Source organism: Rathayibacter sp. VKM Ac-2879, assembly GCF_015351245.1.
Lineage (GTDB): Bacteria > Actinomycetota > Actinomycetes > Actinomycetales > Microbacteriaceae > Rathayibacter.
Window position 1 is genome coordinate 114,263 of record NZ_JADKSO010000003.1, and the last position, 113,750, is coordinate 228,012.

Sequence of the window (113,750 nt, forward strand, 5' to 3'; positions counted from 1 at the left end):
GGTCGTCGCGGAGGGCGCGACCCGCGAGCACCGAGCGGGTGGGGACCTCCGACACGGCGAGCGCCTTCACGAGGGGCTGCACCGCGGCTCCCGAGCGCACCACGACGGCCATGCGCCGCCACGGCACGCCGTCGCGCAGCCGTCGCTCGCGCAGGAGTCGGGCGATGGTCGCGGCCTCGCGGGCCGCGGTCGGGGCGTGCAGGACGAGCACGGGGACGGGCGCCTCCGCGGGGTCGGAGGCGGCCTCCGCCAGGCGTTGCCGGCCGGCTGCCGCCGCGCCGATGCGTTCGGTCGCGCGTGACACGAGCGACCGCAGGGCCTGCCCGTGCCGGTGGACCCGCGCGAGCACGAAGGTCTCGACGTCTCGCAGGCCGATGCTCGCCGCGAAGCGCCCGAGCGTGTCGGGGGCGGCGCCGCGGTACGCGCTCGTCGCGACGTCCGGGTCGCCGAACGCGACGACGGCGACGCCGCGTTCGGCGAGAGCCCGAAGCAGCACGAGGGTGGACTCGCTCGCTTCTTGCAGATCGTCGACGACCACCAGACGCAGGGCGTTGATCCCCTCGCCTCCCTGACCCGAGCGGATCGCCTCGGCCGCGAAGGCCGCGAACTCGGCCGCGTCGAGCCGAGTGCCCGAGTCGGGCTCCGTCCACTCGACGACTTCACGCAGCTCGTCGAGAAGCTCGGCCGCCGCGCACCACTCCCCCCGCCCGGCATCGACGCCGAGGGCACGGAGGGCCGCGCCGTCGAGGCCGTGCTCGGTAGCGCGCATCCCCAGCTCTCGCAGCTCGGTGCGGAAGGTGCGCAGACGCAGCACCTCGGGCGTGAACGCCTCGGGCCAGCGGGGCCCGGTGCCGTCCTCGAGGTGACCCTCGATGAGCTCGGAGAGGATCGCGTCCTGCTCACCTCCCGTGAGCAGCGTCGGCCTCGCGAGCCCCGAGAGCGCGGCCGAGGAGGCGACCGCCTCGAACGCGAGCGACGTCGCCGTGCGGGCGAGCGGCCCCCTCGTCGGGACGTCGATCCGCAGTGCGAGCGTGTCGCGCAGCGAGGTCGCCGCCGTGCGGCTCGCCGCGAGCACGACCACGGCCTCGGGCGACCAGCCGCGCTCGAGCACCCTCTCGGCGACGAGCTCGAGGAGCGTCGTCGTCTTGCCGCTGCCGGGCGCTCCGAGCACGACGGCACTGCGCCCGTCGTCCAGCTCGAGCACGGCCCGCTGCGAGTCGTCGAGCGCCGCCCCCGCGGGGTCGCCCGCGCCCGCCGCCAGCGGGGCGGAGGAGGCGAGATCGAGCTGGGGAGTGGTCACGCGACCACGCTAACGAACACCACCGACATCGCTCCGAGAGCCGCCGACGCCCCGCCAGGCGCACGCTCCGCTCACCGCGAAACCGGCGTCGGCGGCGCCAGCGCGTCCCGTATCCTACGAGTCACGTCCCCTCCCGAAAGGCACTACTGGTGGAAATCCGTATTGGAATGGTCAACACCCCGCGCGAACTCAATTTCGAGTCGTCGATGTCCGTGACCGAGGTCGAGAAGACGGTCACCACCGCCCTCGAGGCCGGCACCAAGGTCCTCCGCCTCCGCGACGAGAAGGGCAAGATCTACATCATCCCGACCGACACCATCGCGTTCGTCGAGGTCGGCTCCGAGGAGTCGCGCCGCGTCGGGTTCGTCGCCTAGCCTCGCGGATCGCGCCGTGGAACTCCTCTTCATCACCCTCTTCGGAGTGCTGATCGGCCTGGCCGCCCGCTACACGCTCCCGCACCGCGCCCTCCACGGCTCCGCGCTCGTCCCCGCCCTGGGGGGCTTGGTCGCGGCGGTCGTGTGGGTTGCGCTGACCTGGGCCGGACTGCGCTGGGACGACGGTCTGATCTGGGCGACCACCCTCATCGTGGTCGCCGTCGCCGTCGTCATCGCCGACGTCGGGCTCGGCCGGGCGCGCGCGCGCCGCGACGACGCCTCCCTCCAGGCGATGCTCTCGGGCCGCGTCGCGCCGTAGGCCCCGGGCCGTCGCTCCTCTGATGCCCGCCCCCGTTCCGCGCGGGGTCGGGCATCGTCGTCTGTAGGCTGCCGTTCGCGCCACGAGCGCCAGTGCTACGCGCCACCTGGCCGTCGCGCACCACCTCCGGTCCCCCTTTGTCGGCAGTCCGCGGCATGCTCCCAGGAGAAGGGAGCGAACATGCTCGTCTCGCTGGGCCGCTGGATCACCGCGTCACGCCGAGCGGTGCTGCTCGCCACGACCGCGGGGCTTGCCACAAGCGTCGCGGGCCGGCTCCTCCGTGCGGGCGCCTTGCGCGAGACCGGCGCGCAACCGCACTCGTCCCCCGACGCACCGATCACCCGGATCGTCCCGGTCCGCACCGGCACCCGCTCCCTCACGGGAGCGCGGCTCCCACAGTCCGTCGCTCTCTACACGCCGCTCTGGTCCGACGCCGATGCCGTCTACATCGCCGATTCGATCCCCGAACAACAGTGGTGGACCGTGGCCGGCCGACACCCCCGTGCGCGCTTCGGGGTGTGGCGCCTCCCGAAGAACGGAGCGACCCCGAGCTTCACCGAGGTCGACTCGGGCGCCGGGGGGTGGGAGTTCGACGAGAGCAACGCCGGGCATCGCGGAGCAGGCGTGACCGTCACCGACTCCGGCCGTGTGCTCGTCCAGCCCCCGCTGCACAAGCTCCAGTCCCCGGGCACGGCGGGGTGGAGCAATGCCCCTCTGGCCGTCTCGGTCTCCCGCGATCCCCACGACATCTCGGCGTTCTCGCCCCTCCCCGCACCGGCTGGCGCGCGCATGGGCGTCTCGTACTCGCGTTTCTTCCGCGACCCCTACGGGAAGACGAGCTATCTCCTCCTCCGAGGCTCCGACTACCAGGCCCTTCTCTTCACCTGGGACGACGAGCGCCAGCTGTTCCGCCCCCTCCACCGCGAGGACACCCGGTACGACCCGTCCCAGCCCGACGGGTACGGCGTCAGGGACGGACTCAACGTCCACCCGCCGACCGGTCTACGGACGGGCGCCTACGGACATGAGCTCGCCTTCTCGCGAGCGGCGGGCGCGTCGACGACGACGCTGTGGTGCGCGGCGGAGTTCCGCGTCAATTCCGGGAGCGAGCAGTCCGGCTTTCCGCGCCGCGACATCGGGCTCGCCCGTAGCGACGACGGAGGCCGCACCTGGCGGCACCCTCGCTCAGGCGTGGCCGCCGCCCAGCTGTTCACGCCCGGCCTCGTGGGCCCCGCAGAGTCGAACATCCTGATCGTCTTCGAGGGACCCGTGGTCACCGCAGGCATGACCGATGACGCCCGGCACGACAGCGTGGGCGCGCGGGTCGCCGTCACCGCAGGCGGTCGGGTCGTGGTCGTCGCCGCCTGGGCTCGCCGCCCCGCCGGAGAGCAGGACGCGGGACTCGCCGCAGGAACACCGATCGCGGCCGACTACCGCTCGCTCTGGGCCGCTGTCTGGGACCCGGCCACGTCGACGCTCGAGCGCACCTGCCTGTACCACCCGGGCTCGCGCCGCGCCGACGGGAGCTGGGGGTCCACGCACCACACCGGCCTCCCCACGCTGGCGTCCTCGCTGAGCGGGACCGTCGTCGTGGTCGCCTCCACCCACGACGACCACGATCACGCGGCCGGGCGTGAGAACTGGGACCTGATCTCGGAGGACGGCAAGCCCACCTCCTTCGAGACGGAGGCACGCCTGCACGTCTATTCGACCACCGACGGCAGCTCGTGGACGGACTCGCCCGTCTCGAGCCCTCTCGGATCGAGCGCCGTCAGCACGGGCGTGAGCGGCGCCTACGTCGACCCGCAGTGCCTCGACCTGGACGGCCTGCTCCGCGTGTACCCGGTGTTCCCCCGCGAGCCGACACGAGCCGAGCTCTGGGAGCTACCCGTCCCCGGTCGCAGCCTCACCCCCCTCTCCCGGCGCCTGGACCGACCGACCCTCGTCGCTCGCCCCTTGGCGGACGGCATCGCCGTCACATGGGCTCCGCCACCCTCGGACGCGGGCTCCGCGATCACGCAGTACGTCGTCCACTCCGCCGACGGAACCCGGGCGAACAGCGCCTCCCCCGCCCTCACCGCAACCGGAGCGGCCGGACGCGGCATCGCCGATCGGACCGCAGCTCCGGGAGTGCAGCGCTCCTATGTCGTGTTCGCCCGCACCTCGGCGGGAGCCTCGCTCGCCTCCGCGACGGCGACGGCGACGAGCGGCGCCGTCCGCGAGGTCGCGCCCCCGAGCGGACCGCCCACGTTCTGGTACCGCGCAAGCGACCTCCCGCTCGTGGAGGGCGCGCGCATCGCGTCGGCACCGCCCGCAACCGGGGCGGTCTCTCCCGTGCCCGCCGTACAACCAGACAGTGCCCGACAGCCCCGATTCCTCTCCGACGGACCGGGCGGCCTGCCCGCGATCCGCTTCGACCGCGGGGAGCAGAGCCGCCTGTTGCTGCCGAGCCCTCCACGTTTCAGCGGAGTCTCGACCGTGCTGCTCGTGGCCCGCGTGCGCGACCACGACTGGTCGCACCTCCTCGCGGCTGCCGACGCCGACGGGGTTCTCGTGCCCCGGGCGCCCTTCTCGCGGACGTGCCACAGCGCGCACGAGACACGCTCGGCAGGGGCGGACACAGACGGCACACAGGGCCTCGCCGTCGCCGACGCAAGTCGCGAGATCGTGCACCGGGTCGAGAGCGCGGCCGGGGTGGGCGCCTGGAAGGTGTACGTGTCGCAGTGGCGGGTCGATCCGTGGTCGAAGCTGCGGGTCAGCGGGCAGATCAATCGCTGCGGGAGCTCCCAGATCGAGCTGCCGGCGACCGATGCCGCCGTGCTGACCGCGGCCGACGAGCCCGCCTCCGCACAGACGTGCATAGGGAGCGTGACGGCGCGCTCGGGAGACGTCTTGACGAGCTCGGCCGACATCGCCGAGATCCTGCGCTTCGACGGCCCGATGACGCGGGCGCGCCTGCAGGACTGGGTGCTCTACCTCCTCGCCCGGCACCGGCTGCCCTCGAGCAACGTCGTCGAGTCGGAGTTGCGGCGACGCTGGGACCGCGGCACGCCTCCGGACTGCATCGACGTCGTCCGCACGGAGGCCGCGATGGTCGCCGGCTCGACCGCGGGGGCGCTCCCCCACGACTCCTGCTCACGGCTGCTGCCGACGGGCACGTACCAGCCCTCGGAGGGAACGACCCGCGCCTAGGCCGTCAGGCCGAGGGCGTCCATCCGGCGCGTGTGCGAGGCGATCAGCTCGGTGAAGACGGGCTCTATCCGCGATTCGTCCGAGTCGTGGTTGCCCGAGCCCAGGAGCGCCGAACGTGCGACGAGGAGCGTGTCGCCGACGAGCCGCCTCCCCCATACTGCGAGCCGAGAGCCGAGGCGCTCGTCGGCGGCGATCTCGCGGCGGAGGATCGCGATGACGCCGTCCACCCCGGTGTCGGCTCCGAGGGTCGATGCGATCCGAGGTCCCACGTCGCTCGGGAGTCCGCCGGTGAGACGGATGAAGAAGTCGTCGAGCAGCCCGGCGGTGATGTGGGCGGAGAGGAGCGTCTCCTGGAGGTCGGCGCCGCGGGTGAGGCGCTTGAAGGTGTCGATCGCGGGACGGAACGGCGTCATCGCCTCCCCCGGATCGACCTCGCGACGACGGAGCTCTGCGACCACCGCGTGATGCTTCGCGAGGGCCGTGCCCGCGGCGGTCGAGATCGCCTCCTTATCGGCCAGGTCGTCGGTCTCGGCCACAGCCCGCGCCAGGACTTCGAAGACGGCGAGCTGGAGATAGGCGACCTGTCCGAGGTAGGGCAGCACCTCGGGGGTGAGATCGGCGAGGTCGACGCGATCGCGCTTGGCGGAGGATTCGCCCCGCGGAGTCAGGCGGGGAACGTCGAGGAGGGGGCGTCGACGTCGGAACCAGGCTGGCATTTCTTCAGCATAGGGCGCTGGCTCGCACCGGTTCCGGGGCCGGGGAGGCGGAGGACGGTAGACTCGCCGGGATGTCACCGGCGCTGGATCGGTGACGCTGCGCCCGGAGCCGTACAGGGGCGTAGACCGCACACCACGACAGGCGCACCACTCCCGTGACTTTCTCCGATCTGAACATCGACGACGACATCGTCGCCGCACTCGCCGCCAAGGGCATCCTCGAGCCGTTCCCCATCCAGGAGCAGACCATCCCCCTGGCCCTGCAGAAGCAGGACATCATCGGTCAGGCCAAGACCGGCACCGGCAAGACCTTCGGCTTCGGTCTCCCGCTCATCCAGGCTCTCGGCTCCGATCCGGCGCCCGGCGTCAAGGCGCTCATCGTCGTGCCGACCCGCGAGCTCGCGGTGCAGGTCACCGAGGACATCGAGCTCGCCGCGTCCAACCGGCCGACGAAGATCGTGTCGATCTACGGCGGCAAGGCGTACGAGGGCCAGATCGAGCAGCTCAAGGCCGGCGCGCAGATCGTCGTCGGCACTCCCGGGCGCCTGCTCGACCTCGCCGGGCAGCGCCTCCTCTCGCTCGCCGACGTGCAGGTGATGGTGCTCGACGAGGCCGACAAGATGCTCGACCTCGGCTTCCTCTCGGACATCGAGAAGCTGTTCGCGCAGACCCCTGCGACTCGCCACACCATGCTGTTCTCGGCCACGATGCCGGGCGCGATCGTCGCCCTGGCGCGCCGCTTCATGAACAAGCCCATCCACATCCGCGCGACCGACCCCGACGAGGGCATCACGCAGGCCAACATCAAACACATCGTCTACCGGGCGCACTCGCTCGACAAGGACGAGGTCATCGCGCGCATCCTCCAGGCCGAGGGCCGCGGCAAGACCGTCATCTTCACGCGCACCAAGCGCGCCGCCGCCCGCATCGTCGAGGAGCTGAACGACCGTGGCTTCAACGCGGCGGCCGTGCACGGCGATCTCAATCAGGAGCAGCGCGAGCGCGCGATGGCCGCTTTCAAGGCGGGGAAGAAGGACATCCTGATCGCGACCGACGTCGCGGCCCGCGGCATCGACGTCAACGACGTCACCCACGTCATCAACCACACCATCCCGGACGACGACCAGACCTACCTGCACCGCGTGGGCCGCACCGGCCGCGCCGGCAAGACCGGCATCGCGGTGACCTTCGTCGACTGGGAGGACCTGCACAAGTGGGCCCTCATCAACCGCGCCCTCGAGTTCGGCCAGCCGGAGCCGGTCGAGACGTACTCCTCGTCGCCGCACCTCTACGCCGACCTCGACATCCCCGCGGGCACGAAGGGCCGGCTCAAGCCGACCCCCATCCCGGCAGAGGCGAAGGCCGACGCGCGCCCCGAGCGCAGCACCCGCCAGCGTGAGCCGCGCCGCAGGACGCGCAGCGACTCCGACCTGGAGCAGACCGGCCCCGCTCCTTCGAGCGAGAGCAAGGAACACCACGACGGCAACAGCGAGCCGCGCCGCCGCACCCGCTCGCGGCGCCGCGCCCCCCGCCCCGACACGCAGGTCTGAGCCGGATCAGCGGGCGGAGGCGCGGATGGCGTCGACGGTCGCGCGGGATGTCGTGTTCTCACCGAGGCGGTTCGGCTTGCCCGTGCCGTGGTAGTCGCTCGAGCCCGTGGTGACGAGCGAGTGACGGGCGGCCAGCTCGCGCAGCCGGCGCTTGCCGTCGGCGGTGTTCTCGCGATGCTCCACCTCGAGGCCGAAGAGGCCCGCGTCCACGAGGTCGGGGAGGATCGACTCCACGGCGATGCCGCGCGAACTCGCCGCGGGGTGCGCGATCACCGGCACGCCTCCCGCGGCCCGCACGAGGCGGACGGCCTCGACAGGGTGCGGCGCGTAGTGCGGGCGGTAGTAGCCCCCGCGCCAGTGGAGAATCCCCGCGAAGGCCGCCGAGCGATCGCTCGCCAGGCCCCGCGCCACGAGGGCATCCGCGATGTGCGGCCGGCCGATGGTCGTCCCTGACGTCGTCTGCGCGAGCACGTCGTCCCAGCTCAGCTCGTAGTCGACGGCGATGGCCGAGACGATGGCCTCCGCCCTCCGGGCACGTTCCGAGCGGATCCGCGCGGTCTCTGCGACGAGTCCGGGATCGTCCGGGTCGACCAGGTAGGCGAGCACGTGCACGCTCGCCCAGCCCATCCGCGACGAAAGCTCCATGCCGGGGAGCAGCTCGATCCCCGCCTCCTCCGCGGCGGCGAGGGCGGTGCTCCAGCCTCCGGTCGAGTCGTGGTCGGTGAGGGCTACCCCCGCGAGCCCCGCTGCCGCCGCGGCGTGCACCAGGACCTCGGGGGCTTCGGTGCCGTCGGAGACGACGGAGTGGGTGTGGAGGTCGTACCGGCCTCCCGCGACATGCATGCACTCGATAGTAGCGGCGTGTTCCCGGCAGGCGCGGAGACGCCTCCCATGCCCTAACCTGGGCCGAGATGGCGACGAGACTGGTGAGGTTCGCGGTGGCGGTGGCCGTCGCGCTCGTGCTCCTCGTGCTCGTGGCCCCGGGCTTCTTCGGCGTCGTGCGAGACGCGCCGATCGCGCAGCTGGTCGCGTTCCGTCTCGCGTCCGGACTCGCCGCCGTCGGCGTCGCGATCGCGCTCACGGTGCTGGCGGTGCTCGTCGCCCCGGTGCGGAGGCTGGCGCTCGCGCTCGCGGCGATGGTGGTCGCCTTCGCGCTCGTGGTCACGGGGATTCAGGCGTTCCGCGGCCTCGACTCCGCTCCCCTGCGTCCACACCGGCTCGGCGACGTGCGCCTCGCGAGCTGGAACATCCTGCACGATGCGGTCCCGGCAGGAACGATCGTCGACCTCGCCGTCGGCGAGGAGGTCGATGCGCTCGCGCTCCTCGAGGTCTCGCCCGGCCGCGCTCAGGAGGTGGCGGACGGCCTGGCCGCCGCAGGACGCCCGATGACCGTGCACCTCACCTCCGGCACCGGTCAGGACGACGCCACGGCGCTGCTGCTGAGCGCGTCGTTGGGTGGCTATTCGGTCGATGCCGAGACCGCTCCGACCTCCGTGCTGCCCTCGCTCGTCGCTCGGCCCGACACCTCCGAGCGCCCTGTTCTCGCCGCCGTCCATGCGATGGCGCCGATCCCGGAGGCGATGCCCGAGTGGCGCAACGACTTGGGTCGGATCGCCGCGCTCTGCACCGCGGAGGACGACGTCGTGGTGCTCGGCGACCTCAACTCGACGCTCGACCATTGGTCGGCGCTTCCGGGTGCCGGCGATCTCGGCGGCTGCATCGATTCGGGCGCCTCGGCGCGTGGAGCGGGACTGGGGAGCTGGCCGACCTCGCTGCCGCCGTTGCTCGGTGCGCCCATCGATCACGTGCTCTTCTCAGGCCCCTGGGAGGTCTCGGGGTACCGCGTGCTCGACGAATATGACGGCGCAGGCAGCGACCATCGGCCGCTCCTCGTCCAGCTGTCGGTGCGCGGGATGGCCAAGGAGGCGTCGTGAGGAGGCCAGCGTGACACTCCGTCGCCCCCGGCTCCTCCACAGGCTCTTCAAAGTCCCCGGTCGTCGGTCTCTGAGGCCGCGCGGGGCAGGGGGCCGACACCGAGGAGGACAATGGACGTCATGACGAACACGGAGGAGCGCGCTGGCGCTCAGACGCCCGATCCCGCTGCCGCCCCGACGCCGCGGGCCACCGCGAACCGCTCGACGACTCCCGCGTCCGATCGCTTCCGCGACTTCATCGCCTCCGGCTGGGCCGAGCGGACGGAGGCGCTACCGGCGCCGCGCGAGCAAGCCGCCTTCGCCGCCGCCCGTCGAGAGCGTCTCTCGGCGCTGCACCTGGGCGAGCGTCTGATCGTCCCGGCCGGTCGGCTCAAGCAACGGTCCAACGACACCGACTATCCGTTCCGCGCACACTCGGCCTTCACGTGGCTGACGGGCTGGGGGGCCGACTCCGAGCCGGGCGCCGTGCTGGTACTCGAGCCCGAGCAGGCGGGACACCGAGCGACCCTCTACTTCCGTGAGCGCGCGGGCCGCGACTCCGACGAGTTTTACGCCAATCCCGAGATCGGCGAGTTCTGGATCGGCCCGCGCCCCTCCCTCGCACAGGTCGCGAGCGACCTCGCGCTCGAGGTCCGCGGCATCGACGAGCTCGATGCCGTCCTCGATGCGCGCGACCAGGTCCCCGTCTCGGCCGTCCGCGAGGCCGACCCTCTCGTGTCCGCTCGCCTTCCCGGGGCCTCCGAGCTCGACGCCACGTTCGAGCGCGACCTCTCCGAGCTGCGGCTGGTGAAGGACGCGTTCGAGATCGCCGAGATGCGTGCCGCCGTCGCGGCGACGCAGCGCGCCTTCGAAGATGTCCTGTCGGACCTGCCGCGCATCGTCGCCCACGAACGCGGCGAACGCCTCATCGAGGGCGTGTTCAACGGGCGCGCCCGTGCCGACGGCAACGCGGTCGGCTACGACACGATCGCGGCGGCCGGAGACCACGCGTGCATCCTGCACTGGACCCGCAACGACGGCCCCGTCCGTCCCGGTCAGCTGGTACTGCTCGACGCGGGAGTCGAACGGGAGAGCTACTACACCGCCGACATCACCCGCACCTTCCCCGTCAACGGCCGGTACACCTCGGCGCAGCGCCGTGTGCATGAGGCGGTCCGGGAGGCGGCGGACGCGGCCTTCGCGATCGTCCGTCCCGGCATCCGGTTCCGGGAGGTGCACGCGGCGGCCATGGCCGTGATCGCACGTCGCACGGCCGAGTGGGGCCTGCTCCCCGTCAGTGCCGACGAGGCACTCGAGGCCGACAACCAGCAGCACCGCCGCTATATGGTGCACGGCACGAGCCACCACCTCGGGCTCGACGTGCACGACTGTGCGAAGGCGCGGCGCGAGATGTACCTCGACGGCATCGTAGAGGCCGGCATGGTCTTCACGATCGAGCCCGGCCTCTACTTCCAGCCCGACGATCTGACGGTCCCCGAGGAGCTGCGCGGCATCGGGGTGCGCATCGAGGACGACGTGCTCGTCACGACCGACGGTGCCGAGAACCTCTCGGCGGGTATCCCCCGCGCGGTCGACGACATCGAGGACTGGATGGCGCGTCTGGCGGGCTGAGCGGCTCGGCGGGGGCAGAAGACCCGTCGTGCGCGAGACCACCCGTGCTGTCCGTGAGTCGAGCACGACTCACTGCAACCGCATCGGCTCGGGCAACCGTGCGACTGCACTCGCTCGCCCAGCGATGAACCGCGAGGGGGTGCTCCTCGACCCAGGAGAAGCGACCCCGCACGTCACCGGGTCAGGCGCAGGACAGAGTCGGACGGCACACAACCATGTCGTGGTTCGAGGGAGCCTGATCGCTCCGACCCGGAGCGCGGGTCACGGGACCCGAACTCCGCCGGGCAGCCCACGGGCGACGTCAGGCCGCGACCGCACCCTGCACGACGGCCTCACCCAGGAATCCCTCGAACAGCGTCTCGAGCTGACCGCGCGGCGCGCCCCGATCCTCCGGGTGCCACTGGACGCCCACGATCGGCGCTCGGGTGTGCTCGACGGCCTCGATGACGCCGTCCTTCGCGCGCGCCACGACGCGCAGTCCCGGCGCGAGCCGGTCGACTGCCTGGTGGTGTGCGCTCTGCACCGCGAGCGGACCTGCACCGAACAGGCCGGAGAGGGTGGAGCCGTGCACGAGATCGACGTCGTGGGGGTGCATCCGCTCCGACGCGGGTCCGGAGACAGTGACGTGCTCGCTCGAGGGCCCGAGGTCTTGCACGAGCGTGCCGCCGAGGGCGACGTTGACGATCTGCAACCCCCGGCAGATGCCGAGAAGCGGCGTGCCTTCGGCGAGCGCACGGTGCACCAGGGCGATCTGGGCCGCGTCGGCGCGCTCGGCGTGCGGGCCCTCGGCCCGGTAGCCCCGCTGGGCCCCGTAGGCCTCGGGCGCGATGTCCTCGCCGCCGGCCAGCACGAGGGCGTCGACGCCCGCGGTGCGCTCGAGGAGGCGGGCGGCGCCGAGATCCTCGGCGGCGAAGCGCTGCGCCTCCCAGCCAGACTCGCGGGCGAGGGTGAGCAGGCGTCCGTTGAGGATCTGCACGTAGGCGTGGTAGTCCTCGCGACCAGGCCGGGTGCGCGAGACCTCGACGATGGCGAGCGATCGGGACATGACTTCATCCTGCTCACCGCGCCGGGACAGGTCGAGCCGCGCCGTCATCCGGTGTCACACTACGATCGCGGCATGACCTCCCCGCAGCCCTCTCTCGTCGAGCGGGTGCGGCGAACGCGCGCCGCCCTCTCCGCCCTCGCCGGGACCACCTCCGAGAGAGAGGTGCGTCCGCTGAGAGAGGCGGTCGAGCTCGCCGCCGAGGGACGCTCCGATTGCGCGGCGCTCCTCGACGAGGTGGACGAGCAGTCGGCCCTGCTCACGCTGGCGGAGACTCAGCTCAGCGGCCTCGAGCGCAGTGTCCGCGAGGATCTCGATCGCGCGATCAGCCTCTCCGAGCTGCGGACCGCCGCGCAGCTCGCCTCGGCGGCCGAGGTGGCGACGGCGTGCGCGGTGGCTCGCTCCTTGCTCCTCGACGCCGACGAGGCGCGGGCGGCGGGTGCGCGGCACGACCCCGCCACCGTCCTCCTCCTGCTCCTCGATGCCGATGCCGCGCTCGACGACGTCGTCTCGACGTATCGCGAGCCGGCGGTGCAGGCCGAGCGTCGCCTCCTCCTGCTCGAGGCCGCGCGTACCGCGACGCGGCTCGCCGTCGGTGCCGTGACGGTGCTGGCGGCCGTGCACGGCGACGGGGTGACAGAGGCTCCCCTGATCCTCGCCCGGGAGGCGCGCGAACAGCTCGACGCGGCGTTCCGTCGGGCCGCCTCCGATCCCGCAGCGGCCGTCTCCGCGACCCGTGCTGCCGCCGACCGCGCCCGCTCGGCACTCGACGAGGCGCTCGTCGACCTCGACGGGAGGGTCACGCCGGCACGCTCCGAGCTGCCAGGGAGCCTCCCCGCCGCGTGACCGGGACGGCCTGCGGCCCCACCCCTCCTGCGTGCCATAGTGAGGTGCATGGCCTCCTTCCTCGTCGTCCCCCAGTGGCAGGGCTCGGCGTCGTCCCGGGCGATGCGTCTCGTTGACGGCGCAGACGCGATCCGCGGCGACCTCCCCCTGGCCGCGACCATCGTGGTCGAGGTGCCCGTCGAGGCGGGCGACGCGCAAGACACCGGAGTCCGCCGCTACGCCTCCGTCGCCATGACGGCCGAGCGCATGCGAGACGCGCTCGCCAGGCTCGCCGGGCCGGTCATCACGGTGGGAGGAGACTGCGGCGTCGAGTTCGCGGCCGTCACCCACGCGGTGCGCTCGGCGTCCGGCCCGGTCGCCGTGCTCTGGTTCGACGCGCACCCCGACGGGAACACTCCGCAGACGTCGCCGAGCGGCGCGTTCTCCGGGATGGTCCTCGCAGCTCTCGCCGGTCGCGGAGTCGGGCTTCTGAGCGCACCGGAGGGCGAGCGAGTCGCCGAGGAGCGCCTCGTGCTCGCGGGCGTTCGCGCCACCGACCCCGACGAGCTCGAGGGTCTGGTGTCTCGCGGCGCGCGCGAGCTGGGCGTCGACGCCCTCGACCCGGAGGTGCTCGTCGCAGCGGTCGAGGCGACCGGCGCGCAGTCGGTCTACGTGCACATCGATCTCGATGTCCTCGATCCCGTCGAGCTCGCCGGGCTCTTCGACCCTGTGCCGTTCGGCGTCCGGGCCGCGCAGCTCGTCTCGTGCCTGGAGGCTGTGCGCGCGCGCTTCCCGCTCGCCGGCGCCGGTGTCACCTCCTTCGCGCCCGCCTCCCCCGCCGCGGCGGTGGACGACCTGCCGACGATCCTCCGCCTGCTCGGCGCACTCTCGCGCGGGGCCTGAGCGACGACCGCCAATCCCGCACCGCGGACGCCCCCGTGTCGGTGGCGGCGGGCAAGATGGTCGAGGGCGACCCGAGCGGAGGAACAGATGAGCGACGAGCGAGCACGGGTACGCATCGAGCGCCGCGGGCATGTGCTCGCGATCACGCTCGATCGCCCTGAGAAGCGCAATGCGGCCGACTTCCGCCTCCTCCGCGAGCTCGCCGCCGCGTACGGCGTCCTCGACGCCGACCCCGAGCTGCGCGCCGGAGTGGTCCTCGCCGCGGGCGAGCACTTCACGGCGGGGCTCGACCTCGCCGACATCGGCCCCCGGCTGGGCTCGGGCGAGCTCGACTTCGTGCCAGAAGGGGGGCTCGACCCCTGGGCCCTGCGGACGCGAGCGGTCTCGAAGCCTGTCGTCGTCGGGGTGCAGGGCACGTGCCTCACCCTCGGGATCGAGCTCGCGCTCGCGAGCGACATCGTGCTCGCCGAAGAGTCGACACGGTTCGGTCAGATCGAGGTGGCGCGCGGCATCGTGCCGTTCGGAGGCGCCACGGTGCGCTTCCCGCGAGCGGCGGGCTGGGGTGACGCGATGCGGTGGATCCTCACGGGCGAGCTCTTCGACGCGGCGGAGGCTCACCGCATCGGCCTCGTGCAGGAGGTGGTCCCCGACGGCTCCGTCGCCGAGGCGGCGTACGCCCTCGCCGCTCGGGTCGCCGCGCAGGCACCCCTTGCCGTGCAGGCGGCGCTCGCGAACGCACGGCTCGCGGTGTCTGCGTCCGACGCCGAGGCCGCGGCTGCGCTGCCCGCGCAGCTCGCACGCTTGGCCGCCTCGGACGATGCGCGGATCGGGCTCGAAGCCTTCATCTCGCGCACGACCGCGGAGTTCACGGGCCGATGAAAGACACGACCATCGTCGCCCCGCCCCTCTCCACTTTCGACGCGCAGCGGGCGCGCGCCGCGCACCAGCTCGAGATCCGCCTCCGCTACGGCGATCAGGTCTGGGAGCTGCGCGAGGTCGACCACTTCGCGGTCTTCACCCGCCGCAGTCGCGCCCGTCGCGCCGGACGCACCCTTGTCGCCCTGGGCTTCGAGATCGCCCTCTCGCGCCTGCGTGTGCGCCACGTCCTCGTGGCGAGCCACTTCGCCGCCGTCGACGAGGAGGCCACGGAGGTCTTCCTCCGGCAGGTGATCGAGGCCGTCGAGGACGCGGGCGGCCGCTATGACGGCTGGCGTGCCGAGATCGTGCCCGCCCATTGATTCCTGCAACGACTCCCCCGACGAGCGGGGCGGCGACGCGGCCCCCCGAGACGCCGGCACGAACCCTCCCGAAAGGACACCGATCATGAGCACCGCCGAGACCGCGCCCACAGACGAGTTCGACCTGATTGTCATCGGCGCCGGACCCGTCGGCGAGAACGTCGCAGACCGAGCCGTGCAGGGCGGCCTCACCGCCGCGATCGTCGAGAGCGAGCTCGTCGGCGGCGAATGCTCCTACTGGGCGTGCATGCCCTCGAAGGCGCTGCTCCGTGCCCCGATGGCGGTCCGCGCGGCCCGCGATCTCCCCGGAGCGGCGCAAGCCGTGAGCGGAGGCGTCGACATACCCGCCCTCCTCGAGCACCGTGACTCGGTGACGAGCCACTTCGACGACCGCGGGCAGGTGCAGTGGCTCGAGGGAGCGGGCATCGAGCTCGTCCGCGGCCACGGTCGCCTGAGCGGCGAGCGCGAGGTGACGGTGACCGACCCCGACGGAGGCGTTCGCGTCCTCCGCGCGCGCTCCGCCGTCGCCATCGCCACCGGCACCACGGCCGTCGTGCCCGACCTCCCGGGGCTGCAGGCGGCGCGGCCGTGGACGAGCCGCGAGGCGACGTCGGCCGAGCAGGTGCCGCCGCGACTCGTCGTCATCGGAGGCGGGGTGGTCGCGTGCGAGATGGCCACCGCGTACGCCGGGCTGGGCTCCTCCGTCACCCTCCTCGCACGGAGCGGGCTGCTCGCGCCCTTCGAGCCCTTCGCCGGAGAGCTCGTCGGCGATGCGCTGCGCGGGCTCGGCGTCGACGTCCGCGTCGGAGGCTCGCCCGCGTCGGTCGAGCGCCACGCCGACGGCACGGTCGCCGTCACCCTCGGGGATGGCGAGGTCGTCGAGGCCGACGAGATCCTCGCGGCGACCGGGCGCGCACCGCACACCCGCGACATCGGTCTCGAGACAGTCGGGCTCAAGCCCGGCTCCTCGCTCGCCGTCGATGACACGATGCTCGTCCTCGACGCCGACGGCGCACCGATCGGCGGAGCGACCCCCTGGCTCTACGGAGTCGGCGACGTGAACCACCGTGCGCTCCTCACCCACCAGGGCAAGTACCAGGCGCGCGCGGCCGGCGACGTGATCGTCGCGCGCAGCAGGGGCGCCGAGGTCGACGACGCCCCCTGGGGAGCCCACGTCGCGACCGCCGATCACGAAGCGGTACCGCAGGTCGTCTTCACCGACCCCGAGGTCGCCTCCGTGGGCCTCACCGCCGCCGCCGCCGAGAAGGCCGGCTACCGCACTCGGGTCGTCGACTACGAGATCGGCTCGGTCGCCGGCGCATCGCTCGCCGCCGTGGGCTACACGGGCACGGCCCGCATGGTCGTCGACGAAGAACGTTCGGTCGTGCTCGGAGTCACCTTCGTGGGCAAGGAGGTCGGCGAACTGCTCCACTCGGCGACGATCGCCGTCGTCGGGCAAGTGCCGCTGACACGCCTCTGGCACGCCGTGCCGTCGTATCCGACGATCAGCGAGGTGTGGCTGCGCTTGCTCGAGACGTACGGGCGCGCGAGCGCGTGAGCGCCCTGCGCCGGGCGGTTGCCACCGTCGCCCTCGACCCGGCGATCACTCGCCCCGGGTACCTCTTCGCGTGTGCGGTCGGGCTCGCGTGGGGCGCGCTGTGGAGCACGGGACGGATCGAGCGGAGGGGCGGTCTGGTGGTCTTCACCGGTCTTCCGGCCTGGGCGTTCGGGCGCGGAGGCTCGTGCGTCGGCACCAGCTACCTCACCGACTCCAACGCCTCCGACACGGTGCTCGAGCACGAGGCCGTCCACAAGCAGCAGTGGCAGCGATACGGGATGTGGTTCCCGCTCGCGTACGCCGTGGCGGGTCGCGATCCGCTGCGCAATCGATTCGAGATCGAGGCAGGCCTCGAGAAGGGCGGGTATCTCCGTGGTCGCTGATATGACGGGGCGCGTCGTCGTCCTCACCGGTGCGAGTTCCGGGATCGGCCGGGTCGCGGCAGGCGCACTGGCGGAGGCGGGTGCGACCGTCGCGGTCGTCGGCCGCCACCCCGATCGCACGCGCTCGGTGGCCAGAGGGGTCGGCGGGGAGGCGTTCGTCGCCGACTTCGACCGGCTCGACGACGTCCGCGCGCTCGCCGCCTCCCTCCTCGCACGCTTCGACCGGATCGACGTGCTCGCCAACAACGCCGGTGGTCTGGTGTCACACCGCGCCGAGACCGTCGATGGGCACGAACGCACCATCCAGAGCAACCACCTGGCCCCGTTCTTGCTGACACGCCTTCTGCTCCCTCGCCTCATCGAGACCGGTCGCGAGCGAGCAGGCGCGCGGGTCGTGGCGACCGCCAGCGTCGCCCATCGATTCGGCCGCCTCCGCCTCGACGACCTCGATCGACGACGGGGACCCTGGCTGGGTGGCTGGCGCGCCTACGGCACGTCCAAGCTCGCGACGATCCTGTTCGTCCGCGAGCTCGCCGAGCGTCTCCTGCCCACCGCGGTCGATGCCTACGCATTCCATCCCGGCGTCGTCGCCACCGGCTTCGGCGCCGACTCTGCCCTGATGAACGCCGCGACGAGGCTTGCGCCGGGCTCCTTCGGCATCTCGCCCGAGGGAGGTGCCGTCCCCCTCATCACGCTGGTCTCCGAGCCCGATGTCGGCGCCGCGAGCGGCAGCTACTTCGACGGCCTGAACCCGCACGGAGCCCTCGCCCGCCAGGCGCGCGACCGCGTGCTCGCCCAGGAGCTGTGGGAGCTCTCGAGCCGACTCGTCGGCGTTCCCGCCGCGCTCTGATCTGCGGTCAGTTCGCCTCGGAGCGTCCCGACCGCCAGTAGCCCATGAACGCCACGCGGCGCCTGTCGAGGCCGAGCTCGGTGACGAGGCAGCGGCGGAGCAGCTTGATCGCGCCCGCCTCCCCGGCGATCCACGCGTAAAGACCCGGGTCGGTGCTCTCCTCGGGCACCTCCCAGAGGATCCCGCCGTCGATGTCGACGTCCGAGACCTCGACTCCGCGGTGGTGCGCGGTGAGGAACCGCGCGGCCCACTCGCGGACCGCGGCACCCAGGGCGGCGCCGGGAGCGGCTCCCGGCTCGCGCACGATCCAGGTCACGTGCACGCCGTCCGGAGCGTCCAGCGGCAAGCGGTCGAGCGCTGTCGGCACTTCGAGGAAGGCCGCCCCCGTGGCCTCGGGGGAAAGGCTCTCGAGGATGGCCGCGATCGCGGGCACCGCGGTCTCGTCCCCCGCGAGCAGGAGCGATGTCGCTGCTCCGGGATGCCACTCGACACCACCTCCGGGGAGCTCGGAACGAGAGTCCGGCGCGATGATGACGACCTGGTCACCCGGCTGGGCACGCTCGACCCAGGCCGAGGCCGGGCCGGTGTCGCCGTGCGCCGCGAAGTCGACGTCGACCTCGGCCGACTCGGAGCGGACGGCGCGGATCGTGTAGGTCCGCAGCGGGTTGCGCTGCTCGTCGGGCAGCTCGCGCCAGCGCGCGTACCAGTTGACGGCGAGGCCGTCCGGGCCGTTCTCATCGGCGACCGAGAGGAGGAAGCCGCGAGCGTCCGAGGTGGGAGTCGGTACGACGAGCTTGATGCGCTGGTCGGGGCCGGTGCATGCGACCGAGTCGAGATCCGGGCCCGTCAGGGTCACGCGGATGAAGTGCGGGGCGATCCGCGTCGCCCGCGCGACGGTCGCGAGGTAGGGCCGGTAGGCCGGGCGCAGGGTGGTGGTGGTCGTCGGAGGCACCTCTCCAGTGTCTCAGAAAAGGATAGCCTTACCTCACGAATCCGCAGGAGGCAGCTCCGAGTCGGCGGCCGAGCGATGCAGGCGGGACGACCCGACCCGAAAGCACCCGGCTCCACCGACGACTCAGCTCCGATGCAGAGCCGACTGCTCGGCCGAGACGCGTAAGCGCGCCTCGACGTCGACGGCGAGCTCGGCGATCGTCTCGCCCGTGCCACCGATCCACGCGCAAAAGTCGTGCCGGGCGTCCGCCCAGGGGTACTCGCCGCCGACGACCGACATCTCGCCCACCCACGCGCGCACAGCACGGTCGAGCGCGATCCCGCGCTCGCACCGGGTACCAGTGCCGGGAGCGCCAGAGCGCTGCGATCGGCCGAGCCAGGTGACGCACACGCGACCGGGGGCAACGAGCGGCGGGATCCCCCGCGCCTCGTCGACCTCGACGAAGACCTGGCCGCGGGCGTTCGCGGGCAGCGAGTCGAGGAGACTCTGGATCCACGGCAGGACCGTCTCGTCGCCCGCTATCAGGTACTGCTTCACGTCGACAGGAGCGACCGCCGCCGGCGCGCTCTCGACCGCCGCGATCTCGACCGGCGCGACACCGTTCGGCGGGGTGGCGCCGGGTTCCTCGAACATGCACATCGCATCCGAGTATAGGCAAGCCTTACCTCAGAACCAAGGGTCGGATGCTGACGGTCGGCCGGGCCTCACCACTGGGCAGGATGGCGCCGGTGCCAGCGTGCGCGTCGCTCGAGCTGCGCACCGATCGCGAGCAGCGTCGCCTCGCCTCCCGGCCGGCCGATCAGCTGCACCCCCATCGGCAGCCCCTCCGCCGTCATGCTGAGCGGCAGCGCGATCGCGGGCAGACCGCTCACGTTCACGAAGGAGGTGTACGGCGTGTAGAGCACCTGCTGCTCGAAGTTGCGCTCGGGGTCATCGACGTCGTACCAGCCGACCGGCCGCGGCGTCATCGTCATCGACGGGGTCAGCACGGCGTCGAAGCTCGAGAAGGCGGCGATCACCGCGCGCTCATAGCCCGAAAGCCAGACGGCAGCCTCCAGAAGCTCTCGTGCCGAGCGCCGACGCCCCTCCTCGACGAGCCAGCGCGTCAGCGGCTCCAGCAGCTCCCGCTCGGCGCCCTCCACGGGGAGGGTCGCCGCGCCGCTCTGCCACAGCGTGCGGAACGCGGCCGGATATCCGGCGCTGGGCGGCAGCGTCGCCTCCTCCAGCCCGTGGCCCAGGGCGGCGAGAGCGGAGACACCCTCGTCGAGTGCCGCCCGCGCCTCAGGCGCGAGGGCGATCTCGTACTCCTCGTCCCACGGCGAGGCCGTCAGCACCCCGATCTGGAACCGCCCCTCGCCCCGCACCGCCGCGCCGAGGAACGAGCCCTCACCGCCGCCCGGCGCCGCGAGAGCCCACCGCTGCGGGAGGCGCCCGCCTCGCCGCTCGAGCATCCCCTCGAGCAGCATCCCCGCGTCCGCCACCGAGCGCGCGATCGGTCCGGCGACCGTCAAGCCGCCCACTCCGCCGACGCCCGAGAGTGCGGCCACGCGACCCCGTGAGGGCTTGAGACCCACCAGCCCGCAGGCCGCAGCGGGAATGCGTATCGAGCCACCGCCGTCGGAGGCGGGCGCGAACGGCAGCAGCCCCGCGGCCACCGCCGCAGCCGCACCGCCGCTCGACCCGCCCGCGCCGAGCCGCGTGTCCCACGGGGTGACGGCCGGCGGGCCGATGCGCGTCTCCGTGTAGGAGGGCATCCCGAACTCCGGCACGGCCGTCTTGCCCAGGCTCACGGCTCCGGCTGCGTCGAGCACCTCGACGATCTCGTCGGAGGCGACAGGCACGTGGTGCTCGCGCAGTCGCGAGCCGAAGGCCGTACGCACTCCCGCCCGCCGCCACAGATCCTTGTCGGCGCTGGGAAGGCCCCACAGCGGCGCGGTGCGTGGCACGGAGGCGAGACCCGCCACCTGCTCGCGCGCCGCCTCCGCCGTCACGGTCGCGAAGGCGCCGAGCTCGCCGTTCCACCGCTCGATACGGGCGAGGTAGTGCTCGGTCAATTCGAGCGGGCTGACCTGTCCGCGTTGCAGCCAGTCCCACTGCTCCTGGGCGCTGAGGTGGTGGAGTTCGAACATGGAACGACCCTATGCCGCCGCTGCAAGGAGCCGGCGGAACAGGGGCGGGCGAGGTCAGGCCGCGCGGCTGCCGCTCTCGCCGTTGTCCTCGGCGCCGAGCCGCGCGCCGGCCGGCACGACCGTGTCGCGTCCGACGCGGGCTCCTGTCGCGATCACGGCCGAGCCTCCGATGCGCGAGTAGCTGCCGATGCGCGCGCCCGGGCCGACGATCGCCTCCGGGCCGACGTGCACGTTCGCGCCGATGAAGGCGCTGTGCCCGATCATCGCGTCACGGTCGACCCAGCTGCCGGCGCCGATCCATGCGCGCTCGCCCACGCTCGCGCCCGGCTCCACGTACGCGCCGGTCTCCACGTACGCGGACGCCGAGACGCGCGACCCGGGAGCGACCATGCCGCGCCCGTTCGCGTGCCGGCGATACACGATCTCCTCGTCTCCGCCGCGCGCCGCACGTCCCTTGTTCATCCCTGTTCCTGCCATCTGCCTCTGGCTCCTCCGAGCTGTCCGGGTGGACGAGGCCGAGCCCCGTCCGGTCATCGGGAACAACAGCGGAGAGCGGCCTGACATTCCCCGTTCGGGGGCCGGGAGGAGGCGCGGCCTCGTCACTCCACGGCGGCGGCGACCGCCGTCACCACCGCACGAAACCGCTCCGGCGCCTCCCGCAGCCGGCGCCGCAGCCGAAGGCCCGTGAGCGGCCAGGCGGAGACGAGGTACTCGCACTCCACTCGGGTGCCCTCCGCGTCGTCGAGCACCCGCCACCGCTCGACCCCGGGGACTGGCAGCCGCCGTTCGAGACCGCTTCCCCTCCGCTCGAATGCCCCGTCCTCCTCCGCCAGGACGTCGGCGAGCGCCGCGAGAACCGGCGCGGGCCCGGCATGCAGAAGGGAGGCGAGGGCGAGGAGGCAGCGCACCGCGGCAGTCTCGCACGCACACCCGAACCGGCCACTCAGGAGCGACCGTCGAGCACCTGTCGCAACCAGCCGAAGGAGGCCTTGGGCACGCGGTCGTGGCTGCGCGCGTCGAGCGCCACCAGCCCGTGCGGCCGCGTGTATCCGTGCTGCCACTCGAATGCGTCGACGAGGGTCCACACGTGCACCGCGTCGAGCGGGAGCCCCTCGTGCACCGCCTCCGCGAGCGCGCCCAGGTGCGCGCCGAGCCAGCGGATGCGCTCGGTGTCGACGATCGCCCCCTGCCGGTCCGGCTCGTCGGGATAGCTCGCGCCGAGTGCCGTGAGCACGAGCGGCGGCACGGCCGCTCCGTAGCGCTCGACCAGCCCGCGCAGCACCGACACCGGCGCCCACGGCGCGAACGGCGATCCATCGCCCGTGCGATCGTGTTCCGGCCACGACGCCGTGTGGAACGGCAGCGCGGGCGGCGCGCCGACTCCGACGGGGGAGGCCGGATCGCGGCCGGCGACGATCCGCTGCGGCGCGAGCGGGGCGACGGCGTAGAAGTCGAGCGGTGCCGAGATCCGAGCCAGATCGACCGGATCCATGTCCGCAAGCGGCGCGAGGAAGGGCGGCAGCTCCTCCGGCCCGCTCGGATACGCGCCGGTCAGTACCGCGTCGGCGACCAGCCGGTTGCGCAGCACGTCGGCCAGCGCGGCCCACGCCCGGTCATGCTCGGAGTCGGAGGCGGCCTCGACCGGCGCGAGAGCGTCCGCGATCCCCACCCGGCCCGCGACCTCCGCCGCGCGCAGAGCCTCGACGGCGATGCCGTGACCGAGTAGCTGATGGTGCAGCGCGGGGAGCCCGCTGAACAGACGCCCGGCGGCCGGCGCCTGCCGTGTGAGGGCGTAGCCCTCGATCATCACGGTCGAGGGCTGGTCGAGGGTGATCCAGTCGGCGACCCGGTCGCCCAGGCTCGAGCCGAGCTCGAAGGCGAGGTCGCCGAAGCGCAGCGCCGTGTCCCTCCGCATCCAGCCGCCGCTGAGGGCTGAGGGCGTGTCACGGTGGTGGAGGGTGAGCGCGACGCGGACCCCCGCTTCTGCAAGAGCGTCGAGGAGGCGGTCGTAGAACCCCAGCCCGCCCCGGTCGATCGGGCCGCGTCCCTCCGGCTGGAGACGCGTCCACGAGACGGAGAGCCGCACCTCGTCGATCCCCAGATCGACCATGAGCGCGAGATCCTCGCGCCAACGGAGGAAGAAGTCGGTCGCGATCTCGGGAGTCGCCTCCTCGGCGATCGTCCCCCGCCGCAGCGCGAAGTCGTCCCACACCGAGCGACCCCGACCGCCTGTCTCGAGAGACCCCTCCGTCTGGAACGCGCTCTGCGCCAGACCGATCCTCACCCCGGAGGGCAGCAGCCGGGCGAGCTCTCGCGGATCGTCGAAGCGCGCACTCTCGGCGCGCACCCGCTGCCGGTCGCGCCCTCGTGCGTCGTCTTCGCGCATTCCGTCCTCCGAGACATCGATGGGTATATTGTCGCGGAAGCGCTCTCCCGCTCCCGCCACCGGTCATCCGCCCGGACGATCCCCTCCCCCGGGGGATGGACATCGGGTGTTCCTTGGCGCGGCGCGCTTGACAGCGCCTCTGCGCGCCCGTGCAATGGACGCAGTGATAGCGGGCGTCGACAAGGCAGTGCCGGGGGGATCATCGGGCACGCCGATGGCCCCGATCCGGCGATCCCGCACGTCGCCGCTCCGCCGCCCGGCCGCCCTCCTGCTCGGCCTGCTCGTCTCGGTCGGCGCGCTCTCGGGTGCCCTTGCGCCCGCGGCGGAGGCGGCGCCCCTCGCCATCACGGCGCCCGCCTCCGGCACTGTGCTCCCGAGCGGAACGCTCACCGCCCGGGGCACGGGCACGGCAGGCGACCAGGTGCAACTGTCCCTCCCGGGCGGCGGCGACCCGATCTGCATCACCACGATCGCGCCCGACGGAAGCTGGACGTGCGATCTGAGGCTGCCCGACGGCCGCACGACCCTCACCGCGGTCGAGCTTCTCGCCGCGGGAGGCTCCACGTCGACGAGCGTCGAGATCGCTGTCCTCAGCGCTCCCGTCATCCAGTCGGTCGACGGCTCCGTCACCTCGGCCGGCTCCGTGCGGGGCACCGCTTACCCTGGCGCGAGCGTCGCGGCAACCTCGGACGGCGGCGCGTCCTGCCTCGCGACCGCCGACTCCTCGGGTGCCTGGTTCTGCCAGCTCGCGCCCACTCCCGCCGCCGGGAGCTATCGGGTGACCGCGACGCAGACCGCTTCCTTCGCCGGGAGCACCGTCTCACCTGCGAGCGAGCCCGTGACCCTCGTCGTCGATACCGTCGCCCCCGCCGCGCCCACGCTCTCGTCCCCCACCGCCGGCGCCGCCCTCGCGCTCACCGGCGCCACCTACTCCGGCACGGGCGCCGACGGCACTCGCGTGTACGTCTACGTCGATCGCGTCAACACCTGCGATGCGGCCGTCAGCGGAGGAACGTGGAGCTGCACCGGAGGCACGGTCACCGCGGGCGCGCACCGCGTCTCGACCATTGCGGGCGACGCGGCTGGCAACTACAGCGCACCCAGCCCGTGGATCGATGTGACCTTCGGCGCGACGACGGGGACCCCCACGAGCGTGCCGACGGCTCCGGCGACCGCGCCGAGCACCTCGACTCCCGGAACGACACCCTCGAGCGCCCCCCGCCCGACGTCGCCGACCCCGCGTTCGAGCTCGCCCGCTCCGAGCCCGAGCGCCTCGACGACCCGTCCCGGACAGAGCGCTCCGAGCCCGCAGCCGGACGACCCACAGACAGCGGCACCCCTCCCGGGAGCAGGCCCGTCGGCGCCCGGCCCCGTGGCTCCCGCCCCTGCTCCCGACGCCGGTTCGACGCCAGGAGGCTGGAGCGCGGCGACCGGGATGACCACCGCACTCTCCTCCGCCGTGCCGGTCGGCACGATGGCCGACTGGGTGCGCTCGCTCATCCTGGCCCTGCTCTCGCTGGCGCTGGTGGTCGTGCCGGCGTGCCTCGCCGCCGCCGGGCGCTCACCGCGTCAGGAGCGCACCTGGCGCCTCACCGGGCGAAACCGCGCGGCCGTCGAGTTCGACGACAAGCCCGAGTCGACACCCGTCTCACCCCGCCTCATGGTGGTCGGGATGATCGGGGCGACCGCCGGCCTCGTGCTGCTCTCGGGCCGCGTCGACAACCAGCCCGCCTATCTCCGTCTGCTCCTCGCCGTGACGATCGCGGTCGCCCTGGTCAACGCCGTGGCCGCCGGCGTTCCCGCTCTGCTCGCTCGACGCCTCGGAGTCTCGGCCGTCACGCTGCATCCCGCTCCTCGGGCGCTCCTGCTCGTCGCCGGGGCAGCGGTGCTCTCGCGCTTCGCCGGCCTCGACCCGGCCTTCCTCTTCGGAGTCGTGATCGGCCTCGTCCTGCCCGAGGGCGTCTCCTCCGTGGCGCGGGCGCGGCTGGCGACGGTGCGCGTCGTCTCGCTGCTCGCGCTCGCCGGTCTCGCCTGGGGTGCCTCCGCGCTCGTCGTGGCCGACGGCTCGTTCGTGTCGGTGCTCGCCGCGGAGGTGCTCAACGCGACCACGCTGATCGCGGTGGGATCGAGCGTGGTGCTGCTGTTCCCGATCGGCCGCCCGGCCGGTCAGAGCATCCTGCGCTGGTCTCCCGTTCTCTGGCTCGGGCTCACGCTGCTCGCAACGACCGTGCTCTTCCTCCTGCTCACCCCGACGATCACGGCGTGGTCGAACGGGGCGGGAGGCGCTCCGGTCGTCCTCGCGGTCGTCGCGTTCAGCGCGGTGTGCACGTCGATCTGGGCGTGGCGCCGTTTCGTCGAGTCGGAGTAGCCTCGGCGCTCAGCCGATCGAGGCCAGTTCGCGCACGTCATCGTCGGGGAGCACGTCGACGACGGCCGTGACCTCGAACTCGTCGAGTGTCGCGACTCCCTCGTAGACGCTGAGGAACGCCGTGTCGGCCGCGTCCCGCCCCGTCGCAATGCGGACGAGCGTCGACCGGGGAGCGAGGGTCGTCGCGTCGACCACCCGCCACTGCCCGTCGACCGACGCCTCCGCAACCGCGTGGAAGTCCATCGGCGAGAGCCCGGGCGCATAGACCGCGACGAGGCGCGCCGGCACGTCGAGAGCCCGCAGCAGCGCGACGACCAGGTGCGCGAAGTCACGACAGACTCCGCGACGCGCCAGCAGAGTGCGCTCGGCACCATCGGTCGGGAGGCTCGACCCCGGAACGTAGGCCAGACGGGTGCCGACCCACGAGCTGACCGAGGCGAGCAGCTCGGCTCCGCGCAGCCCCGCGAACTCGGCGCGGGCCGTCGCGAAGAGGATGTCCGACTCCGCATACCGACTCGGCCGCAGGTAACGCAGCCGGTCGACCTCCTCGCCCGCTGACGCCTCCAGACGGCCCGCGATGCGCGCCACGTAGTCGATGACGAGCCGGCCGGGCACGGCGTCGACCACGTGGAGGCGTGTGCCGTGCTGGTCGAGCACCTCGCGCGGGGCGACAGGGGCGCCGTCGAGGCTGACGGAGAGCGACTCCTCCGCGTCGTAGTCGGAGGCGGCGGTAAGGGAGAGGACGATCGCGGCCGGAGCCGTGACGTCGAGGGCGAGGTGGGCGGAGATGTCGCGCTGCATATCGGCTCCCGTCAGGCGCCCTGCTCGCCCTTGGGCGGCGGGGTCGGGGCGGCGTCGGGCTCCTGCACGAGCTGCAGACCGCCGGAGGAGTTCGCCGAGACGGTGAGAAGGTCGATCCAGGTGCGGTTGATCGAGGGCACTCGGCCACCGAAGTACTTGAAGTACAGCGGCACGGAGGGGTCGAGCCAAATACTGGAGCGGCCGTCGCCGACCGCCGGGTCGTCGCGCCACGAGAAGAAGAAGCTCTCGCGTCGACGGAGCTTGTTGGCGATGACGATCTGGACGTGCGTGAGCGTGCGGTCGTCGAACTCGATCTCGACTCCCGAGGCTCCGTAGAGCAGCTTCCCCATGGGGGCCTCCCGGCCGCCCGTCGCCGGGCGGTGTATGACGGTGCCCGTGGGCACGAGAGACGGGATGGCCGTGGGGCCGCCCGCCGTGGACCGGGCGATTCGCCGCCCCGGCGCCGAGCGCTCGGGCGCGAAGCCGCCTCGCCATGACTCTATTCGAGGCAGGCCCGCGCCGCTGATCTCCGGCCGCTCAGGGCACGCCCACTGTGGAGCGATGTCCGCCAGGCGCTGCCTGGACGATCGACCGCGAACCCGCCGTCACGTCCCCGATCGCTCCGGCACGTGGAGTCACGCCCGGTCGCCGATCGTCCTCCGCGCCGAGGGCACGTCAGACGACCTCACCGAGGTGCCCCCACTGGGACTCGAACCCAGACTGCAACGATTTTAAGTCGTCTGCCTCTGCCGATTGGGCTATGGGGGCGACCACCGGGAGACGTGGCCTCCCGGTGGGTGGGGTCAGGACTTTGCGGGCTCGCCGCCGACGGGCACCGGGGCGCCGGCCTGGCCGGGGAGCTGCGCGGCGGCCTGCGCGGCGGGAGCCTCGGCCGCGGGAGCGGCCGGGCGCGGACGCGAGGCGTAAGTCTCGAAGGAGCCGCGCGGATTCTCGCGGGCCTCGATCGAGGCGATGTCGCGGCCGAGCCAGAGGTTGTTCCACCAGCCCCAGACCACGCGGAACTTACGCTCCCACGAGGGCATCGCGAGTCCGTGGTAGCCGCGGTGCATCACCCAGGCGGGGAAGCCCTTGACCGCGAACTTGCCGGACTGGAAGACGCCGATGCCGAGGCCGAGGCCGGCGACGGCTCCGAGGTTCTTGTGCACGTAGTCGACAGGCTTCTCGCCGCGCAGGACCGCGGTGATGTTCTTCGCCATCAGCTTGCCCTGACGGACCGCGTGCTGCGCGTTGGGCACGCAGTAGCCGCCCACGCCGCCTCCGGTGAGGTCAGGAACCGCGGTCGCGTCTCCGGCACCCCAGGCGCCCTCGACGAGGACGTCGTCGTAGCCGACGCGGAGGTCGGCGCGCACGCGCAGGCGACCGCGCTCCTCGATGGGGAGGTCGGAGTTCTTGATCGACGGGTTCGCCATGACGCCCGCGGTCCAGATGATGAGGTCGGACTCGAAGGTCTCGCCCGTCGACAGCTCGATCACGCCGTTCTCGGCCGACTTGAGCTGCGTGTCGAGGTGCACGGTCGCGCCACGCTGGTCGAGGTTCTTGAGCACCCAGTGGCTCGTCTCGAGAGCGACCTCGGGCATGATGCGCCCCATCGCCTCGATGAGGTGGAACTGGGTCTCGTCGAACTCGATCTCGGGGTAGCGCTTGAGCAGCGCGCTCGCGAAGGAGCGCAGCTCGGCGAAGACCTCGATGCCCGCGAAACCGCCTCCGACGACCGTCACGGTCAGCAGACGCGAGCGCTCGGGACCGGCCGGCAGAGAAGCGGCCTTGTCGAAGTTCGTGAGGATACGGTCGCGGATCGCGGTCGCCTCCTCGATGGTCTTGAGGCCGATCGCGTTGTCGGCGACGCCCGGGATCGGGAAGGTGCGCGAGACGGAGCCCGCGGTGACGACGATCTGGTCGTACTCGAACTCGTACGGCTCGCCGACGGTCGGGGTGATCGTCGCGGTGCGGTTCTCGTGATCGATTTTGGTCACCTTGGCCGCGACGATGGCGGTCTTCTTGAGGTGACGACGCAGCGACACGATCGCGTGGCGGGGCTCGATCGAGCCGGCGGCGACCTCGGGGAGGAACGGCAGGTAGGCCATGTAGGGCAGCGGGTCGACGATCGTGACCTCCGCCTCGCGGGGGCGGAGGTACTTCTCGAGCTTCCACGCGGTGTAGAAACCGGCGTAGCCGCCTCCGACGATCAGGATCTTGGGCACTGTGAACTCTCCAGAGGGATGGACAATGCGGAACACCCCTGCGCAACGCGAAGTGCCCGCTCTCGATGCGGGTGGCAGCGCTGACCCCGACTGGGAATCAGCTTAGCGAAGAGCGCGCCGGTCGTCGCGCCTCCCTGGCTCCGGTAGGAGCGGCTAGATCTCGACAGGACGGCACTCGCAGCGTTCGGGTGACCAGTCGGCGCGCTCGAGCGCGAGATCGCCGATCGGGTTCACTCCGGGGCCGGCCGCGAGGGAGTGCGCCGCGAGCGCGTGCAGGCACTTCACCCGCGTGGGCATGCCCCCGGAGGAGATGCCTGCGATCTCGGGGACGGAGCCGACGCTCTCGCGGTCGGCGAGGAACGCGCGGTGGGCCGCGGCGTAGGCGCCGCGCACCTCCTCGTCCTCGGCCAGGAGGGCGTTGTACTCGACCATGACCTGGGTCGCCTCGAGCTGTGAGATCGCGGCCGTGGCGGCGGGATGCGTCAGGTAGTAGAAGGTCGGGAACGGCGTGCCGTCCGACAGGCGCGGGCTGGTCGAGACGACCGCGGGATCGCCGCACACGCACCGGGCGCTGATGCCGACCACGTCGCGGGCCGGTCGGCCCAGCTGGGCCGAGACGACGGCGATGTCCCGCTCGGTGGGCGGGTCGAAGGGGGGCGTGGTCACGGGAGGCTCCAGGGGACGGCGGGCCGGGGAAGACGCTCCAGTGTACGCGGGGCTCAGGGAGTCGGCACGGGGGCGCCGGGCGTCGGCTCGGACGGAGGCGCCGGGGTGGAGAAGGAGGGTGTCAGGTCGCTCGGCGACGGGTTGCCGAGGCCGGCGACGGCGAGGGAGGACAGGAGCGCGCCCGCCCAGTCGGTCGGCGTCTCCTGCACCGCGTCGCTCGCGGGCTGAGCGGCCTGCTGCGCGACGGCGATGTCGTCGAGGACGAGGTAGCTCACCTCGCCCGGCATCACGAAGTAGAGGCGCTCGCGCGCCTGGGCGCGGATGTAGGCGGGGTCTGACCAGCGAGTGCGCTGCTCGTCGAGGTTCTGCGACTGGGTCTTCGCAGCATCGACGGAACGCTGCAGCTCGGCGATCTGGGCGCGCTGCTCGACGAAGTTCTTGATGCTCGGGGCGAGGATCACGACCGCGAGGATCATGATCGCCATCACCAGCAGGGTGAATCCGGAGCCGCGGACCCCGGCGAGCCAGGCGGCGGGCGTCGCAGGCTGGGGCGGGCGGGACGCCTTCGGTGCGGAGGCGGCGCGGGAAGCCCGCGGAGAGGGGCCAGCCTTCGCGGTACCGGCCTTGGTGCTGCCCCGCCTCGCACCATCGGTCGCGGCCACCGACGGGGTCACAGGGGCGGCAGGCCGGCGCGGTGCACTGCCCGGAGTCGCGGGCCGACGGGGCGGACGAGCCATGAGCGGAGCCTCCTCGGGCGTGACGGGCGCGTGCACGACAGGACGCGTGACGGCATGGTCGTGGCGGCCGGACGTGGTCCGGCCCCGGCGCCCACACCGAGGTGCAGGGCATCGGGGCCGGACCGGCGCAGAGAGACTACGCCGAGAAGCGCGGGAAGGCGGAACGACCCGCGTAGGTGGCCGCACCTCCCAGGATCTCCTCGATGCGCAGCAGCTGGTTGTACTTCGCGACCCGGTCGGAGCGGGCAGGGGCGCCCGTCTTGATCTGACCGCCGTCGACAGCGACGGCGAGGTCGGCGATGGTGGTGTCCTCGGTCTCGCCGGAGCGGTGCGAGAGGATCGCGGTCATCCCGCTGCGCTGAGCGAGGGCCACCGCGTCGAGCGTCTCGGTGAGCGTGCCGATCTGGTTGACCTTCACCAGGATCGAGTTGCCCGCCTTCTCGGCGATGCCCCTGGCCAGGCGCACGGGATTGGTGACGTAGAGGTCGTCTCCGACGAGCTGGACCTTGTCGCCGAGGGTCGCGGTGAGGTGCGCCCAGCCGGCCCAGTCGTCCTCCGCCAGCGGGTCCTCGATCGAGACGAGCGGGTAGTTGGCCACCAGATCGGTGTAGTAGGCCGAAAGCTCCTCGGCCGAGAGCTTCTTGCCCTCGAACGAGTAGGCGCCGTCCTCGAAGAACTCGGTCGAGGCGACGTCGAGCGCGAGCCCGATGTCCTTGCCGGGGGTGAAGCCGGCGGCCTCGACGGCCTTGAGGATGAAGTCGAGCGCCTCGCGGTTGGTGGGCAGGTCGGGGGCGAAGCCGCCCTCGTCGCCGAGGCCGGTCGCGAAGCCGGCCTTCTTCAGCTGCGACTTGAGCGCGTGGTAGATCTCGACGCCCCAGCGCAGACCCTCCGAGAACGACTCCGCGCCCAGCGGCACGGCCATGAACTCCTGGATGTCGACGCCGGTGTCGGCGTGCGCGCCTCCGTTGATGATGTTCATCAGCGGCACGGGCAGCGTGTGCGCGTTGGGGCCGCCGATGTAGCGGAACAGGTCGAGGTCGGCCGACTGCGCGGCCGCCTTGGCGACGGCGAGGCTCACGCCGAGGATGGCGTTGGCGCCTAGGCGCGACTTGTTCTCTGTGCCGTCGAGCTCGATGAGCTCGGCGTCGACGAGGCGCTGGTCGGTGGCGTCGAAGCCCTCGATGGCGGGACCGATCTCGTCGATGACGGCGTCGACGGCCTTCTGCACGCCCTTGCCGAGGTAACGCTCGGAGTCGCCGTCGCGCAGCTCGTACGCCTCGAACGCTCCGGTGGACGCGCCGGACGGGACTGCGGCGCGGGAGGACGCGCCGTCCTCGAGCAGGACCTCGACCTCGACGGTGGGGTTGCCACGGGAGTCCAGAATTTCTCGGGCGACGACTGCCTCGATAAGGGCCACAACTATCTCCTCTTGACGGGTGGGCTCCCGGAGGCGGGAGCGTCGGGAAGGAGTCTACTGATCGCTCAGGAACGGCAGGAGACCGCGCGGCCGTAGACTCCCAGGGCTCGATCGGCAGCAGCCGCCGGGCGAGAGCCGAGCCGGAGGACCCCGTGACCACGACAGCCGCCGCCCACGTCGAGCGTCTCACCGCCGTCATCCCCGACTTCCCCGAACCGGGCATCCTCTTCCGCGACCTGACCCCGGTCTTCGGCGACGGAGAGGCATTGCGCGCGGTCGCCGACGCGTTGATCGCGCCGTACCTCGGGCGGATCGACGCGATCGCGGGAGTGGAGGCGCGCGGCTTCCTGCTCGCCGCGGCCTCCGCATACTCGGCCGGTCTGGGCGTCGTCACCATCCGCAAGCCGGGCAAGCTGCCCCGCGAGGTGCTGCGTGAGGAGGCGGCGCTCGAGTACGGGACGACCACTCTGGAGGTGCACCTCGACGCGATGCCGCGCGGGGCGCGCCTCCTGCTCGTCGACGACGTGCTCGCCACGGGCGGCACGCTCGATGCGAGTCGCCGCCTCATCGAGCGGGCGGGCTGGCAGCTCGAGGGCATCGCCGTGGTGATGGAGCTCGAGGGCCTCGGTGGCCGCGAACTCCTGTCCGGGCTCCGCGTCGACGCGATCACCACCGTCTGACCCCCTCCGCGAGATGCCACTTATGAGCGCACGCACCGGCGTGTCGCGCTCATAAGTGGCATCTCGCGGGGGGGGGCGGGAGGCGTCAGCTGAGGGTCAGGGACATCCGCGAGAGGACGAAGGACTCGAGCACCTGCACGAGCATGTAGAGCACAAGCGAGACGCCCGTCACGAGGACGACGGCCGACCAGACGTCGGCGAAGCGGGCCTGCGACGACCAGGAGTTGATCGCCCCGCCGATGCCGTCCCCGGTCGAGAGCCACTCGGCCAGCAGCGCACCGGTGATGGCGCCCGGCACCGAAATGCGGATCGCCGCGAAGAGCGAGGGCAGCGCACCGGGGATCGCGACCTTGCGGATCGCCGTGAGGGTCGAGCCTCCGTAGACCGCCACGACGTCGAGCATCTGCGCGGAGGCGTTGTTCAACCCGAACGCGACCGTCACGAGCGCCGGGAACAGCACCACGATGCCGCCGATGACGCCGACGGAGGCGACCGAGCCGTTGCCGAACACCAGGATGATGAGCGGCGCCATCGCGATCAGCGGCACCGAGCGCAGCAGCATCGCGAACGGGAGAAGCGCGTGCTCGATGCCCTTGGAGACGCGGAAGAGGATCGCCCCGAGGACGGCGACGGCCAGACCTGCGACGAATCCGATGAGCGCGTCGCCCATCGTCACGGCGAACAGCCCGCCGAGCTCGGCGCGATGCGCCGGCGCCTTGGGGTCCGTGACGAGATGCTCCCACACGTCCCACGGCCCCTTGACCACATACGTCGAGACGCCGCTGAACAGCACCACGGCGATCCAGATGGCCAGCACGATCACGATGGTCGAAAGGGCCACCAGCAGGCTCTTGCGGAGGCTCTTCACCGTCGCACCGAGAGCCGCGGAGCGCAGTTGCCTCCGCAGCTCGTCGACGGCGAGGATCGACGTCGCGGTCGACTGCTCCGTGCGGTGGGGGACGGTCGTGGTCATGGTCAAGCCCGCTTTCCGGCCGACCACGGCGCGATGAGGCGCCCGATCAGTCCAACGATGCCGTAGCCGATCAGCGCCACCGCGGCGCAGAGGAGGAAGAGCGCCCACACTCGCGGCGAGTTGAGCGAGACCTGCGCGGCGACCAGGATCGGGCCGACGCCCGTCTCGATCTTGCCGAAGTACTCGCCCAGGATTGCGCCGAGGAACGCGGCCGGCACCGCGATCTGCAGGGCCGAGAGGATGTTCGGCAGGGCGGCGATGAGGCGCACCTTGCGCAGCTGCGTGAACCGCGTGCCTCCGTAGACCGTGACCACATCGAGCGAGGCGCGGTCGGCCGCCTTCAGCCCCAGCAGACTGCCGACGACGGTCGTGAAGAAGACCGAGAGGCCGGCGAGGAAGATCGCTGTCGCGCTCGGCAGCCCGGGAGCATCCGCCCCACCGAGGATCAGCAGCACGATGGCGCCGATCGCGACGATGGGCACGCAGTAGGTGATGACGGCGAGCTGCGAGACGACTCCCTCGAGCCACGGCACGACGAGCACGAGAGCCGAGAGCAGCAAGGCGATCAGGTTGCCCCAGAAGTAGCCCACGGCGGCCTCGCCGATGGTGACCGAGAAGTTGCGCCAGTAGAAGCCGACGCCGTCGTCGATCGCCGTCTGCACGACCTGGACGGGCGTGGGCACCGGAGCGTAGTTCGCGGCGCCGGTGGGCGCGGTGACGAGCGCCACCACCCACCACACAGCCACGATCGCAGCGACGCCGAGGATGCCGATCGTCCACGGCGGGAGGGAGAACGAGCGCCGAGCGGTCGTCGGCGGAAGAGGTGCAGTGGCCACGATGCGTCCTAGTGGTCGTCGACGGCCGCGCCGCCGTCGCCGAACAGCAGCTCGGAGGCCTGGTCGACGTAGGCGTGGAACTCGGGGGTCCGCTGCATCTCCGGCGTGCGAGGACGCGGCAGGTCGATGTCGATGATCTCCTTCACCCGACCCGGACGCGGGCTCATGACGGCGACGCGGTCCGAGAGGAAGATCGCCTCCGAGATGCCGTGGGTGACGAGGAGGGTCGTGGCCGGCTTCTCGGTCCAGATGCGCAGGAGCTCGAGGTTGAGCTTCTGCCGCGTCATGTCGTCGAGCGCCCCGAAGGGCTCGTCGAGCAGCAGCACCTCGGGCTTGAGGATGAGGCAGCGGGCGATCGAGACGCGCTGGCGCATGCCTCCTGAGAGCTGCGCCGGCTTGGCCTTCTCGAAGCCGCGGAGGCCGACGAGGTCGATCAGCTCGTCGATGTAGGCCTGGTCGACGCTCTTGCCTGCGATCTCGAACGGGAGGCGGATATTGGACATCACGCTGCGCCAAGGCAGGAGCGCGTGATCCTGGAAGGCGATGCCGAGCTTGTTGTCGCGTCGCAGCTCCTTCGGCGTGCGGCCATCGACGCGGATCGAGCCCGACGTGGGCTCCTCGAGCCCTGCCAGGATGCGGAGGATGGTCGACTTGCCGCACCCGGAGGGGCCGAGCAGGGCCAGGAAGCTGCCCTGGTCGGTGTGCAGGTCGGTGTCCTGCAGCGCGGCGACGCTGCGCGAGCCCATCCGGAACGTCTTCGACAGGCCGTGGATCTGGATGCCGGTTCCGCCCGCCTCCTGCTCGCGCAGGTGGCCGACGTCGGTCGTCTCGGTCACGAGTGGTGCCCTTCGTGGTGGTGCTGGTTCAGGCGGGGTGCCCCCTCCGACGACTGCCGGAGGGGGCGGGGGCGGATCAGGCGGCGTACTTCACCAGATCGGGGTTCTCCTTGTAGACCTCGTCGAGCAGGGAGAGGTCGAACAGGTCCTCGGCGGTGATGTCGATGCCCGCGCCCTTGAGCGAGGCGATCGTCTCGGACTGCAGGGTCTCGGAGATCGTGAAGAGGCCGTTCTTGGCGGTGTCGTCCGAGACGACGAGCTCCTGCGCCTGGATCGTCGCACCCTTCTTGGAGGCCTCGGCGTCGAGGCCGAGATCCTTGCCGTAGGTGTCGACGGCGAGCATCGCGCCCGCCTCCGGGTCGTTCACGGCGTCGGTCCATCCCTTGATCTCGGCGACGAGGAACGCCTTGAGCGCCGCGCGCTTCTCGGAGATCGCCTGCGCGGTGACCGAGAAGGTCTCGGCGACGAAGGGGAGCCCGTTGTCGGCGAAGGGAAGGTTGACCACCTCGTAGCCCTGGGCGGCGACGGTGATCGACTCGTTGGTCAGGTAGGCGATGAAGCCGTCGACCGTGCCGTTGATGAGGACCGAGGGGTCGTACTCGACCGGCACGACCGTGAGCTCGGACTCCGAGAGGCCGTTGGCCGAGAGGAGCGCCTGGAAGAGCGAGGTGTTCGAGGCCTGGACGCCGATCTTCTTGCCGGCGAGGTCGGCGGGGGTCGCGATGTTGCCGGCGGACTTGATCGACAGGACCGTGAAGGGGTTCTTCTGGTAGGTCGCGCCGATGATCTTGAGCGGCGCCTCCTGGTTGGCGATCACGGTACCGATCGACACGGCGTCGCTCAGGGCCACGTCGGCGCTGCCCGAGAGCAGCTCGGCGGTGCCGGTCGAGGGGCCGGGGGTGAGCGTCACTCCCGCGAGGCCCGCGTCGGTGTAGTAGCCCTTGGAGTCGGCGAAGAACTCACCGGAGAACTCCTCGTTCTTGATCCACGAGAGCTGCACCTTGATGGTCCCGAGGGCACCGCCGGTCGCGACGGTTCCCGACGTGGAGGGGGAGGCGCAGGAGGCGAGCACGGAGGCTCCGCCGAGCGCGAGCCCGGCCACTCCCGCCATGCGGAACAGGCTGCGGCGGTCGAAGTGGGGGGCGGTGCGGAGGGGCGACAGGGGCAAGGGGACTCCTCGGTGGATCGTCAGGGCTGCTGTGGAGCGGTGTACGCGGGTCGCGTCGTGAGGGGACCGTTCAGGCGCGCCAAGTCGCGCCGATCGGGTGCCTCGACGCTAACCTCGCGAGATTTCCCAGGTGTGTCCGCAGATTTCGCGGGGATTAAGGCTCTCACGGATCTGCCAGCGATCGGGACGCTCCCGCCGGATCGTCCGGCGGATCGACTGAGGCACATCTCAGCCCAGCGGCTTGAAGGCCAGTTCAGTCACCCCGGAGGCGTCGCGCGGCACGAGCGCGAAGCGGGTGTAGCCCGCGGCGGCAGCGCGATCGAGGAGCGGCGTGAGGTTTTTGGCCCGACGCTCGAGGCGGACCCTCGCGACTCCGTCGGCGAGGAGCCGCTGCTTGAGCGCCAGGAGCGCCTCGGGAGCCGCGTCGCGCTCGTGCACGAGCACCACTGCCTCCGCTCGCTCGACGGCGGCGGGCTCGAGGAGCTCGACGACCCGCTCGAAGCCGATCGAGAAGCCGCACGCGGGGACGTCCTGGCCCAGGAACCGGCCGATCATGCCGTCGTAGCGGCCGCCCCCGCCCACCGAGGACCCGGAGGACGGGTGTGCGATCTCGAAGATGGTGCCGGTGTAGTAGCCCATCCCGCGCACGAGCGTCGGGTCGAAGCGGAGCGAGACGCTCTCGGGCAACGAGCGCAGCGAGCGGGCGAGCGTCTCGAGCGCGAGCACCGCCTCCGGATCGATGCCCTGGGGCAGCACTCCGAGGATCGCGGACTCCTCCAGCGCCACTCCCCCGGCGGTCACCGCCTCCTCGATGCGGGCAAGGTAGCCGCCGAGGACGGCTGCCGCGTCGGCTCCGTCGGCCTCGAGCTCGGCGACGACGCCGGAGGCCCCGATCTTGTCGAGCTTGTCGATCGAGATGAGCGCGGCGCCGAAGCGCTCGGAGGCGAACCCGCAGTGCTCGAGGATCCCCGTGAGGATGCGGCGGTCGTTGATACGGATCGTGCACCCGTGCAGACCCAGCGCATCGAGGGCGGCGGCCGTCGCCGAGATCAGCTCGACCTCGGCGAGCTGGCCCGGCTCCCCGATGATGTCGATGTCGCACTGCACGAACTGTCGGTAGCGCCCCCTCTGCGGGCGCTCGGCGCGCCAGACCGGGGCGACCTGCACGGAGCGGAACACCGACGGAAGCTCCGAGCGGTGCGTCGCGTAGAAGCGGGCGAGCGGGACGGTGAGATCGAAGCGGAGCCCCAGATCGGCGAGGGCCGAGGCGTCATCGGAGGCGGCGGCGGCCTCGAGGTCGTCGCGCGACAAGCCGCGGCGCAGCACGCTGAAGGCGAGCTTCTCGTTGTCGCCGCCGAGCCCCGAGTGCAGGCGGTCGAAGTCTTCGACGACGGGGGTCTCGATCTCGTCGAAACCGTGCGCGGCGTAGACGCGGCGGATCACTCCGAGCGCGTGCTCGCGCTTTGCCTTGTCGGCCGGGAGGAAGTCGCGCATGCCGCGGGGCGGGGTGATCGAGGATGCCATGGCTGCGATTGTCCCAGATGACACACGGGCGTCATCCGCTGGTCGAGGGCGTCGGCTAAGCTCGCCGCGCTCGCGCGCTCTGAGGGAGGCGTGGGTCGTCGGGAGGGCGCATGGGGATCAGGCCGGGGGAAGGCATCGTCGCCGAGGGGGTCTCGCGGGCCTTCGGTCAGGTGCGTGCCGTCCGCGACGCGAGCTTCGAAGCGCGGCCTGGCGAGGTGACCGCGCTCATCGGCCCGAACGGTGCCGGCAAGACGACCCTGATGCTGCTGCTCGCGACGCTGCTCCGCCCCGACGCCGGCACGCTACGGGTCGCCGGACACGACCCGGTGGCCGATCCTGCGGCGGTGCGTGCCGAGCTCGGCTGGATGCCCGACGTCCTCGGCTCGTGGGCGAGCCTCACGGCGCGCGCCACGCTCAGGACCACCGGACTGCTCTACGGCCTCCGGCGCGACGACGCCGAGGCACGGGCGCGACAGCTACTCGACGAGGTCGATCTCGTGGAGTTCGCCGACCGGCCGACGCGGGTGCTCTCGCGCGGGCAGAAGCAGCGGCTGAGCCTCGCCAGGGCGCTGGTGCACGACCCCTCCGTCCTCGTCCTCGACGAGCCCGCCTCCGGGCTCGACCCGGGCGCGCGGATCGCGCTCCGCGACCTCGTGGTCAGGCTCGCCCGAGAGGGGAGGACGGTGCTCGTGTCGAGCCACGTGCTCTCGGAGCTCGACGAGATGGCGACGGCCGCGGTGTACCTCGCCGCTGGTGCGACCGCCTCCCGCGAGGCCGTGGCACGAGCCGCCCGGTCACTGCGGGCCTGGCGCATCGAGGCGCTCGCGCCGCGGGGCGCCGCGCTCGCCGACGCGGTCGAGCGGCTTACGGGCCTCTCCCCTCAGCTGGACCGGGAGGCGGTGCTCGTGCCCGTCGTGAACGACGAAGCCGCGGCCGAGCTGCTCGCCCGACTCGTCGCCTCCGGGGTCGCGGTGAGCCGTTTCGCGCCCGCCGTGGGCGAGCTCGAGCACACCTTCTCCGACCTGACCCGGGGGTCGACGCCTCCCGCCGCCGAGATCGGGGAGGACCCGCGATGACGACCGAGAGCACCGCCCGCCCCTTGCCGTTCCTGCGGGGCGTGCGCATCGTCGTGGCCCTCGAGCTCGCCCAGCGCGTACGCGGAGTCTCGTCGTTCGTGCTCCTCGCGCTGTTCTTCCTCCTCACGGGCGCGGTCACTGGGCTGCTCGTCGTGGCGACCGGCGTGCTGGGCGGGAGCGGCGCGATCGTCGGCGGGTGGATCTACTCGGTCCTCGTCTACTTCGTGCTGCTGCTCGGCTGCCTCGTCACCCCTGCTCTCTCGGGGACAGCCGTCAACGGCGAGCGCGACGCGGGAACGCTCGCGACGACCCAGGTCACCCTCGTGACGACCGCCCAGCTGGTGCTCGGCAAGTTCGCCTCGGCCTGGCTCGTGACGCTGGCGTTCCTGGTGAGCACGGTGCCGTTCCTCCTGGTGGGTGTGGCCGTGGGAGGGGTCTCGCCCGTCTCGGGATTCGTCTCGGTCCTCGTCCTCGCGGTGCAGCTCGGCGTGGTCGCCGCCATCGGGGTCGGGCTGAGCGGGATCCTGGACCGGCCGCTCATGTCGGTCGTCACCACCTATCTCGTCATCGCCGCGCTGAGCGTGGGCTCGCTGATCGCGTTCGGTCTGCTCACGGCGGTCACGTCGTCGACGGAGCGGACCGTCTACGTCGGCGAGCAGAGCGCCCAGGGGCTCTACTGCGACGACTACGAGGCCACGGTTCCCCGGCCGGACTACTACTGGGGGCTGCTGGCGGTGAACCCCTTCGTGGTGCTCGCCGACGCCGTGCCTCCCGCGTTGGGACCGTACGGCCAGCCGAACGACCTGTTCAGCAGCATCTCGGTCGCGGTGCGCCAGGCCCAGATCCCGCCCGACCTCGAGATCGAGATCGATTGCGCAACGGGCTCCCGGGTCGGAGAGTATCCCGTGTCCACACCGCAGCAGGTGTTCGAGCGCACGGTCCCGTCGTGGTTCGTCGGACTCGCGCTGCAGCTGGTGCTGGCCGTCGGGCTGCTGTTCGGGGCGATCCGTCGCACGGCGACGCCCGCGTCGCGGCTCCCGCGCGGGCGACGCGTGGCCTGAGCGGACCACAACGTCAGCTGAGACGACCGCTCACGCACGAGCGTGGATGAGGAGCCGTCTCAGCTGACGTTGTGCGGTGAGCCGTCGTGGCGCTCCTGTTCGACGGCGCGGATCTCGTCCTGCAGCTCGCGTGCCGCGGTACGCAGGGCGCGCTCGGCGTCGAGACCCTGGGCACGAGCGGAGGCGACGAGCGCGAGCAGGAGCGGGCCGAGGTCCTCCTCCGACTCGATCGGCAGCGGGCCCGGGCCTGCATCCACGATGCCGAGCATTGTCGCCTTGCCGATCACCTTGTCGGCCAGCGCGAGGGCGGGCATCCCCTGAGGGATACCGTCGAGGACGCTCGTGCGGTGCGGTTTCTCGACCTTCTTCAGCTCGTCCCAGACGGCGATCACGTCGTCGGCTGTCTCGGCGGTCGCATCGCCGAAGACGTGCGGGTGGCGGCCGATCATCTTGGCGGTCATGTGCGCGGCGACGTCCTCGATCGTGAAGGGCTCCGCGCCGTCGGCGGCGAGATCGGCGTGGAACAGCACCTGGAAGAGCACATCGCCCAGCTCCTCGACGAGGTCGTCCCGGTCACCGGCCTCGATCGCGTCGACCAGCTCGTGCGACTCCTCGATCAGGTAGCGCACGAGCGACTCGTGGGTCTGCTCGGCGTCCCACGGGCAGCCGCCCGGGGCGCGGAGGACGTGGACGGTGCGGATGAGCTCGTCGAGCCGGGGGTGAGCGGTCACCGGGACATCCTCGCATCCGCTCCTCGGAGGCCGGTCAGGCGCTCGCGAGGCGATGGCGGGCGACGAGGAGGCAGGCGACGGCGACGAGCGGGGCCGACAGGAGGAGAACGGGCGCGGCGACGACCGCGACCGCTGCCCCCGCGCTGACGAGGGGTGCGGCGAGGTTCCAGAGCAGCACAGCCGCGCCGGCTCCGTCGCCGACCGGCGTCGGGATCGGCGAGAGGAGCGCCGGCGGCAGGGCTCCGCGGGTGGCGTCCATCGCTCGGGCGGCGACGGCGACGAGCGCCACCGCCGCGGCGGGAGCGAGAGCGCCGCTCGGAAGGAGGAACGCGCCGACGGTCGCCAGAGCGACGGCGAGCAGCAGGGGAAGCACCCCGTGCAGCAGGAGCAGCTCGAACGGAGGCGGCGCGACGAACGCGGCCTGCCCCGCGGTCTCGGCCGCGTGTCGGAAGCCGTCGCTCCACACCCCGGCGCCGAGGTAGGCGAGGACGCCCGCGGCGGCGGCCGGGATCGCGAGCAGGGACGGCGGCGCGACGGCCGCGACGGCCACCGCGACTCCGGCGGCGAGGAGTGCGAGGACGGCCGCCGCGGAGCGACCCGGCGTGCGCAGGGCACCGACCGCGTCGCGGGCCAGCACCGTCAGCGGGAACGGGCCCACCCGGACGGCGTGGACGTGGCGGTTGCGGTGCGGGAGAGAGCGGTAGCCCGAGAGGGCGTCAGCGACGTCGCCAGTGGCGGCGCCGATCATGGCCGAACGCCAGCCGTACGACTGCGCCAGAAGCGACGGGCCGGAGGCCGTGTCGAGCAGGCGCGGCGCGAGCGGGACCACGAGCGCCGCGAGGGCGACGAGCGCGAGCGCTGCGCTCGGCGCGCCCCCGACGGCGAGCGCGACGAGGCCACCCGGAGTGAACGGGAGCACCGGCACGAGGAGGACGGCGAGCGCGAGCGCCGCGGCGAGCGCGGCCGACCGCGGCGGTGTGAGGCATTGACCGGCGAGAGACGCGACGGTGAGGAGCACCCCGAAGGCTGCGCCGGCCAGAGCAGCCGGTACCAGCGGCGAGCCGGAAGCGAGGGCGAGTGCGGTGGCCGCGAGGGCCCCCGCGCTGACGGCCAGGAGTCCCGACACGACCACCGCACGCCGCAGGACGTGCCAGCGCCGTGCCTGGGTGGCGAGGAGCAGCGCCGTCGGATGCGGAGCGTCGACGGCCGGACCTCGCGCGCGACCGAGCAGGACCGCGACCGGCAGCGCGGCTCCGGCGGCGAGAGCGACCAGCGCGTCGAGGTCGACCGCCGCGAGAGCGCTCCCGACCGCCGGACCGGCGAGGGCGATCACCAGCGCCCGCGCCGTGGGCAGGACGACGACGAGCAGGAGCATCGCGGCGAGATAGCCGGAGTAGGCGCTCGCGCGCCGGCGGCCCGACCCGAGCGGTAGACCGAGCGGACCGCGGCGATCGTCACGAGGCACCCAGCCGGAGCTCGCGGGTGGCAAGGCCCTGGATGATCACGGGGCTGTGGGTCGCGATGACGACGGCCCGCTGCGCCGCCGCCTCCCGCAGCGCCTCGACGACGAGCGGCACGCGATCGACGTCGAGGCGCTGCTCGGGCTCGTCGAGCAGCAGCACGTCGGACGGGCGCGCGAGCACCAGAGCGAGCGCGAAGGACTGCCGCTGGCCGGAGGAGAGCTCGTGCGGGAAGCGTCGAGCGAGCGGGGCGAGCTCGAGGGCGGCGAGACCGCCGAGGGCCTGCTCGCGCGCCTCCGGGACGCTCGCGCCCCACGACACGGCGACCATCGCGAGGTGCTCCTCGAGGGTCAGATCGCGCTCGAGCGGGGGCGTCTGCACGAGCGCGGCCACCGCGCGGCGATGCGCCGCCGTGCGCTCGTCGGCAGGGCGCCCGGCGATCAGCGCGGTGCCCTCGCTCGGGGCGATCAGCCCGGCGAGCACCCGGAGCAGCGTGGTCTTGCCGCTGCCGTTCGCTCCCGTCACGGCGACGACCTCGCCCGGATCGACCCGGAGCGAGACCGGGGCGAGCAGGACGCCCTCCGCGGTCCGCACCGAGACCTCGTGGAGGTCGATCAGCGGAGCATCGACCGGCGGGACCGGGGCCGGACGGCGAGCGGCGAGGAGCGGAGGCATGTCCACCATCCTCGGCTAAACTCGGCAGCGGAGTGCCGGGAAGTCTGGTCGGCTCGCGAGTGTCTCGCGGAGCACGTTCCCCCTCCCCTCCGTCGGCCCCGCCGACATCGACGACAAGGCCCCCATGCCCCGTATGTCCTCCGCCCTCCGTTCCGAGCGCGTCTCCGCCCTCCTCCTGCTCGGCGCCGCCGTACTCGGACTCGCCCTCGCGAACTCGCCCGTCGGCCCCGCCGTGATCGCCGCGCAGGACGAGCACCTCGTGCTCCCCGGGCTCGACATCTCGATCGGCCACATCGTCAGCGACGGACTGCTGGCCGTGTTCTTCTTCCTCGTCGCCATCGAGCTCAAGCGGGAGCTGGTGATCGGCGAGCTGAACTCGGTCGGCAAGGCACTGCTGCCGGCGATCGCGGCGGTCGGCGGGGTCGCCGTGCCCGCCGGGGTGTACCTCGCGGTCGTCGGCGTCTCGGGCGAGCCGGGTCTCGGCGGCGGCTGGCCGATCCCGACAGCGACCGACATCGCCTTCGCGCTCGGAGTGCTCGCCCTGTTCGGCTCGGCGATCCCGACACGGGTGCGGGTGTTCCTCCTGGCCCTGGCCGTGCTCGACGACCTCGTCGCGATCCTGATCATCGCAGTGTTCTTCACGGCGGACGCCGACCTCGTGATGCTCGGCGGGGCGGTGCTCGCGGTGGCGGCCTTCGGTCTGGTGAGCCGCCTCCTGCGCCCGCGATCGCCGTGGCTGCTCACGCGCCGGCCGGTGTGGCCGCTGATCGTGCTGCTGGTGCTGATCGGTGCCGTCGCCTGGTACCTGACCTACCGCTCCGGGGTGCACGCGACCATCGCCGGAGTCGCGCTCGGCCTCGTCATGACCCGCCGGCCCGCCGGACGGGTGCACCACGTACTCGAGCCCGTCTCGAACGGCGTGGTGCTGCCGGTGTTCGCGTTCTCAGCGGCGCTCGTGGCGATCCCGCAGCTCGGGATCGGCGAGCTGAGCCCCGCTTTCTGGGCGATCGTCGTGGCGCTCCCGGTCGGCAAGCTGCTCGGCATCGCGATCGCTGGAGGCGTCAGCGGCGCTCTCTCCGCCCGCCGCGGCCGCGAGGCGCTACGGTTCGCCGACATCCTCGTCGTCGGCGCCCTGGGCGGGATCGGATTCACCGTGTCGCTGCTGATGAACGAGCTCGCCTTCGCGGATTCGCCGGAGGTCGCCGACGAGGGAACGCTGGCCGTGCTGCTCGGCTCGGGCATCAGCATCGCGATCGCCGCGGTCCTGGTCACGCTGCGGTCGCGGCACTATGCGCGTCTGCGCGACGGGCGACACCCGGCGGTCATCGGCGCGTAACACCGCAGCGCTACCGTGTCGGCGGGTGCGCCGCGCGCCCAAGAACAGGATCACCGTGCCCGACACCATTTCTCCCGAGCGGGGTGCACCGCCGAGTGCCGAACTGCACATCCACATCGAGGGCACCATCGAGCCCGAGCACATCGTCGAGATGGCGCGCCGCAACGGCGTCACGCTGCCGACCGAGGATCTCGACGCCCTGCGGGCGCGATATTCCTTCACCGACCTCGGCTCGTTCCTCGATCTGCACTACTCGAACCTCACCGTGCTGAAGACCGAGCGCGACTTCTTCGAGCTCGCCACCGGCTACCTCGATCGTGCGAAGCTCGCCCGCGTGCGGCGGGCCGAGATCTTCTTCGATCCGCAGACGCACCTGGGCAACGGGACGGCGCTAGAGGTCGTCATGGGCGGGCTCACCCGCGCGCTCGGGCGCAGCGAGGAGACGCACGGCATCTCGACCGACCTCATCATGTGCTTTCTCCGCGACCTCGGTCCCGAGGCGGCCGACGAGATGCTCACCGCGATCCTCCCGTACCGCGAGCACATCATCGGAGTGGGACTCGACTCGAACGAGATCGGCTGGGGTCCGGAGCTGTTCGTCGACGTGTATGCGCGGGCGGCGGCCGAAGGGCTGCACCTGGTCGCGCACGCCGGAGAGGAGGGCGGCCCCGAGACGGTCGCCGCGACGGTCGAGCTGCTGAAGGTCGAGCGCATCGACCACGGCATCCGCGCGATGGAGGATCCGGCGGTCGTCGCGATGCTGCGCGCGCAGGGCATCCCGGTGACGGTCTGCCCGCTCTCGAACGTGGCGCTGCGGGCCGTCGACACGATGAGGGACCACCCGCTGCCCGAGATGCTGCGCGCGGGGCTCCTCGCTACGGTCTCGAGCGATGATCCACCGTACTTCGGCGGCTACGTCGACGCCAACTACCGGGCGCTCGTCGAGGAGCTCGGCATGGACGACGCACAACTCGAACGGCTCGCTCTGAACTCGTTCGACGCCGCCTTCATCGACGATGTCGACCGCGAGCGGTGGAAGGCGGAGGTGCGCGCGCACTTCGGCCACTGACCTCGGCGAGCCGTCACGAGACGACGGGCGCCGGCGCGGGAAAGAGCGCGTCGAGGAGGGTCGCGACCCAGTCGATGAGGGCGCGGTCGCCGAGGGGGACACCGTCGATCACGGGCATCGGGACCACGACGGCGTCGGCCTGCTGGAGGTACTTCGCGCTCGGGTACATCCGTCGCAGGCGCACCTGGATCGAGTCGGGAAGGTGCGCCGGAGCGACCCGCACAGTGGACCCCATCGCCACGACGTCGCTGAGCCCCGCCCTGTGCGCCCGCATCCGCAGCCGAGAGACGAGGATGAGGTTCTCGACCGCCTCCGGCAGCTCCCCGTAGCGGTCGGTGAGCTCCTCGACCACGAGGTCGATGCTCCCCTCCTTCGCGTTCGGCGACGTCGCGGCCGACAGCTTCTGGTACGCCTCCAGCCGAAGGCGCTCGCTGTCGACGTACTCCTCGGGAATCCGCGCGTCGACGGGCAGCTCGAGCCGCAGCTCTGTCTGCCCCTCGGCGACCTCGCCGCGGAAGGTGTCGACGGCCTCGCCGATCATCCGCAGGTAGAGGTCGAAGCCGACGCCCTGGATGTGTCCCGACTGCTCGCCTCCGAGAAGGTTGCCCGCGCCGCGGATCTCGAGGTCTTTGAGCGCGATCTGCATTCCTCCGCCGAGGTCGGAGTTGGCGGCGAGGGTCTGGAGGCGGTCGTGCGCCGTCTCGCTCAACGGCTTCGTCTCGTCGTAGAGGAGGTAGGCGTAGGCGCGCTCGCGGCCCCGGCCCACGCGTCCGCGCAGCTGATGCAGCTGGGAGAGTCCGTACTTGTCGGCACGGTCGACGATCAGCGTGTTGGCGTTGGGGATGTCGAGGCCGGTCTCGACGATGGTCGTCGAGACGAGCACGTCGAACTTGCGTTCCCAGAAGTCGACGATGATGCGCTCGAGCTGCGCCTCGCTGAGCTTGCCGTGCGCGACCGCGATGCGCGCCTCCGGAACGAGCTCGGCGAGCTGGGAGGCGACGCGGTTGATGGTCGAGACGCGGTTGTGCACGAAGAACACCTGGCCCTCGCGCAGCAGCTCGCGGCGGATCGCGGCCGAGATCTGCTTCTCTGAGTACGGGCCGACGAAGGTGAGGATCGGGTGCCGCTCCTCGGGAGGGGTGGCCAGGGTCGACATCTCGCGGATGCCGGTCACGGCCATCTCGAGCGTGCGTGGAATGGGCGTGGCACTCATCGCGAGGATGTCGACGTTCTTCTTCAGTGCCTTCAGCTTGTCCTTGTGCTCGACACCGAAGCGCTGCTCCTCATCGATCACGAGGAGGCCGAGGTCTTTGAAGGCGATGTTGTCGGAGAGGAGGCGGTGCGTCGCGATGACCATGTCGACGGTGCCGTCGGCGAGCCCCTCGATCGTCTCCTTCGACTCCTTCGCGCTCTGGAAGCGGCTCAGCGCGCGCAAGTGCACGGGGAAGCCGGCGAAGCGCTCCTGGAACGTCTCGAGGTGCTGGCGCACGAGCAGCGTCGTCGGGACGAGCATCGCGACCTGCTTGCCGTCCTGGATCGCCTTGAACGCGGCGCGCACCGCGACCTCGGTCTTGCCGAAGCCGACGTCGCCCGAGAGGAGGCGATCCATCGGGATGGGACGCTCCATGTCGGCCTTGACCTCGTCGATCACCGTGAGCTGGTCGGGGGTCTCGGCGAAGGGGAACGCCTCTTCGAGCTCGCGCTGCCACGGAGTGTCTGGCGGAAACGCGTGCCCACGCGAGGCCATGCGCGCGGAGTACAGCTTGACGAGCTCGACCGCGATGTCGCGGACCGCGCGGCGCGCCTTGCTCTTGGCCTGCGCCCAGTCGCTGCCGCCCATCTTGCTGAGGGCGGGAGCCTCGCCTCCGACATAGCGCGAGAGGAGGTCGAGCTGGTCGGTGGGGACGAGGAGCTTGTCGCCCGGGAAACCGCGCTTGCTCGGCGCGTACTCGAGCACGAGGTACTCGCGCTTGGTCTTCGCCGCGTTGCGGCCGCCGGTCGAGACCTCGCGCTGCGAGAGCTCGACGAACTTGCCGATGCCGTGCGTCGCGTGCACGACGTGATCACCCGGGGTGAGCTGCAGCGGATCGACGACGTTCTTGCGGCGCGACGCGAGCTTCTTGACGGCACGGGAGTCGTAGCCGACGGTGCGCCCGTAGAACTCGGTGTCGGTGAGGAGCGCGAGCTTCGCCTCCGCCATCTCGAAGCCGTGATCGACGGACGCCTGCAGCACATAGGCGAGACCGGGGTCGAGGGTGCCAGGCAGATCGGGGACGATGCGGGCGGCGACCTCGTGCTCGGCGAGCACCTGGTCGGTGCGCTCGACGGTCCCGGGACCGGGCGCCGTGAGGACGACGGTCCAGCCGTCGTCGAGGCGGGAGCGGACGTGCGCGAGCGCGCCCTCGACGTTGCCGCCGAAGCCGGGGACGGGTTCTCCCTCGACGCGGACTGCCAGGATCTCGTCGATCCCCAGATCCTCTGGGAGCACCTCGGCCTCGCCCGCGGCGGGGCCCTGCCGGAACGTGCTCATGGTCCACCACGGGTGGTCGGGGGCCGCGGCACCGGGAGCGCTGAGCTTCACGGCGTCGCGCAGGGCTCCGAGCGAGATGAACTCGCCCGAGGCGAGGTCGATCGGAGCCTCGGCGCCAGCGGTCGCCGCGCTCCACGCGGCCTGGAGGAACTCGCGGTTCGTCTCGGCGAGGCTGATCGCGCGCGTGGCGACGCGCTCGGGGGCGAGCACGGCGACGGCGGCACCCTCGGGGAGGTAGTGCGAGATCGGGACGAGCCGCTCGAGGAGCGCCGGCGCGAGCGATTCCATGCCCTCGACCGGGATACCCTCGGCGATCTTCGCGAGCATCGCGGACAGGCTGGGGAACTCGTGCAGCATCTCGCGGGCACGCTGACGCACCGCGGGCACGAGGAGCAGCTCCCGGCTCGGAGGCAGCGCCACGGCGTCGTGCTCGCCGGGCAGCGAGCGCTGGTCGGCGACCGAGAAGCCGCGGATCGAGTCGACCTCGTCGCCGAAGAAGTCGATGCGGCTCGGGTGCTCGGCGACCGCGGGGAACACGTCGAGGATGCCGCCGCGGACGGCGAACTCGCCGCGCCGGGTGACCATGTCGACGCGTGCGTAGGCGAGGTCGACCAGCTCGGCGGCGATGCGGCCGAGGTCGTAGCCGCGGGTGCCCTTCTCTAGGCGGACCGGCGCGATGTCGGCGAGGTTGTCGGCGACAGGTTGCAGCGCAGCGCGCACGGAGACGACGACCACCAGCGGGCGCTCACCCGTCCACTGCTTCATCCGGCGCAGCGCGTCGAGTCGGCGCCCGACGATCTCGGCGCTCGGGCTGAGCCGCTCGTGCGGCAGCGTCTCCCACGCGGGGAACTCGACCACCTCGGCCTCGGGCAGCACGCAGCCGAGGGAGGCGCGGATGTTCTCGGAGTCGCGGCCCGTCGCGGTCACGACCAGGGCGGCCTGCGGACGACCGGCCTCGGCCCGGCGCTCGAGCAGAGCTGCGAGCAGCGGAACGCGGAGCCCGTCGGTCACGGAGAAATCGGCATCGCGCACCGAGTACGCGAGAGCGTCGTCGAACGTGGAGGCGCGCGAAAGCGCCGAGATGATCTCGTTGAGGGGCACGGCGCCGATTTTACTCCGAGCCTCCGACATTGCTTCTGCGGACGAGCGCCGCTGGTCCGTCCGCGCCGATCCCCGCCCGCCGCGGGGTGGCGAAAGAAGAGAGGCTCCTACCCCCACACATCGGAGGTGTCGCTTCCTAGGAGTGACGGATCGGAGGACGGATCACGAGGGTGTCGTCGGCCAGAGGGGGTGGGAGCGGGCGGAGGCCTCGAGGAGGGGGCCGACGTCGAGGGAGGTGACGGTCTCGGCGATGCCGCGGGACGACCACTCGACGGCGACGCGGAGGGCGGGGAGCGGCGGCAGCGGCCACAGCCAGACATCGCGCGACCACGAGTCCATGAAGACGGAGGGACGGCCACCGCCCTCGAGAACCGGTCCCGCGATCTCGGCGTCCAGGACGTCCTCGGTACCGGCCCACGGCGACTCGTCCTGGGTGGTGACGGTGCGTCCGTCGGCGAACGCGACTCCCCAGCGCAGACCGTCGGGGGCGAAGCGCTCGTCGAGCTGACCGCGGCCGTGGGCGCGCTCGAGATACTCGAAGACGCGCTGCCGGGCGCGGCGGCCGGTGTCGGAGACGCGCACCGTCAGGCGCAACAGGAGGCCCTCCTCGTAGCACCGGGCGACGTCGAGTGCGACGACGGTCGTGTCCGAGCGGCCCAGTTCATGGTCGAGGAGGACCGTCCCCGGTGCGCGGTGCCAGGGCGGACCGGTCCAGGCCGGCAGGTCGAACGGAGGCAGATGGTCGTCCTCGTCATACGGACGCGGCTCGACCTCTCGGAAGAACGACTCGCTCACGGATGCTCCCTCGCCTCGGTCACCCCACGGTAGCGGTCGGGTCACTCAGCTCGCGAGGACCCGCAGCGGCCCCGCAGGGCGGGATGAGATCGGCGTTCGCCGTGAGATGCATCCCGATGCGCCGCCGGCGGCGGCTACTCGACCAGCGTGCCGGCGCTGAGCAGGGCCGTCGAGCGACGGTCAGGCGCTCGTGTGGAACTTCAGCTGCGCGGCCGAGAGACCCGACTCCGCGATCAGCTCGACCGCGTCGGCCGCGTCGGAGATCAGGATCGGCAGCGCGTCGCGCTCCTGGCCGGCGAAGTCCTTCAGCACGAAGTCGGCGGCGCTCTGGCGGCCAGGAGGACGCCCGATGCCGACGCGCACACGGAGGAAGTCGGCGCCGTCGGTCGCCGCGAGGATGTCGCGGATGCCGTTGTGGCCGCCGTGGCCGCCGCCCTGCTTGAGGCGGAGGGTGTCGAAGGGGATGTCGAGCTCGTCATGCACGACGATCAGGCGCGAGGGATCGAGCGAGTAAAAGTCGAGGAGCTGCGCCGTCGGGCTTCCCGAGAGGTTCATGAAGCTGTTCGGCTTGCCCAGCACGAGTTTCGGGCCGCCGGGGCGGAGGAAGCCCTCGGAGACCACGGCATTCGCCCGAGTGTGCCGACGGAACGTGCCGCCGATGCGCGTCGCGAGCTCGTCGAGCACCATCTGGCCCACGTTGTGACGGTTGCGCACATACTGCGCACCCGGGTTGCCCAGTCCGACGACCAGCCAGGTGTCCGCCATGTCGTTCCCTCTTCTTTCTTCGGAGGCTCGGATTCTCGCATCGGAGACGCAGAACGGGTCCGCCGCGATCGCGAGCGGACCCGTTCCCTGCCGTGCGGGTGGTGCGGACTACTCCGCGGAGCCCTCGACGACGTCGCCCGTGGCGGGGGCCTCGTCCTCGTCACCCAGGTCCTGCTCCACCTCGGCGGTCACGTTGACGATGAGAACCTCGGCGTCGGTCACGAGGGTCGCTCCCTCGGGGAGGGTGACGTCGGCGGCGGCGATCTGGGTGCCGGCCTCGAGACCCTCGACCGAGACGACGATGTTCTGCGGGATGCGCGTGGCGTCGACCTCGAGCGAGAGGGTGTTCGACTCGATCGAGACGAGGGTGCCGGGAGCGGCGTCGCCCTCGACGTGCACGGGGATGTCGACCTGGACCTTCTCGCCCTTGCGGATGACCACGAGGTCGATGTGCTCGATGATCTGGCGCACCGGGTCGCGCTGGATGTCCTTGACCAGGGAGGTCTGCGCGGAGCCCTCGATGTCGAGCTCGAGGATCGCGTTGGCCTTACGGGTCAGCAGGAGCACCTGGTGGCCCGGGAGGGTGAGGTGCTGGGGCTCGGTGCCGTGGCCGTAGAGGACCGCGGGGATCTTGTTCTGGGCACGGATCTTGCGGGCAGCGCCCTTGCCGAACGAGGTGCGGACCTCGACGACGACCGTGTTGCTCAGCTCAGCCATGATTTCTCCTTCATCGGCGCGATGCGCCGCGGATCTGGTCGTGGCCGGCGGCCACGGACGGGGTTTCGACTCGAACGCAGAACAGCGTGAGGAAAGGTCCGCGGCGCCCTGAGGGCTCCGCCTGGTTCCACCGCGTCGATCACGGATGCACGGGCATCCCTCGCCGAAGTTCAGCTGCCCACCTTACCCGGCGGCTGCCCTCCTCGCCAACCGGAGCCGGGGCGTCCAGGCTCGGTGGCTACCGTTCCCCCATGGCGAACGACGACTTCGGCTCTTACGTCGAGAAGAACGGCTTCCACCGCGACACGAACTACATCCCCACGCGCATCACGACGGACGGCCGGGACGGTTACCCGGTGGAGGCAGGGCGGTACCGCCTCGTCGTCTCCCGCGCCTGCCCGTGGGCGAACCGCGCGGTGATCGTGCGTCGCCTGCTCGGCCTCGAGGGGGCGCTCTCGATGGGCATCTGCGGGCCGACTCACGACAAGCGCAGCTGGACCTTCGACCTCGATCCCGGAGGCGTCGATCCCGTACTCGGCATCCCGCGCCTGCAGGATGCCTACCTCGCCCGCTTCCCCGACTACCCCCGCGGGATCACGGTGCCCGCGATGGTGGACATCCCCAGCGGGCAGGTCGTCACCAACGACTACCCGACGATGACCCTCGACTTCTCGACGGAGTGGACCGCGTTCCACCGCGAGGGCGCTCCGGACCTCTACCCCGAGAGACACCGGGACGAGATCGACGAGGTGGCCGAGCTGGTCTTCCACGATGTCAACAACGGCGTGTACAAGTGCGGCTTCGCCGGCTCCCAGCGTTCCTACGACCGTGCCTACGACCGCCTGTGGGCGCGGCTCGACTGGCTGGAGGAGCGGCTCAGCACGCGCCGCTATCTCGTCGGCGACACGATCACGGAGGCGGACGTGCGCCTGTTCACGACGCTCGCCCGCTTCGACGCCGTGTACTACAGCCACTTCAAGACGAATCGGAGCCTGCTCTCTGCCCTGCCCGCGCTCTGGGGCTACGCCCGCGACCTGTTCACGACTCCCGGCTTCGGCGACACCATCGACTTCGTGCACATCAAGTCGCACTACTACGAGGTGCAGCGCGACATCAACCCGACGGGAGTCGTGCCGAAGGGACCGGACCTGTCCGGCTGGCTCGTCCCCTCCGGCCGCGAAGAGCTGGGCGGTCGGCCGTTCGGCGACGGCACTCCCCCTCCGCCGCCGATCGACGCCGAGCGGGTGCCCGCCGGCCACGGCGCCTGAGCCGGACTCGGGGCGGACCGAGGCGGTGCGCCCCGCCGCACGGCCGTGCGCTCGCCTCCCGACCGATGTGCACCGTGGAGGCCCTGCGCTCCCGCCGCGGACGAGGACGCCAGGGCTAGCCTGGAGAAGCCCCTGAACGCGTACGTCGAGGAGAACCGTGTCTGACAAGCCCCCCGCCACAGCCAACATCGGAGTCGTCGGTCTGGCGGTGATGGGCTCCAACCTCGCCCGCAACCTGGCCAGCCGCGAAGGCAACACCGTGGCGGTCTACAACCGCTCCCCCGAGCGCACCGAGAAGCTCACGAGCGAGCACCCCGAGGCCGGCTTCGTCGCCTCCACCACCATCGAGGACTTCGCCGCCTCCCTCGCCACCCCGCGCACCGCGATCATCATGGTGCAGGCCGGCCGCGGCACCGACGCCGTGATCGAGCAGCTGACGAAGGTCTTCGAGCCCGGCGACATCATCGTCGACGGCGGCAACGCTCTCTTCACCGACACCATCCGCCGCGAGAAGGCGGTCCGCGAGACCGGCATCCACTTCGTCGGCACGGGCATCTCGGGAGGCGAGGAGGGCGCGCTCAAGGGTCCGTCGATCATGCCCGGCGGCTCGGTCGAGTCGTACAAGACCCTCGGCCCGATCCTCTCGTCGATCGCCGCGGTCGCCGAGGGCGAGCCGTGCGTCACCCACATCGGCACCGACGGCGCCGGCCACTTCGTCAAGATGATCCACAACGGCATCGAATACGCCGACATGCAGCTCATCGCCGAGGCGTACGACCTGCTTCGCACGGTCGGCGGCCACGAGCCCGCCGCCATCGCCGAGGTCTTCGACGCGTGGAACAAGGGTGACCTGGAGTCGTACCTGATCGAGATCACCGCGGAGGTGCTCCGCCAGGTCGACGCCGACACCGGCAAGCCCTTCCTCGACATCGTGCTCGACCAGGCCGGCTCCAAGGGCACCGGAGTCTGGACGGTGCAGAACGCGCTCGACCTCGGCGTCCCCGTCGGCGGTATCGCCGAGGCCGTGTTCGCCCGCGCCGTCTCCTCCCACCCGGAGCAGCGCGCGGCGGTGCAGGCGCGCGTCACCTCCCGCCCGACCCCCGTCGAGAAGTACGACGGCTTCGAGGACGACGTGCGCGCCGCGCTCTACGCCTCGAAGGTCGTCGCCTACTCGCAGGGCTTCGACGCGATCATCGCGGGCGCCGAGAAGTACGGCTGGGAGATCGACAAGGGCGCGGTCGCCAAGATCTGGCGCGCGGGCTGCATCATCCGCGCCCAGTTCCTCAACCGCATCGTCGACGCCTACGACGAGAACGCCGACATCACGACCCTCCTCGAAGACCCGTATTTCGCCGAGGCCGTCGCGAACGGCGAGGCGGCGTGGCGCCGCATCGTCTCGACCGCCGCTCTCTCGGGCGTGCCGATCCCCGGATTCGGCGCCGCGCTGTCGTACTACGACTCGCTCGCCTCGACGCGCCTCCCCGCGGCGCTCGTGCAGGGCCAGCGGGACTTCTTCGGCGCGCACACCTATCAGCGCGTCGACAAGGAGGGCACCTTCCACACGCTGTGGTCCGGCGACCGCACCGAGGTCGAGCAGGACCCGTCCACGCACTGACCGCCCGCACGCGAACGAAGCGCCCCCGCACCTCGGATCCACGGATCCGGAGTGCGGGGGCGCTTCGTTCGCGCGCGACGCGATCGCTAGGCGTCGCCGTCGAACATCGAGGTGACGGAGCCGTCGTCGAACACCTCGTGGATCGCCCGCGCCAGAAGCGGTGCGATCGGCAGGACGGTCAGGCGGTCCCAGGTCTTCTCGGGAGGAAGCGGCAGGGTGTCGGTCACGACCACCGAGTCGATGAACTCCGAGCTCAGCAGCTGGACGGCCGGATCGGAGAACACGGCGTGGGTCGCGGCGACCACGACTCCGATCGCCCCGGCGTTCTTGAGCGCCTCCGCCGCCTTCGCGATCGTGCGGCCCGTGTCGATGAGGTCGTCGACGAGGAGGCACACCCGGCCCTGGACCTCGCCGACGATCTCGTGCACCGAGACCTGGTTCGCGACCTTCGGGTCGCGGCGCTTGTGGATGATGGCGAGCGGGGCGCCGAGCTTGTCGCTCCAGATGTCGGCGACGCGCACGCGACCCATGTCGGGCGAGACGATCGTCAGCGTGGCCGGGTCGAGCTTCTCTCGGAAGTGATCGAGCAGCACCGGCATGGCGAAGAGGTGGTCGACGGGACCGTCGAAGAAGCCCTGGATCTGCGCGGCGTGCAGGTCGACCGACATGATGCGGTCCGCTCCGGCCGCCTTGAACAGGTCGGCCACCAGGCGCGCCGAGATCGGCTCACGCCCCCTGCCCTTCTTGTCTTGACGGGCGTAGGGGTAGAACGGCGCCACCACGGTGATCCGCTTGGCGGAGGCGCGCTTGAGCGCGTCGACCATGATGAGCTGCTCCATGAGCCACTCGTTGATCGGCGAGGTGTGCGACTGGAGGACGAAGACATCGCCTCCGCGCACCGAGTCGCCGTAGCGGACATACAGCTCGCCGTTGGCGAAGGTGCGTCCCTCGGTCGTGACGAGCTCGGTGCCGAGCTCGGCGGCGACCGCCTCCGCCAGTGCCGGATGCGCCCTCCCCGAGACGAGGACCAGGCTCTTCTTGTTGCTGGCGGTGATGCCCGTCACTGTGCTCCGCTTCCTCCGGTGGGCGCGTGGTCGGATCCCGAGGGGTCCGACGCCAGGGCGGCCTCGGCGGCAACGGCCGCTGCGGTACCCGGACGGTGGGTCTGCACCCACCCGGCCATGTTGCGCTGCGGAGCGACGGTGATCCCGAGGGCTCCAGCGGGGATGTCCTTGCGGACGACCGTGCCAGCGCCCGTGTACGCTCCGTCCCCGATTCTAACGGGGGCGACGAACACGTTGTGCGACCCCGCTCGCACGTGGGAACCGACGACCGAGGACGCCTTGTTGACCCCGTCGTAGTTCGCGAAGATCGAACCCGCGCCGATGTTCGACTCCTCGCCGATGACCGCGTCGCCGACGTACGAGAGGTGGGGCACCTTCGAGCCTTCGCCGATCGTGGCGTTCTTGGTCTCGACGTACGTGCCGATCTTGCCGCGCGCGCCCAGCACGGTGCCCGGGCGGAGGAACGAGAAGGGGCCGACCTGCGCCTCGGCTCCGATCACGGCGAGCGTCGCATCGGAGCGCCTGACGACCGCGTCCTCTCCGACCTCGCACGAGTCGAGGGTCGTGTCAGGGCCGATGATCGCACCGGTCGCGACGACGGTCGGGCCCTTGACCTGCGTGCCGGGGAGGATCTCCACATCGGGCGAGAGGACGGCGTCGACATCGATCCAGGTCGTCGCCGGATCGTGGATCGTGACGCCCTCGAGCTGCCAGCGACGCACGATGCGGGCGTTCAATTCGGCGGCGGCCTCGGCGAGCTGGGCGCGGTCGTTGATACCGGCGACGAGCCAGCGGTCCTCCACGGGCACGGCCTGGATCGCGCGGCCGGCCGCCGCGAGCGCGGCCGCCGCGTCGGTGAGGTACTTCTCGCGCTGCGCGTTCTGCGTGCCGATACCGCCGATCACGGCGCGGAGGGCGGCAGCCTCGAAGGCGTACACGCCCGCGTTGATCTCGGTGAGGGCCAGCTCGGCGGCGCTGGCGTCCTTCTGCTCGACGATCGAGGCGAATCCCCCATCGCCTGCGCGGACGATACGGCCGAAGCCGGTCGGGTCCTCGAGGACGCACGAGAGCATCGTGAGGGCGTTCACGGCGGCAACGTGCTCGTCGACGAGCCGGCGGAGGGTCGGCGCGTCGAGCAGGGGCACATCGGCGCTGAGCACCACGACGGTCCCCTCGAACGCCTCGGGGAGAGCGGCGAGGCCGAGCTCGACGGCGCGACCCGTGCCCGGGATATCGTCCTGGTCGACGACGAGCGCGGACGACGTGTGGTCGAGCACCGCCTCCGCGACCCTGTCGCGCTCGTGGCGCACAACGGTCACGAGGTGCGCGGCATCGAGGGACGCAGCCGTGTCGAGCACGTGCCCGAGGAGCGTTCGACCGGCCAGACGATGCAGGACCTTCGGGGTGCGGGACTTCATGCGGGTGCCCTGGCCTGCGGCCAGGATCACGACGGCGAGGGTGCTGTCGGCCATGTTCTTCGCGTTCTCCTCCCTCTGCACACCGATGCGGTGCAGCTCCGCCACCAGGATTCGAACCTGGACCGGACAGCTCCAAAGGCTGCCGTGCTGCCGTTACACCATGGCGGACCGCGCTCTCACGCGCCGTCCATCCTGCCCTCCCGCGCCCCACTCGCGAAATTCCGCGAGATGCATCCGTGCTGGCGGGATCGGATGCCGGCGCACAGGGTCTCATCCGGGCCCGGCATCTCGTGGCGCCGACGACCCGCCAGAATGGTGGGATGAGCGCGAATGACGAGGTTGACGGCATCGTCGATGCCTGGGTCCGGGAGCGTCCCGACCTCGACTTCACGCCGCTCCAGGTCTTCTCACGGATGCGGCGCCTCGCGAAGCAGCTCGAGCGGGCCCGCGGCAGCGCCTTCGGTCGATCCGAGCTCGAGACGTGGGAATTCGACGTGCTCTCGGCCCTCCGCCGCGCCGGAGCCCCCTACCGGATGAGCCCGAAGCAGTTGCTCCAGGCGACGATGGTCACGAGCGGCACCATGACGAACCGGATCGACCGCCTGGTCGAGCGCGAACTCGTCGAGCGCCTCGACGACCCCAACGACGGCCGCGGAGTGCTCGTGCAGATGACGCCCTCGGGGCTCGCCCGCGTCGACGCCGCCATCACCCGGCTCGTCGACGCCGAGCAGGAGCTGTTGGGCGCGCTCACCCACGCGCAGCAGGAACGACTTGCGCAGCTGCTCCGCAAGCTCTCGCTCGACTTCGGCTGAGGCGGCCGAGCGCGCCGCGCCGGGAGAACGCGCCCGGAGCACAACGTCAGCCAGGACGCCTCCTCGGGCACGATGGTGCGCGAGCGGCCGTCTCAGCTGAGGTTGTGCTCCCGCGATCAGCCCTCGAGCAGCTCCGACAGCTCCAGCCAGCGCAGCTCGAGCTCCGCCGTCTCGTCCTGGTGGGCCCGCAGCGTCTCGTTCAGCGCGAGGATGCCGTCGTAGTCGTCCTGGTCGTGCGTCGCCATCTTCTCGTGCACGGCCGCGATCAGCTGCGAGAGCTTGGCGAGGCGCCGGTCGATCGCCGACACCTCCTTCTCGGCCGTGCGCCGACCGGCTCCCGCGAGGCCGGTCGGGGTGGAGGCGGCGCTCACGGCGAGCGCGGGCACGCCTCTCTCGAGTGCCCGGCGCAGCTCCAGGTACTGCTCTACGCCCCCCGGAAGGTGCCGGAACGCCCCCTCCATCACCGCGTACTGCTGATCAGTCACGCGCTCGAGGAGGTAACGATCGTGCGAGACGACGAGCAGGGTGCCCGGCCACGAGTCGAGCAGGTCCTCGATCGCGGCGAGCATGTCGGTGTCGAGGTCGTTCGTCGGCTCGTCGAGGATCAGCACGTTCGGCTCGCTGAGCAGGATCAGGAGGAGCTGGAGGCGCCGCCGCTGGCCTCCTGAGAGATCCTTGACGGGCGTCGACAGCTGCGCGCTCGAGAAGCCGAGGCGTTCGAGCAACTGACCCGGCGTCATCTCTTTGCCGCCGATCGCATAGCTGGTGCGCTGCTCGGCGATGATCTCGCGCACCGGCTGGTGCTGCACCTCGGTCAGCTCGCGCAGCTGCTGGTCGAGGATCGCGACACGCACGGTCGTCCCCCGCTTCACGCGCCCGCTCGTCGGCTGCACCGAGCCCGCCACGAGGCCGAGAAGCGTCGACTTGCCGGCCCCGTTCACCCCCAGGATCCCGGTGCGCTCGCCCGGCGCGATCCGCCACTCGATGCGCTCGAGCACGGTCCGTTCGCCGTAGCGCACGGTCACGTCGAGCAGGTCGACGACGTCCTTGCCCAGGCGGGAGACCGCGAGTTGCGAGAGCGAGACCGCGTCGCGCACGGGAGGCTCGTCCTCGATCAGCTGGTTCGCCGCCTCGATGCGGAACTTGGGCTTCGCCGTGCGGGCGGGAGCACCGCGTCGGAGCCACGCGAGCTCCTTCTTCATCAGGTTCTGGCGTTTCGCCTCCATCGTCGAGGCCATCCGGTCTCGCTCGACACGCTGGAGGATGTAGGCCGCGTAGCCGCCCTCGAACGGCTCGACGAGGCGATCGTGCACTTCCCAGGTGGCGGTGCAGATCTCGTCGAGGAACCAGCGGTCGTGGGTGACGACCGCGAGGCCGCCCGAGGAGGCGGCCCAGCGCCGCTTGAGGTGCTCGGCGAGCCAGGCGATGCCCTCGACGTCGAGGTGGTTCGTGGGCTCGTCGAGGAACACGACGTCCCAGTCGCCGACGAGCAGCTTCGCGAGAGCCACGCGGCGGCGCTGACCGCCCGAGAGGGAGCCGACGACGCCGTCCCACGGCACGTCGCGGAGCAGGCCCGCGATCACGTCGCGGGTGCGCGCGTCCCCCGCCCACTCGTGCTCCGCGAGACCGCCGACGACCGCCTCGGCGACGGTCAGCTCCTCGTCGACCGTGTCGGCCTGGTCGAGCATCCCGAGCGTCACTCCGCGACGGTGCGTGACGCGGCCCGCGTCGGGCTCGATACGCTGCGCAAGCAGACGGAGGAGGGTCGACTTGCCGTCGCCGTTGCGGCCGACGATCCCGATCCGGTCGCCCTCCTCGATTCCCAAGGAGACGTCGTCGAAGATCACGCGCGTGGGGTACTCGAGTCGCAGCGCCTCGGCGCCCAGCAGATGTGCCATAGAGATCCAGCCTAGGCGCTGGCCCCCTCCCCTCCCGCCGGAACGGAGCGGACCGGGATCAGGACGCGGTGACGGCCCGCGTGTGCCAGCCGGAGGCGCCGTCGGGCGCGGGCGCGGCCTCGACGGAGGTCTGCACCACGCCGTTGGCGTCCGTCGCGCGGACGACGAGGACGTGCTCGCCCGCGATCGCGGTCCAGTCGTACACCCACTGCACCCAGGTGTCGGCCGTCGGCGACTCGGCGAGGCGGGCCGTCTGCCACGTTCCGCCGTCGACCTGCACCTCCACCTTGGCGATGCCGATGTGCGGTGCCCAGGCGACTCCCGCGACGGCGACGAGGCCCGCCTCCACCGGCTGCCCCTTGCGCGGTATGTCGATGCGCGACTCGATCTTGATCGGCCCGCGCTCGGACCAGCCACGGGTCGACCAGTAGGCGAGGTCGTCGGCGAAGGTGGTGACCTTGAGCTCGGTGACCCACTTCGTCGCCGAGACGTAGCCGTAGAGGCCCGGGACGACCATCCGCACGGGGAAGCCGTGCTCGACGGGGAGCGGCTCGCCGTTCATCCCGATCGCGAGCAGGCTCGCTCGTCCGGCGTCTTGCAGAACGTCGAGCGGAGTCGAGGCGGTGAAGCCGTCGACGCTACGCGAGAGCACCATGTCGGCGCTCGCGAGGGGGCGCGCCCGGGCGAGCAGCTCCCGGAGGGGGTAGCCGAGCCAGCGTGCGGTGCCGATGAGGTCGCCGCCGACCTCGTTCGAGACGCACGAGAGGGTCACGAGGTGCTCCTCCATCGGGAGGGCCAGCAGCTCCTCCCACGTGATCGTCACCTCCTCCTCGACCATGCCGGTGATGCGCAGCGTCCAGCTGGCGGGGTCGACCGCGGGAACGGAGAGCGCGGTGTCGATGCGGTAGAAGGTGGCGTTGGGCGTGAGGTAGGGACTGATGCCCTCGATGTCGTCGAAGACCGCGCCGGGCGGGATCGTCGGCGCCGGAGACGCGGGCGCCGGCAGCGCGACCGTCTTGCGCACCGCGGTCACGGCGGCGGAGGCCGCGGTCACGACGCGCGCGCCCGCTCCGACCACCACGGCCGCGACTCCCGCGGCGCCGACGAGGCGGAGGAACGAGCGGCGGTCCGTGCCGCCGCGGTCGCCTCCCCGCTGCCAGACGCGCAACCGCACGCTCGCGCTACGCAGTACCGCCGCTCCGGCGACCATGCCCACGACGGTCGGGGCGGCGGTCAGCCAGGAGGCGCCCTCACGCGTGGCCACGGCGAGCGCGCCGAGTCCGGCGACGACCGCGAGCACGGCGACGCCCAGGGGAGGCCGGCGATACTCGAGCAGGCCCGCCGCGAGCGCGAGCAGCGCGACCGCGAGGCTGAGCGTGACGAGAAGGACGAGCTTGTCCCCCGTGCCGAACAGGGCGATGACGGTGTCCTTCACCCCGGGCGGGACGATGTCGATGACGAAGCCCCCGACGGCGACGAGGGGGCTGCCTCCCGCTCCGGTGAACACGGCAACGACCTCGGCGGTCGCCAGCGAGACGCCGGCCGCGATGATCCCGGTGAGCATGGCGAGGACGGCGGCTCTTCTCGGGGACATGACCGGCACTCTAAGCCACCGGATCGATTCGTGACTGGTTGCCGGCCGACAGGGTTGACGGGGAGCGTGCGGCTCAGCCAGAGACGAGGCGCGCGCCGTGCACGGGACCGCTGACCCGGACCGTCCGCCACCGGGCCGCACTCAGCGCGAGCTGCAGCTCGAGAGCCGCATCGGCGTCGGCCGCGAGGAACGCCACCGTCGGCCCCGAGCCCGAGACGATGCCGCCGAGGGCACCGCTCTGCTCGCCGTGCTCGAGGATCCGGGCGAGGCCGGGCTGCAGGTGCAGGGCGGGTGCCTGCAGATCGTTGTACATCGACTCGGCGAGGAGGCCGGCGTCGCCGGCCCGCAAGGCCTGGAGCACGTTCGGGTCGATGCTCGGGGTCGCCGCGATCGGGCTGAAGTCGTGCAGGTGGCGCTCGCGGTGACGATCGAGCTCACGGTAGACCTCGGGGGTCGAGAGCCCCTCCTCCGAGAGCACGAGCACCCACTCGAAGCGACCCTTGGCGAGAGCCGGGCTCAGCTCGTCGCCCCTCCCGACGCCGATCGCGGTGCCTCCCGTGAACGAGAACGGGACGTCGGCGCCCAGGCTGGAGGCGATGCCCAGCAGTTGCTCGCGGGTGCAGGCCGTGCCCCAGAGCGCGTCGCACGCGAGGAGGGTCGCGGCCGCGTCGGCGGAGCCGCCCCCCATCCCGCCCGCAATCGGCACGTTCTTCTCGATCTCGAGGTGCACGCCTCCCCGGTGACCCGTGGCGCGGGCGAGAGCGCGCGCCGCCCGGATGGCGAGGTTGGAGCCGTCGAGCGGGAGGCCGCTCGTGTCGATCGAGCCCGAGAACTCGACCGAGAAGTCGGGAGCCTCGCTCGCGTGGACGTCTTCGTAGAGCGAGAGCGACTGGAACGCGGTGGCGAGCTCGTGGTAGCCGTCGTCGCGCACGGCACCGACCTTGAGGAACAGGTTGATCTTGCCGGGCGCCCGCGCGTGGACCCGTTTCGACGTCGCGCGGAGGGCCATGCCTCCACGCTACATGCTGGCGGAGGCGCCCCCGTCCGCGGCCTCGTCGCTCTCCTCGGCGCTCTCCGACGGCCGCTCCTCGGGCACCGTGGCGCCCCGCACGGGGACGCGTGCGGGGTCGAGCGAGCGACCCAGCCGGACGAAGGCCTCCACGTCGAGCTCCTCCCCCCGCGCGGTCTGCGGGATGCCCGCTCCCTCGAGCGCGGCGATCGCGGCAGCGCTGTCGCCGAAGAGGGACGCGAGCGACTGCCGCAGCATCTTCCTCCGCTGCGCGAACGCGGCGTCGACCACCGCGAAGACCGCGCGGCGGAGAGTCTCGTCGCCCGGCTCCCGGCCCCGCTCGAAGGCGACGAGGACGCTGTCGACGTTCGGCACCGGCCAGAAGATCTGACGCGAGACCGTACCTCCCGTCGACCACGAGCCGAACCAGGCCGCCTTCACGCTCGGACCGCCGTAGACCTTCGAGCCTGGGCCCGCCGCGAGCCGGTGGCCCACCTCCGACTGCACCATGACCACGCCCGAGCGGATGCTCGGGAAGTGCTCGAGGAAGTGCAGGAGCACCGGCACCGAGATGTTGTACGGGAGGTTCGCGACGAGTCGCGCGGGCCCGCCCGGCAGCTCGAGCACCTTCATCGCGTCGGCGTGCACGACCACGAGCTCGGCGCCGGGCGCCATCAGCTCGACCGTGCGCGGCAGCTGCTCGGCCAGGCGGGAGTCGATCTCCACGGCGACGACACCAGCGCCCGCCTCCAGCAGTCCCAGAGTGAGCGAGCCCAGCCCCGGCCCGATCTCGACGACGGTCTCGCCCGCCTGCACGCGCGCGAGCCTGACGATGCGGCGGACCGTGTTGGCGTCGTGGACGAAGTTCTGCCCGAGCTTCTTGGTCGGGGTGACGTCGAGCAGCGCTGCGAGGTCGCGGATCTCGGCGGGACCGAGCAGCCGCGGCACGTCCACGGCCGCCGCGTCGGCCGCGTGGCGTCCGCTCATGCCAGCTGTCCGACGGGCTCGCTCGGCTCCGAGCCGACCTCTCCGCCCCACTCCCCGTAGACCTGTTCGGTGTTGGAGGCGATGGTCGCGGCGAGATGGCCGACGTCGGTCTCGAGCGTGGCCGCCATCGACCGCAGGGTGTGCGGGATGAGGTACGGGGCGTTGGGTCGACCGCGGAACGGCGCAGGAGTCAGGTAGGGCGCATCGGTCTCGACGAGGATCAAGTGCCGGGGCGTCGCGACGAGCGCCTCCCGCAGCGACTCGGCGTTCTTGAAGGTGACCGTGCCCGCGAAGGACAGGTACCACCCCTCCTCGGCGCACATCCTGGCCATCTCGGCGTCGCCGGAGAAGCAGTGGAAGACGGTGCGGTCCGGGGCACCGACCCGGCGGAGGGTCTCGAGGACCTCGCGGTGCGCGTCGCGGTCGTGGATCTGCAACGCCAGGCCGTTCTCCTTCGCGAGACGGATGTGCTCCTCGAAGGAACGGAACTGGGCGGCCCGCCCGCTCTCGCCAGTCCGGAAGAAATCGAGGCCCGTCTCGCCGATCGCCCGCACCCGGGGCTGAGTGGCGAGCTCGGCGATCACGGCGAGCGCGTCGTCGAGCTCTCCGCGCGCCTCGAGTCCGGGAGCCTCATTGGGGTGCAGCGCCACCGCGGCGAGCATGCGCGGCTCGGAGGCGGCGCGCTCGGCCGACCATCGACTCGTCTCGACGTCGGTGCCGACCTGCACGACGCCGCGCACTCCGACGGTGGAGGCGCGATCGAGCTGCTCACGGTAGTCGAGGGGCTCGAGTCCGTCGGAGATCTCGAGGTGGGTGTGATTGTCGTAGACGGGTACCACGAGAGCCTCGGGCAGCGGCGGATACGTCAGGTCGCGGCCGGAGGCGGCCTCGCGGGCGCGGACGTGCTGGCTGTCGGTCATGCCGACCAGGGTACCGGGGAGGGGTGAGCGGACCGGTCTCGCCCGGTGGGGGCTCGACGCCGACGCTCGCTCCTCCCCCGCCCGCTCAGGACGCCGGCGCCTCGATGCGCGGGAAGAGCGCGGCGAGCGAGCCGACCGTCGTCCCGACCGGGAGCTGCCCCCAGCGCCCGGCCTCGCGGAGGGGCTGCGCGGTGAGCGCGCCCAGCGCCTCCTCGACGCCGAGCGCCTCCCAGAGCGTCGTGGTGGCGCGCGGGATGACCGGGGAGAGCAGCACGGCCAGCGCGCGCAGACCCTCCGTCGCCGTGTAGAGCACCGCAGCGAGGCGCTCGCTCTCGCCCTTCTTGGCGAGCGACCAGGGCTCCTGCTCGGTGATGTAGCCGTTGAGCTCGTCGACAATCGTCCATACCGCGCTGATCGCGTCGTGGATCGCGAGGGCGTCGATCGCGGCATCGGCGGCGGTCACCGCCTCGGCGACCGTGCGTTGTACGTGCTCGTCGCCCTCCGAGAGCGCGCCGGGCTCGGGCACGACGCCCTCGTAGTAGCGGTGCAGCATCGCAATGACCCGAGAGGCGAGGTTCCCGAAGCCGTTCGCGAGCTCGGCCTGGTAGCGGGCCGAGAGGTCTTCCCACGAGAACGAGCCGTCCTGGCCGAAGGTGATCGCGCGGAGGAAGTAGTAGCGGAACGCGTCGGAGCCGAAGGTGTCGGTGATCTGCTCGGGTGCGATTCCCGTGAGCTTCGACTTCGACATCTTCTCGCCGCCGACGAGCAGCCAGCCGTGACCGAAGACCTGCTTGGGCACCTCGAGGCCTGCGGCCATGAGCATCGCGGGCCAGATCACCGCGTGGAACCGGAGGATGTCCTTGCCGACGATGTGCGTCGCAGGCCAGCGGCGCTCGAACTCCGCTTCGTCCTGGCCGTAGCCGACCGCGGTGATGTAGTTGAGCAGCGCGTCGAACCAGACGTAGACGACGTGCGAGTCGTCCCACGGCACCTTCACTCCCCAGTCGAAGCTCGAGCGCGAGATCGACAGGTCGGCGAGCCCGGCGCGCACGAAGCTGACGACCTCATTGCGCGCCGACTCGGGCTGGATGAAGTCGGGACGCTCCTCGTAGAGCGCGAGCAGCCGATCGGTGTACTCGCTCATCTTGAAGAAGTAGTTCTTCTCCTTGAGCAGCTCGACGGGCTTCGAGTGGATCTTGCAGACGTACTGCCCGGTGTAGTCGCCCGTCCCCTCCTCGAGATCGGAGAGCTGCTTGTACTCCTCGCAGCCGACGCAGTAGTAGCCCTCGTACTCGCCGGTGTAGATGGCGTCCTCGTCGTAGAGCTTCTGGAGGAAGCGCTGGACGTTGACCTCGTGCCGCTCGTCCGTGGTGCGGATGAAGTCGTCGTTGGCGATGTCGATGGTCTTCAGCAGCGGCTTCCACGCGGTCTCGACGAGACGGTCTGCCCATTCCTTCGGCGTCGTGCCGTGCGCGGTCGCGGTACGGAGGATCTTCTGTCCGTGCTCATCGGTGCCCGTGAGCAGCCAGGTGTCGTCTCCGGCCTGGCGGTGCCAGCGGGTGAGCACGTCGGCGGCGACCTCGGTGTACGCGTGCCCGATGTGCGGGACGTCGTTCACGTAGAAGATCGGTGTCGTGAGAGAAAAGGAGGCGCCGTCGGACATGGCGACCATCCTATTCTTCGCGCCGAGCGCCCTCCGGCGTGTGACGTCGGAGGGACTCCGGGCACATCGGCTGCGACATCATGTCTCCCGAGAGGACATTGCCTCGGCCGCGACCTAGCCTCGTCGGGTTCCCTGACCCCTACGAGATGGACGCACCATGACTTCTCACGACACGGTCACCTCGACCTCTGCCCTCGTCAGCCGACGGACCGCCCTCGCAGCCGCCGCATGGACCATCCCGGTCGTGGCAACCGCCACAGCGACCCCCGCCTCCGCCGCGAGCGGGGCGCCCGGGTTCGATCTGCAGATGCAGAACTTCTCGGGCGACGACGGCAGCTGGTACAACGACGACCACACGCAGTACTTGGGCTACAACACCTTCTTCTCGCCGACCGTGCACAACGGCGGCCCCCAGGAGGCGCCCGCCGGCACCGTCGTCGTCATGCGGTCCGACAACAGAGTCCTCGGCTCGCCCTCGCTCACGGTGTCCGCCACGTCGGACATCCCGGCGAGCGCCGTCTCGATCACCGGTCCGGTCGTCGAGGGCGACCGCTCGGCCTTCACCGCAGTGATCTCCGTGCCGATCCCCTCCGGCGCCGACGTGGTGTTCGCGCCGCGCTTCGCCGATGTGCTGACCCAGGAGGAGGCCGCCGCGATCCATGATTTCACGACCGCGTTCGCGAATCTGACCGCCCACTCGTTCACCCTGTCCTCGCCCGCGGGTGCCGACTCCGACCCCTCGAACGACGCGATCTCGTCGACCGCGGAGGTGGGCACGGTCGTGCCGTGGAACGGAGCGATCAGCGCCGAGTGGGCCTCGCTGGCCACCGGGAGCTGCACTTACCCCTACGCGAGCGCGATCGTCGTCTCGAGCGACGGGGCGAACCCGATGCCGGCCGACACGCAGGTCTACTACTACTACGACGCCCGCTTCCTCACGGGCGTCTCGATCTCGTCGGCGACGATCGACGGCGTGCCGACGACGATGAGGGTCGGCGGATCATCGGATGGCTCCTCGTACTGGTTCACCACTCAGCCGGTCGCACCGGGCTCGGTTCTCCGCATCGAGCTGGCCACGACCACCGATGCGTCGGCCGTGGTCACCGGCACCGTCTCGTGGGCGTCGGGCGGCTTGGGCACCGACAAGAGCCAGAGCAACCAGAACGACGACGGCTTCCGCAACACGGGGACCTGCGCGTAGGGGCCCGGGCGGCGCTCAGCTTCGTCGCGAGGCGAGCGCCGCCTCGTAGAGGGCGCGCCGCGAGAGGCCGGTGTGCTCGGCGACCTCGGCCGACGCCTCCTTGAGCCGGGCGCCCGCCGCGACCCGCTCGAGGACCGCGACGAGTGCGTCCTCGAGCGACGCCTCCCGCACCGGCGCACCCTCGACGACGAGGCAGATCTCGCCGCGGAGGCCGCCTGCCGCCCACTCGGCCAGCTCGGAGGCGGGACCGCGGCGCACCTCCTCGAACATCTTGGTCAGTTCGCGGCACACGACGACCCGTCGCTCGGGCCCCATCACCTCGACGAGATCGGCGAGCGCGTCGCCGATGCGGTGCGGCGACTCGAAGAAGACCATGGTGCGCCGCTCGTCGACGAGGGCGCGGAAGGTCGAGACGCGCTCGCCGTGCTTGCGCGGCAGGAAGCCCTCGAAGCTGAAGCGATCGGTCGGCAGGCCAGAGACGGCGAGCGCCATCAGCACCGCCGAGGGGCCGGGCAGCGCGGTGACCGCCACCCCCGCCGCCACCGCCGCCTCGACCAGGTGATAGCCGGGGTCCGAGACGGTCGGCATGCCGGCATCGCTGAGCACCAGCAGGTCCTCGTCGCGCGCAAGCTCGACCAGCTCGGCCGCCCGCTCGCGCTCGTTGTGGTCGTGCAGCGCATAGAGCGCCGGTCGGTTCTCCACGCCGAGCGCGCGCAGGAGCTGGATCGTGACGCGTGTGTCCTCGGCGGCGACATGCCGAGCCGAGGACAGCGCCTCCACCAGCCGACGGGAGGCGTCGCCGAGGTTTCCGATGGGCGTGCCCGCGAGGATGATCATGCGGCAAGTCTCCCAGTCTCTCCCCGTCGACCCTGGGGCCGCGGGAGGCCTGTCCGGCGACGGTGGGCGCTCGCAGGCGGACGCCTCCTCGCCCTCGAGACCCGTCGGGGGAAGGACCGGCGCCCGGTTAGCATGGCCGGGTGACCGACGGACCGCAGCGCGACTTCGACGACCTGCTCGCTTCCGGCGCGACGCGGTCGGTCCCCCTCGAACCGGCCGCCCCTCCGACGACGGAGGCGGTGCCCCGCGTGCGCGAGAGCCTGCCGGAGGTGCCGCGCGGTTCCTGGTTCGACGATCTGCACGGCCGGTTCGTCGCCAGCCCCGCCCGCCGCCGCCTCTACGAGCTCGGCCTGCCGCTGCTGGTCGTCCTCGTCGCCGCGCTTCTGCGGCTGTGGAACCTCGGCCATCCCCGCTCGCTGGTCTTCGACGAGACGTTCTACGTGAAGGACGCCTGGACCCTCTGGAACCTCGGCTTCGAGGGGGCATGGCCTGACAACCCCGACCCCGGTTTCGCCGCGGGCGACGTGAACACCTTCACGGGCGCGCCCTCGTTCGTCGTGCACCCTCCGCTGGGCAAGTGGATCATCGGGCTCGGAATGGGCGTCTTCGGCGCCGACGACAGCGTCGGCTGGCGGATCTCGACGGCGATCGCCGGGATCCTCGCGGTCGCGCTCGTCATCGTGATCGCGAAGCTGCTGTTCCGCTCGACCTTCCTCGCCTCACTCGCCGGCCTGTTCCTCGCCCTCGACGGGCACGCGATCGTGATGTCGCGCGTGTCCCTGCTCGACGGCATCCTGATGTTCCTCGCGCTCTGCGGAGTCGCGGCGATCCTGCTCGACCGCCGCTGGGCTGAGCTGCAGCTGGGGAGGAAGGTCGCCTCGGGCGAGCTGCCGAGCTGGGGGCCGGTGCTGTGGTGGCGACCGTGGCTCCTGACGGCCGGCGTCCTGTTCGGGCTGGCCGCGGGAGTGAAGTGGACGGGCGTCTACTTCCTGGCGGCCTACGGGATCTACTCCGTCGTCGTCGACGCCCTGATGCGGCGCAGAGCGGGCGTGCCCTTCTGGGCGAGCGGGGCGGTGCTGAAGCAAGGACCGGTCACGTTCCTCCTGGTCGTGCCCGTCGCCCTCGTCGCCTACCTCGCCACCTGGACAGGCTGGCTCCGCACCTCCGGCGGCTGGGCGCGCGAGTGGGCGACCGAGGCTCCCGGGAACGCGTGGACGGGCGCTCTGGCCTGGGTGCCGCACTGGGCGCAGAGCCTCTGGCACTACCACGTGCAGATGTACGACTATTCGATCAACCTGCGCGCCTCGCACCCCTATGAGGCGAACCCGCTGACCTGGCTGTTGATGCTGCGGCCGACGAGCATGTACTTCGTCGATCAGGCGACGGGAGTGGACGGATGCACCGCCGCCCGCTGCGACGAGGCCATCACCTCCGTGGCCAACCCACTGATCTGGTACGCCGGGGTCCTCGCCCTCGTCTACCTCCTCTACCGCCTCGCGCGCTACCGGGAGTGGCGCGCAGGCTTCGTGCTGATGGGCATCGTCGCGGGCTACCTGCCCTGGCTTCTCTACCTCGACCGCACGGTCTTCCAGTTCTACTGCGTGGTCTTCGAGCCCTACATGATGCTCGCGCTCGCCCTCACCGCGGGCGTGGCACTCGGCTCCGCCTCCGACGAGCGCAGAAGGCGCACCCGAGGGATCATCGTGGTGCTCGCCTTCACGATCGCCGCCGCTGCGCTCACGGCCTACTTCTACCCGCTGTGGAGCGGCGAGCAGACGACGTTCGCGTTCTGGCAGGCCCACATGTGGCTGCCGTCGTGGGTCTGAGCGGACGGATGCCGGGCGAGATCGCCTGGCTGCCGGGAGTCGCCGCCTCCGCTCTCGCCGCCCTCGCCGCGTTCCTCGTGCACGCCGCCGTCCCGGCGGCGCCGATGCTGACGGTGGCCGTCGCACTCGGAATCCTCGTCACGCAGCTGCCCGCGACACGCCCGGCGCTCGGCGGGCTCCTCGCGCCGGGCCTCGACGTCTCCGCCCGCACGCTGATGCGCGCGGGAATCGTGCTGCTCGGCCTGAAGCTCTCGCTGGTCGACATCGCGGCGCTCGGCTGGGTCGCGATCCTCGCGGTGGTCGCGATCGTGCTGGCCACCTTCGTCCTCACCCTCGGGCTCGGGAAGGCACTGAAGCTCCCCGGGCAGGAGCCGCTGCTCCTGGCTGCCGGCTTCTCGATCTGCGGCGCCTCCGCCATCGGGGCGATGGCGGGAGCGACGCGGGCGAAAGAATCCGAGCAGGCCACTCCGGTCGCGCTGGTGACCCTCTGCGGGACGCTCGCAATCGCGGTGCTCCCCGCCCTACAGGGGCCGCTCGGTCTCTCGGACCTCCAGTTCGGGCACTGGGTGGGCGCCTCCGTGCACGATGTCGGGCAGGTGGTGGCCACGGCTCAGGTCGCCGGGCCGGCCGCGCTCGCGCTCGCGGTGGTCGTGAAACTGACCCGGGTGGTGATGCTGGCGCCGATGGTCGCCGTCGCAGCCGCGGTCACCCGCCGCCGAGGGGAGGCGGGCGGGGCGCGACCCGCGCTCGTCCCGCTGTTCGTGCTCGGGTTCCTCGCGGCCGTGGTGCTGCGAACGCTGGTCCCGCCGCCGCCGGAGATCGCGGAGTTCGCGGACACGGTGCAGACCTGGCTGCTCGCGGCGGCGCTCTTTGCGCTCGGGACCGCGGTACGCCTCCGTGAGCTGCTGACGACCGGGTGGCGCGCACTGGTCGTGGCGCTGGTGTCGTGGTCGGCGATCGCCGGCCTGGCTCTGCTCGCGGTGCGGGCCTGAGGCGACGCACTGTTACGGGATGCGTCGCCGGAGCGCGGCGACATCGGGAGCGGCCACTAGCGTCGATCGCATGGCAGATCGCGAGTACGGCTTCAAGACGCGGGCAATCCACGCCGGCAACATCCCCGACCTGGTGACGGGCGCGCGAGCGCTGCCGATCTATCAGACGAGCGCGTTCGTCTTCGATGACACCTCCGACGCGGCGGCGCGCTTCGCGCTGCAGAAGTACGGCAACATCTACTCCCGACTCTCGAACCCCACGGTCGCCTCCTTCGAGGAGCGCGTGGCGAGCCTCGAGGGCGGGCTCGGCGCGGTGGCCACCGCTTCCGGCCTGTCGGCGCAGTTCATCACCTTCGCGGCACTCGTCGGAGCCGGCGATCACGTCGTCTCCTCCGCCAACCTCTACGGCGGCTCGATCACCCAGCTCGACGTGACCCTACGGCGCTTCGGAGTCGACACGACCTTCGTGCGTTCGAGCGATCCGGCCGACTACGCGGCAGCGATCACCGAGAAAACGAAGGTGCTCTACGCCGAGACGATCGCGAACCCGTCCGGCGAGATCGCCGACATCGAAGGCCTCGCCGCTGTCGCCCACGCCGCCGGCATCCCCCTCATCATCGACTCCACGGTCGCCACTCCCTATCTGATCCGCCCCCTCGAGTGGGGCGCCGACATCGTGATCCACTCGGCGACGAAGTTCCTCGGCGGGCACGGCACGACCCTCGGCGGGGTCGTCGTCGAGTCGGGCCGGTTCCACTACTCCGCCGAGAAGTTCCCGCTCCTGCACGATCCCGTCGCCTCCTACGGCAATCTCTCCTGGGAGGGGAACTTCGGCGAGTACGGCTTCCTCACCCGTCTGCGCGCCGAGCAGCTGCGCGACATCGGCCCGGTGCTGGCTCCTCATTCGGCGTTCCTGCTCGCGCAGGGCGTCGAGACCCTCCCCTATCGGATCCAGGCGCACGTCGACAACGCACGCCGCGTCGCCGAGTGGCTCGACGCCGACCCGCGCATCGAGGCGGTCTATTGGGCCGGGCTGCCCGGGCACCCCCACCACGAGCGCGCACAGAAGTACCTGCCGAAGGGGCCCGGCTCCGTCTTCAGCTTCGTGGTCGCCGGCGGGCGCGCCGTCGGCCAGACCTTCATCGAGTCGGTCGACCTCGCGAGCCACCTCGCCAACATCGGCGACGCCAAGACGCTCGTCATCCACCCCGCCTCGACCACGCACGCGCAGCTCACCGAGCAGCAGCTGCTCGACGCCGGAGTCCTGCCGGGTCTCGTCCGCCTCTCCGTCGGGATCGAGGACGCCGACGACATCATCTACGACCTCGACCAGGCGCTGGCGCGCGCCATCGAGCAGCACGGCACGCCCGCCGCTCCCACCGAGCTCCCCGACGAGACGTCGGCGACTCTGCACACCCCGGCCGTGGAGGTCTGACCATGAGCGACACCGAGACCGTCGTCCAGCTCTCGAACGGCCTGAGCTGCTCGATGCCCGCCCACTCGCCGCTCGCGAAGATGCTGCGCTCGCAGCGCACCTGGGTCGGCCCCGACGCGAAACAGCGGCTCGACATCCTCCGCCGCGCGAAGACCGTCGCGATCGTGGGGGCCTCGCCCAACCCGGCGCGCTCCTCCTTCTTCGTCTCCACCTACCTGCAGCAGTCGAGCGACTACGAGCTGTTCTTCGTGAACCCGAACGCCACCGAGATCCTCGGGCAGCCGGTCTACCGCAGCCTCGCGGAGCTGCCGGTCGTTCCCGACATCGTCGACGTCTTCCGCAAGGGGAGCGATATCCCCTCGGTGATCGACGACGTCGTCGCCGTCGGCGCACCCACCGTCTGGGTGCAGCTGGGCATCTGGAACCAGGAGGCAGCGGAGTACGGCGAGTCGAAGGGGCTCACCGTCGTGATGGACCGCTGCATCAAGGTCGAGCACGCGCGATTCCACGGCGGGCTGCACCTGCTGGGCTTCGACACGGGGCAGATCACCGCGCGCAAGACGATCCGCTGAGTCGGAGCCGCCTCGCGCGCGGGCGAGGACGGCGAGGCGTGAGCGGGCGTCCTGCGTGACGCCTCCCCCGAGAGGGGGATCTGGCTCCGTGTTCTGTGGACGAGCACTGGGTACCGCATCCCAAAGCAACACCGACGGGTTCAGTCGACGATAGGCATGAAGGGCGAGGGAGGACGACTCCCGAGCGTGACTCCACTCTGATCGAGACAACGAATCCGGCCGCCCCGCGGCCCTGAAGAGGTGTTCGAAATGATGAGACAGTCCACATCCATTCCATCGTCCACGACCGTCGGCCGAGCCGCGACGCTCCGCCGACCACGCACGCGCCTCCTCGTTGCGGGGGTCGCCTGCGGCGCCCTCGCTTTCGGGTCGCTGGCGGCTGCTCCGACGGCGTTCGCCGCGCCGGCCGCGATCACCGCCGCCTCCACGACCGCTGCCGCCTGGCCCGTCGTCGCCCAGGGCGAGAACAGCGCGAACGTGCAGACGATCCAGCACCTGCTGAACGCCGCGGGCCAGTCGGTCGAGGCCGATGGCGCCTTCGGCTCGGCCACGGAGGCTGCGGTCACCGCGTTCCAGAGCGCTCGCGGACTCTCGGCCGACGGGATCGTCGGCGAGCAGACCTGGTCGGCGCTGATCACGACCGTGTCCTCCGGCGACACCGGCGAGGCGGTGACCGCTCTGCAAGTGCAGCTCAACAAGACCGGGGCCGGGCTCACCGTCGACGGCGAGTTCGGGGCGGCGACGCTCTCGGCCGTGCAGAACTTCCAGTCGGCGGCTGGTCTCACGGTCGACGGTGTGGCCGGACCGCAGACCTGGCAGTCCCTCGTCGGCTCGGGCTCGGGCTCGAACCCGCAGCCGGGTGAGCCCGGCGAGACCTTCGCGACGTTGAACGAGGAGCAGCTCTCGAACGTGCGCACGATCATCGCGGAGGGCAAGACCGCCGGAGTCCCGCAGTACGGGTGGGTCGTGGCGATCGCCGCCGCAATGCAGGAGTCGCGCCTGCGCAACCTCTCGGGCGGCGATCGCGACTCTGTCGGCCTGTTCCAGCAGCGGCCCTCGGCCGGCTGGGGCACACCCGAGGAGCTCATCGACCCGGTCTATGCCTCGCGTGCCTTCTACGGCGCGGCCAACAGCCCGACGTCGAACACGGGCTTGATGGACATCGACGGGTGGGAGTCGATGTCGGTGACCGAGGCCGCGCAAGCGGTGCAGGTGTCGGGATACCCCGACGCCTACGCGCAATGGGAAACCCTGGCCCGTGAGGCCGTCGCGAGCGAGGGATGAGGATCATGGCCATCACCACCGAGAACCACACCGCCTCTGACGTCAACCGGTATCCCGTCCGGGACGGCTCTCCCGTCTCGTCGCGGAGTCTTCGCTCGCGGCTCGTCGCGATCGTCACAGCGCTTCTGCTCGCCGTCGGCTTCGTCGCAGGGGGGACCGCGAGCGCTCAGGCCGCCGACTGGCCCGTCCTTTCCTCCGGCGCGACCGGCGACGACGTGACTACCGCGCAGTACCTCCTCCGAGGCTCCGGGCAGACGCTCGACGTCGACGGGGCGTTCGGGAGCGGGACATCCGCCGCTGTCACGGCCTTCCAGTCGGCCAACGGCCTCGAGGCCGACGGTGTGATCGGGGAGGCGACATGGAGCGCGATGACCGTGACGGTCCAGAGCGGCTCGTCCGGCGACGCGGTGAGCGCCGTCCAGACGCAAGTGAACGCGAACGGTGCCTCCGTAGCGGTCGACGGCGTCTTCGGCGACGCGACCACCGCTGCCGTGAAGAGCTTTCAGAGCTCCGCCGGGCTGACGGCGGACGGGATCGTGGGCCCCGCCACCTGGAAGGCGTTGATCGCGGGCGGGACGACTGCTCCGCCGAGCGGCGATGCCGCGGCCATCGCCCAGGCGATCCTCGACAACCCGGGGATCGAGCTCTACGACTCGAGCGACGACCCCGCCTCGACCGCGCTCGCCAACATCCGGGACACCGCAGCGGGTCAGCCCGCGAAGACGAGCCCTGAAGGCGACGTCGGGGTCACCTCGGTGTCGCTGGACCCCGTCATGCTCGACGCCCTGCTGAAGCTCAACACGCAGTACGGGCACACTCTGTCGGTGTCGTCGATCGCGGGTGAGGACCACACCTCGACCTCGCGCCACTACACGGGCCACGCGGTCGACATCCCGATCATCGACGGTGTCTTCGTGGCCTCCGGGGCCGACCACCAGGCCGTGCAGGACGCGTGCGCCGCGATGGGTGCGACCCTCACGCTCGGCCCGGGCAACGAGGGTCACTCCGACCACGTGCACTGCGAGTTCTGACCTCGGCTGAGCGGAGGGGGCGGGCGTCCGATCGAGGCGCCCGCCCCCTCCGTCATGCGAGGCGTAGTCTCGGTCCATGAGTGCCTACGTCTCGGTCGTCGACCTGTTCAGCGTGGGGATCGGACCGTCCAGCTCGCATACCGTGGGGCCGATGCGCGCGGCGCTCGCCTTCGCGGAGCGGATCAAAGCGGACGGCCTCCTGGGCCGGGTCAGCCGCATCGGATGCGTCTTGTACGGATCGCTCGGCTCGACCGGGATCGGGCACGGCACGCCGGATGCGGTCGTCGCGGGACTCTCGGGGCTCGACCCGGAGTCGTGCGACCCAGCACTCGTCGGCGGCGCTTGGCGGCGACTCGAGGAGGTGGGCGCCATCGCGCTGGCGGGCGAGCAGCCGCTCGCGATGACACGCGACGACATCGCCTTCGAGCCCCGGACGCGGTTGCCCGAGCACCCGAACGCCCTCACCTTCCACATGTGGCTCGATGGGGAGGCGACGCCGGCGCAGGAGGACACGTTCTTCTCGATCGGCGGCGGCTTCATCCGGCGAGCAGGCGAGCAGGCCGACCTTGCCGGCCTCGCCCCGCACCCGTACCCCTTCGTCTCGGCGGCCGATCTGCTCGCCGTCTGCGCGCGCACGGGAGCGACCATCGCCGACATCTCGGCCGCGAACGAGCGAGCCCTGCACCCGGACAGTGACCTCGATGCACAGCTCGACCGCATCTGGAACGCGATGGCAGCCTGCGTCGAGCGCGGACTCGAGACGGAGGGCGTCCTGCCGGGCGGCCTTGGAGTGCGCCGGCGCGCGAGCCTGCTCCGCAAGCGACTGGAGGCCTTCGAGGAGGATCCGCTGGACCGCGCCCGCGTGACCTCGGTGGAGTGGCTGCACGCCTTCGCGCTGGCGGTGAACGAGGAGAACGCCGCGGGCGGACGGGTCGTGACCGCTCCGACCAACGGAGCCGCCGGGATCATCCCGGCCGTCGGCCATCACTACCTCCGCTTCGTGCCGGGTGCCGATCGGGAGGGGCTGCGGACGTTCCTCCTCACGGCGACCGCCATCGGCTCGCTGTTCACGACCAACGCATCGATCTCGGGAGCCGAGGCCGGCTGCCAGGGCGAGGTCGGCTCGGCGTGCGCGATGGCCGCCGGTGCCCTCTGCGCGGTGCTCGGAGGTACTCCGCAGCAGGTCGAGAACGCGGCGGAGATCGCGATGGAGCATCATCTTGGGCTCACGTGCGACCCGGTGGGCGGCCTCGTGCAGATCCCGTGCATCGAACGGAACGCGATCGCGGCGTCGACTGCGGTCAGTGCTGCGCGGCTCGCCCTGCACGGAGACGGCACGCACCGGGTGTCGCTCGACGCAGTGATCGAGACGATGCGCCAGACGGGAGTCGACATGTCGTCGAAGTACAAGGAGACGAGCGAAGGCGGCCTGGCCGTCAACGTCATCGAGTGCTGAGCGCGGTAGCGACGAGGCGCCGCCTCCTCGCTCAGTCATGAGCACCAGCCGGCGGCTCTGACGCGCGAGTCCCGTGAACCCGGATTACGACAGCACGCGCAGATGTCGGTGGCGGCCTCTAGCGTGAGCCGGGTGAACAGCTCTTCGTCCTCCCTCCTGTCCCGGCCCGTCGTCTCGACGCAGTGGCTGGCCGACCATCTCGGTCGCGACGGTCTCGTCGTCGTCGACGCGAGCGTTCTCCTCGTGCCCGGATTCGACGGGCGACCCGGCTACCTCACGGGAGACGAGCAGTACCTCGTCGAGGGTCACGTGCCGGGGGCCGTGTTCGGCGATCTTCTCGCGCAGCTCTCCGACGACTACGCCTCCCTCCCCTTCTCGCGCCTCAGCCCGGACCGCTTCGCCTCCGCCGTCGGCGCCCTCGGGATCGACGATGACTCGACCGTGGTCGTCTACGACTCGGCGGTAGGGCAGTGGGCCTCGCGCCTGTGGTGGCTACTCCGCGCGGCGGGCCACGAGTCGGTCGCGGTCCTCGACGGCGGGCTCACGGCGTGGCGGCGGGAGGCGCGACCGCTCGAGACCGGCCACGTCGCGCCGACCGCGCGGCCCGGCATCACGGTGCGCGCCGAGCGTCCGGTCTGGGTCGATAAGACCGAGGTCGAGCGCATCGTTCGCGGCGAAGCTCCCGGAGCGCTCGTGTGCGCCGTTCCGCCCCGCGAGTTCACCGGCGAGGCCGGCCACCGGCCACGACTCGGGCACCTCCCCGGCTCGCGGAGCGTTCCCGCCGCGCGACTCGTCGACCGCGAGAGCAACACGCTGCTGCCGCCCGAGCGCCTCCGCGAGCTGTTCGGAGACGCTCTCTCGGCCGAACGGATCGTGCTGTACTGCGCAGGCGGCATCGCGGCCACGGCCGACGCGCTCGCGCTCGCCGTGCTCGGGGTCGAGACGGCGGTCGTCTACGACGGCTCCCTCAACGAGTGGGCGGCCGATCCCGACGCCCCGCTCGTCATCACGGCCGCGTGACGATCGCCTCGGGCAGACGGGTGGTCGGCAGAGCGCACACGAAGCCCTCGCAGAGATGCGCAGTGGGACGCTGGTCGCGGGAACGGCGCCCCGCGAAGAGCTCGAAGCCGGCGGCCTCCCACTCGGCGGCCTGCGCATCGGACACCACGGCCAGCACCCCGAACTCGCTCGCGCGCGCCCCGCGGAGCAGCTCCGGCGCTTCCCCCGGCGCCACCACAATGAGCTGCACGACGGGACGCGCGAGCCGCGACGCCAGGCCCAGCACCGCCCCGAAACCCAGGGGCTGCGCGAGCGCGCCGGGGGCGACGGCGGCAACGACCGCCTCCGCCGCCTCCCGATAGCGCAGCTCTCCGGTCAGCAGGAACAGTTCGTGGGCGGCATCGGCGCACGCCGACAGACCGGAGGCGTACGCGCCCTCCGAGAGATCCGCGGCGAACGACAGCCCGCGCGCCTCGAGCGCCGCGTCGCCACCGCCCGGCAGCGCGAACGGCGGCCACCCCTCTGCGCCTGCCTCGAGAGCGCCGTCGATCAGCTCGCGCGCGGCACGCGCGAACCGGGGCGACCCCTCCGCGAGCGCAAGCCGCAGCAACCCGTTGGCGAGCATCCCCAGATCCTCACGCGCGGGACGCGCCCTCGACACCACGCCCTCAAGGGAGGCGCGCACGGCGAGCCGACCGTCCACGAGATGCCGCTCGAGCACGAACTCCGCCGCACCCCGAGCCGCGTCGAGCCAGTCCGAGCGGCCGAGCACGGCTCCCGCGCGGGCGAGGGCCCCGATCGCGAGCCCGTTCCACCCCGTGACGACCTTCTCGTCAAGCGGAGGCGCAGCCAGCCGTGACCGATCCTCCGCCAGGTAGTAGCCGCCCTCCGACCGACGGCCGTCGACGATGCTCTCGGAGTCCTGCGCGCTCGCGAACCCGCCGCTCGGCCGCCGCAACGTGGTGAGGAGGAAGCCGGCCACCCCCTCCGCCACGGCCGTCAGCGCGGTCACGTCGGACCCCGCCCGCCCGAGCAGCACAGCGGCGACATCGAGCAGTTGCGCGTTGTCGTAGAGCATTCGCTCGTAGTGCGGCTCGCTCCAGTCGGCCCGGGTCGCGTAACGGAAGAACCCGCCGTCGCGATCGCGCAGCGGGGAGGCGGCGAGCGCCAGGAGGGTGCGCTCGGCCAGCGCGGCACCGGAGGGCCGTGACGCGAGGAACCCGAGCACGGGCGCCACCGGGAACTTCGGGGCACCACCGAAGCCGCCGTGCTCACGGTCTTCGTCCTCGGCCAGCAGGCGGACGGCCGCGTCGAGTGCCGTGTCGTCGAGAACTTCGGTCGTCGTCGGCGTCGCGGCCGTCGCCTCCCGAAGCGCCGCCGCGAGGGAGGAGGCCGTCGTCTCGACCTCGTCGCGGCGCTGCCGCCACGCCTCGGCGACCGCGTCGAGCACGTCCGAGAAGGCGGGCACCCCCTGGACCGCTCGCGGCGGGAAGTAGGTGCCGGCAAAGAACGTCTCGCCTCCGGGCGTCGCGAACACGGTGAGTGGCCAGCCGAGCTGGGGGGTGAAGGCACTGGCCGCGGTGAGGTAGGAGGTGTCGACGTCGGGATGCTCCTCGCGGTCGACCTTCACGGCGACGAACTCCGCGTTCACTCGGGCTGCGAGCACCGGGTCCGAGAACGATTCGCGTGCCATCACATGGCACCAGTGGCAGGTGGCGTAGCCGATGGAGATCAGGACGGGAACGTCGCGGCGCTCGGCCTCAGCGAAGGCCTCCTCGCCCCAGGGGAACCAGTCGACGGGATTGTCCGCGTGCGAGCGGAGGTAGGGGCTGACACTGGAGCGCAGTCGTTCGGCCATGCACCAACGCTAGACCGGCGGGCTCCGGGCACAACCTCAGCCAGGACAGGCTCTCGCGCACCATCGTGCGCGAACCGCGCTGTCAGCTGACGTTGTGCCACTCGGACTCGACCTCCTCGCCCGCGGGCAGGAGCGGCAGGGCGACGACCGGCGCGAGGGCGAGGGTGGCGAAGGCGAGCGGATAGCCGACCAGCCCGATGAGCGGTGGCGGTCACGAAGAGCAGGGCTGCCACCGCCGGGATCCCGTCGGACAGAGCGAGCAGCACGAGCACCGTCGCGCCGTACTCGGAGGAGCGGGATCAGGAAGGGCGGGACCGACACGAAGACGGTCGTCGCGGCCTGCGCGGCGACGCCGAGCGCGAGCATCGTCCACGGGTGCGGGGTGCGGAGCTCCTCCGACGTAAACGGGACCCTCGCACGCTACCGCTCGAAAAACCACCCGCGGGGGCGCTCGGCGCCACGGGAGGCGGCGCCGCCTCCGCCACGCCGCCCCAGAGCGAGGTAGGCGAGGCTGCCGACGAACGGGGCGATCACGATGAAGGCGACCCAGCCCACCTTCGCCACCTTCGACAGCCGGGGGTTCGAGAGCACGCCGCTGATCGCGAAGAGCAGCAGCACGAGGTTCACGACCACGAGCAGCGACTGCGGATTCATGGCGGCTCCACGACGTCGTGCGTCTCGGACGAGAAGCGGCGCCGTGGCGCCCGACCGGGACAGGGGGATCTCGCGACATTTCGCGAGAGAGGGCATTCTCTCACGCGGGCGTACCATAGGAGGCTCATGTCAGACGTCCTCAGCATCCGCTACCCGCCCGAACTGCCGGTCTCGGGGAGGCGCGACGACATCGCGGCGGCGATCCGCGACCATCAGGTGGTCATCGTCGCGGGTGCCACCGGGTCGGGCAAGACGACGCAGCTGCCCAAGATCTGCCTGGAGCTCGGGCGCGAGAGCATCGCGCACACGCAGCCCCGCCGCATCGCGGCCCGCACCATCGCCGAGCGCATCGCGGAGGAGCTCGACGACGAGGTCGGCGGCCTCGTCGGCTACCAGGTGCGGTTCACCGACAAGGCGAGCGCGTCGACGCGGATCAAACTGATGACCGACGGCATCCTGCTCAACGAGATGAACCACGACCGGATGCTGAGCCGGTACGACACGATCATCATCGACGAAGCCCACGAGCGCAGCCTCACCATCGACTTCCTGCTCGGGTACCTGCACCGCCTGCTCCTCCAGCGCCCCGAGCTGAAGGTCATCATCACCTCGGCGACCATCGATCCGCAGAGCTTCGCGGAACACTTCGCGGACGCCTCCGGGACGCCCGCACCGATCATCGAGGTGTCAGGCCGCACCTACCCGGTCGAGATCCGCTATCGTCCGCTGGTCGCGGAGGAGCCCGAAGAGGACGACGACTCCGACACGCCGGACGCCACGGCGGGCAGTCGTGATCTGATGACCGGCATCGCCGATGCCCTCGCCGAACTCGCTCGGGAGGATCCGGGCGACGTGCTCGTGTTCCTCTCGGGCGAGAACGAGATCCGCGACGCCGAGGACGCCATCCGCGGGCGGAACCTCCCGGGCACCGAGGTGCTGCCTCTCTACGGTCGGCTCTCGGCGGCCGATCAGCACAGGGTCTTCGAGCGCTCGCGCACTCCCGGCGTCCGCCGCCGGGTCGTGCTCGCGACGAACGTCGCCGAAACGAGCCTCACGGTCCCGGGCATCCGGTATGTGATCGACGGAGGCACGGCTCGCATCTCGCGCTACAGCGCGCGCTCAAAGGTGCAGCGCCTCCCGATCGAGGCCGTGTCGCAGGCCTCCGCGAACCAGCGCTCTGGCCGCTCCGGCCGCACCAGCGCGGGCATCGCGATCCGTCTCTACTCGGAGGAGGACTACCTCCGCCGCCCCGAGTTCACCGATCCCGAGATCCTTCGGACGGGCCTTGCCGCGGTCATCCTGCAGATGATCTCGCTCGGCCTGGGCGACATCGCCTCCTTCCCCTTCCTCACGCCTCCCGACTCCCGCGGCATCAAGGACGGCCTCGACCTGCTCACCGAGCTCGGTGCCGTGCGCACGGCCGCCTCCGCTCGCGCCCCTCGAGAGGCCGGTTCGGTACGCGATGCGGCGGGAGACGCGTCTCCGCGGAGGGGAGCGGGTCCCCAGCTGACCCGGATCGGGCGGGATCTCGCGCGGCTTCCCATCGATCCTCGGTTCGGGCGCATGGTCATCGAGTCGCGCACGCACGGCGTCACTCGCGAGGTCATGGCCATCGTCGCGGGGCTCACGATCCAGGACGTGCGTGAGCGGCCTCTCGAGCGCCGTGCGCAGGCCGACCAGCAGCACGCCCGTTTCGTCGACCCGACGAGCGATTTCCTCACCCTGCTCGCCCTCTGGAACTACCTCGAGGAGAAACAGGCCGAACTCTCGTCGGGCGCTTTCCGCCGCCTCTGCAAGGCCGAGTACCTCAACTACCTCCGGGTGCGGGAGTGGCAGGACGTGTTCCGCCAGCTGCGGCAGCTCGCCCGTCCGCTGAAGCTCGAGGTCGGCGAGCCGAAGGTCGACCCTGACGGCATCCACCGGAGCATTCTGGCGGGGCTGCTCTCGCACCTCGGCATCAAGGACACCACCTCGCAGCAGGCCCAGCGCGCCGCGAAGAACCGCGAGCGCCAGAATGTGCAGTATGTCGGGGCGCGCAACGCGCGGTTCTCGATCTTCCCAGGTAGTGCCCTGGCCAAGAAGCTCCCTGACGCGGTGATGAGCGCCGAGCTCGTCGAGACGAGCCGTCTCTTCGCGCGCTCCAACGCGGCGATCGACCCGGCGTGGGCCGAGCCCATCGCCGGCGAGCTCGTGAAGCGGCAGTTCAGCGAGCCGCACTGGGAGAAGGCGCAGGGCGCCGCGGTCGCCTACGAGAAGGTCACGCTCTACGGAGTCCCGATCGTCGCGCGCCGCCGTGTGCAGTTCTCGCGGATCGACGCCTCTTTCGCCCGCGAGCTCTTCATCAGGCACGCCCTCGTCGAGGGCGAGTGGGAGGCGCGGCACGCCTTCGACCGCAAGAACCGGGCCCTGCGCGCCGAACTCGAGCGGCTCGAGGAGCGCACCCGCCGCCGCGACGTGCTCGTCGATGACGAGGCCGTCTTCGACTTCTACGATCGCCGTGTCCCGCGCGACGTCGCCTCGGTGCGTTCCTTCGACTCCTGGTGGCGCACCGCGCAGCACGACGACCCCGAGCTGCTGACCATGACGCAGCAGACCCTCCTGCCCGAGGACGCGGAGGTGATCGACGAGACCGCGTACCCGACCCAGTGGCGTCAGGCCGATCAGCGCTTCCGTCTCTCGTACCGCTTCGAGCCCGGAACCGAGGAGGACGGAGTGACGGTGCACGTGCCGCTCGCGCTCCTGCCCCGCGTGACGCCGCTGGGCTTCGACTGGCTCGTGCCGGGGCTGCGCGACGAGCTCGTCACCGCGATGATCAAGGCGCTGCCGAAGCAGTTGCGCCGCACCGTGGTGCCCGCCACGGACTGGGCACGCCGGCTCACGGCGGTGCTGCCCCAGGAGGTGCCCAACCCGCCGACGGAGTCGTTCGCCGCGACCCTCGCGGCAGCGATCCGCCGCGAGGCGGGTGTGGTCGTGCGGCCGGAGGACTTCGACCTCGACCGCATCCCCTCCCATCTGCGGGTGACCTTCGCCGTCGCCGACGAGCGCGGGCGGACCATCGCGGCGGGCAAGGATCTCGCACCCCTGGCCGAGCGCCTGCGCGGCCGGGTCCGCGACGAGGTCGCCCGTGTGGTCGAGGCGCGCATCCCGGACGCGCTCGAGCGACGGGGCCTGACAAGCTGGGACATGCCGGAGCTGCCGCGCGTCACCGACACGAGGCAGGGCGGCAACACGATCCGCGCCTACCCCGCGCTCATCGACGAGGGCGACTCGGTGTCGATCCGCCTGCTCGCGACGGCCGAGGATCAGGCCCGCGAGCATCCGCGGGGCGTGCGGCGTCTCCTGCTGCTCGCGACGCCTAGCCCGGTCGCGTACGTGCAGCAGCACCTCACCTCGAACGAGAAGCTCGTGCTCGCGCAGAGCCCGTACCAGAACACCTCGGCGCTGTTCGCCGATTGCCTGCTCGCGAGCGTGGATGCCGTCCTGTGGCGGATGAAGCCCGACGGCATGCTGTTCCTCCGGGCCGAGTTCGATGCGGTGCGCGACCGCGTCTCGGCGAGCGTGATGGACACGATGTTCGAGACCGTGAAGACGGTCACCACGATCCTCACCACGGCACGCGGGGTCGAGAAGGCGTTGAAGGCCTCGACGAGCATGGCGTTGCTGCCGGCGCTCACCGACGCCCGGGAGCAGTTGCGCGGGCTGGTCTACGCCGGGTTCGTGTCGGCGACCGGTCTGGAACGCCTTCGCCACCTGCCGCGCTACCTCGCCGCGATCACGGAGCGCTTCGGCAAGATCGGCGAGAACGTCGGCCGTGACAGGGTCTGGTTGACCGAAGTCCAGGCGGCGCACGAGCTGTACCGCGCGGCCGGAGGGGTCGTGCCGCTGCCCGCACACGCCCCGGACCGCCTCGCCCGCGCCCGGTGGATGATCGAGGAGTTGCGGGTCAGCTTCTTCGCGCAGGGCCTGGGCACGGCCGAGAGCGTGTCGCTGCAGCGCATCCGGAAGGTGCTCGCGGGCTGAGCCCGGCAGGCGACCGTCCGGGTAGTGTCGACCGGTGGGCACGTACACCGAACTCTTGAAGACCCCCGGGGTGGGGCGCATCATCGCGGCACAGCTCACCGCACGGTTCCCCTTCGGGATGCTCTCGCTCGCGTTCCTCCTGCATGTCGAGCGGGTGCACGGCTCCTACGCGGCAGCGGGGCTCGTGCTGGGCTCGATGTCGGTCGGGCAGGCCATCGCCGGGCCGCTGACCAGCCGCCTGATGGGCCGGCTCGGCATGCGCCGGGTGCTCACGCTGACCCTCGTGGTCTGCGCGAGCGCGATCGTCGCGATGGCGCTCCTGCCCCTCGAGGTCTGGCAGTTCGTCGTCATCGGCTTCGTCTCCGGGCTGAGCATGCCTCCCGTGCAGCCGGCCGTGCGCACGATCTATCCCAAGATGGTGACGGGCTCTCAGCTGACCCCGCTCTTCTCGCTCGACGCCTCGGCCCAGGAGATCATCTGGGTGCTCGGTCCGGTGCTGACGACGTTCGTGTCGATCCAGGTGTCGACGGTCGCGGGCATCGTGACCGCCGCGGTGTTCCTCGTCGGAGGCGGCATCTGGTTCATCGCGTCTCCGGAGGTCGGGCGGGTGCGCATCCCGCGCTCGCGGCGACGGCTCGGCGCGGTGCTGACGAAGCCTCCCGTGCTGCTGGCGACGGTCGTGGGGTTTCTTCTGGTCGGGGCGTGTGCGGCTCTGGAGGCGGGCGTCGTCGCCATCTTCGCTCACGGCGGCCCCCAGTCGGGCGTCGTCCTCGCGATCTTCGCGGCGGGCTCCCTCCTCGGCGGTCTCGTGCTCGGCCACCTCCCGATCAGCCGGTGGGCGACGGCGCGACGCATGTCCATCGTGACCGTGGGCATGGGACTCGCCGCCGCCTCCACGAACTTCTGGTGGCTGAGCGGGACCCTGTTCGTCGCGGGGATCGGCATTGCGCCGGCACTCGCCGCCCTCTTCGCGATCACGGCCTCGAGCGTGCGCTTCTCTGACACGGCGGAGGCGTACGGCTGGGTCGGCACGGGGCAGCTCATCGGAGCGGCGCTCGGCTCGGCCATCGCGGGAGTGCAGATCGACCACTCCGGACCGACCGCGGCGATCGTGGTCGCAGCCGTTTTCGCCGGCCTCGGGTTCCTCGTGCCGGCGTTCGGGCGGCGGTTCCACCCGGATCTCCGCGGCCGCGACGCGAGCCCGCTCCCCGACACCGAGCCGGTGACGCTGCCGAGCTGACATCGACGACCGGTGTCGGTGGAACGTGTGACCATGGAAAGCATGAGCGTTCCCCTCCTCCCCCTCAACGACGGCCGCGCGATCCCGCAGATCGGGCTCGGCGTCTACAAGATCGGTGATGCCGAGGCGTCGCGCGTGGTCGCCTCCGCGATCGAAGCGGGCTACCGCCACGTCGACACGGCGACGCTCTACGCCAACGAGCGCGGGGTGGGCGAGGGCATCAGGGCGAGCGGGCTCCCGCGCGAGCAGGTCTTCGTGACGACCAAGGTGTGGAACGACGACCACGGCTTCGACGAGACGCTCGCCGCCTTCGACCGCAGCCTCGAACTGCTCGGCACCGACTACGTCGACCTCTACCTCGTGCACTGGCCGATCCCCTCCCGCGACCGTTACGTCGACACTTACCGGGCTCTCGAGCGCCTGCGACAGGAGGGTCGTGCGCGCTCGATCGGCGTCTCGAACTTCGCCATCGAGCACCTCGAGCGCCTCCTCGACGAGACCGGAGTCGTGCCAGCCGTCAACCAGGTCGAACTGCACCCACGGCTCCCGCAGGACGAGCTGCTCGCCTTCGACTCGGCGCACGGGATCGTGACGCAGGCATGGTCGCCGCTGGCACGCGGGCGCCTCCTCGACGATCCGGTGCTCGCAGGTCTCGCCGCCGCGCACGGCGTCTCGCCCGCGCAGGTCGTGCTGCGTTGGCACGTGCAACGAGGGGTCGGCGTCATCCCGAAGTCGGCCGACCCGGGGCGGATCCGGCAGAACCTCGACGTGTTCGGGTTCGAGCTCGACGCCGACGAGATGGCGGCTCTCGCCGGACTCGCCACCGGCGAGCGCACGGGCCGCGACCCGCGATTCGATTGAGGCGCGAGGTGACGACGCGAACGGCGCTCCTCCTGCACGGGCTCGGCGGCGACGGAGGCACCTGGTGGCGCGTCGCGGAGGGGCTGCGTGCGGCGGGGTGGACTGTCGACACTCCCGATCTGCGCGGCCACGGAGAACGGGGCACCAGGGGAGGCTCCTCCCGGCACGACGACTACGCCGACGACGTGCTCGCCCTCAGTCCTTCCGAAGGCCCGTGGGACCTCGTGGTCGGCCACTCCCTCGGCGGGGCGATCGCCGTGCGTGCCGCGGCACGGGACGCGGAGTGGGCGCGACGGCTCGCGCTGCTCGACCCGGTCCTGCGCCTCGAGCCGCACGAGCGCGCCGACGTCAGGGCGGGCGAGCTCGCCGCCTTCGACACGACACCCGAGGAGCTCGCGCGCGAGACTCCGCAGTGGAGCGAGCGCGACCGCGCCGAGAAGCTGCGGGCACTTCGCGCGGCAGACCGCGCCTCCGTCGCCGCCACGATCGACGACAACGACCCGTGGGACCTGCTGACCGACGTGCCCGCGCTTCGGCTGCCCGTGCTGGTGCTCGGAGGCGATCCCGAGGTGTTCACCTTCTTTCCGCCGGCCCTCGCCGCCCGGGTCCTGCACGCGAACCCGCGGGTGCGTTACGCCTCCGTGCAGGGCGCCGGCCACAGCCCTCATCGCGAGCGGCCGGAGGCGACCCTCGCGATGCTCCGCGAGTGGGCCGAGAGCGCGGCCACGGCCTGAACGATCCGTGCCCTCGATGCGAAAGGCCGCCCACGGCACCCCGTGTTTCGGTCCCGTGAAATCTCGGCACAGGGGGTGGGGCACCTCCCGTTTCTGTGAATAGCCTCGCAGAGAACGCGTACTCCTCCCAGCTTCGCGGAGGCGGCGCACCGGGTCGCCGCAGTGGCGCCCGTTCTCGAGAAAAGGGAGCCCCCGTGGCGCGAACCACCAGGAACCACCCGAGCAGCACACGCCGCCGCAGAACGCTCATCGGCGCGAGCGGAATGATCGGCGCCGGCGCCATGATCGCCGGCGTCGCCTTCGCGCCGTCGGCGAGCGCCGTCGAGCCCGTCGACTTCGCGGCAGCCGTCACGGTCGACGGCATCATGACCCATCTGGAGGCGTTCCAGGCGATCGCCGACGCGAACGACGGCAACCGGGCGATCGGCACGGACGGTTACGAGCAGAGCGGCGAGTACGTCGAGGCCGTGCTGAAGGCCGCCGGCTACACGACCGAGCGACAGGACTTCACGACCGCGACCCAGACGATCGACGCGTTCTCGCTCGAGACGGCTCCCGCGGTGACGGGCGTACCGATGGAGTTCACACCGTCGACCCCGGCCGGCGGCGTGAGCGCCGAGCTCGTGACCCCCGTCGACCCGCTCGGCTGCGACGCCGACGCGTGGGCCGGCGTCGACGCGACGGGGCTCATCGCGCTGGTCAGTCGCGGGGCGTGCAGCTTCCTCGAGAAGTCGACTGCCGCCGGCGCGGCAGGCGCCGCCGCGATCCTCATCTACGACAACGTCGCGAGCGACGCGCTCAACGGCACCTATGGCGGGCCCGACGACTCCGCGATCCCGGGCGCGGGCCTCACCCAGGCCGAAGGCCAGTCGCTCCTCGCCGCCCTGCCGACGACGGCCGCTCTGACGATCGAGCAGACCACCTCCGAGGTCGAGACGTTCAACATCCTCACCGAGACTCCGGGTGGCGACCACGACAACGTGGTCATGCTCGGCGCCCACCTCGACGGCGTGCCCGAGGGCCCGGGCATCAACGACAACGGCTCCGGGTCGGCGACACTCCTCGAGACCGCCGTACAACTCGCGGAGGCGGGCCCGACCACCAACGCGGTCCGGTTCGCCTGGTGGGGCGCCGAAGAGGTGGGCCTCGTCGGCTCGTACACCTACGTCGATTCCCTCTCGGAGGAGGAGGCGGCGAAGATCGCGACGTACATGAACTTCGACATGATCGCCTCGCCCAACTATGTGATCTCGGTCTACGACGCGAACGAGTCGAGCTTCGAGGCTCCGGTCACGGTGCCCGCGGGCTCGATCGCCACGGAGAAGGCGTTCACCGACTACTTCGACTCGATCGGTCAGCCCTGGATCGACACGGCCTTCGACGGCCGTAGCGACTACGACGGCTTCATCTCGGTCGGCATTCCCGCCTCCGGAGTCTTCACGGGGGCCGACGACGTGAAGACCGAGGAGGAGGTCGCCCTCTTCGGCGGCACCGCGGGCATCCCGCAGGACCCGAACTACCACACGGCCGCCGATGACCTGTCGAACGTGAACAAGGAGGCTCTCGGCATCACCTCGAAGGCGATCGCGTTCGTGACGGCCTCCTTCGCGAACGACACCTCGACCATCGACGCCGAGAAAGATCCGTCGACGCCCACGCCGACTCCGACCGCGACGCCGGAGCCGACCACCACGCCCACAGCGGAGCCGACCGCGACTCCGACCGCAGAGCCCACGGCGACTCCGACCGCGGAGCCCACCGCCGCGCCGACGGCGCAGCCCGCCCCGAGCAGTACCCCGACCGCGGTCGCGGGACACTCGGGGACGCGCCCGCCGCTCGCCACGACAGGCGCGGACGCGGCGCTGCCGCTCGGGATCGGCGGCCTGCTGATCGCAGCCGGTCTCGGCGGTCTCGTGCTCGCCCTGCGACGCCCTCGGGCCGAGCGCGGCTGACCCCGCCCCCTGGGAGCCGCCCGACGTCGCCTCGCGCGACGGCCGGGCGGCTCCGTCGTCTCGCCCCTCACCGTCGAAGCCGGTGTGCGCGACGAGCCGGAGGGAGCGATGCCTTTCACGATGTCACGGGCTTCCCGCCGCTCCCGAGACGGTGTTCACTGAGCCCATGCGAGCGATCTGGAAAGGCGCGATCACCTTCGGCCTGGTCAACGTGCCGGTGAAGATCTACAGCGCGACCGAGGATCACGACATCACCCTGCATCAGGTCCACGACACGGACGGCGGGCGGATCCGCTACCAGCGCCGGTGCGAGGTCTGCGGCGAGGTCGTGTCGTTCGACCACATCGACAAGGCCTACGACGACGGCGAGCGCACCGTCGTGCTGTCGAAGGCGGAGCTCACGGCGCTCCCCGAGGAGCGCGACCGTGAGATCGATGTGGTGCAGTTCGTGCCGAGCGAGCAGGTCGATCCGATCATGTTCGACCGCGCCTACATCCTCGAGCCCGACTCCCCCTCCCCCAAGGCCTACGTGCTGCTGCGGCGGACGCTCGAGCAGACCGATCGCACGGCGATCGTCGAGTTCGCGCTGCGGCAGAAGACCCGGCTGGCCGCGCTTCGGGTGCGCGGCCAGCTGCTGATGCTGCAGACCCTCCTCTGGGCCGACGAGGTGCGCGAGGTCGAGTTCCCCTCGCTCGGGGGGACGACCCGGATCGCAGCGCGCGAGCTCGAGATGTCGGCGCACCTCGTCGACTCCTACTCTGAGGACTTCGACGCGACCAAGTTCCATGACGCCTATCAGGAGGAGCTGCGCACGCTCATCGACGCGAAGCTCGAGCAGGGCGACGCGCTCGACACGGCGGCGACCTTCGGCGAGGCCCCCGAGGAGGAGGGCGGCGGCGAGGTGCTCGACCTCATGGAGGCGCTCAAGCGCTCGGTCGAGCGCAGTCGCGAGGCGAAGGCGGCCTCTGCGAGGGGCGCGGGCACGACCGACACCGCACCGACGACGACCGAGAAGACGGCCGCTCCCCGCACGTCCGCTGCGACGAAGAAGGCGGTGTCCTGATCCGGCGAGTCAGTCGACGTCGTCGAGATCGACGGCGGCCGCGGTGACGAGCGCGAGCAGCGCCTCCGCGTAGGCGTTCTCCGCCGACTCGGCCTCGAACGACCTGGCAGAGTCTCGGAGCTCGATCTCGACCGCGAAAAGCACCTCCTCCGCGGTGACGATCCGGTGGAGGGAACGGAAGGCTCCGCGCAGCAGCTCGCGCAACTGGTCCTCCCTGGGGAGCCAGAGCGAGTCGTCCAGGGCGACCGAGTCGAGCGCCCACTCCGTCGTGCCGTTGAAGCCGAGCACGGTGCCGCTCGGGTACTCGTGTGCCTCGATCGTCATATCGCTGACGGTGAAGACCTCGCCGTCGAGGCGTTCGACACAGAAGCGGTCGCCGCTCGACGGCGTCCAGCGCACGCCCGCCGTGCGCAGGGCGCGGGCCAGCTCGGAGGAGATCATCGCCCGAGTCTGCCCCTGCTTCCCGGATATCGCCCGCGGACCGCTCGCGGTTCTCCGTTGCCCGTTTCCCGGGACGGGTGGCCCCGGTTTAATGGACCGGGTTGCGTAATCTGAAGGAGTCGGGGGACGCGGAGATGACGCCGCAGGAGTGTCGCGAGACGAGCGTCGATCTGGTGGTCGCGACTCGGGAGCTGCTCGAGTGCCGAGAGGCCAGGGCCGCCGAGGTCTTCTCCACGAACGGTGCGGGATCGGCCATCGCCTTCGATCTCTGGGCGCCACCCGACGACGAACGAGCAGCCGCCTGCCTCCGCGTGGCCCGCTACTGGACGTCGCTCGGCCTGACGGTCGATGTCTTCGGAGGACCATCGCGGCCCTGCGTGCGCGGAACGGGTGACACGATCCTCCGGGCGATCTTCGACACCGGCTCCCTGGCCGATCTGTACGCGCTCTCGGTCACCGTCCGCTGCCCGGGCGGAGGCACGGCCCCTCGGCTCGACGACGGTGCCCTCCTCGGCGAGTGAGATCCCGCGCCACTCCTCGCGACGGAGGCGGCCCCGATGTCGGTGGATGAGTTTACGTTCATGAAACGTCCGGTTCACGGCCCGGGCACCCGCGGTGCTTAGCGTGGCAATGCGTACCCCACATCCGGGGCGCGCGAGCCCCGTAGCGCTGATCCGCTGACCGCAGCGGTGACCGAGAGGACCCCATGCCCGACGCCCCCGCCCTCTCCCGGCACCGTTCCTGGCGACGTCTCGGCCTCGCCGCGCTCGCCGGTCTGGCCGTCACGGCCGGCCCGCTCGTCGCCGTCCCTGCCTCAGCCTCTCCCGCCGGAGACGAGCTGGTGATCAGCGAGGTCTTCGCGCGCGGAGGCTCGGCAGGCGCGACGTACCGCAACCGCTACGTCGAGCTGTACAACCCCACGGGAGGCGCCGTCGCCCTCGCCGGGCTCTCGCTCCAGTACCGCTCGGCGACAGGAACGGCCAACCCGTCCACGACCGTCGCGCTCACCGGATCGGTCCCGGCCGGCGGGCACTTCCTGATCGCTGGAGCGAGCAACGGCGCGAACGGCGCCGCGCTTCCCTCACCCGACCAGACCGCCAACGGACTCAACCTCGCCGCGGCCGGAGGCACCCTCTTCCTCGTCGAGGGAACGGCGACCCTCGTCGCCCCGCCGACCGGCGCGGCCCAGCAGCCCGCCTCGGTGATCGACCTCGTCGGCTACGGCAGCTCCGCCACCTTCGAGGCCAGCGCCGCGCCGGCGCCAACGCTGACGCAGTCGATCGCACGCGTCGACTCCGCCACGGGCGACACCGACGTCAACTCGGCCGATTTCGCGGTCGGCGAGATGACGCCGCAGTCCTCGGGCGCGGGATCCGGCCCGACGCCCACTCCGACTCCGACGGCGCCTCCCACTCCGACGCCCACTCCGACCGCGCCGCCGACGACCGCGCCCACGGTCTCGATCGCCGAGATCCAGGGCACCGGCGACGCCTCCCCGCTCGCCGGGCAGACCGTCACCACCACGGGAGTCGTCACCGCGCGCTACCCCTCCGGCGGCTACAACGGATACGTCATCCAGACCGCGGGCAGCGGAGGCGGCGGGGCGCGCACGGCCTCCGACGCCCTCTTCGTCTACTCCTCCGCCACCGTCGGCTCCGTCGCGATCGGCGACTCCGTGCGCGTCACGGGGGCCGTCAGCGAGTTCAACGGCCTCACCGAGCTGACTCCCACCTCGGCCGCGGCCGTCGTGCGGCTCGACGCTCCTGCCACGGCGCCGACGCCATCGGCCGTGCCTCTTCCGCGCACCGCCTCCGAGCGAGAGGCGCTCGAGAGCATGCTGATCGCGCCCACCGGCGCCTTCACGGTCACCGACACCTTCGACCTCAACAGCTTCGGATCGATCGGTCTGGCGTCCGGCGACTCGCCCCTGCTCACGCCCACCGAGGTCGCCCGCCCGGGCTCGAGCGAGGCCGCGGCCATCGTCGCCGACAACGCCGCACGCGCGATCACCCTCGACGACGGGGCATCGATCAACTTCCTCGGCTCGACGGCCAACAAGGCGATCCCGCTGCCCTACCTGACCCCCACTGCCCCCATTCGCGTGGGAGCCCCCGTGACCTTCACCCGCCCCGTCGTCCTCGACTACCGCAACGGCGGTTGGGCCTTCCAGCCCACCACCCCGTTGACCGCGGAGAACGCCTCCTCGGTGCAGCCCGCGACCTTCGCCAACACACGCGAGGCGAGGCCGGCGGCGGTCGGCGGCGACCTGTCGATCGCCTCCTTCAACGTCCTCAACTACTTCCCGACGACAGGCGACTCGATCCCGGGCTGCACCTTCTACACCGATCGCGACGGCGACCCCGTGACCGTCAACGGCGGCTGCGACGCCCGTGGGGCGGCGAACGCCGACGACCTCGAGCGCCAGCAGGCCAAGATCGTCACGGCCATCAACGGGTTGGGCGCGGGAGTCGTCTCGCTTGAAGAGATCGAGAACTCGGCGAAGTTCGGCAAACCACGCGACGAGGCCCTCGCCACTCTCACGGCCGCCCTCAACAGCGCCCTCGGCTCCGAGCAGTGGGCGTATGTGCCCTCGCCCTCCGCTCTCCCCGCCCTCGCCGACGAGGACGTCATCCGCACCGCCTTCCTCTACCGCACGGCGCTCGTCGAGCCCGTCGGGGAGTCGACCATCCTGAACGACACGGTGGCGTTCTCGAACGCGCGCAAGCCGCTCGCGCAAGAGTTCCGCCTGATCGGCGACCCCTCGAGCGAGTTCGTCGCGATCGTGAACCACTTCAAGTCGAAGGGCTCGGGGACGGGGGCTGACGCCGACCAGGGCGACGGGCAGGGCGCCTCGAACGCCTCGCGCGTCAAGCAGGCGACCGCGCTCGTGGACTTCGCCGACCGCCTTCAGCACGAGAAGGACACCGACCTCGTCTACCTCCTCGGCGACTTCAACTCCTACTCGGCGGAGGATCCGGTGATGGTCATCACGAACGCCGGCTACATCGACCAGGGCGCGAAAGACGGCAAGTACTCCTACGCCTTCGACGGCGCGGTCGGCTCGCTCGACCACGTCTTCGCTTCCCGGGCCGCCGACGCGACCGTCACGGGCGTCGACACGTGGAACATCAACAGTGGGGAGTCGGTGGCCCTCGAGTACAGCCGCTACGACTACAACGCGACGATCTTCTACGACACCTCGGCCTACCGCTCTAGCGACCACGACCCGGTGGTCGTCGGCCTCGACCTGCCCGAGGACGCGGTGGAGGTCAGCGCGCTCGCCACGTACGGCGCTGCACAGACGGTCGAGACCGGGGCGGCGATCGCCTCGCGCGGAGTCGAGGCGCGTGCCTCCGACGGCTCGCTCGTGGCCGGCGCCGAGGTGACCTTCACGATCGACGGTCCGGCGAGCTTCGCCTCCGGAAGCACCTCGGCCACAGGAGTGACCAACGCGGCCGGCGTGGCCGTCGCGCCGACGATGACCGCCGGCGGCTCAGCCGGGTCGGTACGCGTCACCGCGACGGCCGGGAACGCCTCGGCGGTCCTTCCCGCGATCACCGTCGTCGTGCGCTCGGCGACGATCGACGTGTCCGCCGCCGCGAGCACCGGAGTCGTGGGCGGCACGGTCACCGTCACGGTCACCGCGACGAACAACGGCAGCGCTCCCGTGCAGCTCACGGTCTCGACCCGCTACGGCGCGAAGAGGTTCGCCTCGGTCGCCCCGGGAGCGAGCGTCAGCTACACCGCCAAGTCCTACCTCTCCTCCATCCCCGCAGGGACTGCAACGGTCGTGGCGGTCGCTGCCGACGGCTCTCAGCGGACAGTGACGGCGCCCTACTCCGCCCGGAAGGCGAGCTGATGCCCGCCTCCGACAGCACGTCCGCCTCCCGACCCGCCACGACTCGACACCTGGAGCCTCCCATGCCAGACCAGACCCTCTCCCGCCGCACCCTCGTCCGCAGCGCGGGCTGGACCGTGCCTGCGGTAGCCGTCGCGGTCGCCGCCCCGATGGCCGCCGCCTCCGGGGGCACCGCGTCCAGGATCACGGTGCTCAGCGAGCAGCGCCAGTCGATCGAGGAAGGCGTCACCCTCGTGGTCGTGGTCAACGACTCCGCCGGCCAGCCGGTCTCCGGCCTCGTGACGGCGGAGCTCCCCGACACGGGAGCAGCGGTGTTCCTGTTCCCCGACGAGGGGACGCGCGGGTTGCGGGCCTCCGTCCGCGCCGACGACGGCGGACTCGCCGTGTTCCCGGTGGATGCCTCCGCGCCCGTGTCGCTAACGGTGCAGCTCGCGAGCGGCGGCTTCTCGACGAGCACGTCTCTCGAGATCGTCGAGTGAGGCCGCGTCGGCACTCGGCCTCGGGTGTCGACGCGTCACCTCGCCTCCGCCGCACACCGTGCGTAGGCTGGTCGCGTCACCAAGCGGAGGAGTCGACATGACCGACGTGTGGGGGTCGCCCGACCCGGCGTCACGACGAGACGCCTCCCCCGGCAGCGACGCGGTCCCGTCCGATCCCGAGCGCTCCGGCTCGCTGGCCCGAGCCGCCCGACCCGAGGACGTCCAGCGCGCGCAGGCCGTCCGCGAGCTCAAGCGCCGCCGCGAGTTCCTCGGCACTCTGGGCGGCTGGGCGAGCGTCTCGGCCATCACGACGGTCGTCTGGATCGCCACTGGCGCGGACGGCTACTTCTGGCCGATCTGGCCGATGATCGGGCTCGGCTTCGGAGTCGTGAAGCACGCGACGACGATCTGGGGACCGACGAGGAAAGAGATCACCGAGGAGGACATCGCGGCCGAGATGCGCCGCCGCGAACGGCCTGGGCGCTGAGCCAGGCCACCGCTCACGCCTGCCGCGCTCACGCAGGCTCTCTCGCAGACCGGCTGGTACAGTGCCGAGTGAGCGCGCCGGCGGCCCGATCGGCGAGGCTCACGGCACAGCGTGGCGCGCCGGTTCCGAGGCGTGCCGCCTCCGGCACCGCCCCCTGACGGTTTGGACACCCTTGGCCGATCCCACCCCGCCCTTTCTGCCCGCCCACGACCTTCCGCCCCGGCGCCCGAGCCGGCGCGCCGTGGTCCTCGGGGGCGTCGGCGTCGGCCTAGGACTCGCCGGCCTCGGCGGAGCGGGCTACGCCGCCTATCGCGTCCTCGTCCCGGAGGACTCCCCTGCCGTGCCCGGCGACCCGAACGCGCCAGCGCCCGAGCTGCACCTGCTGCCCGGTGTCCCGGCTCCGGTGGCCTCCTTCGGACCCAACGGCACGCACTGGCCCTCCCTCACGCCGTGGCTCTCGGGCGACGTCGACCTCGAGGTCGAGGTCGAGTGCTCGTGGTCGGCGATCGGCGAGGCGATCACCTCGGCCGTCGCGAAGGCAGGACCGGCCGACATGGTCCGGATCCTGGTCGCGCCCGGCGAGCTGCCGGGTGGCGGCGCCGGTTCGAGCTCGGCGCCGATGATGCAGGACATCGGCTCGCGCGACCGCGCGAACCGCATCCTCGTCTACCCGCGTGACGGCTACGGGAGCGTCACCACGGCGAACTCCTGGCGTCTCCTCCGGGTCTACGGCGTCGCCTTCGCGGGCATCGTCACCACGGGCGCGTTCCTCGCGAGCGGGTGCACCGGCTCCGCCTTCGCTCGGATGAAGACCAACGCTTACAACGTCTACGGCGTCGACGACACCGACTTCACCGAGAACATCGAGCTGGTCGAGGTCGTCGTGCCCGACGCCCAGCTGCGCGACGAGGACGTCTCGAGCATGCGCACGCCGACCGACGGAGCGGGGGGCCTCCGCTACATCTACCGGATCGCCTGCTCCACCGCTCCCGCCTTCAAGAAGAAGGGCTCGAACGCGCACACCGACACAGTGCAGCTGTCGGGCCAGGGCGGCAACTACTACGGCGACATCACCAGCATCGACTGCATCGACTTCGCCTCGACCAACTCCGCGTTCCAGATCGGCTCGGCGTCCAACGTCCGCTACGAGCACTGCCTCGTGATCGGCGGCGACCTCGTCACGCGCGTGTTCCCGCTCCCCGCCGGCGCCGACACGGGAGGCGGCTACAACGCGTCCAACGGCCCCGGCGCCGACTTCGGCTGCACCGCGGTCGACAGCGTGTTCGTCGGGCCGATGGGTGCCGCGACGTGGGCGTCGGTCACGAACTCGCGCGTCGGCTATGCGACGAGCGGCTCCGACCCACGCGAGGGATCGTGGACGATCGACCCGTCGATCCTGGAGTGGAGTGAGGCCGACGTGCGCGAGCGCAGCCCGCAGACCACCGACGACTACCTCGCGAGCATCTGGAGCTGAGCGTCCGGGGACGCGCCGTCGTCACCGCCCGCCGGTTCCCTCCGTGCCGTCGAGACGCCCCACGGAGGTGACCCGCACGACGGCCGCTCCGGCCTCGTCCGACTCCGCGAGGTCGACGGTCGCCGAGATGCCCCAGTCGTGGTCGCCCGCCGGATCGTCGAGGATCTGCCGCACGACCCAGCGGTTCGGCTCCTCGGTCACGAGCAGCATCGCCGGGCCGCGCGCGTCGGGGCCGATGCCGATGCTCGCGTGCTCTCCGTAGTAGTCGTCGAGCGCCGCTCCCCACGCGTCGGCATCGAAGCCCGCCGCGGCGTCGAGTTCGCCGAGCGCCTCGTGGTCGTCGAGCGCGGCGAGCGTCACCCGGCGGAACAGCTCGTTGCGCACGAGCACCCGGAACGCGCGGTGGTTCGCGGTCAGGCGGCGCGGGGCGGGAGGCACGATCGCCTGGTCCGCCGCGTGCAGAGCCGGGTTCACCAGCTCTTCCCACTCATCGACGAGGGAGGAGTCGACCTGTCGCACGAGCTCGCCGAGCCACTCGATCAGGTCGTGCAGCTCCTCGTTCTTGAGCTCGTCGGGGATCGTCTGCCGCGCCGCGCGGAACGCGTCGGACAGATAGCGCAGCACGAGGCCCTCCGAGCGTGAGAGCTTGTAGAAGGCGGTGTACTCGCCGAACGACATCGCGCGCTCGTACATGTCGCGCACGACCGACTTGGGCGACAGCTCGAAGTCGCGCACCCACGGCTGGGCGGCCGTGTAGGTGGCGAACGTCGCCTCCAGGAGCTCGTCGAGCGGCTTGGGGTGTGTGACCGCCTCGAGCAGCTCCATCCGCTCCTCGTACTCGATCCCCTCGGCCTTCATCGCGGCCACCGCCTCGCCGCGCGCCTGGAACTGCTGCGCGCCGAGGATCGGACGGGGGTCGTCGAGCGTGGCCTCGAGCACCGAGATCACGTCGAGCGCGAAGCTCGGCGACTCCGGGTCGAGCACGTCGAAGACGGCGAGAGCGAACGGCGAGAGAGGCTGGTTGAGGGCGAAGTTCGGCTGCAGGTCGACGGTCAGGCGGATGCGCACCACTCCATCCGCGCCGATGCTCTGCTCGACGACTCCCGCCTCCCGCAAGGTGCGATAGATGCCGAGCGCGCGCCGCGCGAGCTGGAGCTGCCGCTTCCACGACTCGTGGTTGTCGAAGATCAAGGCGTGCACGTTCGTATAGACGTCGCCGCCGCGCGCGATCACGTTGAGCAGCATCGCGGAGGTGATGGTCATGTGCGAGGTGAGCGTCTCGGGCTCCGCGTCCATCAGCTTGCGGAAGCTCGGCTCGCCCCAGCTCACGAAGCCCTGCGGGGCGCGCTTGGCGACCCATTTCCTCCGCTTCTTGGGATCGTCGCCCATCTTGTCGAGAGCCTTGCGGTTCTCGGACTCGTGCTCGGGCGCCTGCACCACGACCGTGCCCGCGGTGTCGTAGCCCGCGCGACCGGCGCGTCCCGCGATCTGATGGAACTCACGCGCCGAGAGCTGCCTCATGCGCGTGCCGTCGTATTTGGTCAACGCCGTCAACACGACCGTGCGGATGGGGACGTTGATGCCCACGCCGAGCGTGTCCGTGCCGCAGATCACCCGCAACATGCCCTGCTGGGCGAGCTGCTCGACGAGACGGCGGTACTTCGGCAGCATGCCCGCATGGTGAACGCCGATGCCCAGGCGCAGCAGCCGCGAGAGGGTCTTGCCGAACGCCGTCGTGAAGCGGAAGCCCCCGATCACCTCGGCGATGCGGTCGCGGTGCTCACGGGAGGCGATGTTCGCGCTGGTGAGCGCCTGCGCGCGCTCCAGGGCAGCGGCCTGCGAGAAGTGCACGACGTAGACGGGCGATTGGCTCGTCGCGAGCAGTTCCTCGATGGAGTCGTGGATCGGCGCGATCTCGTAGAAGTAGTGGAGCGGCACCGGCCGCTCGACGCCCGTGACCCGAGCGGTCTCGCGCCCTGTGCGCCGGCTGAGGTCGGCGGCGAGCGCCGTCACATCACCCAGGGTCGCCGACATCAGCACGAACTGCACGTGCGGAAGGGTCAGCAGCGGCACTTGCCATGCCCACCCGCGCGCGGGGTCGGCGTAGAAGTGGAACTCGTCCATCACCACCTGGTCCACGGGCGTCTCCGCGCCGTGCCGCAGTGCCAGGTTGGCGAGAATCTCGGCCGTGCAGCAGATGATCGGAGCGTCGGGGTTCACCGAGGAGTCGCCGGTCACCATCCCGACCTGGGATGCGCCGAACACGTCGACCAGCGCGAAGAACTTCTCGGACACGAGAGCCTTGATCGGTGCGGTGTAGAAGCTGCGCCGGCCGGAGGCGAGGGCCGCGGCGTGCGCGCCGATCGCGACGAGGGACTTCCCCGTGCCAGTCGGCGTCGAGAGGATCAGGTTCGCGCCGGACGCGATCTCGAGCATCGACTCGTCCTGCGCCGGATACAGCGGCAGCCCGCGCGACTGCGCCCATTCGGTGAACGCCAGGTACACCGCGTCCTCGTCGACGCGCCCGTCCGCATCGGGCGTCGGCATCCGGTCGAGCAGCGTCGAGGTCATGGCCCCATCCTCCCAGGCGGGCGCTGCGTGCCGGTCCGCGCCTCCGCTCAGGCCAGAGCGCGCTCGATCGAGACCAGCAGGGCCGGTGCGAGCCGCAAGGCCCCCTGTTCGGCCGCCTCGAGGAGGGCCTGCGCATCCTCCGGGCGGCGCTCGCGGAACCAGCGGTCGACCGGCACGCCGTGCTCGGGGCGCGAGAGGACCTCGATCGCGTCTCCCGCCTCGAGGGAACCGCGGCGGAGCACGCGCACATAGGCGCCGACACGCCCCGCCTCAGTGAAGCGGCGCACCCACTGGGGTTCGTCGAGGACGCGCTGGAACGTCGCGCAGGGCGTCCGCGGCATCGTCACCTCGACCTCGACGGAGGCCCCGATGCGCCAACGCTCGCCGATCACTGCGCCGCTCACCTCGAGCCCCTCGCTGCGCAGATTCTCGCCGAATCGACCCGGAGGCAGCTCCCGCCCGAGCTGCTGCTCCCACCACTGCGCGTCCTCGCTCGAGTAGGCGTACAGCGCCTTGTCCTCGCCCCCGTGGTGGGCACGGTCGGCCTGCACATCGGCGTAGAGACCAAGCTCACGAACCACGACAGGCCCCTCGACGGGCCGCTTGTCGATGGCGGTCACGCCGACCGTGCCGGGGTCGGGCAGGAGGCGGGCGACGCGACAGACGGCGAGGAGTCGGGGCATAGGGTCATGGTGCCATCGCTGACGTCGCCGCGTGAGCGACGCGACGGCCCGTCGGCCCGGCCACCGGCCGCGATCAGCCCCGACGCCTCGCCAGCACGCGGGCCAGCGCGCGCCTCCCGAGCAGGAACATGCCCAACACCACCGCCGTGACGACCACGAACCCCAGCTGCACGCCCTGCTCGGAGGCGGCCCGCAGCACCATCCCGCCCGCCACGGTGACCGCCCAGACGACGAGACCGGAGGGCACGATCCGCTCCGGCGTCTGCCACGAGCGCGACACGACCCAGCCCAGCAGGAGGGCGGCGAGGAACGGCCAGAGCGTCGTCAGCACGCCGACAGCAGTGAGGTCCTCCTCGTGGCTGGCTCGCCCGATGAGCGCGAACACCAGCACGAGCACGGCATCGAAGGCGAGGCCCAGGGCCGCGCGGCGGTTCACGCCGGCTCCGTCACGAAGTCGATGAGCTGCTCGACCCGGCCCAGCAGCGCGGGCTCCAGATCGTGGAAGGTGCGCACCCGGCCGAGGATGCGCTGCCAGGCCCGAGCGATGTCGGCCTGCTCCTCGTGCGGCCAGCCGAGCGCCGCGCAGATCCCGTGCTTCCACTCGACCGTTCGTGGGATCTCAGGCCAGCGCTCGAGACCGAGGCGGGCGGGCTTCACGGCCTGCCAGACGTCGACGAAGGGATGCCCGACGATGAGCACGTGCGCGCCGTGAGGGCCTGCCGCGACCGCGTCGGCGAGACGCGACTCTTTCGACCCGCGGACGAGATGGTCGACGAGGACGCCGATGCGCCGGCCCGGGCCCGGGCGGAAGGCGCGGACGACCTCGTCGAGGTTGTCGACGCCCTCGATGTACTCGACGACGACCCCCTCGACGCGCAGGTCGTGTCCCCACACCTTCTCGACGAGCTCCGCGTCGTGGCGGCCCTCGACGTAGAGGCGGCTCGGCAGCGCGACGCGCGCCTTCGCGTCGGCCACATGGAACGAGCCGGAGGCGGAGCGGGCGCGTCCCAGCCCGGCGTCGCGCTTGAGTCCGGGGGCCTTGAGCGACACCGGCCGGCCGTCGAGGAGGAACCCCGGGCCGAGCGGGAACACCCGAACCTTTCCGAAGCGGTCCTCGAGCCGCACCATGCGCAACTCGACCCCGAGCACGGCGCCGACGAAGCCGGAGGCGACCTCCTCGACCACGAGGTCGCGCTGGGCCTCGACGACCGCCACCTCGACCCTGTTCTTCGCCCGCCAGTCGCCGGCGAGCACGTCCTGCCCGTACCTGTCCTCGTCCATCGGGTCGAGGGTAATCGCAGTCCCGCGCCAGAGCCCGCGCAGACACGGCGGAGGCAGCTCTGCTTACATGAGCAGGTGACCGAGGACCTCGAACCCGCCGCCGAGCTGTTCAAGGTGCTCTCCTCCTCCTCGCGACTGCGGCTCCTGCGCGTGCTCGCGGAGGAGACGTCGACGGTCGGACGGCTCGCCGAGACGACCGGGCTCTCGCAGCCCCTCGTCTCGCAGCATCTGCGCACGCTTCGCTCCGCCGGACTCGTCGCGGTGGAGCGCGTCGGGCGGGAGGCGCACTACTCGGTCGCCGACACGCACGTCACCCACATCGTCGACGACGCGGTGAGGCACGCCCTGGAGGACTGAGCCGGTCCGTCACTCCCGAAGGGAGTCGTGCCCGGCACGTGCCGAGATGCCCGCGAGTGTGACGCCGCGAGGCCGGCTCCCGGGAAGCGTCGATTAGGCTGACGGGAAAGCACGTGCTCCGGGGTCGGTGGGAATTCCGAACCGGCGGTGACAGTCCGCGAGCCGCGCTCCCCTCGAGGGAGTGGCGGTTGACCTGGTGGAACTCCAGGACCGACGGTGAAAGTCCGGAGGAGAGGCAGCACGAGCGTCACGCACCAGCGCGGCGCTGAGCGACGGTGTCCGCGCACCGCCGATCGAGACCCCGGAGTTCGGCGACGAGCGGAAGACCGGGAATGACCATCGACTACGAGCACGCGATGCGCAGAGCGCTGGCGCTCGCCGAACGCGGCCCCGCCCGCGGCCCGAACCCGCGCGTCGGCTGCGTGATCCTCGCTCCCGACGGCACCGTGCTCGGCGAGGGCTGGCACCACGGAGCCGGGACCGCGCACGCCGAGGTCGACGCCCTCTCGCACGTCCCGCCGGGCGCCGCCTCCGGAGCCACGGCGGTCGTCTCGCTCGAGCCCTGCGACCACACGGGGCGTACCGGGCCGTGCAGTCGCGCGCTCATCGAGGCGGGAGTCGCGCGCGTCGTCTATGCCGTCAACGACCCGGGGCTGCGCTCGGCCGGAGGCGGCCTCACCCTCCGCGCGGCCGGCGTCGACGTGATCGAGGGCGTCCTCGCCGAGGACGGCGAGGAGTTCCTGCACGTGTGGCTGACCGCGACGCGCCGCCACCGTCCCTTCGTCGCCCTCAAGTGGGCCTCGACCCTCGACGGGCGCACGGCTGCGGCCGACGGCAGCAGCCGGTGGATCACCGGAGCTGCCGCCCGTCACCGTGTGCACGAGCAGCGGGCCGCGAGCGATGCGATCCTCGTCGGCACCGGCACCGTCCTCGTCGACGACCCGGCCCTCACTGCTCGGAGTGACGGAGGCGAGAACCTCGCGCACCAGCCGCTCCCCGTCGTCGTCGGTCGACGTGAGATCCCCGTCACCGCCCGCCTCCACAGCCACCCGCGCCCCGTGCGCCTTGAGCGCGACCACGACCTTCCCGCCGTCCTCGACCGGCTCTACGCCGCCGAGATCCGCAGTGTCTACGTCGAGGGCGGGCCGACACTCGCCTCCGCCCTGGTGACCGCCGGCCTCGTCGACGAGTACCTGGTGTTCCTCGCCCCTGCCCTCCTCGGCGGCCCGCGTCTCGCGCTCGGCGACCTCGGGGTCGAGGGCATCGACGGCGCGCACCGCCTCCGCCTGCGCTCGGTCGAGCTGCTCGGCGACGACCTGCTCGTGACCGCGCGCCCCGGCGCCCTGCCCGCAGGCGGTTCCGGCGCGCCGGGCCGCCTCCCCCATGCCCTGCAGATGGAGACGCACTGATGTTCACCGGAATCGTCGAGGAGATCGGTGTCGTCACCGCGAGAGAGACGAGCGAGGACGCGATCCGCCTGAGCGTGCGCGGCCCGCTCGCGGTCGAGGGGGCCCAACGCGGCGACTCGATCGCGGTCTCGGGAGTGTGCCTGACCGTGGTCGAGCACACGGCCGAGGGCTTCACCGCCGACGTGATGGCGCAGACCCTGCGCATGTCGACGCTCGACGAGGTAGCGGTGGGTGACTCCGTCAACCTCGAGCGCGCGGCGCGACTCGGCGACCGACTGGGCGGACACCTCGTGCAGGGCCACGTCGACGGCACGGCCCAGGTGCTCGACGTGCGGCCGGGAGACGCGTGGCGCGTCCTGCGCCTCTCGCTGCCTGCCGAGGCCGCCCCCCTCGTGACCGACAAGGGCTCGATCGCGGTCGACGGCGTCTCGCTGACCGTCTCGGCGATCAGCGCCCCGGAAGAGCCCGCGCAGTGGTTCGAGGTGTCGCTCATCCCCGAGACTCTCGCGGCCACGACCCTGGGCTCCCGGACCGTCGGCGAGCTGGTCAACATCGAGACCGACATCCTCGCCCGGCACGTCGAGCGCCTGCTCGCGCTGCGCGGCGCGGCGAAGGCCCGCGCATGAGTCTCGCGGGCATCCCGGAGGCGGTCGAGGCCCTGCGCGCCGGCCGTCCCGTCATCGTCGCCGATGACGAGGGGCGCGAGAACGAGGGCGACGTCATCGTGTCGGCGCAGCTCGCGAGTCAGGAGACGATCGCGTGGATGGTCAGGCACTCCTCAGGGTTCCTCTGCGCGCCGATGACCAACGAGATCGCCGATCGCCTCGGGCTCCCGCTGATGGTCGCCGAGAACGAGGACCCGCGAGGCACCGCGTACACCGTGTCGGTCGACGCGGCCGACCGCCACTCCACCGGCATCAGTGCCTCCGACCGCGCCCACACCCTCCGCGTGCTCGCGGACCCCGATTCGACGCCCGCGAGCCTGCATCGTCCCGGCCACATCCTCCCTCTGCGCGCGGTCGAGGGAGGGGTCCGGGAGCGCGACGGCCACACCGAGGCTGCGGTCGACCTGATGCGGCTCGCCGGCCTCGTCCCCGTCGGCGTCATCTCCGAGATCGTGGCGGAGGACGGCGAGATGATGCGTCTCCCCGGCCTCATCGCGCTCGGCGAGCGAGAGGGCGTGCCGGTCACGACGGTCGCGGCCCTCATCGCCTATCTCGAGGAGCTGCACGCCGAGGGTGAGCGGCCCGCTGCGGCGCCGAGCGCCGAGAGCCCCCGGGTGGCGTTCGAGGTCGAGACCACCGTGCCGACCACGCACGGGCCGTTCCGCCTCCGCGCCTACCGCGACCGCCAAACCGGGGCCGATCACGTCGCGATCCTGGCGGGCGAGGTCGCCGCAGGCAGGCCGACGCTCGTGCGTGTCCACTCCGAGTGCCTGACGGGCGAGGCCTTCGGCTCGCTCAAGTGCGAGTGCGGCCCGCAGCTCGACGCGGCGCTCGACACGATTCAGCGCGACGGTGGAGTCGTGGTCTACCTTCGCGGGCACGAGGGGCGCGGCATCGGTCTCATCAACAAGCTCCGCGCCTACCGGCTGCAGGAGAACGGGCTCGACACCCTCGACGCCAACCTCGCGCTCGGCTTGCCCGCCGATGCGCGCGACTACGGCGCGGCGGTCGGGATCCTCGAGGATCTGGGCCTCCACGAGGTGCGCCTTCTCACCAACAACCCGGAGAAGGTGCGCCAGCTTACCGATCGCGGCATCTCCGTCCTCGAGCGGGTTCCCCTCGTGGTCGGCGTGGGCGCCTTCAACGAGGGCTATCTCGAGACCAAGCGCGACCGTATGGGACACGACCTCGACGGCCGTCTCGGCCTCGACGACCACGGCACCGTCGGTGCCCTCACGAAGGAGTAGCAATGGCCGGTAGCGGCGCCCCCACCACCTCCCCCCTCGACGGCGCCGGCCTGCGGGTCGTGGTCATCGCGGGGACCTGGCACGAGCAGATCAGCGACGGCCTGATCGCGGGCGCAAGCCGTGCGCTCGACGAGGCCGGAGCCTCCTGGTCGCTGGTGCGCGTGCCCGGCTCGTTCGAGCTGCCCGTCGCCTCCAAGGCCGCGCTCGACGCGGGGGCCGACGCCGTCGTCGCTCTGGGCGTGATCATCCGCGGCGGCACTCCGCACTTCGAGTACGTCTCCGACGCCGCCACCTCGGGGCTGACGAACGTCTCGATCCAGACCGGGAAGCCGGTCGGCTTCGGCGTGCTCACGCTCGACGACGAGCAGCAGGGTCTCGACCGGGCGGGTCTGCCCGGCTCGAAGGAGGACAAGGGCCGCGAGGCGGCGGAGGCGGCGGTCGCGACCGCGCTGCTCTTGCGGTCGCTGCGCAGCTAGGCGGCGATCGAAGCCGACCGGCCGCGGGCGTCCCCCGTGGTGGGGTCGCCGAGGCCTGAACCTGGGAGAACACGGCGTAAAGTGGACGGGTCGTCATGAGCGACCCGTCACTTCTCCCCCTGCCCCGGCGGCCCGCGACGCCCGATCGACGCCCCGCCCGCCGGCTCCGGAGAACCCTCGTCCCACGGAGCCTCCCTATGCCCTCCTCGCAGCCCGTCACCGACGCGCCCCCGGCCACACCGCAGAACTCTCGTGGCCGGGTGATCCTCGCGAGCCTCATCGGCACCTCGATCGAGTTCTACGACTTCTACGCATACGCGACAGCGGCGGTCCTCGTGTTCCCGGCGCTGTTCTTCGCCAGCGAAGACGCGACGACCGCGCAACTCGCCTCGTTCGCGGTCTTCGGAGTCGCGTTCATCGCGCGCCCGATCGGCTCGATCATCTTCGGGCACTTCGGAGATCGCATCGGTCGCAAAGGCACGCTCGTGGCCTCCCTCCTGACGATGGGCGTCGCGACGTTCCTGATCGGCTGCCTCCCCACCGCTCTCACCCCGGGCTGGGAGTTCCTCGCCCCGTTCCTGCTGGTTGTGCTGCGCTTCTGCCAGGGGCTGGGCCTCGGCGGCGAGTGGTCCGGAGCCGCGCTGCTCGCGACCGAGAACGCCCCGGCGGGCAAGCGCGCCATCTACGGCACCTTCCCCCAGCTGGGCGCGCCGATCGGCTTCATCGTCGCGAACCTGCTGTTCTTGGTGCTCTCGATCACCATGAGCGACGAGACCTTCGCCGCCTGGGGCTGGCGAGTGCCGTTCCTCGCGAGCGCGGTGCTGGTGGCGGTCGGCCTGTACGTGCGCTTCACGCTCGTCGAGACGCCGGCGTTCCAGAAGGTCGTGGAGCAGGGCGAGGTCGCGAGGCTGCCGCTCGCGCGGGTGTTCGTGACCAGCTGGGCGCCGCTCATCCTGGGGACTTTCATCATGCTGGCGACCTACGTGCTGTTCTACCTGATGACCACGTTCACCCTCACCTACGGCACCGCACCGAACGCGGGCGCGGTGCCCGGTCTCGGCTATGCCCGCAACGACTTCCTGCTCATGCTGATCGTCGGCGTGGTGTTCTTCGGAGTCTTCACCCTCGTCTCGGGACCGCTGGCCGAGAAGTTCGGGCGCCGTCGCCTCCTGATCGTTGTCACCTCGGCGATCCTGGCGTTCGGCCTGCTGTTCGTTCCGCTGTTCAGCGGCGGGTTCGTCGGCGCCATGGCCGTCCTCATCCTCGGCTTCACGCTGATGGGGCTCACCTTCGGACCGATGGGCGCCGTGCTTCCCGAGCTTTTCCCGACCAACGTGCGGTACACCGGATCGGCGATGTCGTACAACCTGGCGTCGATCCTCGGAGCGGCGGTCGCGCCTATCGTCGCCGTCGCGCTGTGGAAGGCGGCGGGCGGGAGCACCGTGCTGGTCGGCCTGTACCTCAGCGCCGCGGCGGTGTTGACGTTGATCGCTCTGATCATCTCGAAGGAGACGCGTCACGTGTCCTACACGGACAACGTGTCGTAAGCGGTTCCGCTGCAGGCAGTGACGGCCCGTCGGGAGTGTCCGGCGGGCCGTCCGCGTCTCCGGGCCGCCGCGGCGGGTTCGCAGCGATGAGGAGGCACAATGGACGACGGCACGACCACGGCTCTCGCAGGAGCGCTGGAGCCGACGGCCCGATCACCGCGCTCCGCGCGATCGACGGTCTGCGCGTCGAGCTCGACCGGGCCGAGGCCCGTGCCGGGCGCGGGACGCGAACGTCTCCTGGCCGTCGTTCGTGCTCTGCCTCGGTACCAGCCGGCGGGCGGTCCACACGAAGCAGGGCATGAGCGAGGAACGAGCGATGAGCACCACGACCGACGGCACGCGCGGCAGGAGGCGGCCTGGCCGCGGCAAGGACGACGGGCCTCGTGCCTCCTTCTCGCAGCTCGTGCCCTACTTGCTCGAGCACAGGGGCATCCTGTCGATCGTCGTGCTGCTCAGCCTGCTCGGCGCCGCGACGAGCCTGGCTCAGCCGCTCCTCGTCGGCCAGGTCATCACGCGAGTCCAAGACGGGCTCGACCTGGGCCCGCTGGTCTGGGCGCTCGTCGCGCTCGTCGTCGCCTCCGGTCTGATCTCCGGCTTCGCCCACTACCTCCTGCAGCGCACCGGCGAAGGCATCGTGCTCTCGAGCCGCCGGCGCCTGGTCGCGCGGCTTCTGCGCCTTCCGATCCGCGAGTTCGACGCTCGGCGCACCGGGGATCTCGTCTCACGAGTGGGATCCGACTCCACGCTACTGCGCGCCGTGCTCACCCAGGGGCTCGTCGACTCCATCGCAGGCTCCCTGGTGTTCGTCGGCGCACTCGTGGCCATGGCGATCATCGACTGGGTGCTGCTGCTCATCATCGTCCTGGTGGTCTCGGTGGCCCTCGGTCTCGCCCTCACCCTGGGCCGCGGGATCCGCACCGCCAGCCGCATGGCGCAGGAGAAGGTGGGCGATCTGGCGGCCTCGGTCGAGCGCGCGATCAGCGCCGTCCGCACGATCCGCGCGGCGGGGGCCACCGATCGTGAGATCGCCGTGGTCGACCGTCATGCGACGGAGGCATACCACCTCGGCCTCCGCGTCGCCCACGTCTCGGCACTGGTCGTCCCCGTCGCCGGCATCGCCCTGCAGGTCGCATTCCTCGCCGTGCTCGGCGTCGGCGGCTACCGGGTCGCCTCCGGAGCCATCGATATCGCCCAGCTGGTCTCCTTCATCCTCTTCCTGTTCATGATGGTGATGCCGCTGGGCAACTTCATCGGCGCGATCACCTCGGTCAATTCCGCCCTCGGCGCGCTCGGGCGCATCCAGGAGATCATCGACCTGCCCATCGAGGGCGACGGCGACTCGGCGACGGGCGGATTCGGCGCCGGTGTCACCGACGAGGCGATCGCGTTCGAGGACGTCGTGTTCTCCTACGACGAGGCCGCCCTGAGCGCCGATCCGGAGGCTCGCGACCGCACCGTCCTGCGTGGGGTCTCGTTCACCGTCCCCCGCGGCAAGCGCACCGCTCTCGTCGGTCCGTCCGGTGCGGGGAAGAGCACGATCCTCGCGCTGATCGAGCGCTTCTACGATCCCGAGGCCGGCGTCGTCCGCCTCGGCGGCGTCGACATCGCCGCCATCGATCGTGATGCCCTGCGCGCCCACATCGGCTACGTCGAGCAGGATGCTCCCGTGCTGGCGGGCACGATCCGCGAGAACCTCGTGCTCGGACGGCCGGACGCGGACGACACCGAGTGCCTCCGCGTACTCGAGGCCGTCAACCTCACCGAGGTGCTCGAGCGCAACCCGCTGGGCCTGCACGCGCCCGTCGGCGAGAGCGGGGTGATGCTCTCGGGAGGCGAGCGCCAACGCCTCGCGATCGGCCGCGCCCTGCTCGCCGCCCCGCCCATCCTGCTGTTGGACGAGTCGACGTCGAGCCTCGACGGCCTCAACGAGCAGCGCCTGCGCCGTGCGATCGACGCCGTCGCCGAGAACCGCACCCTGCTGGTCATCGCGCACCGGCTCTCGACAGTGGTCGACTCCGACCACATCGTCGTCTTGCAGAAGGGCGAGGTCGTCGGAGTCGGCACCCACTCCGAGCTGGTCGAGTCGACTCCGCTTTACCGCGATCTGGCCAAACACCAGCTCCTCGTCTGAGCGGAGGCGTGGGTCGCCGCCGGCCGCGCGTCAGCGCGGGGGGAGCCGCAGCGCGCCGTCGAGTCGGATGACCTCACCGTTGAGCATCGGGTTCTCGACGACGTGCCGCACGAGGGCGGCGAATTCGGCGGGTCGGCCGAGCCGGGTGCGGGGTCGCCGAGCCCAGCGCCTTCCGCGCCGGCTCGGGAAGAGCGGCGAGGAGGGGCGTGTCGAAGGTGCCCGGAGCGATGCAGACAATGCGCAGGAGGTCCGCGGCGAGCTCGCGTGCGAGCGGGAGCGTGAGCGCGGCGACCGCTCCTTTCGAGGCCGCGTAGGCGACCTGGCCGATCTGGCCCTCGACGGCGGCGATGGAGGCGGTGGTCACGAGCACCCCGCGCTCGCCCTCGATCGGGTCGCGCTCGCGGATCGACGACGCCGCCAGACGGAGCACGTTGACGGTGCCGACCGTGTTGATCCGGAGCACACGCTCGAACTCCTCGAGCGGCAGCGGGCCGTCGCGTCCGAGCAGGCGGCCGGGAGTCGCGATCCCCGCGCAACAGACGGCGACCCGCAGATCGCTGACGGCGCCGATCGCACGGTCGACCGCCGCCGTGTCGAGCACGTCCCCGACCACGAGGCGTATGCCGTTCGGGAGTCGCGCGGCCTCGATCGCCCCGGGCAGGTCGAGCACGGTGACGTGGGCGCCGGCCTCGCTGAGCGCGATCGCGGTCGCCGCGCCGAGCCCGGAGGCTCCGCCCGCGACGAGTGCGCCTGCTCCGTCGAGCCGCATCAGGAGCTCGGACTCGGGCGGGGCGAGCCAGAGGGTGAGGGCGTCGCGGTCTCAGCCGCTGCGTCGGTGGTCGGAGCGGCGGGAGTCGGAGCGGCAGTGGCGAGCGCGGCGGCGGTGCAGTCGGTGAACGTCGCGTCGTACTGGTCGCGGAGGCGTTGCGCCGCTGCCGTCGCCGCCGCGTTCGCGTCCGCGGGTAGCGTCGGGCGCTCGCCCAGGCCGTACCGCGCGAGGCAGTTGGTGATGAAGCGGGACACGGCCGCACTGTCGATCGAGCCGACATCGTCGGTGGCGGTGCCGGAAGAGCCCGGTGTCGTGGAGGTGGAGTGCAGCGTGGCGTCGCCGGGCACCTCGGCCGGGGAGGCGACGCATGCCGAGAGGGCGAGCATCACGGTGGGCGCGAGCATGACGAGGGCGCGGCGGGAGCGACGTCGGCGCCGGAGGCTCTGGGGCATGGTCATCCTCACTCTGGGGTGGGGTTGGGGTCGAGGCGCCGGACGGGGTGCGTCTCGAGACCGGGCAGTGTGGCGGTCGCGGGGCACGGCGCGAGTGGTGGCGCGGGAGGGATTGCTCGCGGGAGGGGATCTGTCGAGGGAGGAGGGTGCGGTACCGGACGACAGGGTGGTCTTTGGGACAGCATGTCCCTAAGGACAGGGTCCGGCGAGCGTACCGCAGAGCCGCCCTCACGGGGCGCCGCGGCGCGGATCGTTGCGTCGTGGCGCATCGACGATGCAACCACCGCGCTCCGCGCTCTTCGAGGATCGACCCCTCGGACAGTGCCTGACGAGCGCGACCGGCCCCCTCGTGCGGGAGCGGTCGCCGCGCCTCGCTTCTCGAGCCAGTCCCTCCGACGCCGTGCTCTCTCAGGCCAGCGCCCACATGGCCACCGCGCTCGCGGCGGCGACATTGAGCGAGTCGATCCCGTGCCGCATCGGAATCTGCACCGCGACGTCAGCAGCGGCCAGAGCTTCGGGGGTGAGCCCATCGCCTTCCGTGCCGAGCACGAGAGCGACCCGGTCGGGGGCACGCGCGGCGAACTCCCGCAGCGGTATCGCCTCGGGGGTGAGCGCCATCGCGGCGATCGAGAAGCCCGCAGAGTGGAGAAGGCGCGTCGTGCTGTCCCAGTCGCCCACACGGGTCCAGGGCACCTGGAGGACGGTGCCCATGCTGACCCGGATGGCCCGGCGGTAGAACGGATCGGAGCAGCGCGGGGTGACGAGCACGGCGTCCGCGCCGATCGCTCCGACCGAGCGGAAGATGGCGCCCACGTTCGTCGGATCGACGACGTCCTCGAGCACGACAACTCGTCGCGCGCCGCGGAGGACCTCGGAGGGGTGGGGCAGCTCCGGCCTGTTCATCGCCGCGATGAGTCCGCGGTGCAGCGTGTAGCCGGTGAGCTCCGCGAGGAGTTCGCCCGGCCCGGTGAACACAGGCACGTCGAGAGCGCCGAGGAGTCGTTCCGCCTCAGCGACGGAGCCGCCGAGTGCGAGCACGGAGCGCGGCCGGTGCCCAGCCGCCAGAGCCCGTTCCAGTACGAGCCCCGACTCGGCGATGTAGAGCCCGTGCGCGCCGCGCGCGTTCTTGAGGGCGACGTCAGTGGCGTGCGCGTAGTCGCGCAGCCGGGGGTCCTCGAGCGAGGTGACCTCGATCCGCTCCATCGCTCAGCCGAACGGGTCGGGGGTGAGCGTGTACTTGGTGTCGAGGTACTCGTGGATGCCCTCGAGGCCGCCTTCGCGCCCGAGCCCGGACTGCTTGACGCCGCCGAACGGAGCAGCTGCGTTGGACACGACGCCGACGTTGAGCCCCATCATCCCCGTCGCCAGACGCTCGATCATCCGCTGGCCTCTCGCGAGGTCGCGCGTGAAGACGTACGACACCAAGCCGAACTCCGTGTCGTTCGCGAGGGCGACGGCGTCATCCTCGTCGCGGAACGTCGTGATCGCCAGCACCGGTCCGAAGATCTCCGTGTGGTGGAGCTCGCTGCCCGTGGGGACGTCCGTGAGGACCGTCGCCTCGAAGAAGTGCCCGGAGCCCTCGACGATGCCGCCGCCGACGCGGAGCCGCGCACCACGCTCTAGAGCGTCCTCGACGAGCGAGCGCGCCTTCGCGACGGCGCGGTCGTCGATCAGCGGGCCGACGGAGACTCCCGACTCGCTGCCGCGGCCGAGCGTCAGGGCGCTCACTCTCTCGGTCACCCGCTGGGCGAACTCCTCGGCGACCGACTCGTGGACGAAGAAACGGTTGGCGGCGGTGCAGGCCTGACCGATGTTACGGAACTTCGCTTGCATCGCCCCCTCGACCGCGCGCTCGAGATCGGCATCCTCGAACACGAGGAAGGGCGCATTGCCTCCGAGTTCCATCGAGGTGCGCAGCACGTTCTCGGACGCCTGCCGGAGCAGGGTGCGGCCGACGGGAGTCGAGCCGGTGAAGGACAGCTTCCGCAGTCTCCGGTCGGCGAGGAGAGGCTCCGAGACCGCACCCGCCTGCGAGGTCGTGATGACGTTGATCACCCCATCGGGGAGCCCTGCCTCGCCGAGCAGGGCGGCGAAGGCGAGGGTGGTGAGCGGAGTCAACTCGGCCGGTTTCACCACGACGGTGCAGCCGGCCGCGAGCGCCGGTGCGATCTTGCGGGTGGCCATCGCCAAGGGGAAGTTCCACGGCGTGATGAGGTAGCACGGACCGACCGCGTGCTGCGAGACGATCATCCGCCCGGTGCCCTCGGGGTTCACCCCGTAGCGACCCGAGATCCGCACCGCCTCCTCGCTGAACCAGCGGAGGAACTCGCCACCGTAGGCGACCTCGCCCCGTGCCTCCGCGAGAGGTTTGCCCATCTCGAGGCTCATGAGCAGCGCGAAGTCGTCCTTGCGCTCCTGCAGGAGGTCGAACGCCCGGCGGAGAATCTCACCCCGAGCGCGAGGCGGTGTCGCGGCCCACTCCTCCCCCGCAGCGACGGCAGCGTCGAGGGCTCGGAGCCCGTCGTCGGGAGTCGCATCGGCGACCGACGCCAGGACCTTCTCGGTCGACGGGTCCTCCACGTCGAGGACTCGCCCGCCCGATGCATCGACCCACGCCCCGCCGATGAGGAGCTTCGATGGCACTCGCGCGAGCAGCGCGATCTCGGCGGCGCTGCGCTCGGCAGAACCACGGACAACGGATTCAGTCACGGGAGGCAGCCTTCTCTTCGGATCGGAGCGCGAGAGCCGCGCCAGGAGGAGCTTTTCGTCCTTTCAGTGTAGGCGGCGATTCCGCTCGACCACGAGATGGCCGCGAATCCGTGGACAACTCCGCCACCGTCAGGCTGGGGAGGGATGATGCCGCGGTCAGTGGGAGCGCTCGACCCGGACACCGGCCGCGGCGATCTCGCGCAAGGCCGCCGCGCTGCCCTCCTCCGAGACGCCGGCGACGAGATCGTCGAGAACGCGCACCGCGATCCCCTCCGACCGCGCATCGAGAGCGGAGGCGCGGACGCAGTAGTCCGTCGCAAGGCCGACCACGTCGAGCTCGGTCACCCCGAGGCGCACGAGAAGCTCCGGCACCGATTCCCCCTCACTCGTCACTCCTTCGAACGCCGAGTACGAGGGCCGCCCCTGGCCCTTGCGGATGTGCACATCGACCGCCGCGAGGTCGAGGGCCGAGTGATAGTCGGCGCCGGCCGTACCCGCGACGCAGTGGACCGGCCAGGTGTCGACGAAGTCGGGCTCGGTGGCGAAGTGACCCCCGTTGTCCGAGTCGCCGTCGTGCCAGTCGCGCGAGGCGAGCACCGTGTCGTACCGGGTGGCGCTCAGGTACGCCGAGATGCGCCCGGCGACGGCGTCACCGCCCGCAACGGCGAGCGCTCCCCCCTCGGTGAAGTCGTTCTGCACGTCGACGATGAGGAGAGCCGTGGTCATCGTGGTCCTTTCAGATCAGGAGTCGGAGAGCGAGCCGCCGCAGCGATAGAACCCCGTCACGAGAGTGTCGATGGCGGTTTTCGCGGAGTCGTCCACCTCGCCCAGAGCGTAGACCGCGAACGTCAGCGTGGCACCGTCCTGCGCCGAGACCACTCCCGCGAGCGTGTAGCCGGTGTCGATCCACCCTGTCTTCGCGCGGACCGCGCCAGCTGCCACGGCGTTGTCGCCGGCGAAGCGGTCGGAGTAGGAGAGCGATCCGGTCCGCGCCGAGACGGGGAGCCCGTCCAGCAGCACGCCGAGCGATCCCTCCCTGGCCTGAACGTGACGCAGCAGCTCGGTGAAGAAGGAGGGCGTGATCGCATTGTCGTCGCTCAAGCCCGAGCCGTCGACGACGGTGACGCCGCTGGTGTCGACTCCATACCCGGAGAGGCCCCGCACCATCCCCGCCTGCTCGGCGGCGAACGTGTTCCCGGCGCCAGTGCGGATGGCCACGAGCCGGGCGAGCATCTCGGCGATGGCGTTGTCCGAGACGAGCAGCATCTGCTGCACCAGGGCCGCGACAGGAGCCGACTCGACGGTACCCAACACCGCGGATCCCGCCGGAGCGGTGCCGCGCACGACGTCGACGGGACCGGACAACTCGTCGGCGAACGCCTCTCCCGCCCGCCCGATCGGGTCCGTTCCGCGCTCGGAGGTGGGACGCGTCGGGTCCTCGCGGTCACCGTCGACCTGGAGAGCCGTGATCTCGGGCATGTAGCCGTCTGTCTGCTCCTTGCGGTTCCAGCTCGGCTGCCAGGTCTCGCCCGCGTACAGCGATCCGTCGAGCACCACCGAGGTGATCGGGGTGCCCGCCGTCCCGGCGTCGGTCTCCCAGGCGCTCTCGACCTGCGCGGCGAGGTCGTCCAGGTGCGCCGCGCC

The 113,750-nt window shown here is 71.5% G+C and carries 98 protein-coding genes, 2 tRNA genes, 1 pseudogene and 1 riboswitch (2 of these 102 running past the window's edge); of the genes and pseudogenes, 49 read left to right on the plus strand and 52 right to left on the minus strand.

All coding sequences use genetic code 11. The features are described from left to right. Nucleotides 1-1,300, minus strand: partial view of a PD-(D/E)XK nuclease family protein gene (locus ITJ45_RS09490; RefSeq protein WP_323742969.1) — the start only. Its footprint begins 1,943 nt before the window's first position; 1,300 of the gene's 3,243 nt are visible here — the first part of the coding sequence; the start codon lies at nucleotides 1,298-1,300; its stop codon lies beyond the left edge, outside the window. A 149-nt stretch (nucleotides 1,301-1,449) separates the two neighbouring features. Between ITJ45_RS09490 and ITJ45_RS09495 the strand changes: the two genes are divergently transcribed. The 3 genes from ITJ45_RS09495 to ITJ45_RS09505 all read left to right on the plus strand — a co-directional run bounded on the left by ITJ45_RS09495 (nucleotide 1,450) and on the right by ITJ45_RS09505 (nucleotide 5,185). Further along, nucleotides 1,450-1,674 carry a DUF3107 domain-containing protein gene (locus ITJ45_RS09495; protein WP_194609314.1) on the plus strand — a complete coding sequence of 75 codons (225 nt, stop codon included), beginning with the start codon at nucleotides 1,450-1,452 and terminating at the stop codon, nucleotides 1,672-1,674. Between the two features lie 16 nt (nucleotides 1,675-1,690). Continuing rightward, complete coding sequence (locus ITJ45_RS09500) at nucleotides 1,691-1,993, plus strand: hypothetical protein (protein WP_194609316.1); 303 nt, start codon at nucleotides 1,691-1,693, stop codon at nucleotides 1,991-1,993. A gap of 180 nt (nucleotides 1,994-2,173) precedes the next feature. Further along, nucleotides 2,174-5,185: a hypothetical protein gene (locus ITJ45_RS09505; RefSeq protein WP_194609318.1), complete on the plus strand. Its 3,012-nt coding sequence runs from the start codon at nucleotides 2,174-2,176 to the stop codon at nucleotides 5,183-5,185. On the opposite strand, the gene ITJ45_RS09510 is transcribed toward ITJ45_RS09505, so the two are convergent. Continuing rightward, nucleotides 5,182-5,901 (minus strand): ferritin-like fold-containing protein, encoded by a 720-nt coding sequence (locus ITJ45_RS09510; RefSeq protein ID WP_194609320.1) that lies wholly within the window; start codon nucleotides 5,899-5,901, stop codon nucleotides 5,182-5,184. The genes ITJ45_RS09505 and ITJ45_RS09510 overlap by 4 nt on opposite strands. A gap of 155 nt (nucleotides 5,902-6,056) precedes the next feature. On the opposite strand from ITJ45_RS09510, the gene ITJ45_RS09515 reads away from it, so the two are divergent. Then, on the plus strand, nucleotides 6,057-7,451 hold the full coding sequence (locus tag ITJ45_RS09515) for a DEAD/DEAH box helicase (RefSeq protein WP_194609322.1): 1,395 nt from the start codon (nucleotides 6,057-6,059) through the stop codon (nucleotides 7,449-7,451). A 6-nt stretch (nucleotides 7,452-7,457) separates the two neighbouring features. Here ITJ45_RS09515 and ITJ45_RS09520 read toward each other — a convergent pair whose 3' ends face one another. Then, nucleotides 7,458-8,294, minus strand: a complete 837-nt coding sequence (locus tag ITJ45_RS09520; protein WP_194609324.1) for a PHP domain-containing protein — start codon at nucleotides 8,292-8,294, stop codon at nucleotides 7,458-7,460. Nucleotides 8,295-8,362: 68 nt separating this feature from the next. Between ITJ45_RS09520 and ITJ45_RS09525 the strand changes: the two genes are divergently transcribed. Both ITJ45_RS09525 and ITJ45_RS09530 read left to right on the plus strand, forming a co-directional pair. Then, entirely contained in the window at nucleotides 8,363-9,385 is a 1,023-nt protein-coding gene (locus tag ITJ45_RS09525) for an endonuclease/exonuclease/phosphatase family protein (protein ID WP_194609326.1), read from the plus strand. A gap of 120 nt (nucleotides 9,386-9,505) precedes the next feature. After that, nucleotides 9,506-10,996: an aminopeptidase P family protein gene (locus ITJ45_RS09530; protein WP_228493797.1), complete on the plus strand. Its 1,491-nt coding sequence runs from the start codon at nucleotides 9,506-9,508 to the stop codon at nucleotides 10,994-10,996. 301 nt (nucleotides 10,997-11,297) lie between these two features. Here the strand turns inward: ITJ45_RS09530 and ITJ45_RS09535 are convergent, their stop codons facing one another. Continuing rightward, a complete protein-coding gene (locus tag ITJ45_RS09535) occupies nucleotides 11,298-12,041 on the minus strand; it encodes a gamma-glutamyl-gamma-aminobutyrate hydrolase family protein (protein WP_194609330.1) in 744 nt (247 codons plus the stop codon). 72 nt (nucleotides 12,042-12,113) lie between these two features. Between ITJ45_RS09535 and ITJ45_RS09540 the strand changes: the two genes are divergently transcribed. The 7 genes from ITJ45_RS09540 (at nucleotide 12,114) to ITJ45_RS09570 (ending at nucleotide 17,795) form a co-directional block, all read left to right on the plus strand. After that, complete coding sequence (locus ITJ45_RS09540; protein ID WP_194609332.1) at nucleotides 12,114-12,884, plus strand: hypothetical protein; 771 nt, start codon at nucleotides 12,114-12,116, stop codon at nucleotides 12,882-12,884. Nucleotides 12,885-12,932: 48 nt separating this feature from the next. Next, the gene (locus tag ITJ45_RS09545; protein WP_194609333.1) at nucleotides 12,933-13,766 is read left to right on the plus strand and encodes an arginase family protein; all 834 of its coding nucleotides are present in this window, start codon (nucleotides 12,933-12,935) and stop codon (nucleotides 13,764-13,766) included. Nucleotides 13,767-13,853: 87 nt separating this feature from the next. Beyond that, the gene (locus tag ITJ45_RS09550) at nucleotides 13,854-14,645 is read left to right on the plus strand and encodes a crotonase/enoyl-CoA hydratase family protein (RefSeq protein ID WP_194609335.1); all 792 of its coding nucleotides are present in this window, start codon (nucleotides 13,854-13,856) and stop codon (nucleotides 14,643-14,645) included. Then, on the plus strand, nucleotides 14,642-15,004 hold the full coding sequence (locus ITJ45_RS09555; protein WP_194609337.1) for a ribonuclease E inhibitor RraB: 363 nt from the start codon (nucleotides 14,642-14,644) through the stop codon (nucleotides 15,002-15,004). The genes ITJ45_RS09550 and ITJ45_RS09555 overlap by 4 nt, the downstream gene beginning before the upstream one ends. A gap of 85 nt (nucleotides 15,005-15,089) precedes the next feature. Further along, nucleotides 15,090-16,562 carry a dihydrolipoyl dehydrogenase family protein gene (locus ITJ45_RS09560; RefSeq protein ID WP_194609339.1) on the plus strand — a complete coding sequence of 491 codons (1,473 nt, stop codon included), beginning with the start codon at nucleotides 15,090-15,092 and terminating at the stop codon, nucleotides 16,560-16,562. Continuing rightward, nucleotides 16,559-16,945, plus strand: a complete 387-nt coding sequence (locus ITJ45_RS09565) for a Fe-S oxidoreductase (protein WP_323742970.1) — start codon at nucleotides 16,559-16,561, stop codon at nucleotides 16,943-16,945. Before ITJ45_RS09560 ends, ITJ45_RS09565 begins: the two co-directional genes overlap by 4 nt. Further along, entirely contained in the window at nucleotides 16,935-17,795 is an 861-nt protein-coding gene (locus tag ITJ45_RS09570) for an SDR family NAD(P)-dependent oxidoreductase (RefSeq protein WP_323742971.1), read from the plus strand. The genes ITJ45_RS09565 and ITJ45_RS09570 overlap by 11 nt, the downstream gene beginning before the upstream one ends. A gap of 7 nt (nucleotides 17,796-17,802) precedes the next feature. On the opposite strand, the gene ITJ45_RS09575 is transcribed toward ITJ45_RS09570, so the two are convergent. The 6 genes from ITJ45_RS09575 to ITJ45_RS09600 all read right to left on the minus strand — a co-directional run bounded on the left by ITJ45_RS09575 (nucleotide 17,803) and on the right by ITJ45_RS09600 (nucleotide 23,262). Further along, nucleotides 17,803-18,747, minus strand: coding sequence for a siderophore-interacting protein (locus tag ITJ45_RS09575; RefSeq protein WP_194609341.1), 945 nt, complete (start codon nucleotides 18,745-18,747; stop codon nucleotides 17,803-17,805). Between the two features lie 123 nt (nucleotides 18,748-18,870). Next, nucleotides 18,871-19,380 (minus strand): SIP domain-containing protein, encoded by a 510-nt coding sequence (locus ITJ45_RS09580; protein ID WP_194609343.1) that lies wholly within the window; start codon nucleotides 19,378-19,380, stop codon nucleotides 18,871-18,873. A gap of 71 nt (nucleotides 19,381-19,451) precedes the next feature. After that, nucleotides 19,452-20,876: an amidase gene (locus tag ITJ45_RS09585; RefSeq protein WP_194609345.1), complete on the minus strand. Its 1,425-nt coding sequence runs from the start codon at nucleotides 20,874-20,876 to the stop codon at nucleotides 19,452-19,454. A gap of 54 nt (nucleotides 20,877-20,930) precedes the next feature. Continuing rightward, the gene (locus ITJ45_RS09590; protein WP_194609347.1) at nucleotides 20,931-21,338 is read right to left on the minus strand and encodes a DapH/DapD/GlmU-related protein; all 408 of its coding nucleotides are present in this window, start codon (nucleotides 21,336-21,338) and stop codon (nucleotides 20,931-20,933) included. Between the two features lie 137 nt (nucleotides 21,339-21,475). Continuing rightward, a complete protein-coding gene (locus ITJ45_RS09595) occupies nucleotides 21,476-21,784 on the minus strand; it encodes a hypothetical protein (RefSeq protein ID WP_194609349.1) in 309 nt (102 codons plus the stop codon). Between the two features lie 35 nt (nucleotides 21,785-21,819). After that, nucleotides 21,820-23,262, minus strand: a complete 1,443-nt coding sequence (locus ITJ45_RS09600) for a glycoside hydrolase family 1 protein (protein WP_194609351.1) — start codon at nucleotides 23,260-23,262, stop codon at nucleotides 21,820-21,822. Nucleotides 23,263-23,476: 214 nt separating this feature from the next. Between ITJ45_RS09600 and ITJ45_RS09605 the strand changes: the two genes are divergently transcribed. Further along, nucleotides 23,477-25,630 carry a hypothetical protein gene (locus ITJ45_RS09605; RefSeq protein WP_194609353.1) on the plus strand — a complete coding sequence of 718 codons (2,154 nt, stop codon included), beginning with the start codon at nucleotides 23,477-23,479 and terminating at the stop codon, nucleotides 25,628-25,630. Between the two features lie 9 nt (nucleotides 25,631-25,639). On the opposite strand, the gene ITJ45_RS09610 is transcribed toward ITJ45_RS09605, so the two are convergent. From ITJ45_RS09610 to eno, 7 genes are all read right to left on the minus strand, one after another. Beyond that, nucleotides 25,640-26,431 carry a transglutaminase-like domain-containing protein gene (locus ITJ45_RS09610; RefSeq protein ID WP_194609355.1) on the minus strand — a complete coding sequence of 264 codons (792 nt, stop codon included), beginning with the start codon at nucleotides 26,429-26,431 and terminating at the stop codon, nucleotides 25,640-25,642. A gap of 11 nt (nucleotides 26,432-26,442) precedes the next feature. Continuing rightward, complete coding sequence (locus tag ITJ45_RS09615; protein WP_068211888.1) at nucleotides 26,443-26,781, minus strand: ATP-dependent DNA ligase; 339 nt, start codon at nucleotides 26,779-26,781, stop codon at nucleotides 26,443-26,445. A 344-nt stretch (nucleotides 26,782-27,125) separates the two neighbouring features. Then, a tRNA-Leu gene (locus ITJ45_RS09620) sits at nucleotides 27,126-27,199 on the minus strand. 35 nt (nucleotides 27,200-27,234) lie between these two features. Further along, the gene (locus ITJ45_RS09625; protein WP_194609357.1) at nucleotides 27,235-28,653 is read right to left on the minus strand and encodes an NAD(P)/FAD-dependent oxidoreductase; all 1,419 of its coding nucleotides are present in this window, start codon (nucleotides 28,651-28,653) and stop codon (nucleotides 27,235-27,237) included. A gap of 153 nt (nucleotides 28,654-28,806) precedes the next feature. Further along, nucleotides 28,807-29,319, minus strand: a complete 513-nt coding sequence (locus ITJ45_RS09630; RefSeq protein ID WP_194609359.1) for a DUF501 domain-containing protein — start codon at nucleotides 29,317-29,319, stop codon at nucleotides 28,807-28,809. A 53-nt stretch (nucleotides 29,320-29,372) separates the two neighbouring features. After that, complete coding sequence (locus ITJ45_RS09635; protein ID WP_194609361.1) at nucleotides 29,373-30,056, minus strand: FtsB family cell division protein; 684 nt, start codon at nucleotides 30,054-30,056, stop codon at nucleotides 29,373-29,375. A gap of 136 nt (nucleotides 30,057-30,192) precedes the next feature. Next, on the minus strand, nucleotides 30,193-31,473 hold the full coding sequence (gene eno, locus ITJ45_RS09640; RefSeq protein WP_194609363.1) for a phosphopyruvate hydratase: 1,281 nt from the start codon (nucleotides 31,471-31,473) through the stop codon (nucleotides 30,193-30,195). A 152-nt stretch (nucleotides 31,474-31,625) separates the two neighbouring features. Between eno and ITJ45_RS09645 the strand changes: the two genes are divergently transcribed. Next, complete coding sequence (locus ITJ45_RS09645) at nucleotides 31,626-32,153, plus strand: adenine phosphoribosyltransferase (protein WP_194609365.1); 528 nt, start codon at nucleotides 31,626-31,628, stop codon at nucleotides 32,151-32,153. Between the two features lie 85 nt (nucleotides 32,154-32,238). Here ITJ45_RS09645 and ITJ45_RS09650 read toward each other — a convergent pair whose 3' ends face one another. The 5 genes from ITJ45_RS09650 to hisS all read right to left on the minus strand — a co-directional run bounded on the left by ITJ45_RS09650 (nucleotide 32,239) and on the right by hisS (nucleotide 37,490). Next, nucleotides 32,239-33,126, minus strand: a complete 888-nt coding sequence (locus ITJ45_RS09650) for an ABC transporter permease (protein WP_194609367.1) — start codon at nucleotides 33,124-33,126, stop codon at nucleotides 32,239-32,241. 2 nt (nucleotides 33,127-33,128) lie between these two features. Then, nucleotides 33,129-33,962, minus strand: coding sequence for an ABC transporter permease (locus tag ITJ45_RS09655; protein ID WP_194609369.1), 834 nt, complete (start codon nucleotides 33,960-33,962; stop codon nucleotides 33,129-33,131). 8 nt (nucleotides 33,963-33,970) lie between these two features. Beyond that, the gene (locus ITJ45_RS09660; protein WP_194609784.1) at nucleotides 33,971-34,708 is read right to left on the minus strand and encodes an ABC transporter ATP-binding protein; all 738 of its coding nucleotides are present in this window, start codon (nucleotides 34,706-34,708) and stop codon (nucleotides 33,971-33,973) included. A gap of 166 nt (nucleotides 34,709-34,874) precedes the next feature. Then, on the minus strand, nucleotides 34,875-35,966 hold the full coding sequence (locus ITJ45_RS09665; RefSeq protein WP_228493798.1) for an ABC transporter substrate-binding protein: 1,092 nt from the start codon (nucleotides 35,964-35,966) through the stop codon (nucleotides 34,875-34,877). 228 nt (nucleotides 35,967-36,194) lie between these two features. After that, nucleotides 36,195-37,490 carry a histidine--tRNA ligase gene (hisS, locus tag ITJ45_RS09670; protein WP_194609371.1) on the minus strand — a complete coding sequence of 432 codons (1,296 nt, stop codon included), beginning with the start codon at nucleotides 37,488-37,490 and terminating at the stop codon, nucleotides 36,195-36,197. Between the two features lie 110 nt (nucleotides 37,491-37,600). Here hisS and ITJ45_RS09675 point away from each other — a divergent pair, with 110 nt between their 5' ends. Both ITJ45_RS09675 and ITJ45_RS09680 read left to right on the plus strand, forming a co-directional pair. Further along, nucleotides 37,601-38,566 carry an ABC transporter ATP-binding protein gene (locus tag ITJ45_RS09675; protein WP_194609373.1) on the plus strand — a complete coding sequence of 322 codons (966 nt, stop codon included), beginning with the start codon at nucleotides 37,601-37,603 and terminating at the stop codon, nucleotides 38,564-38,566. Next, nucleotides 38,563-39,627: an ABC transporter permease gene (locus ITJ45_RS09680; protein WP_228493799.1), complete on the plus strand. Its 1,065-nt coding sequence runs from the start codon at nucleotides 38,563-38,565 to the stop codon at nucleotides 39,625-39,627. The genes ITJ45_RS09675 and ITJ45_RS09680 overlap by 4 nt, the downstream gene beginning before the upstream one ends. A 59-nt stretch (nucleotides 39,628-39,686) precedes the next feature. Here ITJ45_RS09680 and ITJ45_RS09685 read toward each other — a convergent pair whose 3' ends face one another. The 3 genes from ITJ45_RS09685 to ITJ45_RS09695 are packed head-to-tail and all read right to left on the minus strand — an operon-like array spanning nucleotide 39,687 to nucleotide 42,493. Beyond that, nucleotides 39,687-40,358, minus strand: coding sequence for a MazG family protein (locus ITJ45_RS09685; RefSeq protein ID WP_194609375.1), 672 nt, complete (start codon nucleotides 40,356-40,358; stop codon nucleotides 39,687-39,689). A 34-nt stretch (nucleotides 40,359-40,392) separates the two neighbouring features. Beyond that, nucleotides 40,393-41,823 (minus strand): hypothetical protein, encoded by a 1,431-nt coding sequence (locus ITJ45_RS14325; RefSeq protein ID WP_194609377.1) that lies wholly within the window; start codon nucleotides 41,821-41,823, stop codon nucleotides 40,393-40,395. Then, nucleotides 41,813-42,493: an ABC transporter ATP-binding protein gene (locus tag ITJ45_RS09695; RefSeq protein ID WP_194609379.1), complete on the minus strand. Its 681-nt coding sequence runs from the start codon at nucleotides 42,491-42,493 to the stop codon at nucleotides 41,813-41,815. Before ITJ45_RS09695 ends, ITJ45_RS14325 begins: the two co-directional genes overlap by 11 nt. A 133-nt stretch (nucleotides 42,494-42,626) precedes the next feature. Between ITJ45_RS09695 and ITJ45_RS09700 the strand changes: the two genes are divergently transcribed. Together ITJ45_RS09700 and ITJ45_RS09705 are read left to right on the plus strand one after the other, a co-directional pair. Next, nucleotides 42,627-43,829 (plus strand): Na+/H+ antiporter NhaA, encoded by a 1,203-nt coding sequence (locus ITJ45_RS09700; RefSeq protein ID WP_194609790.1) that lies wholly within the window; start codon nucleotides 42,627-42,629, stop codon nucleotides 43,827-43,829. Nucleotides 43,830-43,884: 55 nt separating this feature from the next. Continuing rightward, entirely contained in the window at nucleotides 43,885-44,898 is a 1,014-nt protein-coding gene (locus ITJ45_RS09705; RefSeq protein WP_323742973.1) for an adenosine deaminase, read from the plus strand. Between the two features lie 13 nt (nucleotides 44,899-44,911). On the opposite strand, the gene mfd is transcribed toward ITJ45_RS09705, so the two are convergent. The 4 genes from mfd to ITJ45_RS09725 form a co-directional block, all read right to left on the minus strand. Then, nucleotides 44,912-48,559, minus strand: coding sequence for a transcription-repair coupling factor (mfd, locus tag ITJ45_RS09710; RefSeq protein ID WP_416365292.1), 3,648 nt, complete (start codon nucleotides 48,557-48,559; stop codon nucleotides 44,912-44,914). 132 nt (nucleotides 48,560-48,691) lie between these two features. Next, on the minus strand, nucleotides 48,692-49,324 hold the full coding sequence (locus tag ITJ45_RS09715; protein WP_194609385.1) for a hypothetical protein: 633 nt from the start codon (nucleotides 49,322-49,324) through the stop codon (nucleotides 48,692-48,694). 180 nt (nucleotides 49,325-49,504) lie between these two features. Next, a complete protein-coding gene (gene pth, locus ITJ45_RS09720) occupies nucleotides 49,505-50,089 on the minus strand; it encodes an aminoacyl-tRNA hydrolase (protein ID WP_194609388.1) in 585 nt (194 codons plus the stop codon). A 108-nt stretch (nucleotides 50,090-50,197) separates the two neighbouring features. Further along, entirely contained in the window at nucleotides 50,198-50,806 is a 609-nt protein-coding gene (locus tag ITJ45_RS09725; protein WP_194609390.1) for a 50S ribosomal protein L25/general stress protein Ctc, read from the minus strand. A 251-nt stretch (nucleotides 50,807-51,057) separates the two neighbouring features. On the opposite strand from ITJ45_RS09725, the gene ITJ45_RS09730 reads away from it, so the two are divergent. Both ITJ45_RS09730 and gndA read left to right on the plus strand, forming a co-directional pair. Then, entirely contained in the window at nucleotides 51,058-52,074 is a 1,017-nt protein-coding gene (locus ITJ45_RS09730) for a glutathione S-transferase family protein (RefSeq protein ID WP_194609392.1), read from the plus strand. A gap of 211 nt (nucleotides 52,075-52,285) precedes the next feature. After that, complete coding sequence (gndA, locus tag ITJ45_RS09735) at nucleotides 52,286-53,689, plus strand: NADP-dependent phosphogluconate dehydrogenase (protein ID WP_416365295.1); 1,404 nt, start codon at nucleotides 52,286-52,288, stop codon at nucleotides 53,687-53,689. Between the two features lie 86 nt (nucleotides 53,690-53,775). Here gndA and ITJ45_RS09740 read toward each other — a convergent pair whose 3' ends face one another. The 3 genes from ITJ45_RS09740 to ITJ45_RS09750 form a co-directional block, all read right to left on the minus strand. Further along, the gene (locus tag ITJ45_RS09740) at nucleotides 53,776-54,753 is read right to left on the minus strand and encodes a ribose-phosphate diphosphokinase (protein ID WP_194609396.1); all 978 of its coding nucleotides are present in this window, start codon (nucleotides 54,751-54,753) and stop codon (nucleotides 53,776-53,778) included. Beyond that, complete coding sequence (glmU, locus tag ITJ45_RS09745; protein ID WP_194609398.1) at nucleotides 54,750-56,225, minus strand: bifunctional UDP-N-acetylglucosamine diphosphorylase/glucosamine-1-phosphate N-acetyltransferase GlmU; 1,476 nt, start codon at nucleotides 56,223-56,225, stop codon at nucleotides 54,750-54,752. Before glmU ends, ITJ45_RS09740 begins: the two co-directional genes overlap by 4 nt. 42 nt (nucleotides 56,226-56,267) lie before the next feature. Next, nucleotides 56,268-56,339, minus strand: a tRNA-Gln gene (locus ITJ45_RS09750). 152 nt (nucleotides 56,340-56,491) lie between these two features. On the opposite strand from ITJ45_RS09750, the gene ITJ45_RS09755 reads away from it, so the two are divergent. After that, on the plus strand, nucleotides 56,492-56,983 hold the full coding sequence (locus tag ITJ45_RS09755; RefSeq protein ID WP_068211795.1) for a MarR family winged helix-turn-helix transcriptional regulator: 492 nt from the start codon (nucleotides 56,492-56,494) through the stop codon (nucleotides 56,981-56,983). A gap of 116 nt (nucleotides 56,984-57,099) precedes the next feature. On the opposite strand, the gene ITJ45_RS09760 is transcribed toward ITJ45_RS09755, so the two are convergent. The 6 genes from ITJ45_RS09760 to metG all read right to left on the minus strand — a co-directional run bounded on the left by ITJ45_RS09760 (nucleotide 57,100) and on the right by metG (nucleotide 65,054). After that, nucleotides 57,100-58,881, minus strand: a complete 1,782-nt coding sequence (locus tag ITJ45_RS09760) for an ABC-F family ATP-binding cassette domain-containing protein (protein ID WP_194609400.1) — start codon at nucleotides 58,879-58,881, stop codon at nucleotides 57,100-57,102. 58 nt (nucleotides 58,882-58,939) lie between these two features. Further along, nucleotides 58,940-60,475: a molybdopterin-dependent oxidoreductase gene (locus tag ITJ45_RS09765; RefSeq protein WP_194609402.1), complete on the minus strand. Its 1,536-nt coding sequence runs from the start codon at nucleotides 60,473-60,475 to the stop codon at nucleotides 58,940-58,942. Between the two features lie 73 nt (nucleotides 60,476-60,548). Continuing rightward, a complete protein-coding gene (locus ITJ45_RS09770; RefSeq protein ID WP_194609403.1) occupies nucleotides 60,549-61,484 on the minus strand; it encodes a 4-(cytidine 5'-diphospho)-2-C-methyl-D-erythritol kinase in 936 nt (311 codons plus the stop codon). Nucleotides 61,485-61,493: 9 nt separating this feature from the next. Beyond that, the gene (gene rsmA, locus ITJ45_RS09775; RefSeq protein ID WP_194609405.1) at nucleotides 61,494-62,471 is read right to left on the minus strand and encodes a 16S rRNA (adenine(1518)-N(6)/adenine(1519)-N(6))-dimethyltransferase RsmA; all 978 of its coding nucleotides are present in this window, start codon (nucleotides 62,469-62,471) and stop codon (nucleotides 61,494-61,496) included. Next, nucleotides 62,468-63,391, minus strand: a complete 924-nt coding sequence (locus ITJ45_RS09780) for a TatD family hydrolase (RefSeq protein ID WP_194609407.1) — start codon at nucleotides 63,389-63,391, stop codon at nucleotides 62,468-62,470. The genes rsmA and ITJ45_RS09780 overlap by 4 nt, the downstream gene beginning before the upstream one ends. A gap of 85 nt (nucleotides 63,392-63,476) precedes the next feature. Further along, nucleotides 63,477-65,054: a methionine--tRNA ligase gene (gene metG, locus ITJ45_RS09785; RefSeq protein ID WP_194609792.1), complete on the minus strand. Its 1,578-nt coding sequence runs from the start codon at nucleotides 65,052-65,054 to the stop codon at nucleotides 63,477-63,479. A gap of 157 nt (nucleotides 65,055-65,211) precedes the next feature. Between metG and ITJ45_RS09790 the strand changes: the two genes are divergently transcribed. Beyond that, the gene (locus ITJ45_RS09790) at nucleotides 65,212-66,255 is read left to right on the plus strand and encodes a hypothetical protein (RefSeq protein WP_194609409.1); all 1,044 of its coding nucleotides are present in this window, start codon (nucleotides 65,212-65,214) and stop codon (nucleotides 66,253-66,255) included. Between the two features lie 15 nt (nucleotides 66,256-66,270). Here ITJ45_RS09790 and rsmI read toward each other — a convergent pair whose 3' ends face one another. Next, complete coding sequence (rsmI, locus tag ITJ45_RS09795; RefSeq protein WP_194609411.1) at nucleotides 66,271-67,092, minus strand: 16S rRNA (cytidine(1402)-2'-O)-methyltransferase; 822 nt, start codon at nucleotides 67,090-67,092, stop codon at nucleotides 66,271-66,273. A 140-nt stretch (nucleotides 67,093-67,232) separates the two neighbouring features. Between rsmI and ITJ45_RS09800 the strand changes: the two genes are divergently transcribed. From ITJ45_RS09800 to ITJ45_RS09835, 8 genes are all read left to right on the plus strand, one after another. After that, nucleotides 67,233-68,918 (plus strand): dolichyl-phosphate-mannose--protein mannosyltransferase, encoded by a 1,686-nt coding sequence (locus ITJ45_RS09800; RefSeq protein ID WP_323742974.1) that lies wholly within the window; start codon nucleotides 67,233-67,235, stop codon nucleotides 68,916-68,918. Nucleotides 68,919-68,926: 8 nt separating this feature from the next. Beyond that, the gene (locus tag ITJ45_RS09805) at nucleotides 68,927-69,910 is read left to right on the plus strand and encodes a YeiH family protein (RefSeq protein ID WP_194609804.1); all 984 of its coding nucleotides are present in this window, start codon (nucleotides 68,927-68,929) and stop codon (nucleotides 69,908-69,910) included. Between the two features lie 70 nt (nucleotides 69,911-69,980). Continuing rightward, nucleotides 69,981-71,345: an O-acetylhomoserine aminocarboxypropyltransferase/cysteine synthase family protein gene (locus tag ITJ45_RS09810; RefSeq protein WP_194609413.1), complete on the plus strand. Its 1,365-nt coding sequence runs from the start codon at nucleotides 69,981-69,983 to the stop codon at nucleotides 71,343-71,345. Between the two features lie 2 nt (nucleotides 71,346-71,347). Next, nucleotides 71,348-71,917 carry a CoA-binding protein gene (locus ITJ45_RS09815; protein ID WP_194609415.1) on the plus strand — a complete coding sequence of 190 codons (570 nt, stop codon included), beginning with the start codon at nucleotides 71,348-71,350 and terminating at the stop codon, nucleotides 71,915-71,917. A 249-nt stretch (nucleotides 71,918-72,166) separates the two neighbouring features. Then, a complete protein-coding gene (locus tag ITJ45_RS09820; RefSeq protein ID WP_194609417.1) occupies nucleotides 72,167-73,201 on the plus strand; it encodes a peptidoglycan-binding domain-containing protein in 1,035 nt (344 codons plus the stop codon). A 5-nt stretch (nucleotides 73,202-73,206) separates the two neighbouring features. After that, entirely contained in the window at nucleotides 73,207-74,232 is a 1,026-nt protein-coding gene (locus ITJ45_RS14330) for a peptidoglycan-binding protein (RefSeq protein ID WP_194609428.1), read from the plus strand. Nucleotides 74,233-74,308: 76 nt separating this feature from the next. Next, nucleotides 74,309-75,688, plus strand: a complete 1,380-nt coding sequence (locus ITJ45_RS09830; RefSeq protein WP_194609430.1) for an L-serine ammonia-lyase — start codon at nucleotides 74,309-74,311, stop codon at nucleotides 75,686-75,688. Nucleotides 75,689-75,820: 132 nt separating this feature from the next. Next, nucleotides 75,821-76,708, plus strand: coding sequence for a sulfurtransferase (locus ITJ45_RS09835; RefSeq protein ID WP_194609432.1), 888 nt, complete (start codon nucleotides 75,821-75,823; stop codon nucleotides 76,706-76,708). Here ITJ45_RS09835 and ITJ45_RS09840 read toward each other — a convergent pair. Together ITJ45_RS09840 and ITJ45_RS09845 are read right to left on the minus strand one after the other, a co-directional pair. Then, complete coding sequence (locus tag ITJ45_RS09840) at nucleotides 76,695-78,545, minus strand: thioredoxin domain-containing protein (RefSeq protein WP_194609434.1); 1,851 nt, start codon at nucleotides 78,543-78,545, stop codon at nucleotides 76,695-76,697. The genes ITJ45_RS09835 and ITJ45_RS09840 overlap by 14 nt on opposite strands. A 420-nt stretch (nucleotides 78,546-78,965) precedes the next feature. After that, a complete protein-coding gene (locus ITJ45_RS09845; RefSeq protein WP_194609806.1) occupies nucleotides 78,966-79,199 on the minus strand; it encodes a PLDc N-terminal domain-containing protein in 234 nt (77 codons plus the stop codon). Nucleotides 79,200-79,325: 126 nt separating this feature from the next. Between ITJ45_RS09845 and hrpA the strand changes: the two genes are divergently transcribed. The 6 genes from hrpA to ITJ45_RS09875 all read left to right on the plus strand — a co-directional run bounded on the left by hrpA (nucleotide 79,326) and on the right by ITJ45_RS09875 (nucleotide 89,069). After that, nucleotides 79,326-83,219: an ATP-dependent RNA helicase HrpA gene (gene hrpA / locus ITJ45_RS09850; RefSeq protein ID WP_416365293.1), complete on the plus strand. Its 3,894-nt coding sequence runs from the start codon at nucleotides 79,326-79,328 to the stop codon at nucleotides 83,217-83,219. Between the two features lie 34 nt (nucleotides 83,220-83,253). Continuing rightward, nucleotides 83,254-84,459, plus strand: a complete 1,206-nt coding sequence (locus ITJ45_RS09855; RefSeq protein ID WP_194609436.1) for an MFS transporter — start codon at nucleotides 83,254-83,256, stop codon at nucleotides 84,457-84,459. Between the two features lie 42 nt (nucleotides 84,460-84,501). Further along, nucleotides 84,502-85,320 (plus strand): aldo/keto reductase, encoded by an 819-nt coding sequence (locus ITJ45_RS09860; RefSeq protein WP_228493801.1) that lies wholly within the window; start codon nucleotides 84,502-84,504, stop codon nucleotides 85,318-85,320. Between the two features lie 8 nt (nucleotides 85,321-85,328). Then, nucleotides 85,329-86,054, plus strand: a complete 726-nt coding sequence (locus tag ITJ45_RS09865) for an alpha/beta fold hydrolase (RefSeq protein ID WP_194609440.1) — start codon at nucleotides 85,329-85,331, stop codon at nucleotides 86,052-86,054. A 194-nt stretch (nucleotides 86,055-86,248) separates the two neighbouring features. Next, nucleotides 86,249-88,006 carry a M28 family metallopeptidase gene (locus ITJ45_RS09870; protein ID WP_323742976.1) on the plus strand — a complete coding sequence of 586 codons (1,758 nt, stop codon included), beginning with the start codon at nucleotides 86,249-86,251 and terminating at the stop codon, nucleotides 88,004-88,006. A 166-nt stretch (nucleotides 88,007-88,172) separates the two neighbouring features. Further along, nucleotides 88,173-89,069 carry a Ku protein gene (locus tag ITJ45_RS09875; RefSeq protein WP_194609442.1) on the plus strand — a complete coding sequence of 299 codons (897 nt, stop codon included), beginning with the start codon at nucleotides 88,173-88,175 and terminating at the stop codon, nucleotides 89,067-89,069. A 9-nt stretch (nucleotides 89,070-89,078) separates the two neighbouring features. Here ITJ45_RS09875 and ITJ45_RS09880 read toward each other — a convergent pair whose 3' ends face one another. Further along, nucleotides 89,079-89,510: a pilus assembly protein CpaE gene (locus ITJ45_RS09880; protein WP_194609443.1), complete on the minus strand. Its 432-nt coding sequence runs from the start codon at nucleotides 89,508-89,510 to the stop codon at nucleotides 89,079-89,081. Nucleotides 89,511-89,644: 134 nt separating this feature from the next. Between ITJ45_RS09880 and ITJ45_RS09885 the strand changes: the two genes are divergently transcribed. The 5 genes from ITJ45_RS09885 to ITJ45_RS09905 all read left to right on the plus strand — a co-directional run bounded on the left by ITJ45_RS09885 (nucleotide 89,645) and on the right by ITJ45_RS09905 (nucleotide 95,809). Beyond that, the gene (locus tag ITJ45_RS09885; RefSeq protein ID WP_194609445.1) at nucleotides 89,645-90,031 is read left to right on the plus strand and encodes a hypothetical protein; all 387 of its coding nucleotides are present in this window, start codon (nucleotides 89,645-89,647) and stop codon (nucleotides 90,029-90,031) included. A gap of 185 nt (nucleotides 90,032-90,216) precedes the next feature. Further along, nucleotides 90,217-93,369: an ExeM/NucH family extracellular endonuclease gene (locus ITJ45_RS09890; protein WP_194609447.1), complete on the plus strand. Its 3,153-nt coding sequence runs from the start codon at nucleotides 90,217-90,219 to the stop codon at nucleotides 93,367-93,369. Nucleotides 93,370-93,431: 62 nt separating this feature from the next. Continuing rightward, nucleotides 93,432-93,848 (plus strand): hypothetical protein, encoded by a 417-nt coding sequence (locus ITJ45_RS09895; RefSeq protein WP_194609449.1) that lies wholly within the window; start codon nucleotides 93,432-93,434, stop codon nucleotides 93,846-93,848. 97 nt (nucleotides 93,849-93,945) lie between these two features. Next, nucleotides 93,946-94,335: a 2TM domain-containing protein gene (locus tag ITJ45_RS09900; protein WP_194609451.1), complete on the plus strand. Its 390-nt coding sequence runs from the start codon at nucleotides 93,946-93,948 to the stop codon at nucleotides 94,333-94,335. Nucleotides 94,336-94,507: 172 nt separating this feature from the next. Beyond that, nucleotides 94,508-95,809: a hypothetical protein gene (locus ITJ45_RS09905; protein ID WP_194609453.1), complete on the plus strand. Its 1,302-nt coding sequence runs from the start codon at nucleotides 94,508-94,510 to the stop codon at nucleotides 95,807-95,809. Nucleotides 95,810-95,830: 21 nt separating this feature from the next. Here the strand turns inward: ITJ45_RS09905 and ITJ45_RS09910 are convergent, their stop codons facing one another. The 4 genes from ITJ45_RS09910 to ITJ45_RS09925 form a co-directional block, all read right to left on the minus strand. Then, the gene (locus ITJ45_RS09910; RefSeq protein WP_194609456.1) at nucleotides 95,831-98,380 is read right to left on the minus strand and encodes a DEAD/DEAH box helicase; all 2,550 of its coding nucleotides are present in this window, start codon (nucleotides 98,378-98,380) and stop codon (nucleotides 95,831-95,833) included. A gap of 47 nt (nucleotides 98,381-98,427) precedes the next feature. After that, a complete protein-coding gene (locus ITJ45_RS09915; RefSeq protein ID WP_194609458.1) occupies nucleotides 98,428-99,063 on the minus strand; it encodes an MOSC domain-containing protein in 636 nt (211 codons plus the stop codon). A gap of 73 nt (nucleotides 99,064-99,136) precedes the next feature. Then, a complete protein-coding gene (locus tag ITJ45_RS09920) occupies nucleotides 99,137-99,499 on the minus strand; it encodes a DUF3054 domain-containing protein (protein ID WP_194609459.1) in 363 nt (120 codons plus the stop codon). Next, on the minus strand, nucleotides 99,496-100,344 hold the full coding sequence (locus ITJ45_RS09925; protein WP_194609460.1) for a DUF3097 domain-containing protein: 849 nt from the start codon (nucleotides 100,342-100,344) through the stop codon (nucleotides 99,496-99,498). Before ITJ45_RS09925 ends, ITJ45_RS09920 begins: the two co-directional genes overlap by 4 nt. A gap of 75 nt (nucleotides 100,345-100,419) precedes the next feature. On the opposite strand from ITJ45_RS09925, the gene ITJ45_RS09930 reads away from it, so the two are divergent. The 7 genes from ITJ45_RS09930 to ITJ45_RS09960 all read left to right on the plus strand — a co-directional run bounded on the left by ITJ45_RS09930 (nucleotide 100,420) and on the right by ITJ45_RS09960 (nucleotide 108,176). Beyond that, nucleotides 100,420-100,701: an ArsR/SmtB family transcription factor gene (locus ITJ45_RS09930; protein ID WP_194609462.1), complete on the plus strand. Its 282-nt coding sequence runs from the start codon at nucleotides 100,420-100,422 to the stop codon at nucleotides 100,699-100,701. Nucleotides 100,702-100,812: 111 nt separating this feature from the next. Further along, nucleotides 100,813-100,945, plus strand: a riboswitch (FMN riboswitch). 88 nt (nucleotides 100,946-101,033) lie between these two features. Beyond that, entirely contained in the window at nucleotides 101,034-102,110 is a 1,077-nt protein-coding gene (ribD, locus tag ITJ45_RS09935) for a bifunctional diaminohydroxyphosphoribosylaminopyrimidine deaminase/5-amino-6-(5-phosphoribosylamino)uracil reductase RibD (protein ID WP_228493803.1), read from the plus strand. After that, nucleotides 102,110-102,736 (plus strand): riboflavin synthase, encoded by a 627-nt coding sequence (locus tag ITJ45_RS09940; RefSeq protein WP_194609465.1) that lies wholly within the window; start codon nucleotides 102,110-102,112, stop codon nucleotides 102,734-102,736. Before ribD ends, ITJ45_RS09940 begins: the two co-directional genes overlap by 1 nt. Continuing rightward, on the plus strand, nucleotides 102,733-104,022 hold the full coding sequence (gene ribA / locus ITJ45_RS09945; RefSeq protein WP_194609467.1) for a GTP cyclohydrolase II: 1,290 nt from the start codon (nucleotides 102,733-102,735) through the stop codon (nucleotides 104,020-104,022). The genes ITJ45_RS09940 and ribA overlap by 4 nt, the downstream gene beginning before the upstream one ends. A 2-nt stretch (nucleotides 104,023-104,024) precedes the next feature. Then, a complete protein-coding gene (ribH, locus tag ITJ45_RS09950) occupies nucleotides 104,025-104,498 on the plus strand; it encodes a 6,7-dimethyl-8-ribityllumazine synthase (RefSeq protein WP_194609469.1) in 474 nt (157 codons plus the stop codon). A gap of 197 nt (nucleotides 104,499-104,695) precedes the next feature. Beyond that, complete coding sequence (locus tag ITJ45_RS09955) at nucleotides 104,696-106,045, plus strand: MFS transporter (protein WP_194609471.1); 1,350 nt, start codon at nucleotides 104,696-104,698, stop codon at nucleotides 106,043-106,045. Between the two features lie 316 nt (nucleotides 106,046-106,361). Continuing rightward, nucleotides 106,362-108,176: an ABC transporter ATP-binding protein gene (locus ITJ45_RS09960; protein ID WP_194609473.1), complete on the plus strand. Its 1,815-nt coding sequence runs from the start codon at nucleotides 106,362-106,364 to the stop codon at nucleotides 108,174-108,176. A 30-nt stretch (nucleotides 108,177-108,206) separates the two neighbouring features. Here ITJ45_RS09960 and ITJ45_RS09965 read toward each other — a convergent pair. From ITJ45_RS09965 to ITJ45_RS09990, 6 genes and pseudogenes are all read right to left on the minus strand, one after another. Then, nucleotides 108,207-108,945, minus strand: a pseudogene (locus ITJ45_RS09965) (SDR family NAD(P)-dependent oxidoreductase). Continuing rightward, nucleotides 108,945-109,397: a hypothetical protein gene (locus ITJ45_RS09970; protein WP_194609475.1), complete on the minus strand. Its 453-nt coding sequence runs from the start codon at nucleotides 109,395-109,397 to the stop codon at nucleotides 108,945-108,947. Before ITJ45_RS09970 ends, ITJ45_RS09965 begins: the two are co-directional and overlap by 1 nt. A gap of 408 nt (nucleotides 109,398-109,805) precedes the next feature. After that, nucleotides 109,806-110,600: a TrmH family RNA methyltransferase gene (locus ITJ45_RS09975; protein ID WP_194609477.1), complete on the minus strand. Its 795-nt coding sequence runs from the start codon at nucleotides 110,598-110,600 to the stop codon at nucleotides 109,806-109,808. A gap of 3 nt (nucleotides 110,601-110,603) precedes the next feature. Continuing rightward, nucleotides 110,604-112,106 carry an NAD-dependent succinate-semialdehyde dehydrogenase gene (locus ITJ45_RS09980; RefSeq protein ID WP_194609478.1) on the minus strand — a complete coding sequence of 501 codons (1,503 nt, stop codon included), beginning with the start codon at nucleotides 112,104-112,106 and terminating at the stop codon, nucleotides 110,604-110,606. Nucleotides 112,107-112,262: 156 nt separating this feature from the next. Further along, complete coding sequence (locus ITJ45_RS09985) at nucleotides 112,263-112,832, minus strand: isochorismatase family protein (protein WP_194609480.1); 570 nt, start codon at nucleotides 112,830-112,832, stop codon at nucleotides 112,263-112,265. A 15-nt stretch (nucleotides 112,833-112,847) separates the two neighbouring features. Then, a protein-coding gene (locus tag ITJ45_RS09990) for a D-alanyl-D-alanine carboxypeptidase/D-alanyl-D-alanine-endopeptidase (RefSeq protein WP_194609482.1) crosses the window boundary here: on the minus strand, nucleotides 112,848-113,750 show its 3' portion. Its footprint extends 513 nt past the window's final position; 903 of the gene's 1,416 nt are visible here — the last part of the coding sequence; its start codon lies off the right edge, out of view; it ends in the stop codon at nucleotides 112,848-112,850.

Bases quoted from the DNA above. Each gene is read 5' to 3' on its own strand.
- ITJ45_RS09545 (WP_194609333.1), top strand. From the start codon at position 12,933: ATGGCCTCCTTCCTCGTCGTCCCCCAGTGGCAGGGCTCGGCGTCGTCC.
- ITJ45_RS09505 (WP_194609318.1), top strand. From the start codon at position 2,174: ATGCTCGTCTCGCTGGGCCGCTGGATCACCGCGTCACGCCGAGCGGTG.
- ribD (WP_228493803.1), top strand. From the start codon at position 101,034: ATGACCATCGACTACGAGCACGCGATGCGCAGAGCGCTGGCGCTCGCC.
- ITJ45_RS09600 (WP_194609351.1), bottom strand. From the start codon at position 23,262: ATGCGCGAAGACGACGCACGAGGGCGCGACCGGCAGCGGGTGCGCGCC.
- ITJ45_RS09675 (WP_194609373.1), top strand. From the start codon at position 37,601: ATGGGGATCAGGCCGGGGGAAGGCATCGTCGCCGAGGGGGTCTCGCGG.
- ITJ45_RS09805 (WP_194609804.1), top strand. From the start codon at position 68,927: ATGCCGGGCGAGATCGCCTGGCTGCCGGGAGTCGCCGCCTCCGCTCTC.
- ITJ45_RS09535 (WP_194609330.1), bottom strand. From the start codon at position 12,041: ATGTCCCGATCGCTCGCCATCGTCGAGGTCTCGCGCACCCGGCCTGGT.
- ITJ45_RS09520 (WP_194609324.1), bottom strand. From the start codon at position 8,294: ATGCATGTCGCGGGAGGCCGGTACGACCTCCACACCCACTCCGTCGTC.
- pth (WP_194609388.1), bottom strand. From the start codon at position 50,089: ATGGCGGACACCTGGCTGGTCGTCGGACTGGGCAACCCGGGTGCGCAG.
- mfd (WP_416365292.1), bottom strand. From the start codon at position 48,559: ATGTCGGAGGCTCGGAGTAAAATCGGCGCCGTGCCCCTCAACGAGATC.
- ITJ45_RS09925 (WP_194609460.1), bottom strand. From the start codon at position 100,344: ATGGACGAGGACAGGTACGGGCAGGACGTGCTCGCCGGCGACTGGCGG.
- ITJ45_RS14330 (WP_194609428.1), top strand. From the start codon at position 73,207: ATGGCCATCACCACCGAGAACCACACCGCCTCTGACGTCAACCGGTAT.
- gndA (WP_416365295.1), top strand. From the start codon at position 52,286: ATGGGCTCCAACCTCGCCCGCAACCTGGCCAGCCGCGAAGGCAACACC.
- ITJ45_RS09580 (WP_194609343.1), bottom strand. From the start codon at position 19,380: ATGTTCGAGGAACCCGGCGCCACCCCGCCGAACGGTGTCGCGCCGGTC.
- hisS (WP_194609371.1), bottom strand. From the start codon at position 37,490: ATGGCATCCTCGATCACCCCGCCCCGCGGCATGCGCGACTTCCTCCCG.
- ITJ45_RS09820 (WP_194609417.1), top strand. From the start codon at position 72,167: ATGATGAGACAGTCCACATCCATTCCATCGTCCACGACCGTCGGCCGA.
- ITJ45_RS09540 (WP_194609332.1), top strand. From the start codon at position 12,114: ATGACCTCCCCGCAGCCCTCTCTCGTCGAGCGGGTGCGGCGAACGCGC.
- ITJ45_RS09755 (WP_068211795.1), top strand. From the start codon at position 56,492: ATGAGCGCGAATGACGAGGTTGACGGCATCGTCGATGCCTGGGTCCGG.
- ITJ45_RS09880 (WP_194609443.1), bottom strand. From the start codon at position 89,510: ATGATCTCCTCCGAGCTGGCCCGCGCCCTGCGCACGGCGGGCGTGCGC.
- ITJ45_RS09555 (WP_194609337.1), top strand. From the start codon at position 14,642: ATGAAAGACACGACCATCGTCGCCCCGCCCCTCTCCACTTTCGACGCG.
- ITJ45_RS09815 (WP_194609415.1), top strand. From the start codon at position 71,348: ATGAGCGACACCGAGACCGTCGTCCAGCTCTCGAACGGCCTGAGCTGC.
- ITJ45_RS09615 (WP_068211888.1), bottom strand. From the start codon at position 26,781: ATGGGGAAGCTGCTCTACGGAGCCTCGGGAGTCGAGATCGAGTTCGAC.
- ITJ45_RS09845 (WP_194609806.1), bottom strand. From the start codon at position 79,199: ATGAATCCGCAGTCGCTGCTCGTGGTCGTGAACCTCGTGCTGCTGCTC.
- ITJ45_RS09915 (WP_194609458.1), bottom strand. From the start codon at position 99,063: ATGCCCCGACTCCTCGCCGTCTGTCGCGTCGCCCGCCTCCTGCCCGAC.
- ITJ45_RS09790 (WP_194609409.1), top strand. From the start codon at position 65,212: ATGACTTCTCACGACACGGTCACCTCGACCTCTGCCCTCGTCAGCCGA.
- ITJ45_RS09660 (WP_194609784.1), bottom strand. From the start codon at position 34,708: ATGGGCTCGCGCAGCGTCGCCGCGCTGCAGGACACCGACCTGCACACC.
- ITJ45_RS09810 (WP_194609413.1), top strand. From the start codon at position 69,981: ATGGCAGATCGCGAGTACGGCTTCAAGACGCGGGCAATCCACGCCGGC.
- ITJ45_RS09730 (WP_194609392.1), top strand. From the start codon at position 51,058: ATGGCGAACGACGACTTCGGCTCTTACGTCGAGAAGAACGGCTTCCAC.
- ITJ45_RS09875 (WP_194609442.1), top strand. From the start codon at position 88,173: ATGCGAGCGATCTGGAAAGGCGCGATCACCTTCGGCCTGGTCAACGTG.
- ITJ45_RS09830 (WP_194609430.1), top strand. From the start codon at position 74,309: ATGAGTGCCTACGTCTCGGTCGTCGACCTGTTCAGCGTGGGGATCGGA.
- ITJ45_RS09890 (WP_194609447.1), top strand. From the start codon at position 90,217: ATGCCCGACGCCCCCGCCCTCTCCCGGCACCGTTCCTGGCGACGTCTC.
- ITJ45_RS09695 (WP_194609379.1), bottom strand. From the start codon at position 42,493: ATGCCTCCGCTCCTCGCCGCTCGCCGTCCGGCCCCGGTCCCGCCGGTC.
- ribA (WP_194609467.1), top strand. From the start codon at position 102,733: ATGAGTCTCGCGGGCATCCCGGAGGCGGTCGAGGCCCTGCGCGCCGGC.
- rsmA (WP_194609405.1), bottom strand. From the start codon at position 62,471: ATGAGCGGACGCCACGCGGCCGACGCGGCGGCCGTGGACGTGCCGCGG.
- ITJ45_RS09590 (WP_194609347.1), bottom strand. From the start codon at position 21,338: ATGAACAAGGGACGTGCGGCGCGCGGCGGAGACGAGGAGATCGTGTAT.
- ITJ45_RS09680 (WP_228493799.1), top strand. From the start codon at position 38,563: ATGACGACCGAGAGCACCGCCCGCCCCTTGCCGTTCCTGCGGGGCGTG.
- ITJ45_RS09610 (WP_194609355.1), bottom strand. From the start codon at position 26,431: ATGCAGCGCGACATCTCCGCCCACCTCGCCCTCGACGTCACGGCTCCG.
- ITJ45_RS09900 (WP_194609451.1), top strand. From the start codon at position 93,946: ATGACCGACGTGTGGGGGTCGCCCGACCCGGCGTCACGACGAGACGCC.
- ITJ45_RS09975 (WP_194609477.1), bottom strand. From the start codon at position 110,600: ATGGAGCGGATCGAGGTCACCTCGCTCGAGGACCCCCGGCTGCGCGAC.
- ITJ45_RS09910 (WP_194609456.1), bottom strand. From the start codon at position 98,380: ATGACCTCGACGCTGCTCGACCGGATGCCGACGCCCGATGCGGACGGG.
- ITJ45_RS09700 (WP_194609790.1), top strand. From the start codon at position 42,627: ATGTCCTCCGCCCTCCGTTCCGAGCGCGTCTCCGCCCTCCTCCTGCTC.
- ITJ45_RS09585 (WP_194609345.1), bottom strand. From the start codon at position 20,876: ATGTTCGAACTCCACCACCTCAGCGCCCAGGAGCAGTGGGACTGGCTG.
- metG (WP_194609792.1), bottom strand. From the start codon at position 65,054: ATGTCCGACGGCGCCTCCTTTTCTCTCACGACACCGATCTTCTACGTG.
- rsmI (WP_194609411.1), bottom strand. From the start codon at position 67,092: ATGATCATCCTCGCGGGCACGCCCATCGGAAACCTCGGCGACGCCTCC.
- ITJ45_RS09635 (WP_194609361.1), bottom strand. From the start codon at position 30,056: ATGGCTCGTCCGCCCCGTCGGCCCGCGACTCCGGGCAGTGCACCGCGC.
- ITJ45_RS09960 (WP_194609473.1), top strand. From the start codon at position 106,362: ATGAGCACCACGACCGACGGCACGCGCGGCAGGAGGCGGCCTGGCCGC.
- ITJ45_RS09780 (WP_194609407.1), bottom strand. From the start codon at position 63,391: ATGACCGACAGCCAGCACGTCCGCGCCCGCGAGGCCGCCTCCGGCCGC.
- ITJ45_RS09560 (WP_194609339.1), top strand. From the start codon at position 15,090: ATGAGCACCGCCGAGACCGCGCCCACAGACGAGTTCGACCTGATTGTC.
- ITJ45_RS09940 (WP_194609465.1), top strand. From the start codon at position 102,110: ATGTTCACCGGAATCGTCGAGGAGATCGGTGTCGTCACCGCGAGAGAG.
- ITJ45_RS09525 (WP_194609326.1), top strand. From the start codon at position 8,363: ATGGCGACGAGACTGGTGAGGTTCGCGGTGGCGGTGGCCGTCGCGCTC.
- ITJ45_RS09860 (WP_228493801.1), top strand. From the start codon at position 84,502: ATGAGCGTTCCCCTCCTCCCCCTCAACGACGGCCGCGCGATCCCGCAG.
- ITJ45_RS09765 (WP_194609402.1), bottom strand. From the start codon at position 60,475: ATGTCCCCGAGAAGAGCCGCCGTCCTCGCCATGCTCACCGGGATCATC.
- ITJ45_RS09885 (WP_194609445.1), top strand. From the start codon at position 89,645: ATGACGCCGCAGGAGTGTCGCGAGACGAGCGTCGATCTGGTGGTCGCG.
- ITJ45_RS09760 (WP_194609400.1), bottom strand. From the start codon at position 58,881: ATGGCACATCTGCTGGGCGCCGAGGCGCTGCGACTCGAGTACCCCACG.
- ITJ45_RS09510 (WP_194609320.1), bottom strand. From the start codon at position 5,901: ATGCCAGCCTGGTTCCGACGTCGACGCCCCCTCCTCGACGTTCCCCGC.
- glmU (WP_194609398.1), bottom strand. From the start codon at position 56,225: ATGGCCGACAGCACCCTCGCCGTCGTGATCCTGGCCGCAGGCCAGGGC.
- ITJ45_RS09650 (WP_194609367.1), bottom strand. From the start codon at position 33,126: ATGACCACGACCGTCCCCCACCGCACGGAGCAGTCGACCGCGACGTCG.
- ITJ45_RS09725 (WP_194609390.1), bottom strand. From the start codon at position 50,806: ATGGCTGAGCTGAGCAACACGGTCGTCGTCGAGGTCCGCACCTCGTTC.
- ITJ45_RS09955 (WP_194609471.1), top strand. From the start codon at position 104,696: ATGCCCTCCTCGCAGCCCGTCACCGACGCGCCCCCGGCCACACCGCAG.
- ITJ45_RS09895 (WP_194609449.1), top strand. From the start codon at position 93,432: ATGCCAGACCAGACCCTCTCCCGCCGCACCCTCGTCCGCAGCGCGGGC.
- ITJ45_RS09985 (WP_194609480.1), bottom strand. From the start codon at position 112,832: ATGACCACGGCTCTCCTCATCGTCGACGTGCAGAACGACTTCACCGAG.
- ITJ45_RS09550 (WP_194609335.1), top strand. From the start codon at position 13,854: ATGAGCGACGAGCGAGCACGGGTACGCATCGAGCGCCGCGGGCATGTG.
- ITJ45_RS09770 (WP_194609403.1), bottom strand. From the start codon at position 61,484: ATGGCCCTCCGCGCGACGTCGAAACGGGTCCACGCGCGGGCGCCCGGC.
- ITJ45_RS09840 (WP_194609434.1), bottom strand. From the start codon at position 78,545: ATGGCCGAACGACTGCGCTCCAGTGTCAGCCCCTACCTCCGCTCGCAC.
- hrpA (WP_416365293.1), top strand. From the start codon at position 79,326: ATGTCAGACGTCCTCAGCATCCGCTACCCGCCCGAACTGCCGGTCTCG.
- ITJ45_RS09605 (WP_194609353.1), top strand. From the start codon at position 23,477: ATGGCCCCGATCCGGCGATCCCGCACGTCGCCGCTCCGCCGCCCGGCC.
- ribH (WP_194609469.1), top strand. From the start codon at position 104,025: ATGGCCGGTAGCGGCGCCCCCACCACCTCCCCCCTCGACGGCGCCGGC.
- ITJ45_RS09970 (WP_194609475.1), bottom strand. From the start codon at position 109,397: ATGCCCCAGAGCCTCCGGCGCCGACGTCGCTCCCGCCGCGCCCTCGTC.
- ITJ45_RS09530 (WP_228493797.1), top strand. From the start codon at position 9,506: ATGACGAACACGGAGGAGCGCGCTGGCGCTCAGACGCCCGATCCCGCT.